This window comes from Salinirussus salinus (genome assembly GCF_009831455.1).
GTDB classification, from domain to species: Archaea; Halobacteriota; Halobacteria; order Halobacteriales; family Haloarculaceae; genus Salinirussus; species Salinirussus salinus.
Window position 1 is genome coordinate 933050 of sequence record NZ_WOWO01000002.1, and the last position, 108058, is coordinate 1041107.

Sequence of the window (108058 nt, forward strand, 5' to 3'; positions counted from 1 at the left end):
GGCTTCGGCGTGGTCGACGACACGCTCGTGTTAATGCTGCCGGGCTACCCCGTCTCCTGTCTGGTCGTCGCGACACAGCTGCTCCGGCCGGCGGTCGCCCGCGCCGGCGGGTTCGAGGCCGACCCGATACCCGAGACCGCCGGCGTCCTCGAGCGGAAGATAGCGAGCGAACCCGGCGTGCGCACCTTCGCCCGCGTCTCCGTCGAGGAGGTCGGGGGGGGCGGCGAGCGGTCGATGGTGACCCCCACCCGGACGTCGGGGGCGGGCGTCCTCTCGAGCGTGACGCTGTCGGACGGGTGGGTCGTCGTCCCCGAGGACTCGGAGGGGTACGAGGCCGGTCGGGAGGTCGCCGTCGAGCGCTGGGACTGGGAGCCCTGACCGGAGCGAAAAGAAGGGCTGAGCGAAAGGTCCCGCCGGTATCGCGTCAGTCCTCCGTACCCGTGTCGGGCGCCTGGGCGTCACCAGCGGGCTCGACCCCGGTGTCGTGCTGGTGGGCCCAGAACTCGTCGGCGACGGTGACCTCCTTCTTGAACAGCGGGACCTCCGCCTTCAGGCGGTTGATCCCGTCCTCCACAGTTTCAAAGGCCTCCTCGCGGTGGCCAGCGAGCACGACCACGAAGACGATGTCCTCGCCGGACTCGACGACACCGGTCCGGTGGTGAAGCAGGACCTCGTAGACCCCCTCGCGGGCCTCCAGGTCCTCGCGGATCGCCGCCAGCTTCTCGGCCGCGACGCCGTCGTACTTCTCGAACTCGAGCAGTTCGGTCGCCTCGTCGTCCGGGCCTTCCTTCGTCCGGACCCGGCCGGTGAAGGTGGCGATGGCCCCCGAGTAGACCGCGTCCGGCGACTGCTTGGCCTGTACCACCAGCGACGAGAGCGTCTCGAAGGGGTCCTGGTCCTCGAGGGCGCCGAGGACGGCGTCGAGGTCCACGGCGCCCGCCTCGGAGGCGGCCGCGACCGTCTCCCCCTGGTGGTCGCGCCCGCCGAGCGCGACCGTGGGGATGTCGGCGCCGCTGTATCCCTCGACCAGCGCGTAGTCGTAGTCGGGGGCGAGGTCGTCGAGAACGTCCTCGAGCGTGCGGTCCTCGCCGGTCGCGAACCACGCGCCGTCGTCGGTGATGGCGTGCGTCTCGGCGGCGCCTGCCGCGCGGTGGCGGGCGGTGTCCTTGCCCTCCCGGTCGATGTCGACGCCGTGGTCGACGTGTTTGACCGTGGCGACGCGGCCGCGCTCGCCGAGGCGGTCGAGGAGGCGCTCGACCAGCGTCGTCTTCCCCGAGCCCGAGGGGCCGGCGATCCCGAGCAGTTTCATACCTGCCCGTGTGGCCGCGGCGGCTATGTGCCTGTCGCCCGGCCTGTGCGGTGGCGACTTCGAACGCGGCCCGGAGGTGAGGCTTTTGCCCGCGGGTCCCGAAGCCGGGGGCATGAGTGAGCGCCGCGAGATGCGTGACCTGGTGACACTCGACCGCGCCCGCGAGGTCGTCGGAGACCTCGACGTCGGCGGCGGGACCGAACGCGTCCCGCTTGGCGAGGCCAGCGGTCGGGTGCTCGCAGAGCGGGTCGACGCCGACCTCGACGTCCCGGGATTCGACCGCGCGAGCGTCGACGGCTACGCGGTCCGTGCGGCGGACACGACCGGCGCCGGCGAGGCCAGCCCCGTCACCCTGGCGGTCGGCGGTCTCGTCGAGGCGGGCGAGCGCCCCGAGGTAACGGTCGAGGAGGGCGTCGCCGTCGAAATAGCGACCGGCGCGGTCGTCCCGCCGGGGGCCAACGCCGTCGTGATGGTCGAGGACACCACCGAGGGCGAGGAGACGGTCGATATTCGGCGGGCGGTCCCACCCGGTGGCAACGTCATGGCCGCGGGTGCGGACATCGCGGCGGGCGACCGGGCGCTCGGCGCGGGCGTCCGGCTGACGCCCCGCACGGTGGGGCTGCTCGCGGCGATGGGTCACGAGACCGTCACAGTCCGCCGTCTCCCCCGGGTAGCCGTCGTCGCCACCGGTGAGGAGCTCGTCCAGCCCGGCGAGGAGCTGGACCACGGCCGCGGCCAGATCTACGACGTCAACACCGAGACCATCGCGACCGGCGTCCGCGAGGCGGGCGGGGAGCCGGTCCGGTACACCCGCGTCCCCGACGACAGGGAGGCGATGGCCGACGCCCTCCGGGAGGCTGCCGGGGAGTGTGACATGATACTGACCGCGGGGTCGACCAGCGCCAGCGGCGCGGACATGCTCTACAGCGTCGTCGAGGAGGTCGGCGACCTGCTGGTCCACGGCGTCGCGCTCAAGCCCGGCAAGCCGACGATAATCGGCCGCGTCGACGGGACCCCCTACGTCGGCCTGCCGGGCTATCCCGTCTCCGCGCTGTCGGTCTTCCGGCTGCTCGTCGCGCCCCGCCTGCGCCGGGCGGCAGGCTACGGGACCGAGCGGTCGGTCACGGCCACGGGGCGGCTGGCCGTCGACGAGCGCTTCGACGAGGGTCGGCGCCGGGCGCTCCCGGTCGGGCTCGTCGAGGACGGCGACGGTGAAACGGTCGTCTACCCCGTCGACAAGGGCAGCGGCGCGACGACCACGCTCGCGGCGGCCGACGGCGTGGTCGACATGCCGGCGGACACCCGCCGTCTCCGGGCCGGCGAAGACGTGACGGTCGAACTGTTCTCGCCGGACGCCCGCGCCCCGCCGGTGCTGGCCGTCGGCGAGAGCGACCCCGCGGCGGTCGAACTGCTGGACGCCGTCGACGGCGCCCGCTACCTCACCGACGGCGACCGCGCCGGCCGGCGCTGGCTCCGCGACGGGGTCGCCGACGTCGCGGTGCTCACCGGCGAGGTGGCCGGCCCGGAGGCAGAGGGCAGCGAGGTACTCGCGGCCTGGACCCGCGAGTGGGGGGTCGTGACGGCCGAGGGCGACCCTGGGGACCACCCGCTGGAGTCGCTCGCCGAGAGTGGCCGGTCGGTCGCGACCGTCAACCGCGACCTCGGGCTCCGGGCCGCGGTCGACGACGCCGCCCGAGAGTCGGGCCTCGACCCGGACGCGCTCGCCGGGGTGGAGACCGCCGGTATCGAGAGTCCCGCCCGCCGGGTCGCCGACGGCCGGGCGGATGCCGGCGTCGCGCTGCGGGCGACCGCCGAGCGACTCGGCCTCCCGTTCGCCGCCGTCGGCGTCCAGTCAGTTTCGCTCGTGGGCAACGAAGGACGGCTCGCGAAGCCCGGCGTCGGCCGGCTCCGGGAGGAGACGGGGTCGCTGCCTGGGCTCCTGTCCGACTTGCCGGGCTACGCCGAGTGAGGGGACGCCCGTTCAGCCCAGGAAGTACCGGAGCCAGGGGTTGTTCTCGACGACCGAGGTCTTCTCGAGGTACTCGTCGACCCCCAGGATCCGGCCGGCGCCGAAGGCGCCGAGACCGAACAGCAACACGGCGTAGACGACGTGGTCGTCGATGAGGAGGCTGTGCGAGAGGGGGTAGCTGGAGAAGTAGTAGAACAGCATCATCACGGCCCCCCAGAAGGCGCTCCAGCGCACGAACGCGCCGACCATCAGCGCCAGGCCCACCAGCGTCAGGCCCCACATATTCAGCGGGTCAACGATGCCGATGTAGTCGGTGGCCATCGTCTCCCAGAAGCCCGCGAAGAGGGTTCCTTCACGGGTCGCCGCCCCCATCAGGTAGCCCCGAGCCGACCAGTCGCTTGCCAGGACTTTGTCGATCCCGCCATAAAACAGCGTCCAGCCCATCACCAGGCGCAGTGCGAGCAGCGAGTATCCGACCCACGTCTCGGAGTATTCGAAGTCAGTTTCCCGCCCGAACAGGGTCGCCTCTATCTGCCTTGTGGACATGTGACATCACCGACGTGAAACTGTACCGGACTACGTATAAAAAGTTTTTATAAAATAATTGTCTTTACTCACAGGGCCATTGTTTTCTGTTCATCTAGTGAAACCCAAGGTATCTGGTACGTTTGACCGGTTCGTCACCCCCCGGCCTCGACCTCCAGCACGCGGGCGCCGGGCCCGTGTTGCCAGGCCCGCGAGAGCACCGACGAAACGGTTCGGCGTTAAGTACCGGCCGCCTGCCGCTCCAGGTAGTCGAACTGCGCCTCCAGTTCCTTCCGGCGCTGGCGTTTGATCACGGTCGCGTCGAGGATCTCCCCGACCAGCGCGACGTCGACGGCGAACTCCGTCGTCGCCCGGACTTCGGTCCCTCCCTCGCGCTCGAGGAGTTCGTAGCGGGTCTCCATCGTCTTGAAGATCCCGTCGCGCTGTTCGTAGGCCAGCGCGCAGTCGCGGTCGACCAGCTCGCAGTCGAGTTCGATCGTCGCCAGCCCGACGCCGTTGCGGATCCGCAGCCGGTCGCCCTCGACCGTCGCGTCGTCGAACTCCGCGGCGCGCATGAACGTCTCGACGTCCCCGACCAGCTCGGCTACCTCCCCGCGCGGTGCCTCGACCAGCCGCGAGAGCGTGATCGACTCCATCACGCCGACCTTCGGCCCGCCCCCTCCTGTATCCGGCGCCGCACATGTGCGCCGGATGCGAACATATTCGGGGTTACGGTTCCAAGTCAGGGGAGTGAACGAACGCCCATGCCACGAGCGGTACTGACGGTCCACATCCCCGACCGGGTCTGGATGGGGGGGCTCACCCGGCGTCACCCCGACGCCGAATTCCGCATCCTCACCGCGTTCCCGGACGGCGACCACGGGACCGCCATGGCGGAGGTCACGGCCGACCGCCTCGAGGAGGTGCTCCGGGACATGGACGACTGCGAGGAAGTGGTCGACCTCGAACTCCTGGGGCGGCCGGGCCCGGAGGCGCTGGTCCAGTTCGAGACCTCCGAGCCGCTGCTTCTGGTGCCGGTGAGGAAGTCCGGCGCCCTGCTCGACCTGCCCTTCGAGGTGCGGGACGGGCGCGCCTCCTGGGAAGTGACCGCGACGCGGGACCGGCTGTCGACGCTCGGCGACCAGCTGCGCGCGCTGGGGATCAGCTTCGAGGTGGAGTCGGTCACCCAGCAGGTCGAGGCCGACCGGCTGCTGACCGACCGCCAGTCGACGCTGGTCGAGACTGCCGTCGAGGAGGGGTACTACGACACGCCGCGGGACTGCACGCTGACGGACCTGGCAGAGGAGGTTGGGGTCGCCAAGTCCACTGCCAGCGAGACGCTCCACCGCGCCGAGGGGAAGATCGTCAAGGAGTTCGTCGACGAGGTCGAACTCACGAGTTAGCGAGGCGCCCTCGTCTCGAGCGAGGAGCCCGCCGGTCGACCCTTAGAACGGCGTCGTCGGACCGGAGCCGCCGTCCCCGCCCGACGCGGCGCCGTCCCGACCGGCCGACCTGTCGCCGGTGCCGGGCCGTTGGCCAGGGGAGCCGTACCCCCGCTCGGACGGGACCTCCTCCGCACACGAGTCGGGAGTCACGTCCGACCGGACTTCGCCCGTGTGCGCGAACGACTCCTCGAGCTGGCGGAGCTTGCCGTTGATGCTCGCGGACTCGTGGTGCATCCCGTCGACGCGCACGCGAACGAGGTCGTACGCGTGGGATTCCAGTTCGCCGTTGAACGCCCGGAACGCGCCCAGAGTGAGGGTGTCGCTCTGCGGACAGAACTCGGTGGTCGGCGTGAACTCAGCACGGAGCACCGGCCCGTCGATGCCGTCCGTGGCCTCCCCGGTCTGCCCCTCCGGGCCGGCGGCTCCCTCCAGGCCGGCGATCTCCTCGGCGTACCGGAACCCCGCAGTCGGGTGCCGCGTATCGAGGTTCAGCCGAGCCAGATTGTAGCCGAAGGTCATGTCGTAGACCCCCCGCTCCTCGAAGAGGTCGCGGGCGGTCCCGTGGAAGGCGACGTGTGCCTCGCCGGTCAGGACCTCGTGGCCCTCGAGAAATTCGCCGGGCTCGGGGAGGTGGCCGGGGACAAAGTCGCCGTGCTCGTCGAAGCTCTCCTCCCCGCTCGAACCGAGAAAGGAACCGAAGCCCATGGTCAGACGTGGACGCGGGTGACGTGGCCGCCACAGCCACACTGGCGGACGTACTCGTAGTCCTCGCCCCACTCCTCCAGGCGCTCGAAGAGGTACGCCTCGGGGTGGCCCTGGTCGCCGTGGGTGACGAGATTGACGTGGTATCCTGCCGCCGTGGCCTCGATGGCCTGTCGGGCCTCCTCGAAGACGGTCCCGCGGTCGTCGGCGTGCCGGGGCTTCTCCAGGTTCACCGACCAGGAGTTCTCGTGAAATTCATCGATGGCGACCGCCTCGTGGCCGTGGTCGTGTTCGGGGTGGTCGTCGGCGGACATACCCGGGGATAGCAGCCTCAGTCGGCAGAGCCTGTCCCCGAACCTGTTCGGCTCCTCTCCCGGGCGTCGGGGAGCGGGCCGTCGTACCCCTCCGGGACGAAGGCACACAGCGGGTCGCTCGCGAGGGGGTCGCCGGTGTGGGCGTAGGCCCGCGACCGGCTCCCGCCACAGACGCCCCGGTAGGGGCAGGCGCCACACTTGCCCCGGAGCGCGTCCGGGTCCCGCAGGCGTTCGAAGAGGTCGGCGTTCCGGTAGCACTCGACCACGCTCGTCTCGCGGACGTTCCCCGCGGACTCGGGGAGAAACCCCGAGGGGTAGAGCTCGCCGGTGTGACTTACGAACGCGAAGCCGTCGCCGGCCGTGACCCCCGTCCTGCGGCCGGTCCGGTCGGCACGGCCGTCCCCGGAGCTGCCGCCCGTCTGTCCGGGAGCCGGCCGGCCGCCCGAGTCGGCGGCCGCCCCGGTCCCGCTGTCGGCCGCCCGCTGGAGCGCGACCCGGCGGTAGTGGGGCGCCTCGGTGGTCTTGACCCCGAAGGAAGCCTCCCGCTGGACGGTGTAGAGCCACTCCATGACGGACTCGGCGCGCTCCGGGGAGATAGGGTCGAGGACCGCCCCGCGCCCGACGGGTACCAGGAAGAACACCGACCACAGCACCGCGCCCAGCTCCTCGACGAGCCCGCGGATAGCGGGCAGTTCTCCGACGGTCTCGGCACAGACGGTCGTGTTGACCTGGAGGGGAAGACCCGCCTCCCGGACCGCGCGGGCGGCCGCGACGGTCTCCGCGAAACTCCCGGCTTCCTGGCGGAACTCGTCGTGAGCGTCCGGGGAGCCGCCGTCGATACTCAGCGCCATCCGCCGGAGGCCGGCGTCGGCGAGCGCCGCTATGCGAGCGGGGGTGAGCGAGCGCGTCCCGCTGGGAGTCATCGTCATCCGCAACCCGAGGTCGGTCCCGTACTCGACGAGTTCGACGGCGTCCTCGCGAGCCAGCGGGTCGCCCCCGGAGAGCACCACGAGCTGGCCGTCACCGAACTCGCGGGCCCCATCGAGCAGGCGCTTGCCCTCCGCGGTCGTCAGTTCGCCGGGGTGGCGTTCCGGGTCGGCCTCGGCTCGACAGTGCTTGCAGGCGAGTTCACAGGCCTGTGTCAGTTCCCAGATGAGCACGAAGGGCCGCTCGTCGGTGTCGATGTCGTCGTACATGGCTGAACCCGGGCCGTGGTCGCGACTCCGGGCCCGGCACCAATCAACGGGGCGCCGAACATCTGCGGCTCGGCTGGCTGTCAAGAACAGTAATTTTATCACAGTTATCAGAAACAACAACGTATGGCACAGTGTCCGAACTGCGGAGCGACTGTCGAGGATGGGGCTCCCGTGTGTGACTCGTGCGGGATGTCACTCGACGAAGATGTTTCGGGCGGAGAGGGTGGACAGGACAGCGGCCGGGGCGACGGCGCAAACGGCGAGGGCGCACAGCAGGGCCACTCCCAGGGTGGCGAGCCCCAGCAAGGTGGCCAGCCACAGCAGGGCGGCCAACCCCAGCAGGGCGGTCAGCCACAGCAGGGCCAGCCGGGACAGGGACAGCCACAGGGCGGGCAGCCCCGTCGCGGACAGCCACAGCAGGGTAGCGGCGGACAGCCCCGTGGCGGCCAGCCCGGACAGGGACAACCCCGCCAGGGCCAACCGCAGGGCGGACAGCCCCGGCAAGGCCAGCCCCAGGGTGGACAGCCCCGGCAGGGACAACCCCGCCAGGGGCAGCCACAGGGGCAGGCACCGCCCCAGGGCGGGCAGGCGCCCCCACAGCAAGGGCAGCCCCAGGGGGGGCAGTACCGTCAGCCACAGCAGGGGCAGTACCGACAGCCCCGCGACGACGAGGTGGTCGCCGGGCTGAGCCGCCGGCAAGTGCTGGGCATCGGCGGCGCCGGCGTCGCCGTCGCAGCCGTCGGCGGCTTCCTCCTCCTTGGCGGTTCCGGTGGTCCGGGCGGGACTGCCGAGAGCTTCATGAACGCGCTGATCGACGGGAACGCACAGGGTGCCGCCGACATGCTCCACCCGAACGCGCCGCTGGGCCAGGCCCAGGTCAGCGCGTGGGCGACCGGCCTCAGCCAGCTCGACGCGAGCGTCGAGGGGTCGGAGGTGACCCAGGAGACCGAGGAGCGGGCGACCGTCGAGGTGACCGTGTCGGCACAGGGCCAGACACAGCCCGTGACTCTCGACATGCGGACGGCAAACGGGGAGTGGCGCGTCTACTCCGTCGCCGGCTTCTGATCACTGCGGGGCGAAGACGAGCACCGCCGTCGCCGGCTCGACGGCCCGCGGCGACACCTCCCGGTCGCCGCTGAACCGGACCAGTTCGCCGGCCGCGACGTCGTGTGTCTCACCGTCCAGCGACAGCTCCAGCCGGCCCGACAGCAGGTGCAACACGACGTCCGTCCCCGGGTGCGTGTGAGGCGGGACCGACTCCCCCTCTGCCAGTTGCAGCCGGACGGTCCGGGGGTCGCGGTGCTCGAACACCTCGGCGTGGGGCGTCTCGGTCAGGTCGGCGAGCGCGGTGAGCTCCATACCCGGCGTTCCGTCCCGGGGCCGGGGGCGTTTGTCCCGAACGTGTTAGTCCCCCGGGCCCCCGCGTCCGGTGTCGGCGCCGCCGCCGCTGCCCCCAGTCCGGCCAGCGAGGATGCCCCCGACGGTGTCCGGGCTGTGCTCCCGGACCACCAGCGCCATGTTCCCGACGAAGAGCGCGGCCCCGACGAGAAAGGCGGTACCGGCAACAGCGACGGCGGCGTCCGGGAGACCGACCAGTCCGTCAGCGGTCAGGAGGAGGAGCGCGGCGACCAGAAGCAGGAAGTCCGCGCGCGCGACCCGGGCGTCGTAGAGGTCGTCGATCATCGGCACGTCCTCGAAGCCCAGCAGGTCGCTGTAGCGGTGGACCCAGACGATAAACGGGACGACGTGGTACAGCGTTCCGAGCACGACGAACCCGACCACGGCGGCCGCAAGCAGGTGGGCAGCCCCGGGGGCACCGAAAGTCGCGTCCGGGGTGGTAGGAGCAGCGAGCCAGGCCGGCAGCGTGAGCGCGGCCCACGCGAGCGCGGCGGCGACGGCGACGGCGTACCGCGAGAGCATCGGCGTCCACGGAACCCGCGCCTCGAGGAGCTTCCGGCCGACGACGACGAAGGCCGCCGCCAGCCCACCGACGACGAGCACGCCACCGGCGCGCGCCAGGACGGGCACGTCCGCGAGCCGGCCGGCCGCGAGCGCGAGCACGCCGACCGGGTAGGCGACGGTCTCCACGCGTTGAAGCAGCCGGTCGACCCGGTCCATGTCGGTCCGGGTGAACATGGTCCCGAGCTGGTAGATGGCCCCGACGACGGTCGTCAGCACCGCGCCGAAGACCGCGAGCGTCGCGTGGGCGGCGACGGCGTCCGGGCGGGCGAGTCCCAGGTCCGCGAGCAGCGGCGTCGTGTAGCCGGCCGCGAGCACCACCCCGAGAACGGTCAGGAGCACGAAGAAGCCGAGCGCCAGCGCGAAGTGGCGCTCCGTGACGTCCATCTCCCTCGGGAGGCTCCGGGCGATATTGTACGCGAACGTCCAGAAGCCGGCGAGCATGAGCGCGCCGAAGGCCGGGAGCGCGTCGGGCGCCGGCCACAAGAGCGCCGCCACAAAGCCAGTCAGCCCGACAGTCACGAGCCACAGCTGGAGGGTGGCGAGCCGCCGGGAGTGGAGGTCGACGCCGGACCAGACCGGGACGAACTGCGTCATCGCGCCCATGACGGTCACGCAGACCCAGCCCACGAGCAACAGGTGGACGTGGGCCAGCCCCGCGAGCCCGGCGACCAGCCCGGCCTGCGCGGCCAGCCCGAGCGCCCCGCCGGCGAGCAGCGCCGCCAGGCCGACCAGGAAATGACGGAGCGGGACCGCCATCGGCGGCTGGGCGTCCGTCTCGATGGACCCGGGGATCGCGCCCATACCGGCCCCTTATGGCGCGGATTCCCTCCCGCTGTCTGCGAACATGTTCGTCCCCCGGTCGGGCGGAGGGGATCCCGGTCGGGATCTCATCGAGTGCAGCACTGTCTGTCGCGACGGAGTACGCACGGGAGACCAGCAAGCGGACGGTCGTCGTCCTGCCCGACACCGGCGAGCGGTCCCTCTCGACGGTTCCCCTAGAGGTCGGGCTGTTCGACGTGAGCCTCCCAGAAGGCCGGCTGACGGTACTTCTCGTAGGCGCCCCGGTACCCCCGCAGGCGGGCGACCGGCTCCAGCGCCCGCGTCAGCGGCCGCGACACGCGCGGGTCGGGCTCGGTGAAGACGGTGTTCCCGGAGAGCCGCCGGGCGACCATCACCTGCTGGAGGACGTCCTCCGGGTCCATCCCCTCGTCGTGAGCGAGTCCGCCGAGCGTCGGGAGGACGTGCCGGAGCCGCCCGGGCGCGTGGATGTCCGTCACCATGTAGCTCAGCTCGTCGCCTTCGACCGAGAAGGTGTGGCGCTGGCCGGTCTCGACGGTGACCGTCTCCCCCGGCCGGGCGCGGTAGGGCTCGCCGTCGAGGTGGAAGGTCGGTTCGCCGGCCCGCACGTCGAAGCGCTCGACGCTCTGCTCGTGGTAGTGCTCGGGCGGCCCCTCGTAACCCGGTCCGAGGATGCTCAGCGAGCGGAGCGTCTCGCCGTCGGGCGACTCCAGGGGCGCGCCCCAGACCGGCTGAGTCGGGTGGGAGTTCAGCGGCCCCGTCCGCTCGGCCAGCAGCCCCGCCAGGTCGCCCTCGGGGTCGACCTCGAAGCCGGTTCCCGGGACCGGCTGGCCGTCGGCCTCCAACGTGCGACCGGTGGTGACTGTCATACCCGCGGGAGGGGCCGGACGTCGAAAAGCGTTGTGCGCCCTGCCCTGCGTTCGGAGTCGGCGCCGTCGGGAGCCCCGCGAGCAACCGCCGGTCGCAGCAACGCTTTTTACTGTACGTCCGAAAGAACCGCACGGAGAGTGGTACGTGTGTACACACCACATGGAAGCGGGGGGAGCCGGTCGCGGGCACCCGCTGAGTCCGGCCCGGGAGAGGCCAGCACCGTCGAGCACGTCGTCTCCTGTGTCCTGGGGCTGGTCGCGATGGGCGCGGTCGCGGTCCCGTTCTACCCGGTACTGGTCGGCGTGACTCGTCCCCTCCGGCTGCTGTCCTCGACCGCAGTCGTGGTCGCGCTCGTCTCGGTCTGGCTGCTCGTCTGGCTGGGGCTCGAGGTCGTCCTGGAGTGGCGCAGGCGCCGCGGTCCGGTCTCCGGGTAGGTCGGCCGCGAGCACGAGCCGCGCGCACCGTGTCCGAAAAGCTATGTCCACGGTGCCCCGATGCCTGAGTATGCGAGCGGAGAACAGCTTCATCCCGGTATCGGGGGTCGGCGAGACCACCGAGCGGAGGCTCTGGCGGTCGGGCGTACGGACCTGGGACGAGTTCGACGGCGAGGTACCCGGCCCGGCCGACGCCGAGGCAGTCTACTCCTTTATCGACCGCGCCCGTGACCGGCTCGCGGCCGGCGACGCCGACTTCTTCGCCTCGGCGTTTCCCTCGGGCGAGCAGTGGCGCTTCTACGAGAACTTCCGGGACGGGGCCTGCTTTCTCGACATCGAGACGACCGGGCTGAGCGAGCAGCGCGACGACGTGACCGTCGTCAGCCTCCACCGTGCGGGCTCGACGACCACGCTCGTGCGCGAGCGGGGGCTGACCGCGGAGGCGCTCGCCGACGAACTCGCCGACGCCGGCCTGCTGGTCACTTACAATGGCAAACGGTTCGACGTCCCCTTCCTCGAGGAGTCGTTCGACCTCGGCCTCGACCTCCCGCATCTGGACCTCATGTACCCCTGCCGGCGGCTGGACCTGACCGGCGGGCTCAAGCAGGTCGAGCAGGAGGTCGGGATCGACCGCGACCGGCCGGACCTGTCGGGGCGCGATGCGGTCCGGCTCTGGCACGAGTACGAGCGCGGCCGCGAGGAGGCCCTGGAGACGCTGGTCTCGTACAACCGCGACGACACCGCCAATCTCGAGCGGCTGGTCGACGTGGTGACCGACCGGCTCCACGAGGACGTCTTCGAGCCGGCGGCGGCCGACCGGTAGCGGGGTAGCCACCGGAACGTCCACCCGGGCCGGAAACCGCCGCGGTCAGTTCGGCTCCGCCGACTCGGGCTCGCCACCGGTTCCGTCCGTGTCGGGTCCGCTACCGGCCGCGTCGTCCTCTTCGGGCTTCCTGATCGCATCGTCGGGACCCGTGAGCTCGAGCGGCCGGACCCACCCCAGGTAGAGGACGACCGCCATCGCGGCGTAGCCGACGGCCCAGACGACCGAGCCCAGCGTGTGGTACCCCGACTGGGAGAGGACGTGGTTGGTCAGGCCTGGAACCAGAACGCCCACGAGCACCACGAGAACGAACCCGCCACGCGTGCCGAGCCCGAAGTCCATCGTCCGACTGTCGGGGCCGCGCGCGCCTCAATCTTTCCATCCACCGGCTGGGGTCGCCGCCGGTCCGCGGTTCCGCCCGCAGTCCGCGACCCCTCTGGCGGCCGTGTGGCCGACCCGTCGCTCAGGACTCGACGGAGCCGTCCCACTCCATCCGGCAGTCGTCGTCACAGAAGTGTGCGGTCCGGACCTCGCCGTCCTCGACCCACGTGACCACGCGGTGTCGGGGAGTGTCGAGAACCGTCGCCCCACACGTCGCACAGTCCGGCGCCTCCTCCTCGGAGATATCTTCGGCGACGTCCGAAGTCGGATCGACCATCTTATCCTCACCCTCGGTACGTCGGTACTTAATCCCATATATCTTCCTCGCGCGGGCACTCCCGGCGCCGGACGGGGCCCGGCTGTCCACGGGAGCGCTACCGGTCCCGCGTCACCGTCGCGTTGGGCCCGACGCGGGCGTCCGTCGAGAGCGTCACGCCGGCGTTCAGCGTCGTCTCGATGCCCGTCTTCGCCCCGTCGCCGACGACGACGCCGAACTTCCGGCGGCCGGTCGAGACCCGCTCGCCCTTCACGGTCAGCCGGACCGGCTCGTCGTCGTGTCTGAGGTTCGCCACCGTCGTCCCCGCCCCGAAGTTGACGTCCCGCCCGAGGACGCTGTCGCCCACGTAGGAGAGATGCGGCACCGCGGTCCCCGACATGATGACGCTGTTTTTCACCTCGACGGCGTTGCCCACCCGGGCGCCCTCGCCCAGCAGTGTGTGCCCGCGGACGTAGGCGTTCGGGCCGACGTGCGCGCCAGCCCGCACGAGCACTGGTCCCTCGACGACGACGCCGGGCTCGACAGTCGCTCCCTCTTCGACGACCACGGCCCCGCGCAGCTCCGCGGTGTCGGCCACCTCACCGCGGAGGTCGCGGTCGAGCTCGCCGAGTTTCCACTCGTTCGCCTCCAGCAGTTCCCAGGGCCGGCCCACCCCCATCCAGCGGTCGACGTCGACCGCCCGGACCGACCGCTCGTCGACAACTCGGGCGAGGACGTCGGTGATCTCCTCCTCGCCACGTTCGCTGGCCTCGACGTCCAGCCACTCGCGGGCCTCCGCGGGGAAGACGTACGCGCCGACGTTGACGCGGTTCGAGGGGGGGTCGTCGGGTTTCTCGACGATCCCCTCGACTTCCCCGTCGGTGATGTCGAAGACACCGTAGGGGAGGGGGTCGTCGACCTCGTAGGTACCGACTGCGGGAGCGGCCTCGAACAGCCGTTCGATGGAGGCGGGGTCGTAGATGTCGTCGCCGTTGAGCACCGCGAAGGCACCCTCCAGGTGCTCGCGGGCCGCCCGGACGGCGTGGGCGGTGCCCCGTTGTTCGTCCTGGACGGCGTAGGCGACGGGGACGCCGCGGTACTCGTCGCCGAAGTACGCGCGGACGTCGTCGGCCTCGTAACCCACGACCAGGAGGAGTTCGGAGGCGCCGGCCGCGACGGCGGCGTCGGCGGTGTGGGCCATCAGCGGCCGGTCCGCCACCGGGAGCATCGGCTTGGGGCGGCGGTCGGTCAGCGGCCGCATCCGGGTCCCCTGGCCCGCGGCGAGGATCACAGTCTGCATGCCCGAGGGCTCCGCCGGGACGGACTAAGGTCTACCGGCGCTTGCGCCCGCGCCGGGCCGAGACGGGCGCGCGGTCCTCGAAGGAGGACCCACAGCTGGGACACAGCCCCTCCTCGAAGAAGACCGTCGGTCCCTCGCGGGTCTCGGGGTCCCACCGGACGCGGTAGCCACACTCCTCACACCGGGTGGTTCGACGGGCCATACCCGAACGTCGGCGCCCGCCGACAAAACCGTTTGCGGGCCCGGACCGCGGCTTTGATTTACCGGCTTCCCGAACCCCCGGTATGGAACTGGAAGCGGAGTGCCCGGAGTGTGGCGAGCAGCGGACCTTCTACATGGCCGCGAGCACGGAACTCCACCTGGGCCGGAAGGTCAAGTGGCGCTGCCCCGAGTGTGGCTACGGGTTCGTGCGGATCGACGGGGAGGTCGACACCGCGGCGCCCGCGACCGCGTAGAGAAGCGCCTCAGGCCGGCAGGTGGAGCCGGACGACAGTCCCGCCCAGCTCGCTCTCGGCGCGCTCGAACCGGCCGCCGTACGCCTCGACGACCCACCGCATCAGCCAGAGCCCGAGCCCGCTGGCGTGGGAGAGCTGCGTCAGCGGCGTCTCCCCGGCGACGACGGCCCACTCCGCGTCGGGTAGCCCCGGGCCGTCGTCGGCGACCGCGACCGTCACCCCCGTCTCCGTCTCGCCGCCGGACACGCGGACCGTCGCCGGGCCGTCGTTGTGCTCGATGGCGTTCTCGACGAGGTGGGTGACCACCAGCGTCAGCCGTTCGTCGGCCCGGACCTCGACTCCCTCGTCGACTTCGGTCGTGACGGTCGCGTCTCCGGGGACCGTGACCCGGCCGACTCCGTCCTCGACCAGCGCCCGAAGCCTCCGGGGGACCCGGTCGTCGGCCCCGGCGACCTTCTCGATCTCGCGGGCCCGGTCGGCCACGTCCGCGACTTCCGTCGCCTTCGCGGCTGCCTTCTCGGCCAGGGTCGCCTCCTCCCCGTCCAGGGTCGCCGCCAGGTGTTCGACGTAGCCGAGGATGACCGCCAGGTCGTTCCGGAGGTTGTGTCTGAGGACGCGGTTGAGCACCTCCAGCCGGCGCTCGCGGCGCTTCTGTTCGGTGATGTCGGTGTAGATGCCAAGCACGTGGGTGGTGCCGTCGGCGTCGGCGAATGGCACCCCGCGAAAGAGGAAGTCGGCGGGCCCGTCGGCGGTCTGCCGGCGGACCTCCGCGGTGAACGACCGGCCCGCCTCGCCGGCCTCGCCCTCGACCCCGGTCGCGAGCGCCTCGGGGAGGTCGACCGGCTCCTCCCCCTCGCGGAGGAGGTAGCTGTCCAGGTCCTCGCCGACGACCGCCGCGGCGTCGTAGCCGAACACCTCCTCGAAGGCGTCGTTGACCGACTCGACGACCTGCCGTCCGTCCTCCAGGACGACGTCGACGACCGCGTCCGAGAGACTATCGAAGAGGTAGCTGAAGCGCTCGCGTTCGGACTGGAGCGCGCGTTCGGTCGCCAGCAGCTCCGAGCGGTCCCGGACCACGCCGACCGTCCCCGCGAACCCCTCGCCGGGGTACAGCGAGAGGTCGATGGTCACCGGGAGCTGCTCGCCGTCCGCCGACCGGAGCGCCGTCTCGGCGCTCGCACTGTCGGCGTCGCCGGCCCGGAGCCGGTCGACCGCCTGGCTGACCGCCCGGTCGGGAGCCGCCAGCACGTCGGCCAGCGGCGTCCCGACCAGGTCGTCGCGGTCGCGGCCCAGCCACGCCGCGAGCGGCTCGGTCACGTAGGTGAGCCGCCCGTCCGACCCGCAGACGTAGACCATATCCTGGACGCTCTCCAGGACCGTCTCGTAGGTGCGAAGCTCGGACTCGCGTTCGACGCGGTCGAGCGCCGCCGCGACGTTCGAGGCCAGCAGCTCCACCAGCGGCTGGGTGTACTCGGTGAAGGCGTCGGCCTCGGGCGCACCGATGCTCATCGTCCCGTGCTCCCCCAGCGGCGCGTAGACCGCTGCCTCGTACTCCTCGACGTCGACGGCCTCGCCCTCGCGGCGGACGGTCTCGCCGTGGTCGAAGGCCAGCCCCGCGCCGCCCTCGCCGGGTACGTAGGTCGGCCGGTCGGCCGCCTCGACCCGGTTGCCCGTCCCCTCGCCGAGCGTCGCCAGCCACAGGCTGTCGGTCTCCTCGTCGTACAGCCGGACGCCGGCGTCGTAGCCAAGCGTCTCCTCGGCGGCGGTGACTGCGACCTCGATCACGTCCTCGACCGTCGAGGCGGCCATCAGCGACCGGGTGGTGTCGTGGAGGTTCGCCAGCGCCTCGCGGTAGCGTTTCCGCTCGGTGATATCACGGAAGTAGACCGACAGCCCGTCGGGGGCGGGGTAGGCGCTGACCTCGAACCACAGGTCGAGCGGCGGGTAGTACGACTCGAAGCTGGTCGGTTCCTGGTCCTCCATGGCCCGCCGGTACTCCCGCTCGAACTGGGTGTCGACAGCCGCCTCGAAGACGTCCCAGACGCGCTCCCCGAGCACCGCCTCGGCGGTGACGTCGAGCACCGCTTCGGCGCGGCCGTTGATGTAGGTGAACTCCCAGTCGGTGTCGAGCGCGAAGAAGGCGTCGTCGATCCGCTCGAACACCCGCTCGGCGCGCTCCCGGGCCGCGGCGAGTTCGGCCTCGCGTCGTTCGCGTTCGAGCTCGTGGCTCACCCACTCCGCGAGCAGCTCGATGAAGGTCCGCTCGCCCTCCGAGAACTCCACGCGCGGGTCGGTGTCGGCGAAACAGAGCGTCCCGCGGAGTTCGTCGTCGACAGTGATACGCGCGCCGAGGTAGCACGCCAGCCCGGTGTCCTCGTAGGCCGGGTCGGTACCCAGCTCGACCGGGACGTCGGCGTGTTCGGTCAGCCCGGGCCCGTCGACGGTCCGGCGGCAGTACGCCCGCGAGAGCGGGGCCTCGACGCCGGCCTGGACCCCGGGGTGGTCGCCGCGGGCGTGGGTGACCCGGAGTTCGTCGGCCTCGGGGTCGATGTCGGTGAGGAAGGCCACGTTCAGCCCGAGCCGCTCGCTGCCGGCCTCCAGGGCGCGGTCAACCCGCTCGTCGAGGGAGAGGGAGGGGTCGGACGCCAGCGCCTGCAGCGAGCGCAGCGCCTCCTGATTGCGCTCCTGCTCCCGGCGGGCGCGCTCGCGGTCGGTGACGTCGTGGACCACGCCGACCACCCGGTCGTGGTCGTCGTCGGCGGGTTCGCCCTGTATCTCCACCCACCGGGTCTCCTCACCGGTGGTCACCCGGCAGGTGACCGCCAGCCGGCCACCCCGGCGGGCCCGCTCGGCGGCCCCCCGGACGGCGTCTCTGTCCTCGGGGTGGATCATCCCGACGAACTCCGCGGGCGTGACCGTCGCCCGCCCCTCGCCAAGCCCCGCGAACTCGACGGCCGGCCCCTCGAGGCGGATCTCGCCGTCGTCGACCGCCCAGTCGAAGACGCCCGACCCCGCCCCTTCGAGGGCCAGCTCCAGCCGGGTTTTCGTCTCCTCGAGGTCGCGCTCGCGCTCGACCCGGTCGGTGATGTCCCGGACCAGCCCTGTGAAGTAGACCTCCCCGTCGCGCTCGAACTCGCCGAAGGAGATCCGCGCGTGGACCTCGTGGCCCTCGGCGTGACGCACCGGGAGTTCGACCCCGCTCCAGTCGATGGTGCGCTCGCCCTCCGCGAGGTACGTCTCGACGCCCCGGTGGTGGGCGTCGTGGAACCGCTCGGGGATCAGCGTCGTCAGCGACTCCCCCAGCAGCTGCTCGGGAGTGTGGCCGGTGACCGTCTCGACGCCGTCGTTCGCGTAGACGATGGTGCTGTCGGCGTCGATCGTCAGGATCGCCTCGGAGGTGCTGTTGGCGATGGCCTCGAAGGCCCCGCTGTCGGCGGGCAGCGAGGAGTCGGTCGCCCGCGCCGCCCCCGCGCCGTCCGCGACCCCTTCGGCCGCGCCGTCCGCGTCGTCGCCGGGAGGGCTGGCGGCGTCGGAGCCGGGCCCGGGCGCCCCTCCGGAGCCATCCCGGATCCGGTCGGCGAGGCTCCCCTCGCCCGTCCGTGGATAGTACTCGGCACCGGTCTCGGCAGCCACCAGGGCGAAAGCCGGGTCGGGGGTTGCGGTGGTGGCGACGACCGGCAACTCCGGCGTGCGGGCGGCGAGCCGTTCGAGAACGTCGGCGGCCCCGTCGAGCGCCCCGTCGACGACGACACACTCCACGTCGGTGTCCGCGAGCACCGTCAGCGCCCCGTCCCAGGTCGCCGCAGTGACGACCAGCGGGAACGAGTCAGAGAGCGAAGGACCGACTGATTGCGGACGGATGTGGAGGACTGCCTGACTCATCAGGTTCGCTTGCACGTGCTGTCGAGCGGTGTTAAGTGCTGTGGCCACGCCGGCGGGCGGTCTGACGGCCCTGCTCCCGGGCGGACCGGCACGCTCACTCCCCGCCCCGGAGTGCCTGCCAGGAGAGCCGGGGCTCGCGGGCGGCTCCGACCTGGTCGACCCGGCGGGCCGCCGGCCGCTCGGGCGCGGCTTCGAGGGTGGCGTCGTCCTCGCCGGCGACGGCGTTGAACGCTTCGGCGAGCTGGTCGAGGGTGCGCTTGCTCTCGGCCTCTGTCGGCTCGGTCATCAGCGCCTCGGGAACGATCTCGGGCCACTTGGTCGTCGGCGGGTGGACGCCGTAATCGAGCATCCGCTTGGCCACGTCGGCGGCGTCCTGGTCGCCGGCGCTGGCGACGAACTCGTGGTGGAAGGGGCCGAAGGGGACATCGTAGTCGACCTGCTCGGCGAGGTAGTTGGCATTCAGGACGGCCTTGGCGCTGGCGTCGCGCAGCCCCCCGTCGCCCAGCCGCGCGATGTAGGCGTAGGCCTTCAGCAGGACCGGCCAGTTCCCCTCGAAGCCGTGGACCTTCCCTATCGTGTGCTCGGGCTCGAACAGCTCGTAGTCGGGGGCGTCCCCGCCCCCGGACCCGTGGTCCGTCTCCCGAACGCGGGGTGTCGGCAGGAAGGGAGCGAGGTCCTCGACGACGCCGATGGGGCCGGCGCCCGGGCCGCCGCCGCCGTGGGGCGTCGCGAAGGTCTTGTGGACGTTGTAGTGCATGATGTCGAAACCCATGTCGCCCGGACGAGCCCGCCCCAGCAGGGCGTTGAGGTTGGCCCCGTCGTAGTAGAGCAGGCCGCCGGCGTCGTGGACGGTCCTGGCGATCTCCTCGATGTCGCGCTCGAAGAGTCCGAGAGTGTTGGGGTTGGTGAGCATCAGCGCCGCCGTCTCCTCGCCGACCGCCGCCTCCAGGGCGTCCAGGTCCACGCGACCGTCCTCCGCACCGGGGAGCTCCACGACGTCGAAGCCGGCCATAGCGGCGCTGGCGAAGTTGGTCCCGTGGGCGCTCTCAGGGACGATGACCTCCGACCGCTCGTCGCCGCGGTGCTCGTGGTAGGCCCGGGCGACCAGGATGCCCGCGAACTCCCCGGCCGCGCCCGCCGGCGGCTGCAGCGAGACGGCGTCCATCCCGCCGATCCGCGCCAGGTAGTCCTGCAGGCCCGCGAGCACCGCCAGCGTCCCCTGGGCGTGTTCGGCCGGGCGGTCCGGGTGGACCGCCGCGTCGGGCAGCGCGGCCACGTCCTCGGTGAACTTGGGGTTGTACTTCATGGTACAGGAGCCCAGCGGGAACGGACCGCTCTCGACCCCGTAGTTCATCTGCGAGAGACGGGTGTAGTGACGCGCGAGTTCCGGCTCCGCGAGGCCGGGTAGCTCCAGCGAATCGCGGGTGAGGTCGTCGGGCAGCGGCGAATCCTCCCCACCCACGTCGACCTCCGTAGTGTCCTTCTCGGAAAGGAGGGGTTCATAGCGGTCGTCCTCGGCCCACCGGGCCTGGTCGTATCTCATCCGGCCACCTCCCGGAGCGCGGCGACCAGCCCGTCCACCTCGTCGGCCGTCGTCTCGGTCACAGCGACCTGGAGGAGGTGGTCGTCGACGGCGTGGACCGCGTATCCCTCCTCGGCCAGGTCCCCGGCGACGGCGGGTGCCGGCTGGTCGGTGTGGGCGAGAAACTCCCGGAAGTGGTGGCGGTCGTGGTAGGGAGCCTGTATCCCGGGCACCCCGTCGACGCGTTCGGCGGTCTCCCCGGACAGCCGGACACACCGTTTCGCGAGGTCGACCAGCCCGTCGGGCCCCAGGTAAGCGGCGTGGATCGCGACCCGCAGCGCCACCCAGGCCTGGTTCGTGCAGATGTTCGAGGTCGCCCGCTCCCGGCGGATGTGCTGCTCGCGGGTCTGCAGCGTCAGCGTGTAGGCCCGGCGGCCGGCGGCGTCCTCGGTCGCGCCGACCAGCCGGCCCGGTACCTGCCGGAGGAAGTCCTCCCGGCACGCGAACAGCCCCGTCCCCATCCCGTAGGCGGTCCCCAGCCCGAGCGTGGCGGCGTCGCCGACCACCACGTCCGCGCCGGCGGCCGCGGGCTCCTCCAGAAGCGAGAGCGCGACCGGGTCCGAGCCCAGACAGAACAGCGCGCCGTGCTCGTCGGCGACCGCGCCGATCTCCGACAGCGACTCCTCGACCGTCCCCCGGACGGTGGGGGTCTCCGCGTATATCATGATGGTGTCCTCGCCGGCCCGGTCGGCCAGCGCGCCGACGTCGGCGACGCCGTCGTCGTGGGGGTAGGAGTCGACGGTCAGCCCCGCACCGGCCGCGTAGTTGCGGAGCACGTCGGCTTTCCCCTCGCGCAGCAACTCGGGCACGAGCACGCGGTCGCCGTCGGTCGCGCGCACCCGGGCGGCGAGCGTCGCGGCCTCGCCCAGCGCGGTCGCGGCGTCGTAGACGGAGCAGTTGGCCACGTCCAGCCCCGTGAGCTCGACGACCATCGACTGGAACTCGAACAGCGCCTGCAGGAAGCCCTGGGCGACCTCGGGCTGGTACTGGGTGTAGGAGGTGAGAAACTCAGAGCGGTCGGCGACGTGGTCGACTAGCGACGGGACGTAGTGGTCGTGGTGGCCGCGCCCGAGAAACTCCGTGAGGTCGGCGTTCGCGGCGAGTGTCCCGGCGACCTCCTCGCGGACCGCGCGTTCGCTGCGGGCCTCGATACCGAGGTCCCCGTCGAACCGGACCGGCTCGGGGACGTCGAACAGCGCCGCCTCGCTGTCGGCGCCGACAGCCGAGAGCATCGCGGCCGTCTCCGCGGCCGTGTGCGGGGCGAAAGGAGAACCCTGTGGCATACCCGCGATTGGGCCGGGTGACAGTGATACCTTTCGGTGCTTCCCCGGTCAAACCGCAGGGAGGAACGTCGCGCTCACTCCTGCCGGGCCCGCCTGAACCGCATCCGGAGACACCCGACGGGCTCCCCGCAGTCCGGGGTCGCCGTGTCGTTCCCGGTACCAGCCGCCGCTTCGTCGTCGACCCCGGTGTCCGTCTCGACGGGAGGAGACTCCTCGACGGACAGCGAACCGTCAGATGTGAGTACCGCCCACCGGACCAGCCACAGCTCCATCCCGCGGGAGTGCTGGAGCGGAGTCTCGCTGCCGCGGCCGATGGCGTCCAGGTCAGCGTGGGGGATCGTCCCGGCGTAGTCGAGCAGTTCCACCGTCACCGATTCCTCCCCGACCGTGACCCGGATGTCGATCTCTGGGGTGGAGTCGGAGCCGGATCCCGGGTCGGTCGGGAGGGTCGTCCCGTCGACGGCGAACTCCAGCACCTGTCCGAACGCGGCCGGCAGCGTCCGGTGGACCTCCGCGACGGCCTCGTCGGGGCAGTCCAGCCGGATGCGCGCAGCCGGGTGCTCGTCGCGCACCCTCGCGATAGCCTCCTCGAGGACGGTCCTGAGGTCGTGCGGCTCGAGGTCGTGGTCCTCGGCCGAGACGAGACTCTGGAACTTCCGGACCTGATCGCTGATCCCGATGAGGTCGTCCGCGGCCTCGATTATCGTCTCGATGGAGTCGTCGCCGTACTCCTCGTGGAGGAGTTCGGCCCGGCTGCGGATGACGTTCATTCGGTTGCGGATGTTGTGGCGGAGTACGCGGTCGAGTACCTCCAGTCGCTCCTCGCGTTCGCGTCGTCCGGTCACGTCGCGCTGGAGGCCGAGGAAGTGGGTCACCTCCCCGTCCTCGTCGCGCACCGGGACGACCTCGAGGCGGTTCCAGAAGGGCGTGCCGTCCTTCCGGTAGTTCAACAGCTCGGTGACGACCGGCCGGCGGTCGTCGATCGCCCGTCGGACCTCCGCGACGGTCTCCTCGTCGGTCTCGGCCCCCTGGAGAAACCGACAGTTCCGGCCGAGTACCTCACCAGTCGAGTAGCCGGTGATCTCCTCGAAGGCCTCGTTGACGTAGATGAGTGGTTCGTCGTCCTGACGGGCGTCGGCGATGGTGACGCCCTGCCGGGCGGTCTCGATGGCCTTGCCGAAGAGGCTGAGCTGCTGTTCGCGCTCGCGTCGCTCGGTGACGTCGCGCATGACCAGCTGGACCGCCGGCTCGCCCTCGAAGGTGACCGTGACGCCGGCCACCTCCGCGAACACCGTCGCGCCGGTCGCAGAGACCAGCCGGAGGTCCCGGAAGGAGTCCAGCTTGCCGTCCCGGCCGACCTCTGCAAGCAGGTCAAACAGCGTGTCGTGCTGGTCGGGGGCGACGAGGTCGGTGACCGGGCCGTGGAGCGCCTCGGGTTCGGCCGCCCGGAACGTCTCCGCAGCCGCGGCGTTGGCGTAGACCACGTCGCCGTCCCGGAGCACGAGCACCGTCTCGGGAGTCAGCTCGACCAGCTGCTGGTACTGTTCTTCCCGTTCCGCGAGCCTGAGCGAGGCCCGCCGGGCGTCGATCAGGTTCTCGATGCGGCGGTGTAACACCTGCTGGTCGACCGGCATCGTCACCACCTCGTCGACCGGCGTCGCGGAGCCGAGTGCCTCCTCGACGGCGTCGTCCGGCGCGACGAGCAGGTGCGGGAGAAAGACCGGGTCGGCCGCCTCGACGGCCGCCGACAGCTCCTCCCTGGCGTGTTCCATCGCCGCCGCGTCGAGGAGACAGAGGTCGTAATCCGTCGGGATGTCAGCCTCGCTCGCGGGGTCAGCGACCGAGAGCCCGTACCCTGCCTGGGCAGCCAGCCAGTCGGCAAGCAGCTCCCGGTCCCGGCCCGGCGACATGCAAAGCAGGACTGCGGGTTTGGTCTCGGCGCGGACGGCGACACTGTGGTCGGCGCTGTTCATCAGTCCTGTTTCCGTTTTCTGAACATTGTACCACCGATATTTCCGTCTTGTGGCCGCAGATTTATACGGATCCCTCGCCTGCCTCGGCCAATGACCGAACGAGTGCGGCTGTCGACGGGGGTTGGACCACTCGACGAGATCGTCGGCGGGGGCTACATCGAGGGGCGGAGCTACATGCTCCACGGCCCCGCAGGCGCGGGGAAGACGATCCTCGGCTTCCACTTTCTGGACGCGGTCGGGGACGGGGAAACGGCGCTGTTCGTCAACCTCGAGGAGGACGTCGAGGAACTCAAAGCCGACGCCGCCTCGCTCGGCTTCGGCACCGATGACATCGAGTTTCTGGACCTCAGCCCCGGCGCGGACGTGTTCACCGAGGACCGCTCCTACGACGTCTTCAGCGCGGCCGACGTCGAGGCCGGTCCGCTGACCGAGGCGATCACGGAGCGTGTCGAAGCCGTCGACCCCGACCGGGTGGTCGTCGACCCGCTGACGCAACTCCGCTACGTCATCGACGACGACTACCAGTTCCGCAAGCAGGTCGTCGGTTTCACCCGTTACCTCAAATCCCGGGGCGCGACCGTGCTCTTTACCGTCCAGGAGACCGGCCGGAACCCGACCGACGACCTCCAGTTCATCAGCGACGGCTACGTCTCGCTGCGGACCGACGGCGACCAGCGCCGGGTGACGGTGCCGAAGTTCCGCGGCTCGGCGACGAGAGGCGGCGACCACGCCTTCCGGATCACCGGCGATGGGGTCGAGGTCTACCCCGCGCTCGCGCCGGACGAACACGGCCGCTCGGCCGACCGGGAGACGCTCTCCTCGGGCGTCGACGAGGTCGACGACCTGCTCAACGGCGGGGTCGAGCGCGGGTCGGTCACCATCGTCAGCGGGCCCACCGGGGTCGGGAAGACGACCCTCTGTACGCAGTTCGCAAACCAGGCCGCGACCCGGGGCGAGCGGTCGGTGGTCTACCTCTTCGAGGAGTCGGCGGGGACGTTCCGCAAGCGCTCGGAGGCCATCGGGGTCCCCGTCGGCGAGATGGTCGAGGCGGGAACCCTCCGGGTCGAGGAGATGGAGGCGCTCGACCTCTCGCCCCAGGAGTTCGCCGCTATGGTCCGCGAAGAAGTCGAGGACTACGGCGCCGGAATGGTGATGCTCGATGGGCTCTCGGGCTACCGGCTGACCCTCGAGAGCGAGGACGGGATGCTCCAGCAGCTCCACGCCCTCGGGCGCTACCTCAAGAACATGGGGGTGACGTCGCTGCTCGTCGACGAGACCAGCGCGGTTGTCGGCGACTTCCGCGCCACCGAGCGGAACGTCAGCTACCTCGCGGACAACATCGTCTTCCTGCGACACCTCGAATTTCAGGGAGAGCTCCGGAAGGCCATCGGCGTCCTCAAAAAACGAACCAGTGACTACGAGCGAACCCTCCGGGAGTTTGCCATCACCGGCGAGGGTATCCGGGTCGGCGACCCCCTGACGGGGCTGCGGGGCGTGCTCACCGGCACCCCCGAGTTCGCCGGCGAGGGACACTCGTCGATGGACCTCGGGGAGTGAACGTCGAACCGCACACACCTATACCGCGCCGGCCCCAGGGCCGGGTATGGAAGTCGACCCGCGGACACACGAGCGGTCGATGTACCGGACGCTGACGGGCACGGTGGTCCCCCGCCCCATCGGCTGGGTGTCGACGACCGGGCCGGATGGAACCGACAACCTCGCCCCCTACTCCTTCTTTACCGTGGCCAGCGTCGACCCGCCGGTCCTCCTGTTCTCGACGGTCGCCCGCCCGGACCGGCCGGAGGGCCTCAGCGACACCGCACGCAACGCCCGCGAGACCGGCGAGTTCGTGCTCAACGTCGTCACCGAGCCCTTCGCCGAGGCGATGAACGAGACCAGCGCCACCCTCCCGCCCGGGGACAGCGAGTTCGACCACGCGGGCCTGGAGCGGGCCGCGTCCACGGCCGTCGAGCCCCCGCGGGTCGCCGGGGTCGAGGCCGCCTACGAGTGCCAGCTCTACGACACCGTCGAGGTCGGCTCGAACACGCTGGTGCTCGGCGAGGTAGTCTACGCCCACCTCAGCGACGGCATCCTCACCGACGAGGGGAAAGTCGACGTCGACGAGGTGGCGGCGGTCGGCCGGCTGGCCGGTAGCGGCTACTGTTACACGCGCGAGCGGTTCCGGATGGAGCGGCCGGACTGACTGGGGTATCGCGCCCGGCGCCCCGCGAGTCGGGGTTCAGTCGTCGGCGTGCGCCTGCTCGAATGGCTTGGGGGGTAACAGGAGGTCCTCGAGTTCGGGCATGTGTTTGACATTGTAGAGGACCTGGAGGTGGTCCGAGAGCGGAACCGCATTACAGGACAGTTGAATGCCCTCCTCGACCATCTCGTCGGGGAGGATGTGGTCGATCGGCGTGGAGAGTTCCCCCTTCCTGACGACGACCGCACAGTTCGCACACGCTCCGCCCCGGCAGGCGTAGGGCCAGGCGTACCCCTCGTGCTCCGCCGCTTCGAGCAGGGTGTCGCCCGGCTCGACCCGAAAGCTACCGTAGTCCACCGTCCCGAGGTCCGCGTCGGCCGCCTTCTCGAAGAGGTCCGGGTCCTCCAGCCCCCAGCCGTAGTCGTCGAGCACCTCGTAGTTCAGGTACTCGACCTCGGGGTGCATCGACCGCGAGTCCCGCCCGCTGGCGTCGTCGCCGGCGTCACCGTCGCCGTGGTGGGCCTCCCCGTCCGACGCCGGCCGCTCCCCCGACATGGCCTGCTCGTAGGCCTCCCTGACGGCCTGAAACGCCCGCGCCGACCCGCCCTGGTCGGGGTGGGTCTCCTTCATCCGTTCGCGGTAGGCCTCCTTGATCTCCTCCTCGTCGGCGTCGGGGTCGACCCGCAGAATCTCGAACGGGGAGCTCACGGGTCGACATAGGCGTCCCGAAAATTAAGGGTTCTTATCAGCGAGGACGGCACCCCCGGACCGCCGGTCCGAATAGCCGCGCCGGACGGGCGCGCCGGGCAGCCGGTCACCGTCGGCCGGGGGCGTGGCCGTTCGGCCGAAGCGCGGCCTCAGAGTCGGAGGTAGACGTCGCCGCCCTCGACGACGCACTCCGCCTGCGGGAGCCGGGCGCCGACGTCGGTGTCGAAGCAGTTCGCGCCGCCGTCGAGGTCGAACTCCCAGCCGTGCCAGGGACAGACGACCCGGCCGTCCTCGGTGTCGACCCGACCCTCTGCGACGGGGCCGCCCTGGTGGGGGCAGACGTTCCGGTAGGCGTAGAGGCCGTCCCCGGCCACGCAGACGAGGTACTTCTCGCCTCGCACGTCCACCACCTGGGGCTGTGCCTCGACCTCCTCGAGGCTCCCCACGCGGTACCGGTCGGTCGCGTCGCCCTCGGTGTCGGCGCTCATACACCGGGAAAGGCCGCGCGGGCGTTCTCGTGGTAGACCTGCTCCCAGCGCTCGCGGGGCATCGTCTTCTTCACGACGGAGGGGGCGTCGAAGTCCCAGTGGGGCCAGTCCGTCGCGAAGAGGAGGTTGTCCCACCCGCCGGCGAGTTCGGCCATCGCGTCGATGCAGCCGTCCGGAATGGTCTCCTCCATGGGCTGGGAGACCACCCAGAAGTCCTCAGCCCAGATCTCCGAGGGCAGGCGGTCCAGGTCCGGCGCCTCGTTGGGCCGGGCGAGAAACTCCTTGTCGAGCCGGTAGATGTAGGGTACCCACCCGAGCCCCGCCTCCATCGAGACGAAGCGCAGGTCGAACCGCTCGGGGATGCCACGGCAGATGATACTGGTGATCTGGGCCATCTGCTGGAAGGGGTGGGAGATCGAGTGGACCTCGAGGAACTTGTGGAAGTAGTTGGTCTGGAGCGGGAACGTCGAGTGGGTCGTTGCGGCCCCGTGGATGCCGATGGTGAGGTCGTGGCGCTCGGCGGCCTCGTAGACCGGCTCGTAACGCTGGTCGCCCAGCGCCTTCTCGGGGCCGACGGGATTGAGGAACACGCCGACGACATCGTCTTTCTGGCCGTACTTGTCGATCTCCTCGGCGCCCACTTCGGGGTCCTGGACGGGTACAAGCACCGTGCCCTTGAACAGGTCGCCGGCGTCGAGCCAGGTGTCCATCAGATAGCGGTTGTACGCCCGGCAGAGCTCGTTGGCCACGTCCCGGTTGCCGATGAGACCGTGGTAGAGGTTTCGGGTGGGGGTGATGACCGCCGTGTCCAGCCCGAACCGCTCCATCACCTCGCGCTCGTCCTCCGGCCCCTCGACGGAGGCGTATCCCGACCGGCCGCCGGCCGAGCGGTCCCAGCCGTCGCTGGGGTAGCCGAAGTACTCGCTCTCGGCGTAGCGTTTCTCCTCGCCCTCCTCCATGTAGGGGATCAGGTCGTCGATCTCCTCGCGGATGTGGGCGTCGCAGTCGATGACCTCCTCCTCGACCGGCTCGGCCTCCGCCCAGCCTTTCTCCATGATCTCTCCCTGCTCGGTCGCGGGGCGTCGCTCCGGTTCTGCCATGGTATGGCGTAGCAAATCGGGCGGGCATAAGGATTTCGAGTGGCAGGCCGCGTCCCGGACATGAAACGCGGCGAGTCACACGGGAGTGCGGGTTTCCGCAGAGAAGTTGGACTACAGTGGGCCTGGCGGTAATGCGCGGGCACGGACTGATTGACCGTCGGGGACTGGTGTGGGTCAGTTCTCAGCCGCCGTTTATCATTCCAACAATGAGACTGGTGGTTTCTGAGCCGGCGGACAACGTTACTCGGGGTCATCCTTGCCCGGCTGGCCCGCTACCCGACTCCGGTTTCCTTCTTCAGCAGGGAAAGCGTGTCCTGGTCTGTCGTGATCGGCGGCTGTTCGTATCTACCGGTCAATTCGGTCTGTACGAGCGGATCGACCGCTCGCCGGAACCAGACGCGCAAACTCGAAGGAGGACTCGTGACCGGTTCTGGCGCCTGTGAACGGGTTCTCAACTGAGGAGAACCACCGACACAGCTAATGTGTTACCTGTCCAACAATAGTCCGGTGAACACCATGCCCAGTCAATTTCGTCTGTGGCACCGCATCTCGACAGTGGCCGTCATCGCTCTCGCTACACTGTCGTCGCTGGTAGGCCTCTTCCGGCCTAACCACTACCGGGCCGCTCCTGACCTCGTCACATCCTATCAAGTACAGGATTTCACGATACTCCTCATCGGTATTCCCGTCCTGGCTGCCGGGCTGTGGATGGAAATGCGGAACTCACCCCGTGGTCGTATCGTCTGGCTCGGAGGGCTGGCGTTTATGACCTACATGTGGGCCTCGATAGCCACCCAAACTCCGTACAACGAGCTGTTTCTCGTGTACGTGTCGCTGTTCGGGCTCTCTCTGTTCACGTTCGTCGGCGGTATGCTCACGACCGACCCGGACACGGTCCGTCGGCGGGTCGAGGAGTATATCAATCCGACGCTGTACGGTGGGACCCTGCTGGTGATCGGGGCTGGGTTGGCCGCACTGTGGCTGTCTGATCTCGTGCCATCGTTACTCAGTGGGACCACGCCGTCGCTGGTCGAGGAGTCGGGGCCACAGGCGCTGGCGAGTCACGTCATCGATCTGGGCGTCGTGGTGCCCTCGGTATTCCTCGCTGCGGTGTGGTTGCTTCGAGGGCGTACCTGGGGGTACGTCCTCACCGGTGTCGTGTTGATCCTCGGTGCGACGCTCGCGGCCCCTATCGGTATCATGACGCTCGTACTTATGACAGGAGAGACGGTGACTGTCAGCCCCGTTGCTGTCTTCTTCACGTTCCTGCCGATCGTCGTCTCAACCGTGCTGGCCCTGATGTACCTCCGGTCGATGGCGGAGCGAGAGCAGCCCCCGAAAGACGATCACCGTCATCAGTACACGTGATCAGTGTGCTCTGTGCCTCTGAGCGATTGGGTGGTCGCTGCGTATTTACCGCGTTCGTCGGCGAAACGTGGGCCGGTGACTGACCTGACACTCCTCGTCTTCCCGCTGGCTACTGTCGTCCTCCTGCTCTACCGGCGGTGGGCGAAGAAAGTACGGCCGACAGACTTTCCGTCACCGACGATGGGTACCACAGGCGACTGAGCCCGGTATCCCCGGTCGCTGGGCGACGAATAGCGCCGAGTGTATCTCACTACGACCCGGATCCGCTGCCGGTGAGTACACCCCCGGGATTCAAGCACAGTCCCCACGCGCTGCTAGACCGGATCGAGGGGGTCAGTGAGAAGAGCGCCACACGCGCCCGACTCGATTTGCGACTCTGTCGGAGACGAATACGACAGCGACGATGATCGTCGTTACGACGACAAGTACTCCGGACTCGCCGACCCACGTCGTCGCTCGCGCGCCGCTCGAAAACGTGTCGAACGGTCCCTGGATGACCGCATTCCACGCGGAGTGGCCCAGTATCGCCGGCCAGATGCTTCCAGTTTCCAGCGTCCACGCCGACCAGAGCACCGTCAGGGACACTGCCACGACGACGAACAACGCGGCCGAGAGTGCCCGGGACTCACCCGCGGCGTACTGTCCGGTCAGAATCGCGGGGACGTGCCAGCACCCCCACAGAACGCCTCCCGTCAGAATCGGTGCCGGTACCCCGGCGGTGACCAGGCGAGAGGTCATGTATCCCCGCCATCCGATCTCTTCCCCGGCTGCCGAGATGACACCGAGGACTGCTCCGAGCGTCGCGGCAAAGAGCAAATTCCCAGCGAATGCCGACATCGGATCCGGCGTGCCTGCCGGAGCAGAAAACGCGACGAGACCGAATCCCCAGGCGGTACCGTACGCGATGGCGCCGACGACGAACGGGAACAGTATCGCCTGGAGCACCCGAACGACCACCTCGCGACGCCTCAGTCGGAACGACAGGTCATCGAACCCCTCGCCGTTGCCGACGCGTGCGACGGCCGAGGCGATTGCGGGCGTCCACATGAGGAGAAGGACGTACTCGAGTTGCTGCTCGATGGGGGTGCCGGCACTGATGATCAGATACAGGAGCGGGATCGACATCAGGAGGACCACACCGAAATAGAGGAAAAGCCCCCGGCGAGCAGTATGCACTTCCTCGGCTGCCGGTGCGTCGCGAGCGTGTATCGAACTCATGACAGGGTGGTGAGACCGCGAAGCATCTCGTCGTGCGATACGCGATGGCCTGCCGGACGAGCGGATTGCGGCTCCCCCCGTGCTCCCGTTCTCAGTGCTCTGTCCCGCCAGTCGGTCATCTACTCACCCCCTGTTGCCGTTGCGGGGAGAACTCGGAGGCGTTCGCCCCGCTCGCTAACCAACGGTAGTACCACGCCCTGCGGGTGAGGGCCGGAATGCCTGCCAGAGACGCGAACTCGAAGACCGGGACCTCCGCCACCACGAGCGGCTGGCAGGTGTACGTCCCGTGCGGTGAGCCCGTCGATCCGGAGGGCGGCCCAGCCGACGCCCGTTATGACGGTGAGCGTCGCCGACAGGACGACGGCGAAGCTGCACCGGCTCCAGGGGTGTGGGGAGAGCGCGAGCGGGACGACCGCGATGAGCAGTCCCGTCACACCGAACAACAGCGCCGGTGGTCCCGGCCGTCGCTCGAACTCGACCGGCGACCCCTCTTCGATGGGTCGGGGGGTGGAACGTTTGGTCATGGTGTTAGTCCGTCGGGTGTTGGCGTCTCGACTCGGCGCCATCCGGGAGACGGCGCATCCCTGCCTGCGCGGCGTCAGTGACATCACCGCGGGCGAGACTCCGCCAGCCGAACGCCAGCAAGAGCGCACCGACGAGGACCGCCCACGCCACGAAGCGAGCGAGTTCCCCGGTCGGCGTGAACATCCCTTCGACGGGATAGAGCCCCTGAGCCGCGTTCACTCCCGCGTGGAACACCATCGTGAGCAGGACGCTGCCGCCCGTGCTGTTGTACAGTAACGTCGCGACGATCGAGATACCGATGACGATGACCGCGTAGATGGGCAAGTCGACCGCCCAGCCGGTGACGCCCCGTTCGATGATACCAGCGGGTGCGTGCCAGACGGCCCAGACGGCGCCGATGACGAGACTCGAGACGAGGGCGCTGTATCGCTCCTGCAGGTAGGGGAGTGCGAACCCCCGCCAGCCCAACTCCTCGTTGCCACCACCCCAGATGAAGATATTCAGATACGCCAGGGGCATGGACGCAAGCGGACTGACCTCGTTCCAGTTCAATCGTCCACCGAGCAGGATGTGGACCCCTGCCATGAGGGCGTACAGAACCAGGGGGAGCCCGAGCGCGGCGAGCCACCAGCGCGGCGCGACGCGCCACCGGAGCGCCTGCGAGAACCAGCCTTTCAGACTCCCGCCCGTCAGGTACGTCACGATCGCGGCCGAGACGGGCGGTCCGAAGCTCCCGGCGACGAGGGCGAGGATAGCGGTCGTGTTGTACGCGATCCACCCCCGGTCGATAGCAGTCAATACCGGGAACCAGATTCCCCAGGTGAGCGCGTATGCACCGGCAAAGAACGCGAGAACCGGGCGTTCCTCGATCCACCTGCGGACGGTGTGCATGCTACTCATGATTGTTGCATCCTCTCGTCGTCGACCTGGAGCAGCTCGTGCGTCTGTACCCGGGGGAGCACATCGAGACGTTGTCGAAGGGTCATAGTGAACCAAGACCCGGTCATTCCCGGAGACTGGCTTGGGCCGGGATTCGAAGACATCACCCATAAATGTAAAATCAAAATATATTAATTCCGAGGTTGATTCCCGGCCTGCTGGAACAGGCGGCGCACTCTATTCGGCTGCCAGTTCAACAGCTAGCATGGTCGAACGAACCGAACTCAAGAATGCAGCCATCGGCGCAGTGGTAACGGTCGTCCTCGCGTTTACAGGCTTCTCCGCACTGCTCGGTGGGGGGATCGCGGGCTATCTACAGAAGGTGTCCCCGGAGCGCGGTGTGAAGACTGGCGCGATCTCTGGGGGTATCGCGGTTATTCCGATACTCCTCGTGCTCGTTCTGGGCTTTGGCCTCTTCCTCTGGCAGCCTGGAGCGCTAGGAGCCGGGGGCGTGGAACTCGCCATTGTCCTGCTGGTCATGTTTCCGCTGCTTTTCGCCTGGATCATCGGATTGAGCGCGGTCGGCGGCTATGCGGGCGCGTATCTCTACTCGGACGCGCGGTCGAGGAGCCGTGAGCCGGAAGCTCCGAGGAAACAGTGAGGGTGTTAGAGGTGGTGGTTTTGGTGAAAAACGTCGGTCTGGATTCACACAACGTCGAACCTCTCGCGCTTCTTCGCCGCCAGTCTGGTCGGCGGCCCTACCGATGAGCACTCTCGGGCGACGGGCGCGAGTGACCGCTGCGATCGTGGCGCTCGGCGTGGCGACCGCAGTTGGCTACCGCGCGTATCGAAACTACCGGGCAGACATGGACGAGGCGTACGCGGCCGTTGACAGAGCCGAGAGCGAGACCGTCGAGACGTCAGTCGGCACCGTGGAGTATCGGACCCTGGGGTGCGGCGTCCCGGTGCTCGTCTCGCACGGCATCGTCGGCGGGTTCGACCAAGCTCTCCAGACGGGCGTGAATCTCTTCGACAGTGACGTCAAGCTCATCGGCGCGTCTCGGTTCGGCTATCTTGGCTCGGAGCTGCCAACCGAGGCGACGCCGGAAGCCCAGGCGGGGGCGTACGCGGAACTGCTCGACGAACTCGGAGTCGACGACGCGGTCGTCGTCGGCACCTCGGCCGGCGGTGCGCCCGCGATCAGGTTCGCACTCGACCGCCCCCATCGGACGCGTGCTCTCGTGCTGATCGGGTCGACGGCACCGAGCGCTGACGAACTTGCGGGACCGACTGGTCCGCCACACGGCGTTCTCCAAGACCCCGTATTCTGGTTGCTCGCGAACCACGCACCGTGGGTCTTTCTCAAGCTGTTCGGGCTCGATCCGGACGACTACGAGTCCGCGTCGTCGGACGAGCGACGCCGAGTGGGGGCGCTGCTCGAAACCCTCGTACCCGTCGAGCCCCGAAAACCAGGAGTCTACAACGACGAACGCGTGACCAACACCGCCATGGCGGAGCACTACGGTGAGTACGACCTGGAGAGTCTGGACACACCGACGCTGATCATTCACGCAGAAGACGACCCGCTGGCGTCATTTGAAGACGCAAAGCGAATGGCCGACCGAATCCCGAACGTGACGTTCCAGCGGTACGAGACCGGCGGTCATCTGGTGTTCGGCCACGGGGACGAGATACGTCAGACAGTTACTGACTTCGTCGCGTCGTCCCGTGACTGTCCGGACACCTGAATCCTGAGCGACCCGCCAGCGAAGAGAATCCCCTGGGCCACCCAGCGGAAGGGCTGACTGCTGGGGCGTACGTATTGTAGCCGGGCCGAGCGGTTCTCCACTGACAGGAGCCATCGTACCAATGCGTCTGCACACTACGAGTGCGCTCCCCGGTGACCCGGATGCCTCGTGAACTGGTACGTGTGGGCTACGCCATCCTAGTCAGTGCGGCAATTCGGCCTCTAGGGATGTTTCATACAACAGGTCAGATACCGGAACTTGCGACTGCCCCCTGCGAGGTCGGGTATCATCTCGCCGCCGAGACACTGGCAGCGCTAGCTCTCCTCACAGCCGGGGCCGGGCTTTTCATCACGGAGTACGGCCACAGGTGGGAGGCCGAGAGCGGTTACAGATCGATAAAGCGGTTCATGGCGGCGACAACGTCGACGGATTTCGGATTCCGGTTCTTTTATTTCGTGTGTCTGCTGTACTCGGTCTGGCGAGCCGTTGATTTGCTCGTCCAGGTTGAGTTGACTGGAGAATACGAGCATTCGCCACTTGTGACGGCCGACAATACGCTGACGCTGCTGAAGAAGGAAACCGGAATCGGATAGCGAGGGTCTCTGCCGGTGGTAGCGCGGTGTCCGAGTGGCGACACTACCCGCGGTTTCGGAGACACTCCAATCGGTTGTTCATCCAATAAGACCACCCTTCAGAGAGCGATCTGAAGCAGTTTCTGCTACTGGATTCAGCCGAAATAACCCATCACAGCCCCGCGGAACCCGGTGTAGTCTCAACTCCCCGTCCACACCCACAGAAGCTGATAGAGTTGGCTTGCGAAAGACAGGGCGTCGATTCAGTCGGTTACACCCAACAGGGCAGTTGCTCTTGTTCACTCTCTACTGTTCGAGGGCGAGAACCCATCAAACGCTGTTCGCGGTTTCCGGAACGACTAGTCGTCTGCGACAGCCCGAGTGCTAGACATGCCCGGATGTGTTTTGGTCTGTTCGGACACCGCCATCCACTCCAAGGACCCCTCGTAGTGGAAGACGCGGTGATCCTGAGTCGGATCGACGACTGTCAGTGAGAGCCAGTTGTTGTCCAGAATTTCGGTCAGTTCCTCGTGGTCGGCCAAGATGTCGGTGACGCGCTCGACCGGCGCGTGGACGACCGTCGAGAGACGGAGCGGCTGGTGGTGCGGTTCGTCGTCTGCGATCAGCAGTGACTGGAGCGGGAGCCCGGCCATCAGGTCGCCGCCGTTGCCCTGATAGACACCGATGTTACCGACTGGGTTCTGGGTCACCTTCGACCCGCTGCCGTAGACGGCGTTGTCGACCGTCGAGAAGTAGTACTGGGTGTTGATCCACTGGGTGACGACCATGGGGCCAGTCAAGATAGCCTCAAGCGCGTCTCCGTCGGGGTCAGTCGACCAGTCGTACGAGTGGAGGAATACACGCCCGTCGAGGTCATAGCCGCTGGTCAACTCCCTGGGTCCGACCACGAAGCCAGCGTTGCCAGCCAGCCCCCACTCGGGACGCGTCTCGGCCCAGTCGGCGGCACGACGTTCCGTCTCGGTGACGCCGGTGGCGCTGTCGGCGCCCATCGCCTCGGCACGCTCGGTAGTCGCGTTCTCGCGCGCCGTCGTGAGGTCCGTATGCAACTGGTCGAGGTCGTCCGAGTGGCTCTCTGGCACGTCATCCACCAACAGCTCCACCTCGTCGGTCGTCGTGTTGTGCTGTCCGGCAACGAAGACCGTGTCCTCAGGAATGTCGAAGCCACGGTCGCGGAGTTCGGCCCTGACAGCCCCCTCGTTGCAGATTTTCGCGAGGACACGAGCATTCGGCCCGCCGGGGTTGCCCGCACAGGCACCGCAGTCGAGACTCGAGTCGTAGGGGTTGTTCGCCGTCTCACTAGCATGACCCGTGAGGACGACGAGCCGACTGAACTCCGTGAAACCCATCAAATCGAAGGCAGTCGCGGCATACTCGACCTTCTGCTCGTGGGTCAGGCCGGGCGGCAGGTCGCCGGAATCGGTGTGCTGGTGGTGGACCAACGGGTCACAGAACTCGTGGTAGTCGGGCACCAGCTCGGCGGCGGCGTCGACCAGACCGTGGACCCGTCCGGGAACGAGCGTCCGGGCTGCGAGTGAGAGCCCGTAGCCGCTCCCAGCAGCCTCAACGTATCCGTAAGCAGTAGCCGCATTGGCCTCCAATATCTCAATGACTTCGTCGGCGGCTGCACGCATGCCGGACCAGCGGTCATGGCGTGCCTGCGTAGCGTCATCAGTCGGAACGTCGGTGATGTGGTGCTGAGGGTCGAGAATCGGGGGACAGGCATCGACCGACACGTCGGCATCGTATCCCTGGTACTCCATCGGGATACCGAAGAAGCCAGCGTACCCGTGGGTCTCGTAGTCACCGGTTGCCTCGATGTGGCGGCGGATGACCTCCGAACGGGTGTCGATACAGAAGACCAACTGCGCGTCTGGGCGGCTTCCCGACGTATCGGTGTTGTCCACTGACTGACTCTGGGCCGCGACGGTCCCGACGAGGGCTTCGCGGTAGGTCGCCTCCCACGCACGCAGGAACGCCTGAGCGATGGTATCGGCCGGGTTTGCGTTGCCCACATCGTTCGCGGGCTCGATGTTAGCGTCGACGGCATCTAGCAGTGCCAGACGCGCCGCAAGGTATCCTTCCAATGAAATCGGGTACATCGACTGCCATGCATCCTCGTCCTCGGCGCGCTGCTTGATGAACCCGGTCCAGCCCGGGAGCGCAGCCAGTTGCTCCTCGAGGATTGGCATCCACTGACTCTCAGGGTACGACTGCAGGGCCCCCTCAATAGCCTCGATCGGCGATTCCGGCAAGTCGGCGATGACCCCCCCGTCGGGGATATCGCTGTCGTATTGAGCCATTCCACGGAAGACAGTGTAGAACCCGGCCTCGCGGTTCGGCATCGACCAGTGGGCGCTCCCTTCGTCGAGGAAGGCTGCCAACCACTTGGTCAACACTTTATCGACGTGGTCCCGGGCAGTGTCAGCGGCCTCGTTCACGGCGTCGGGCGCGTCGGCCGCCTCGGCCAACCGGTCGAGTAACGTCTCGGGGTCGTCCTCATAGCCCGCCTCGGTGAGTTCTTCTTCGAGGATTCCCTTGTCGATCTGACCGCGTTCCAACGCCGTTTTGAACGTCCGGGCACTGGGGTAGCCGCGGCCGCCCAGTAGAGTGGCTGCCTGTTCGACGGCTTCCCCGAACGGCTGATCCTCGAACCCCGCGAGAGGGTTGGCCGTCACGAACGAGTGGATGGGCCAGAGGGAGCCGACAGTGGTCGCTGCTTCATCGATGCTGTCGCGAATGGCGGATTCAGTACTCATTGTAGTCCTCCGTGGAAGTCAGTAGGGTGTTCGATGAGGGTTGGGTGGCGTTCAGCAGTGCCACGTAGAGACGCTGGCTGTGCTCGTGGATGCCAGTCTCTATCGCGACGTAGATGCCGACGAAGGTGACTGCGATGACGCCGTGGAGCAGGGTCAGTTCGGTCGTTGCCGTGCTGACATCCAGGAGGCCCGAGACCCCTTCGTAGACAACGGCGTAGATGACGATGGCCGGGAAGAACACCAGCGGAACGGCCCCGTAGCGGACGAGCGTCGGAAGTGAGGTGTGCTGGACTGCGCTGCGGGCCGCGTGGAGCGTGGTGAAGACGACGAAGAAGGTCAACAGGAGGCCGCTGTCGACGCTTGCTCCCTTGCCCGTTAGCACCGTGAACACCAGGCCACCGGCGAGACCGGTCAGCAACGCCACGACGAAGCCGACGGCACTCGTCATACGGCCGATCGTGTGCTCGGTGGTCTCGCTCGGACTCGTGTGTTCGACCTGTTCGCCCGAACTGAGGAACTGATAGGCCTTGTAGAACCCGTGGAGAATGAGGTGGGTGATCGCAGCCCCGAAGAAACCGAGCCCGGCCTGCATGATCATAAAGCCCATCTGACCGACTGTCGAGCAGCCGAGTTTGCCTTTGATGTCCGTCTGGACCGACTTCAGGAGCTTTCCGCCGCCAGCACTCGCCGCGCCGATGGCCACCACTGCGAGCATGAGCGTGGAGTCGACCGTAATAACCGGGGCAAAGCGAGTCAGCAGGATGCCGCCCGCGTTGACGAACCCGGCGTGCATCAGTGCAGACGCCGGCGTCGGTGCGGTCATTGAGGAGAGCAGCCAGTCGTGGAACGGGATGAGGGCGGACTGGATCATTGCCGCGAGCACGAGCGCGCCGGCGGCGACCAGCCACACCGAACCACCGAGCGTGTCGGCGGCCGCGCCGATTCCGGAGACCGTCGTCGAGCCGGTCGTCCACCACAGCGCTGTCAGCGCAATCCCAAGCAGTACGCTACTGGCGATAAAGTACTTGCGAGCGACCGTCGCAGCGGCCTGTGCCTGTTTCCAGCCCTCGTTGACACCGATGAGCTCGGCCATCACCAGACCCATCGCCACCCACAGGAATCCGAACAGTGCGACGTGGTCGGCTGCGACGAGTGCCATCACGGCTGCGGTGAACCCGAACATAGCGAGGAAGAACCTCGTTTTGTGGGTGCTACCGGCCATGTAGCGGCGTGAGTAGCTGTGAACGATACCGCTGAAGAAGGTAACCACCACCCACATCAGCACAGTCAAGCCGTCGATGGCAACCAATCCAGGGATTTCCCATACGGCACCAAACCGGATGCTGGCGATGAGGACGACGACACTCGCGACGAACAGCGACCACACGAGCCACGTTAGTGCAACGGGCACGAACGGCGAATCCGCCGTCGTGTCCGGGAGCGCTCCCACCGTCGGTTTCGAACTGTGTCCTGACATCGTTCAGCCCATCGTACGACTTATTGCGGCACCCGAGCCGGTCCCGACGGGTCCGCTTCTGGTCGCTTTCACCACCCCCTTGAACAGAGTGGTTGTTAAATCTATCTATATTCACATTCTGTTCGTCTTTCAACCATTATAGAACATTATGGTCTCTCAGCGTGCACGGAGACGCCCGGTAGGGGGAGTCAGGCCAGGAGGCCTGCGACACGTATCGACTTATCGTCGGGGAGACGAGCCCGGATTGTGGTCGGGTCTGTCGCACCGTCGAGGGTGACCAGATACCGCTTGTCCGGGAACGAACTGTACGCACCGTCCTGATCGTGAACGTAGCCAGCGACCGTCACCGACGAGGGGAGTGCCTGCTGGAGAAATCGGACCTGTTGGCGGACGTTGTACTCGGCGAGTCGGTACCGCACCTTCTGAAGCGGCAGCGATTCCGTCAGGACTCCCTCCTCGAACCCCTCGCCGACGAGCGAGCGGAGCGGATTTAACCGTACTTCGACCCCGACAGGTGAGTCTGCATCGGGTGCAACCCACCGCTCATAGGCGTCTTCGAGAACCTCACAACTCGTGTGCCCCACAACGATGACCGCTGTGATGTCGTGCTGGGCTCTGAGATGCTCGATGGTGCTGTCTGGAACCGTTTTCCCCTCGTATCGTTCCTGTGTCTGATTCCCGAGAGTCTCGACGCTAACGACGTTCCAGGTAGCGTCAACCGGCCACAGCGGCCCGCGGAGCTTGCAACTGCTCATCGAGCACGAGACAACGAGTGCCGTCTGCGTATCCGATCCGTGTCCCATGTCGCTTCGAGGGCCGGCCCAGTCTTGAACTGATTCGATGACAGATTCGAGATCGTCCCCGTTCATTCTACGGTATGTCACCTCCGCTCGGACCTATCGCGGTCACCATCAGACCTCTCCGACTACTTTGGTCCTGAATCAGCATTATTTTACCGAAGCGTTCGGTATACTCAAACAAAAAACCATATCGTTATAGACACGGAGGTACTGGTATGGAAGCACTCTCGGGAACTCTCCTGACCGGCCGGTCGTTCGAGCCGATGCGGGGTCGTGTTGTTATCGAAGACGGTCAGATCGCGCGTATCGAGGAGACAGAAACGACATCGGCCGATATCATACTGCCGGCGTTCGTCAACGCTCACACGCATCTAGGTGACTCCGTTGCGAAGGAAGCAGCTGTCGGCCTGTCACTCGACGAAGCAGTGGCGCCGCCGGACAGTCTGAAACACCGACGATTAGCGGCTGCTGACCGTTCCGACTTGGTATCAGCGATGCGCCGGACGCTCCGGTTTATGCAGCGAACGGGGACGGTCTCCTGTTTGGACTTCCGGGAGTCCGGAGCTGCCGGGGCACGCGCGCTCCGTGAGGCGGCAGCGCCCGTTTCCCTCGACCCGTTCATCTTCGGGAGCGGAAAGCAGTCCGTCCTAGGTGTTGCCGACGGGTACGGCGCCTCCGGGGCAAACGACGGGGATTTCACCGAACAGCGTGCTGCCTGCCGGAAACGCGACGTACCCTTTGCGATCCACGCTGGCGAACCCGATACGACCGACATCCACCCCGCGCTCGATCTGGAGCCGGACCTCCTCGTCCATATGGTGCACGCAGAACGGGATCACCTGCAGCGAGTTACAGAGCAATCAGTCCCGGTGGCGGTCTGTCCGCGCGCGAATACCGTTCTCGATGTCGGAATCCCTCCAGTACGGGAATTACTCGACCGCACGACAGTCGCACTCGGGACTGACAACGTCATGCTGAATCCCCCGTCGATGTTTCGGGAGATGGCGTACACGGTGAAACAGTTCGACGTGACTGCCCGAGAGGTGTTACGGATGGCGACGACGGCCGGTGCCGATATCGTTGGACTCGATTGTGGTGTCATCGCTCCCGGCCGGCGCGCAGCACTCCTCGTCCTCGACGGTGACTCGGACAATCTGACGGGTTCTGTCGATCCAGTACAGGCAGTCGTTCGTCGCGCGACCGAGGTGGACGTCAAACGTGTCCTCGTCTAGGAATCGTCTTCTGTCTGAGTCCTGGAATTGAACTTTCCGAAGGGCGTCGTCTCGTGACTCCGAACGAGGACTTCGTCGGCAACGGTGAGCCCCATATCGAGAAGTTCCTGTGCAACGGGTGTAATGTCGCTGTCCGTCTCGCCGACTGCAGTGACGAGGAGGTTCTGTTCACCAGTGACCAACTCCTGAACCGATACCACTCCATCGATGTCCAGAATATCCGGGACGAGGTCACCACGTTCGGGAATCGCAGCGGTACAGTAAAGCAGCATTCGGAGCGGATAGCCTGATTTCTGATAGTCGACGCTAGCGCTGTATCCCTTGATTACGCCGTCGGATTCGAGACGCTGAATGCGCTTGCGGACAGTACTGTCGGAGGTTCCGGTCCGCTCCGCGATGTCTCCGGACGACATGTTTCGAGCGTCTTCTTGGAGTGCATACAGGATCGCTTTGTCGACATCGTCGATCTCCTCGTCAGTCATATCAGTGTGTCCGCGACAAAGCCACTTTACCTTTGTACGTTGTCGGGCATTCAACAGAACTCTCTGCTCTTTCTTCCCCGTACCTCCCGACAGAGTCTATCATACAGTAAGATACTATGCGGTCGTGGGGAAGCCGGTCCAGTGTAGATGCCTACGCATTGAGAAGGTCGGTCTCGACTTCCAGGCCCGCAGGTTCGATATCGTGGCATGTGATTTACGGCAGCCAGTCAGAACCGGAGCGGGGCGGAGCCGAGCGGTCGCTTACTCCGTCTGCTCGCGGTACTCGGCCGGCGAGAGCAGGCCCTCGAGGTCGCCCTCCGGCTCGACGGCGACCATCCAGCCCTCGCCGTAGGGGTCCTCGTTGACCAGCTCGGGCTCGTTGACCAGCGCGTCGTTGACCTCGACGACCGTGCCCGCGACCGGCGCGTAGATGTCGGAGACTGCCTTGATCGACTCGACGACCCCGAAGGCCTCCTCGCGTTCTATCTGGTCGCCCTCGTCGGGTAGCTCGACGAACACCACGTCGCCGAGTTCGTCCTGCGCGAAGTCGCTGATGCCGACCCTGACCGTGCCGTTCTCCGGGCGCGCCCACTCGTGGGACTCCAGGTACCGGCAGTCCTCGGGAACCTCGAAGCTCATGAGAGGAACGGGGTCGCGGTGACATGTGCCTTCTTCGGTTCGTCCCGGACCACCACGCACACCTCCCGTCCGGGCTCGTCGTACGCGCGCGGGAGATAGGCGAGGCCGATGGGCTCGCCCAGTGTCGGGCTCATCGTCCCGCTGGTGACGTGGCCGACTCGCTCGCCGTCGGGGGACTCGACGGGATAGCCGTGGCGGGGAACCCCCCGCTCGTCGAGGGTCAGGCCGACCAGCAGTTCGGCGGGTCCGTCGTCCGCGACCGCCGCGAGCGCATCCCGGCCGACGAACTCCGTCTCGAGGGCCACGGCGAACCCGATGCCAGCCTCGTAGGGGGTGCGCGGCTCCTCTTCGGGGTGAAAGTCCTGCCCCGAGAGCAGAAAGCCCGCCTCGATGCGCAGCGTGTCCCGGGCGCCGAGCCCGCAGGGCCGGCAGCCGGCCGCCGACCAGACGGCCCCGGCGTCCTCGACCTCGCAGACGACCTCGACGCCGTCCTCGCCGGTGTAGCCCGTCCGCGCGACGAGCGCGTCGGCGCCCGCGACCCGGGTGGCGGTCACCTCGAACCGACCCAGTGAACCGAGGTCCGCCTCGGTCTCCCGGTCGGCGAGGTCGCGCGCCTCCGGCCCCTGGACGGCGACCATCGCGTACGCCTCGGTCCGGTTCTCGACGGTCGCCTCCAGCCCCCACCGGTCGCGGTGGCCGACCCACCGGTCGGTCATCTCCCCGTCGTGGCCGGCGTTGGGGACGAACAGGTACTCCCCGTCCCAGCCGTCGGGGAGCCGGTAGACGACGGTGTCGTCGAGCATGACCCCCGACTCGTCGGTGATGGCGGCGTACTGCGCCTCGCCGGGGCCGAGTTCCTGAACGTCGTTGGTGGTGAGCCGCCCGGTGAGCGCCGCGGCATCCGGCCCGCTCACGACCACCTGCCCCATGTGCGAGACGTCGAACTTCCCGGCGGAGTCCCGGACGGCGGCGTGTTCGGTCCGGATCGAGTCGAAGTCGACCGGCATCTCCCAGCCGCCGAAATCCGTGAAGTCTGCGCCCGTCGCCTCGTGAGCGCTACGGAGCGGGGACTGACGGAGTGACATGGGCCGACCGACGGGGGCCGGCGTCCTAACCCTTTGGTCGTTCCCCGAACTTGTAAACGGTATTTCGCGATAGCAAATCGACCGTTCGCGACGAGGGAGGAAAGACGGAGCCAGAGGTCCAGGGCTGGTCGAGTCCCCAAAACTGGCCGGCCGAAAATCCGGACTCGGCGCTACAGCGTCTCGGTGAAGACATCGACCTCGCCGTCCTCGGTCAGCCCGATGGTCACCCCGGTTTCGAGCCTGTTCTGGGTCGTGTACGGCTCGAGTTCGTGGTACAGATGGGAGTACAGCTCCGGCCGGCAGTAGGAGATCTTCACCCCGGCCTCGTCGCCCCGGTCGTAGACGAGCCCGACGAGGTCGTCGAACTTCGTGTCCGCGGGGACGGTGAACTGGACCGGCGACCGGACGGTCCGCACGAGCTCGAGCGTCCGGCGCGCCTTCCGGACGTTCTCCTCGGCGGCCCGCTCGATGGCGCTCACGTTCGAGCCCGTGGTCCCCAGCCGGTCGGCCACCTCCCGCTGTGTCAGCCCCTGCTCCCGGAGTTCGAGCACCTCGACCTGCCGGTCAGTCAGGACGGTCGCCTCCGCGGATGGCATAAGTAGTCAAATGGATGTGTTTGGCATAACCTTATTGGTGAACTGGAACTGGTTTCCGGCATGGCTGATGAGGAGCGGTCGCTGGGTCGTCGGGCGGTGCTGAAGGCGACCCCGGCGGTGGTCGGCGGGGCCGTCGGCCTCGCCGGGTGTGCGACCCCGCTCGCGGCCGGTGGACCCGGGTCCGTCTCGCTGCTTTCGGCGGGGAGTCTCGCCCGGACGTTCGAGGACCACGTCGCCCCCGCCTTCGAGCGCCAGACGGGGACAGTCGTCTACGGCGAGTACTACGGCTCGAACGCCCTGATGCGGATGGTCGAGGACGGCACCGAGTACCCGGACGTGGTCGTGAGCGCCGACGCCACGCTCCTCCGGGAGCGGCTGTACGGCGAGTTCACCGACTGGGACGTCGCGTTCGCGGCCAACAGCCTCGGCGTCGGCTACCGCGCGGAGACAGACCTGGGTCGGGCGCTCGACCGCGGCGAGCCGTGGTACGAGGTCGCCCTCGGGGCCGAGCCGGGCGAGGTCGCCATCGCGGACCCGGACCTGGACCCGCTGGGCTACCGGGCGGTCCAGGCTTTCGAACTCGCCGCGGCCGAGCACGGCCTCGAGGGGTTCCGCGAGGCGATGCTCGAGCGCGTCTACCAGGAGCCCGAGGAGCCACAGTTGCTCGCCGGCGTCGAGACGGGGGCGCGCGCGGCCGGGCTCGTCTACCGGAACATGGCCCTCGACCGCGACCTCCCCTTCCTCGAGTTCCCCGACGCGTACAACTTCGCCCGGGCCGGGCTGGCCGACCACTACGCGACCGTCGAGTACACGACCGACGACGGGTACACCGCGCGCGGCCGGCCGATCCTCTACAGCGCGACGGTACTCGAGAGAGCGGACAACCCGGACGCGGGTCGCCGTCTCGTGCGGTTTCTCCTCGACAACCCCGAGACTCTCGTCGAGGCGGGGCTGACGGTCACGGGCCGGCTGCCACAGTCCGAGGGCGACGTTCCGGAGGCGGTCCGGGCGTGAGCCTCGCCGACGCGGCCCCGAGCTGGCGGCCGTCCCGGCCGGAGCTGCTCGTCCCCGCCGCCCTCGGGGGGGTTCTCCTGCTGTACTTCGCGGTCCCGTTCGTCGCCTTTCTCTCCCGGGCCGGCGTGACCGGCGTCGTCGGCGACCTCTCGACCCCGGGCGCACAGCGGGCGATCCGGAACTCGCTCGTCACCGCGCCGGTGGCGACGGCGGTCGCAACAGTGCTAGGAGTGCCGCTGGCCTACGTGCTCGCCCGGCGGTCGTTCCGGGGCAAGCGGCTCGTCGAGGCGCTGGTGGTGTTGCCGCTTGTCGTCCCGCCCGTGGTGGGCGGCACGATGGTGCTGTCGGCGGTCGGCCGGTTCACCCCCGTCGGCGCCGCCGCGGCCGCCGCCGGCGTCCCGCTGACGGACAGTCTGCTGGGGGTCGTCCTCGCCCAGACCTTCGTCGCCGCTCCCTTCGTGGTGATCACCGCCCGGGCGGGCTTCGGCGCCGTCGACGAGCGCCTGGAGCGGGCCTCCCGGTCGCTCGGCTACGGTCCGGTCGCGACGTTCCGGAACGTCTCGCTGCCGCTGGCCCGCGGCGCTGTGCTCGCAGGGGTCGTCCTCACCTTCGCGCGCGCCGTGGGGGAGTTCGGCGCGACGATGATGGTCGCGTACAACCCCCGGACGGTGCCCACGCGGATCTGGGTCGAGTTCATCGCCGGCGGGGTCGACGCGGTCGTCCCGCTCGCGCTCGTGCTTCTGGGGATCGCGGTCCTCGTACTGACCGCGGTCCAGCGCCTCGGCCGGGTTCAGGCGGTGACCGACCGATGACCCTGGAGGTCGACGGCCTCACGCACCGGTACGGGGACGAGCCAGCAGTCGACGACGTTTCCCTGAGCGCCGCGGAGGGGGAACTCCTCGCGCTGCTGGGCCCGAGTGGCTGCGGGAAGACGACGGTCGTCCAGACCATCGCCGGCCACCTCCAGCCGACCGGGGGACGGGTCCGTCTTCGGGGAACCGACGTGACCGACAACCCCCCCGAGACGCGCCGGGTCGGGCTCGTCTTCCAGGAGCCGACGCTGTACCCCCACATGACCGTCGGCGAGAACGTCGCCTACGGGCTGAAAGCACGCGGGGTCGGGCCCGAGCAGCGCGCGGCGACCGTCGACGAGTACCTCGGACTGGTCGGGCTCGGCGACCGGTGCGACTCCTCCCCCCCGGAGCTGAGCGGCGGCCAGCGCCGCCGCGTCGAACTCGCCCGGGCGCTCGCGCCGGAGCCGGACGTGCTGTTGCTCGACGAACCGCTCTCTGCGCTGGACCGACAGCTCCGGACGGAACTCCGCGAGGAGGTCGCGCGCATCCAGCGCGAGACCGGCGTCACCACCCTCTATGTCACCCACGACCAGGAAACGGCGATGGCGCTGGCCGACCGGCTCGTGGTGATGAACGACGGCCGCGTCTCCGGGACCGGCGACCCGCGCACCCTCTACGAGTCCCCGCCGACGCCGTTCGTGGCGTCGTTTCTCGGCCGGTCGAACGCGCTCCCCGGAACTGTCGTCGGCCGGCAGCCGCTGCGAGTCGAGGTCGGCGGGGCCGAACTCGCGGTCGAGGGGGCGGGAGGTGACCACCCGACCGGGAGTGAGGTGACCTGCCACGTCCGGCCGGAGGCCCTCTCGCTGCGGTCGCCCGGACGCGACGGCCCCGAGCCCACGGGCCGGGGGCCGCCCGGCCGGAGTCCGGACGTCCCCGCCCCATCGCCGGAGGGCGTCGCCACGGCGCGCTCGCTGCAGGGTGAGGTCGAACGCGTCGCGGACCTGGGAAAGCGCTACGACGTGACGGTCCGGCTGGACGCCGGCGAGACCGTCCTCGTCGAGTGCAGGGAACGCCCCCCGACGGTCGGGAACCGGACTGCGGTCGAGATAGCCGGAGGGGCGGTGACCGTGTTCCGGCGCGGAGCCGACGGGGTGATGCGGGCCGCTGAGTAGGCAGACGACGCGGTCCGCCGAGTGAGTGGACGACCTGAGTCGCTGAGTGACCGGACGGCGCGGGTCGGTCCCCACCCACCCGGGCCCGCCGGGGTGGTGGGCGGCCAGTCGCCGTCAGTCGCCGGCCCGGTCTCTCGCGTTCACCGCGAGCACGGGCATCTCGGCGTGTCTGATGAGGCGTTCGGTCGTGCTTCCCATCAGATACCGGGTGAGTCCGGTCCGGCCGGCGGTCCCCATCGCCACCAGGTCGACGTCGTGCTCGTCGGCGTACGCCAGCAGGTCGCGGGCGGCCACACCCGTGCGGACCGCGGTGGTGGCTTCGAGCCCGCGCTCGCGGGCCTGCGTGGCGATCCGCTCGGTCGCGGCCTCGCCCTCGGCCTCGAGGTGGGCGGTGACCTCCTCGGGGACCGAGTAGCCCGGGCTGGCGGCCGCGTCACCGGCGTCGACGACCGTGACCGCGTGGACCCGGGCGCCGGTCCGCTCCGCGACGGCGAGCCCGGGCTCGACGGCGGCACCCGCCGGCTCGCTCCCGTCGGTCGGGATCAGGACCTCCTCGTAGCCGTCGCCGACCCGGCTGCGCTCGGTCGCCCGGGCCGTCAACACCGGCGCCTCGGAGCGGCTGACGACCCGCTCGGTCACGCTCCCGGCGACGTACCGGTCGACCCCCGTCCGGCCGTGGGTCCCCATCGCGACCAGTCCGACGTCGTGGTCGGCCGCATACTCCAGGATCGTCTCCGAGGGCTCGCCCCGGAGCGTGGCCGTCACGACGGCCTCCCCGTCGACGACCGTCCGGACCGTCTCGAGCGCTTCCTCCCCCTGGGCTTCGAGGCGGCCGACGAACTCCTCGCCGAGGCCGCCGGCGTCGAACGGGCCGCCGGCGCGCTGGAGGTCGAGGACGGTGACGACGTGGACGGTCGCGTCGAACGCGTCTGCGAGGTAGCGGGCGTGTTCGGCGGCCCGGACGGCGTGGTCGCTCCCGTCGGTCGGAACGAGGATGGTGTCGTACATGGTCTACCTGTAGCCGGGAAGCTACATAAACGGGGAGCCGCGTTCGCGAGCGGCGGGAAACGGAAGGCGAGAGCGGGGCGCGAGCCGGGACCTCTGCCGGCGAGAGCCGGTTGCGGCGCTACTCCGCCCGGTACTCCTTCTCGAAGCCGCGGAACTCCGTCCGGTGTGCCTCCTCGTCGGCGAGGAGGGTCACCGCGAGGTCCTCGGTGACCGGGTCGCCGGCCGCCTCCGCGGCCGCGACGAGTTCGCGGTAGGTCTCGATGGCGCCCTCCTCGGCGTCGAGCACGCCGCGGATGACCGACAGCACGTCGGTCGAGTCCTCGGGCGGCTGCAGCGAGTCCTGTCGGGCGACGAACTCGGCGGAGCCGGGCGGGCGGGCGTCGAGCTGTTTGAGTCGCTGGCCGAGACGTTCGGCGTGGGTGAGCTCCTCCTGGATGTCCTGCCGGAGGCTCTCTTTGATCTCCTCGGCCCGTACGCCGTCTAAGACGATCGCGTTCGTCTGGTAGTTCATCACCGTCTCGATCTCGTCGCTGTACGCCTCGCGCAGGAGTTCGACGACACGTTCTGAGGACATGACACGTCCGGCTACGCCGCGGCCGCTAATGTGCGTTCCGCCGACACCGACGCGAGCGCCAGCCGGCACCGTTCCGCCGACGCGAACACCGACCGACCCGTTCCGCTGCCAGCCGTGACGCCGGCCGTTCCTGTTCCGCCGACGGACCGTTTTAACACCCTCCGCCGACAACCACCGCGTATGCGAGGCTTCCGGATCGGCTCGGCGTTCGGCATCCCCGTCAGACTCAACTGGAGTTTCCTGGTCGTGCTCCCCTTCTTCGCGGCGTTTATCGCCTGGGACGTCGCCGCGCTGACGGGGATCATAAACGAGGTCTTCGGGTCGGCGATCGACCCCGGCCAGCTGGGAGAAGGAACGCTGGCGCTGGCGCTGGGGCTGGCCTCGGCGCTCGGGCTGTTCGGGGGCGTCCTGCTCCACGAGTTCGGCCACTCGCTGGTCGCCCTGCGTTACGGCTACGAGATCGAGTCGATCACCCTCTGGCTGCTGGGCGGCGTGGCGAGCTTCGAGGAGTTCCCCGAGGACTGGCGCCACGAACTCGTGATCGCGGTCGCGGGGCCGGCCGTGAGCGTGCTCGTCGGTATCGGCTCCTACGCCGTCTTTCTCGGGCTCCCCGCGGGTCTGGACCCGGCCCGGTTCGTCTTCGGCTACCTGGCCGTGCTCAACGTCGTCCTCGCCGTGTTCAATCTGCTCCCCGCGTTCCCGATGGACGGGGGACGCATCCTCCGGGCGCTGCTGGCACGCAACCAGTCACACGCGCAGGCGACACAGCAGGCCGCCGCCGTCGGGAAGGCCTTCGCCTTCGGGATGGCGATTCTGGGGCTGTTCGCTAACTTCTTTCTCATCCTGCTGGCCTTCTTCATCTACATCGCCGCCTCCAGCGAGGCACAGCAGACCTCGCTCAAGGCCGCCTTCGAGGGCGTGACCGTCCGGGACGTGATGACCCCCGAGGACCGGCTGATGACCGTCAGCGAGGACACGCCGGTCAGCGACCTCCTCGACCGGATGTTCGAGGAGCGCCACACGGGCTACCCGGTGGTCCGGAACGGGGGGCTCGTCGGGATGGTCACCCTCGACGACGCGGGCGCGATCAAGGAGGTCGAGCGCGACGCCTACCGCGTCGGGGACGTGATGTCGACCGACGTCCCGACGATCGACCCCGGGGCCGACGCGATGGAGGCGTTCCAGCGGATGCAGGAGAACGGCGTCGGCCGGCTCCCGGTCGTCGACGACGACGGCGGGGTCGTCGGGATCATCTCGCAGACGGACCTGATGCGTGCGTTCAACATCGTCCAGAAGAGCGGCCCGCCACAGGGGATCCGGCGGACCGAGCCCGGGGTCGGCCTCCGGTGAACCGTCGGTCAGCGGGTCTCGCCGGCTCCGGTCGCGCCCGACTCCAGTCGTAACCCGCTCCGGTCGCGCCCGACTCCGACTCCACTCGTGACCGGCACCGGCACACCCCGGACCTGTCCCGACAGCCGTTTCCCTCCCCCGTCCGTGGGTTCGGTATGTCGCTCGGGCTCCGGGTGGCGATGGTCCTCGTCGGCCTGGGCGTGTTCGCCCTCTACGCCCTCGGCGCGGTGGGGCTTTACCTGCTCCTGCAGTGGCTGGTGCGCGGGGCGGCGCTGGGAGCGACTGCCGCCGTCCTCCTGGTGTTCGTGGCTGTCGGAGCGTACCTGAACTACCGGTCCGGCCCGGCGCGGCTGGTCGCCGGGCTGGAGGCTCGCGAACTCCCCCGGGGGCGCGCGCCGGGCGTCTACCGCCGGCTCGACCGCCTCGCCGCGGGGATGGGGGTCGACCCGCCGCCGCTTCTGGTCGCGGACCTCGGAATGCCGAACGCGCTGTCGGTCGGCGGCCCCCGCCGGAGCGTGGTAGTGCTGGACCGCCGGCTGCTGGAGGTGCTGACCGTCGACGAACTCGAAGGTATTCTGGCCCACGAACTCGCGCACATCCGCGGCTACGACACCTTCGTCCAGACGATGGCGGTGAGCCTGGTCCGGTCGCTGTCCGCCCTCGTGGGGGTCCTGTTGCTGCCGCTCCTGCTGCTCGCGTACGGGCTCGACCGCGGGCTGGCGTGGGCATCGGGCCGGCCGACGCGGGGTGGGTCGGTCGGCGAGTGGGTCCGGCTGGGTGCGGTGCTCGCCGTCGGGCTCCTGTTGAGCATGTTCACGCTCGCGGTGCTCGCCTACTCCCGGCGCCGGGAGTTCGTCGCCGACGCCCGCGCCGCCGAGGCGACGGGGAAACCGCAGGCGCTGGCGCGGGCGCTCTGGAAGATCCGCCGCGCGACGGAGTCGATGTACGGGCTGCGCTCGCTTCTGTACACCCACAGTGAGGACGACTACCGGTTGCTCTCGACACACCCACCCGTCGAGGAGCGGATCCGGCGGCTGGCCGGCGAGCCGCCGGAGGGCCGACAGCGACAGTCCCGACTGCTCCGGTAGGCGCCCGCCCCGGCGCCCGTGGCGACCCCCGCCTCACCGCCGCGGCTGGACCGGCAGGTCGACGCCGGTCGGCCGCTCGCGGTCGTGGTAGACCGTGTTGGTGGCGACGCGTCGCTCGCGCCCGCCCGGGGAGTCGCCCGTGTTGTGGTTGACGTCGTACCGCGGGAAGTTCGAGGAGGAGACGTCGAGTCTGATCCGGTGGCCCGCCCGGAAGACGTTCGCGGTCGGGTAGGGATGGACCTCGAACTCGTAGACCTCGCCGGGCGCGACCGGGTCCGGCTCGCGGCGGCCGTTCCGGTAGCGGGCCCGGCAGACCCCGTCGCAGAGATTCAGCGCGAACCCCCCGGGGTAGTCCTCGCTCGGCGGGTACTCGTCGACCAGCTTCGCGGTGAAGTCCGTGTCGACCGCGTCCGTCGACGCGTGGACCCGGACCCGTATCGGCCCCGCTATCTCGACCGACTCCTCCAGGGGTGGCGTCCGGAAGACGAGCACGTCCTCGCGCTGTTCGAGGGGGCCGTATGGCGGCTCCGCGCCGAAGGTCTCGGGCCGAGTGCGCTGGTCGTAGCCGCCCCGGCCGGTGGTGCTCAGCGTCGGCCGGTCCGCCAGCGGCAGCTCCAGCAGGTTCTCCTCGCGGGGTTCGAAGGTGTAGTACGACGAGCAGTTGCCCCCGAGCGTCGGCACCGGGTCGGCGGGGTCGAACTGGTAGGTCGTGCTCGCCTCCTCCGCGGCGGGCCGGTCGGGCGCCAGCCGGCCGTCGGGCTGGGCGTAGTAGGTCCGGAACTCGGTGTCGGGCAGGGGCCAATCCTCGCCGCCCGCCCACCGGCCGCCGTGGCGGAGCCGGCCGTTTCTCGCGGTCGCTTCCGCGGGCGCGTCGACGCCCATCCGGAAGTAGGTCACCGGCTCGCGGTCCCAGGTGTCCGCCCCCTTCAGGTACCGGTCGAAGAAGGCCAGCTTCGTCTCCCGGAAGTCCACCCGGGCGGCGTCGCCGAAGGCGGCCTCCCCCGAGTACGGCTTGCTCCACGAGGAGGTCCCCCCGTGGGTCCAGGGCCCCATCAGGAGGTAGTGGTCGCTGTCTTTCATGTCGGCGAAGGCGGTGAAGTTGTCGCAGGTCGCCTTCGTGTAGGAGTCGTACCACGCGCCGGAGTAGACCGTGGGGACGTCGGCGCTCTCCTCGCGGTAGCGCCGGAAGTTCACCCCCCGCCGGCTCCACAGCTCGTCGGTCCCGTCGCTCTCCATGAAGTCGAAGACCCACTCCTCGTAGTTCGGGATGTGTCGCAGCGGGGACTGTCCCCGGACGGGCGGCTCGCTCGCGAGCACGTCCCGGGTGTCCACGTCCGCGAGCGCGCGCTGGACGTCCGCGTCCTCGAGGGCACGCTTGGCGAAGCCGCCGCCGATGGTCAGCGCCCAGGTCAGCCACCGCAACTCGAAGGCGCCGCCCTGCCGGAGGACGGCGTCCCAGGCGTCCGCGGCCCCCTGGTTGACGAACATCGCCGACAGCGCGGGCGGGTCGAGGGTGGCGAGCCCGCTCTGGACCCAGGCCATGTAGGAGGTGCCCATCGTCCCGACCTGGCCGTCGCAGTAGTCCCGGTCGGCGAGCCACTCGACGGTGTCGTAGCCGTCCTCGGGCTCGTTGACGAGCAAGTAAAAATCGCCCTCGCTCTCGAAGCGCCCGCGGACGTCCTGGATGGCGACGACGTAGCCCCGCTTGGCGAACCACCGGCCCTGCATGTCGACGAACGTGCGGCTGCGCTTGTCGTAGGGCGTCCGGACCAGCAGCGCCGGCAGCGGCTCCCCGACGGGCGCACCCGTCCCGTCGGCTGGGCGGTAGACGTCGGTCGCGAGCGCGGTTCCGTCCCGGGTGTCGACCATCACGTCCTGGTGGACGGTCACGCCGTACTCCGGCCCCGAGGCGACCGCGGGGTCGAGTGTCATGGCTTCCCATCGCACACCGGGGACAAAAGCGTGTGGACAGTCGAGACACCCGTCACCGCTATACCGTCGCGGAAGCAAACCCCGGGTATGGGACTGCTGGACCGTCTGGGCGGACGCGAGGACGTCCCGGGCGTGGGGCTGTTCGTCGACGGCCCGAACGTCCTCCGTTCGGAGTTCGACGTGGACCTCGACGACATCCGAGCGTTCGGAGCCGAGGAGGGGGCGGTTCGCCTCGCGCGGCTCTATCTCGACGAGAACGCGCCGGCGAGCCTGGTCCAGGCCGCCGAGGAGCGGGGGTTCGAGGTGACAGTCACCAGCGGCGACGTCGACGTCCGGCTGGCCGTCGACGCGACCGCCGCGGCCGTCCAGCACGTGGTGGACACGCTCGTCGTCGTCTCCCGGGACAGCGATTTCAAACCGGTCCTGGAGCGGGCGGCGGCCCGCGGCGTCGAGACGGTGGCGCTCGCGCCCGGCGAGTACGGCCGGTCGGACGCGCTGCGCAACGCCGCCCAGCGGTCGCTGACGCTATAGGGAGTCGAGTCGGTCCTGGACGGTCACCGTCTCGGACCCGTCGGCCGCGGGGGCAACGAACGTCAGCGAGCCGCCGCGGTACTCGGCGAGGACCATCCGGGGGAAGGCGATGCCGGTCACCGTCGTCCCGGTGAGCACGGACTCGACCTCGCGGCGCTCGAAGCCGGTCAGGTCGTAGCCGGCCTCCCCCGCCCACTCCTCGAAGCGCTCGTAGCGACCCAGGAGTCGCCGTCCGGGGTCGGTGCGGGCCGTCTCGGCACGCGGGCAGACACAGTCCCCACAGAGCCTGACGTCGAAGCCCTTGATCCGGCCGTCGTCGTCGAGGTCGTGGAGCCGCCGGACGACCCGGTCCTGCTGGTCCCGGCCCGTCGCCGGAGCCAGCGAGCGGAGATACAGCTCCAGCCTGGGGGGCTCGGTCACGGCTCGACCCTCGGTTGCCTCGGCATAGGCCGTCCTACGTCAGAATCCCGTTTCAACGTGATTGACAGCGGCGTAAGTGGGTGAGCGGGAGGTAGCCTCGCGAGGGGTCTGCCGGGCCACGGTCCGCGGGGCCGCGGGTCGGGCGGAGCCGCCGAGCCCCGCCCGAAGAGTCACCGAGGCGGATCGCTTTTGCCCGGCGGCGGCCGACGGGGCGGCATGTTCCAGCCAGTACTCGACGACCACCTCCACCTCGACCCCGTCAACGGCCGCGGGGCCGCCGCCGCGAAGGACTTCGCTGCCGCCGGCGGGACCCATCTGCTCGTGCTCAACAAACCCTCGTGGGACCTCGTCGGCGAGGTCGACGAGGGCGAGGACTTCCGGGAGGCCTTCGAGCTCACCTGCGAGGTGACGCGGGAGGCGAGCGACGAACTGGAAGGGCGGGCCTGGCCGGTGCTCGGCGTCCACCCCGCGCTGGTCTCGCAGCTGGTCGACCGGGGCTACGACCCCGAGGGGGCCCGCGACCTGATGCAGGCCGGGCTGGACGTCGCCGCCGAGTTCGTCGCCGACGGGCCCGCGCTGGCGCTGAAATCCGGCCGACCGCACTACGACGTCGACGACGCCGTCTGGGCGGCCTCGAACGAGGTGATGCGCTATGCCTTCGAACTCGGCGCCGAGGTGGGGTCGGCAGTCCAGCTACACACCGAGGGCGGCGAGGATTTCACCGAGGTCGTCGAGTGGGCCGAGGACGCCGGCCTGCCCCGGGAGCGCGTCGTCAAACACTACTCCTCCGGGCCCGTCGAGGGGCCGGTGCCGAGCGTCATCTCCCGCAAGGACGAACTCCGGGCGGCCGTCGAGTCGGGCGAGCCGTTCATGATGGAGACGGACTTCATCGACGACCCCGACCGGCCGGGGGCGGTGCTGGGGCCGAAGACGGTCCCGCGCCGCACGCGCTGGCTGGCCGAGGAGGGCCACGAGGACGCGCTCCGGACCGCACACGTCGAGACGCCCGCACGGGTGTACGGGATCGACACCGAGGAGACCCTGGAGGAGCCGGAGGATGGCGGTGCCTGACCGTCGCTGCCCGGACTGCGGCGTTACCATGGAGGGGATGACCCTCCGGAGCACCGGCGGGCACAACCTCCAGGTCGTCTCCGGGGAGAACCGCGAGGGCATTCTCGGGAAACTCGGCATGAACCAGACCTACGGGGCCGAGACGCTGGTCTGTCCGGAGTGTGGGCTGGTGCGGCTGTACGCCGAGCTGGAGGAGTAGCGCGGGGCGACACAGAAACCGTGTGGGCCGCGAGCGCGTGCCGAGCGCAATGCGAGGCCGCGCGAGCACGGGGAAAGGCAGGCGTACTGGGAGCAGGCAGACACCAGCATCCGCGCGCCGCAGGCGCGCGGTTCTCGCGAGCGGCGGCGCCGCTCGCGCTTTTTTCGCCCACGTTTTTTCGCCGAGCGGGTTGCGGGCCGCCGGCCCGCAACCACATGCCGTGGCGGCTTTGCCGCCACGCGGTGCGCGGAGCGCACCCGAGGCGAAAAAAGGTGGTTCGTGAGTTTTTTGCGTACCACCGCGGAAGCGGGGGTATGCTAACCGTCCGGGCGCCGGCCACCAGCGCGAACCTCGGCAGCGGGTTCGACGTCTTCGGCGTGGCCCTGGAGCGTCCGGCGGACATCGTCCGCGTCGAGAAGGCCGACCGGACGACCATCGACGTGACGGGAGCGGGCAGCCAGTACATCCCCGAGGACCCCGAGAAGAACACCGTCGGCGCCGTGGCGGAGGCGCTGGACGCGCCGGCACACATCCGGATCGACAAGGGGATCCGACCGGCCTCCGGGCTGGGCTCCTCGGCAGCCAGCGCCGCCGCCGCGGCGGTCGCGCTGAACGAGCTCTACGACCGCGGGAAGTCCCGCGAGGAACTCGTGCCGGTCGCCGCGGAGGGCGAGGCCGTCGTCTCCGGGGACGCCCACGACGACAATGTCGCCCCCGCGATCCTCGGGGGGTTCACCATCGCCACGCCCGGGGGCGTCCGGTGTGTCGACGCCGACGTACCGCTCGTGGCCTGCCTGCCCGACATCGTCGTCTCCACGCGGGACGCCCGCCGGGTCGTCCCCGACGGGATGCGGGTGAGCGAGCTGGTCGAGACGGTGGGCAACGCCGCCACGCTCACGACGGGCATGCACCGCGACGACCCCGAACTCGTGGGGGAGGGGATGTACGACTCCGTCGTGACGCCGGCCCGCGCGGAGCTGATCGACGGCTACGACGCCGTCCGGGAGGCGGCCTTCGAGGCCGGTGCGACCGGCGTCACGATCAGCGGCGCCGGCCCGACGGTCATCGCGGCCTGTCACGAGGGGGACCGCCGCGCCGTCGGCGTGGCGATGCTGGATGCCTTCGAGGACCGCGGGGTCGACGCCTGGGTCTACCAGACCGCGATCGGGGGCGGCGCGACCCTCTACTGAGTCGTGCCGTTGCCGGAGCCGGGAGCGAGTCAGTCCTCGGATTCGGGGGCGTCGACCGCCGGGGACCGGCCGGGGTCCCGGTCGGCCGCGTCGCCGTCCCGGACCCGGAAGCCATCGGTTTCGGCCCGGCCGGAGAGTTCCCGCTGGGGGAAGGGGATCTTGATCCCCTCCTCGTCGTAGGCGCGCTTGACCGCCCGGACGACCGAGGAGGTGGCCCGCCACTTCTGCTGGGGGGTGGGGCGGTCGATCCAGAAGCGGAGCTCGATCACCACCGCGGAGTCCCCGAAGGCCTTCGGGATGGCCTGGGGCGGCGGCGTCGGCGCGACCGCGTCCACGCCGTCGATGGCGTCGAGGGCGACGTCCTGGGCACGCTCGGGGTCGACCTCGTAGTCCACGCCGACGTCGACCCGGACCCGCAGCCGGCCCCGCTCGCTGCGGTTGATGACGGCGCTGTCGCTCACCTTGTCGTTCGGGATGACGATCGACTCGCCGTCGAAGTTCTCCAGCCGGGTGTTGAAGACGGTGATCTTGGTGACGATCCCCTCCTGGTCGCCGACCTCGACCCAGTCGCCGATCGTGAACGGGCGGGCGAACATCAACACGAGACCGGCGATGAGCGAGCCGAGCGTCTGCCGGGCGGCCAGGCCGACGACGATCCCCAGGAAACCGGCCCCGACCAGCAACCCGGAGAGGTTGATCCCCCAGACGGTGAGGGCGGTGGCGACGGTGACCGCGATGATGGCGAGGTTCCCGACCCGGTAGACGACCTCCTCCTGGTGTTCGGTAATCCGGTCGGCGCCGCGGCTGTACCGCGCGACCGACTCCTCGAAGACGTCGACGGCGACGTAGGCGAGCAGAAAGAGTACCGCCGTGGTTCCGAGCTTCGTCAGCAGGGGCAGGGAGAGCCCGAGAAACCGGAGGATGTCGAGTGCGAGCGCCACCAGCCCCCAGATCCCGAGCAAGGTGATCCCGGCGGCGGCGAGCAGCCCGACCTGCAGCACCCGGAGTACGACCGTGCTCACCGTGGTCGGGATGTAGTCGTTGACCAGGCCGGCGGTGTCACTCGCCCGGCCGCGGGGAGTGAGTCGGCTGAGCAACCGCCCGGCGAGCCCGACGAGGTAGGGTGCGACGACGAACGAGAGCCCGAGCGCGACCAACACGACCAGGACGGTCGCAAGGGCCCGGGCCTCGGCCGTACTCACGCTGTCGACGAAGCGCTGGAGTTCGACGGGGACCGACTGTGCGAGCACGGCCGCTGGCTGCATATCCGGCCGGATGTGACGGGCGAACTTGGGGGTTTTCCCTTCGGCCGCCGGGGCTCAGGCGGGTATTTTCGCCGTCTCCCTCACCGCCACCGTTCGGTCGCCCCGGCCCACACCTCGAGCGGCTCGCCGTAGACGAGGTGGGGGTCGCCGGTCGGCGCGTCGAAGCCGTTGGTCCGGAACAGCGTGTTCTCCCGCACGTCCCAGGTCGCCGGCCGGAGCTGCCAGGGGTCGTGCTCGATGGCCGAGTAGCGGATCTCCCCGTCGGACCCCTCCGCGAAGTAGCGGTACCGCTCGACGAGGAAGTGTTCTACACTGCCGGGCTCGGGCTGGAACCGCTCGCCGTCGGGGCCGTAGGTGGCGTCGAAGCGGGCCGCCCGCGCCCCGGGGGTGCGCCGCCGGCTCGCGAAGTCGACCCGCCCATCCGGTCCCCCGGGCTCGTAGTCGATGTCCGCCCAGTAGTACGGCAGGTGGTTGAACAGCCGGGCGCCGACGACGCCGAGCAGGTCGTCGGCGTCGAGGCTGAAGAAGTAGACGCCGGGAGTGTCGTCTCCGCCTCGCGGCTCCGCCGCCTGGCTGTCCGAGGTGCGTCGCCCCGCCGGCGCCTCGCAGCGCACGTACGTCCGGAGGTTCAGCTCCGGCGTCGACAGCCCGACGGCCGCCGGCAGCCCCTCCGGGCGGATGTTCCGGATCGCGAAGGGCACGACCGAAAGGTAGGCGTCGCCCTCGAAGGTGTCGACGGACAGCCGGTCGGGCAGGCGGGGCGCGAGCAGGTCGGGCTCGACCGGCCAGCTCGCGAACAACGCGTCGCGCCACTCCATCTCGAAGTCGGGCATGGCGGGCGTAAGGGCCGCGCCACACAGAGGGTTTCGCCTCAGCTATGCGGGCGTCAATGGCGGACCGGCCGGGGGATGAAAAGCGGGTGCTCGCGACCTACGCCAGCGACCGCTCGAGGAACCGCTCTCTCACTTCCTCGTCGGGGACCGGACACTCCTCCTGCTTGCCGAACACCTCGTAGCGGTACTCGCCGACCAGGTCGTAGGCGCCGTCCCGAAGTCCCTCGGGAAGGTATATCAGCGGGTACAGAAGCGGGACCGGCCCGTCGAGCAGCCGGCTGACCCGGAGGACGGCCTCGGACTTGGTGTAGTACTCGTCGCCGTCGACCAGGACGACCGAGTCGAAGTACTCGGGGTCCATCCCGACCCGCGAGAGGAGTTCCCGGCCCACGTCTGACTGGAGCGGGGCAAAGAGCACCTTTCCTTCCCGGTCCAGCCTGACGATGGTCCGGACGCTCCAGTTACAGAGGTTACAGACCCCGTCGAACAGCAGCACCGGCCGGTCGATGTCGTCGACGACCTCCTCCGGGGGGCGGTCGGTGTCGAGGGCGTCGCCACCCGTACCGGAGGACCCCGGTTCCTCCTCGGAGACCTCCGCCGGGGTGCGTGGCTCCTCGCCCTCGGCGGTGACGGGGATCTCGACCATCTACACGCCGCGGCCCTGGAGTTTCTCCTCCTCGGGGAGGTCGACGTTGGCGTCGCCGGACATCCCCTGGCCGGCGTTGGAGGCGATCTCCACGAGCGTCTCGGGGTCGTCCCAGTTGTTGACGGCCTCGACGATGGCGGTTCCCATCGCCCGGGGGTTCTCGGCGCCGAAGATACCCGACCCGACGAAGATGCCGTCACAGCCGTGGTGCATCATCAGCGCGGCGTCGGCGGGCGTGGCGATCCCGCCGGCGGCGAAGTTCACCACCGGAAGCCGGCCCCTGTCGGCGGTCTCGTGGACGAGGCTCGCGGGTGCCTCGTGCTCGCGGGCCCACTTCTCGCGTTCCTCGTGGCTCATCCCCTCCAGTTTTCGGATCGCTCCCTTGATGTTACGCTGGTGGTGGACGGCCTGGTTCACGTCGCCGGTCCCTGCCTCGCCCTTGGTGCGGATCATCGCCGCGCCCTCGTCGATCCGGCGCAGCGCTTCCTGGAGATTCCGGGCCCCGCAGACGAAGGGGGCGGTGAAGTCGCGCTTGTCGATGTGGTAGCGGTCGTCCGCGGGCGTGAGCACCTCGGACTCGTCGACCATGTCCGCGCCCGCGGCCTCGAGGATCTCCGCTTCCTTGGTGTGGCCGATGCGGGCCTTGCCCATCACCGGGATCGAGACTTCGTCGATGATCTCCTGCAGGGAGGCGGGGTCGGCCATCCGGGCGACGCCGCCGCGCTTGCGGATGTCCGCCGGAACGGCTTCGAGGTTCATCACCGCGACCGCGCCGACGTCCTCCGCGATGCGGGCCTGTTCGGCGTTGACGACGTCCATGATCACGCCGCCTTTCTGCATCTTCGCGAAGCCGCGCTTGACCAGCTCGGTCCCGCGCTGCAACTCCTCCAGGTCCGTGTCGTCGTTCATACCGGAGCCGAGGGTCTGGATTCACTTAACCAATCGGTTGTCCCCCACACGCCCCGGTGGAAACGGGCCTGTCGGCCCGCCGGCCGGCGGACGACCGGTAGGGTTTTGGACGCGCTGGCCCGGGGAGGAGATATGGCAACGGCTGGCGTCGGCGCCCGGGTCGAGAAGCTGGTCGCGCGCTACGTCGGCGGCCGGGTTCCCGACAGCGAGGGGCTGCCCCGCTACGTCGCACCCCTCCCCGAGTGGCTCGAGGACATCGGGCTCCGGCTGGCCTGGCCGGTCGTCCTCGTCAATCTCGCCGGCACCGCCTTCGGCTTCTGGTACTACCGGTTCCAGCTCGCGGACACCTCACTGGTCGCCTGGCCGGTGGTTCCCGACAGCCCGGTGGCGACGCTGTTCATCGCGCTCTCGCTGGCGGCCTGGCGGCTGGACGTCCGTGCCGGACCGCTACACGTCCTCGCCTTCTTCGGCTGTATCAAGCTGGGGGCCTGGACCCCCTACGTCCAGCTCTTTTTGAACGGTCCCGGCGGGATCGCTGCCTGGCTGTACTGGTTTTTGATTCTCAGCCACGCCGCGATGGTCGTCGAGGCCTTCCTGATCCACCGGTACGCCAGCTTCACCGTCGGGTCGGTGGCCGTCGCCGCCCTCTGGTACGGCTTCAACGACGTGGTCGACTACTTCTGGCCCCTTGTCGGTGACTTCCACCACACGGTTCTGCGTGCGGAGGCCACCGGGACGGGCATCAGCCACGCCCTGCCCGCACACGGCTACGCGGCCGCGTGTGCGGTCGTGCTCACCTTCGCCTGCATCTTCTTCGCGCTGTCGACGCGAGTCGAGAAACTGAAGGCCGGCGGGTGAACCGACGCGGCAGGCCCGGCAGGCGGCACGCCCAGCTAGCTCAGTTCGCGCTTGAAGACCTCGTCCGGGCGGATCCGCAGGATCACCCGCTCGGACTGGATGGGGTTGGGGTACTCCTGGTCCATGTACCGCTGTGCGAGTTCGTCGATGTGCTCGCGGGCGCCCTCGGTCGTCGTCTCCTCGACTTCACCGGTCACCGACAGATAGCGGTAGGGGTTGTCGGGGTCGACCATGCTCGCGGCCACCCGCGGGTCCTCGGCGACGTTTTTCGCCTTCCGGCGGTGTCGTTCGGTGTTGACCAGCAGCCGGTCGTCGTCGGCGTCGTAGTCGACCCAGACCGGCGTGTTGTGTGGCCTGCCGTCCGGGAGCATCGTCACCACGTGGGCGATCGTCGGCTTCTCGAACAGGTCGTGGAATGTTTCCGGGATCTCCGGCATCACCGGGAGGTGTCGCGCCTGCCTAATCAGCCTGCGGGTCGGCGCGGCCGGGTCGGGGTCCGCGGCACGCGACCGCCGCCCGCAGAGGGGCGCCGCCCGTGGCTCAGAGGTCGAGGTCGGCGTCCTCGCCGTTGCGGGAGTGAGAGCGGACCCACAGCTGCCCGATCCGCGAGAGTCGGGTCCGGTAGGACTTGCCGTGTGCCTCCTGTTCGATGTACCCCTTGCCGCCCGGACCGAGCCTGTCGACATTGTAAATGACCTTCGACCGGAAGGAGTCGGTGTACTCCTCGCCGAGCTCGCGGGCCAGCCGCTGGGCGAGCTCCGACACCGACTCGAACTCGCCGTGCTCCCCGAGAGTGAAGAGGATCACCTCCTCGAAGGGTTTGACGTTCGAGAAGGAGGCGACGGGGAGCTCGACGATGTGGCTGCCGTCGATCTCCTTGGCGCCGATGGTGGTCCCGCGCTCGTCGAACTCGCTCAGAAGCGACCGGGCGCTCTCGAAGCGTTCCTCGATGCGGTCGGCGGTCGCCCCCTCGAGGTCGTCCTGCAGGTCGGCAAGCAGGTCGCGCTGGGCGCGCAGCTCCTCGGCCAGCTCGGTCTCGAGGTACTTCTCGGGGACGGTGTAGTAGGTGTGGATCCGGTTGCGGTCCCCCTCCCGCTCGACCATGATCGAGTGGGCGGCAGTCGCGAAGGCGAAGGAGACGGTACGGGGCATCGCGGAGACGTTGACCCAGACCTCGTTGCCCCGGTCGAGTTCCTCGTTGATGAGTTCGAACGCCTGTTCGAAGGCGGTGTCGTAGTCGTAGACGTCCTCGATGGCGACCCGTTCGGTGTTCGCGCCCAGCAGGTTCCGGTAGTCCTGCTCCAGTTTCTCCGCGAGATTGCGGGAGTACTCGACGTTTGCCTCGCTGCCCACCGACCCCTCCAGCAGGATGACTCGGTCGACATCCATCTGCTCGCGCACCAGCGGCGCGATGAGCCGGTCGTAATCGAAGCCGACCGGGACGATGTGGGTCTGCATGGACCGCCGTTGGCCGCGGGAGGTCGTTAAGCCTCCGGGTCAGTCCGCCGGGAGCCGTCAGTCAGCCGAGAGGCGCTCGTAGACCGAGGCGTCCTCGTCGGCCGTCGGGGAGGTGGCCGCCGAGACGCCGACGGTCAGGACCAGCCCCAGAATCATCCCGAGGACCGACGCCGACCAGCCGCCCAGCCCCGGCGCGACCGGGAGCTGGTACGAGGAGGGAACGGCCGGGACGAAGACGCTGGCGAGGTAGAACGTCTGGCTCCCCACCACCCCCGCGAGGATGCCGTCGCGGGTCGTCCCCCGCCAGTACAGCGCCACGGCGACGGGAAGTGCCAGCTGTGCGAACCCGCCGAATGCGGTCTCGCCGATCTGCAGGAGCGTGGCAGGCTGGAACAGACTGATGACGAAGGAGACCAGCGCGAGCGCGACGACGCCGACCCGGCCGACCAGCGCCTCGCGGCGCTCGGTGACGCCCTCGGCGACCTGCCGGTAGACGTCCCGCGTGAGATACGACGACCCCGACAGCAGCATCGAGTCGCTGGAGGACATCATCGCGGCGACCGCGCCGGCGATGACCAGCGCCGCGAACCAGCCGGGCGTGTACGCGGTCAAAAGCGGCGGGAGGATCCGACCGTTGACGTTCGGCGTCACGCCGAGGCCGGCGGCCCACGCGCCGAGCATGAACGCCGGGACGAACAGGAGAAGCACCAGCACCGGCCACAGCGTGAACGTCCGCTTGATGACCGCCGAGGACTTCGCGACGAAAAAGCGCTGGTTGACCTGCGGGAACATCGTCACGCCGAAGGCGATGCTGACGGCCGTCGAGATGATGTACGCCGGGGTGTACAGCCCCCCGCCGAGCGAGAGGTGTCCAGGAGTGTTCTCCGCGAGCAGCGCCGTCGCCGCGGCGGGGCCACCGACGGCACCGAGGATCCAGACAGCCGCCAGCCAGACGATCCCCAGCATGAAGATGCCCTGGAGGGTGTCCGTCCAGGCGACGCCGCGCATCCCCGAGAGGGCGACGTAGACGATCATGAAGAGGGTCACCCCGCCGGCGCCGGCCCAGTAGGGCACGGCCCCGTCGGTCAGCGCCGCCAGCGCCGTCCCCGCGCCCTGCTGTTGCAGCGTGATGTAGGGGACGAGCCAGAAGAGGCTGATCCCCGCGACGAGCACGCGCAGGCGCCGCGACCCGAAGCGGTCTCCGAGCATCTCGCCGAGGGTGACGTGGCCGTGTTTGCGCCCGACAAGCCACTGCTTGTAGCCGACGACGTACCAGAGGATCCCGAAGAGGACGCCGTCCATCAGCCCCATCACGAGCAACCACTCGGGGCCGTTGGCGAAGGCGGCGGTCGGGCCAGCGAAGAAGGTAAACGCCGACAGCAGCGTCGCGAAGGTGGTAAACAGCAGGACGACGGTCCCGAACGTCCGGCTCGCGAGGAAGTAGTCCTCGGCGGTGCGGTCGGTCAGCCGGTAGGCTACCAGCCCGACCCCGAGCGTGAGCACGAGGTAGGCGACGATGATGCCGACCTGCAGCCCCGTCTCAGCCATCGACCTCACCCCGCGACTCGACGCCCAGCCCCCAGGCGGTCCGCGTGAAGACGTAGAAGACCCCCGCGGTGAGGACCATCCAGCCGACGTGCCACCAGACCCAGACCGGGAGGCCGGCCACGACCTGACTGGACCCCCACAGGAACCACGGGACGGCGAGCGCCACGAGCACTACCGCGACGATACTCCATGCGTATTTCGCGTCCGAAGCGGGCATCCGTACGCTGAATTAACGACGGAGATGCAAAAAGAATGTTGGTAGCACTCAATGGGCTTTATTGAAGAGGAATTCTATTCATATCCGTCCCGGGCGGCGGCCCCAGTCTTATCCGTCCGGGCGGTGACGAGTGGGGGGTTCCGGGGATGAGACGGTACGTACCACATACACAACAGTTTGTGTCCTGATAGGAGTCTTCCGGGTGCCAGTAACGGGTACTACGACGTTATGCCCCCGACAGACATCTAGTGCTACGACCAACATGGCATCCGAAACCGTCACGGACCCCGAGCCGGCCGGAGACAGCGCACAGCCCGCGGGACAACAGGTCGGAGACGCGGGGCTGAACGAGAACGTCGCGGGGGCGCTGTCGTACCTGTTCGGCTTCCTCACGGGCGTGCTGTTTTTCGTCATCGACGACCGGCCGGAGGTCCGGTTCCACGCCGCACAGAGCGTCCTGCTCTCGGTGGCTGCTATCGGGTCGTTTGTCCTGCTGACCGTCCTGAACACGGTGCTGTTCGCCAGCCTGTTCGGCGGCACGTTCGTCGTGGCCACCGTCCTCTGGCTCCTCTTCTCGCTGGTGTGGCTGGTCGTCGGGGTCGGCGGGTTCGTTCTCTGGCTGTACATGATGTACAGCACCTACACCGGCAGGACGGTCGCGCTCCCTGTGGTCGGCAGCCTGGCGAGAAGCGTCGCGTCGAAGTAGCGGTCCCGGAGTGGGGCTGGCCGGTCCTTCGGTTCCAGCGGTCGCAAGCGTGGGCGAACCCGTCAGGTATTTCGGGTGACAGACCCGTATGTACGCTGTCCATGAGCCGATTCATGGCATCACCATCCACACCATCACCGTCCCGCCAGGGGCAGATTCACCATGCAGGATTCAGCCAAGTATCTCATTCACGCGAACATCCGCGCGAGCGGGGTGGTCGAACGGAGTGACGTCGTCGGCGCGATCTTCGGGCAGACGGAGGGGTTGCTGGGGTCGGACCTCGACCTCCGGGACCTCCAGGAGTCCTCGAAGGTCGGCCGCATCGACGTCGACATCGACTCGGAGGGCGGCCGTTCGTTCGGGACGGTCACCGTCGCGAGCGGGCTCGACAGAGTCGAGACCGCCGTTCTCGCCGCAGCCCTGGAGACGATCGAGCGGGTCGGTCCCTGCCGGGCCGAACTCCGTGTCAGCAACATCGAGGACGCCCGCGCCGCCAAGCGCCGGGAGCTGGTCGACCGCGCCGTCGAGCTGCTCGCGGAGTTCGACGACCGCCAGCTCACCAGCGAGGAGCTACTCGCGGAGGTCCGCCAGCGCGCCGAGGTCGGCGACATCACCGACTACGAGGGGCTCCCCGCCGGCCCACGGGTGGCCGACAGCGACGCGGTCATCGTCGTCGAGGGTCGGGCCGACGTCCGCCAGCTGCTGGGGTACGGGATCAAAAACGCCGTCGCCGTCGAGGGGACGGACGTCCCCGACGCCGTCGCGGAGCTGAGCGCCGACCGGACGGTCACTGCCTTCCTCGACGGCGACCGCGGCGGCGACCTGATCCTCCGGGAACTCGCCCAGGTCGGGGATGTCGACTACGTCGCCATCGCCCCGACCGGCGAGTCCGTCGAAGACCTCTCCCGGGAGGCCGTCCTCGACGCACTCCGGGAGAAGGTACCCTACGAGGAGTTCGAGCGGGAGGCGCCCTCGGGGAGCGACGAGTCCGCGCCGCCGGTCGACGCCGACGGCGGTAGCACGGTCGCGGCTGAGGCCGGGAGCGCGGACGCTACCGGACCCGACTCGCCGGACGGCTCGACCGACGCTCGGGAGCCCGAGCGGAGCGACGACCGGGCCGGGAGCTCGACGAACGGGCAAAGCACGGAGGCGGAGGCCGGCGAGGGAACGACAGCCAGCGAGGACGACGGGGAGACGGACGCCAGCGACGAGCCGGACGGGGAGGGGGCGACCCCGCCGGACGGGGCCGAGTCGGTCGAGCAGCGTGACGCGTCCGCCGAGCCGGAGACGCTCCCGGGTCACGTCAGCGCCGTCATCGGGGGGCAGACGGGCCGGGCGCGGCTGCTCGACGCCGGGTTCGGGACGCTCGCCGAGGTCGACGCCGACGGGGTCTTCGACGCCGTCGCCGACGCGGAGGCGGTGCCCGCAGCGGTCGTCCTCGACGGGCCGCTGAGCCAGCGCGTGCTCGACGTGGCCGCCCAGCGCGGCGTCGGACAGGTCGTCGCGGCGGACACCGACTCCTTCGTCAAACAGCCCACGGGCGTCCGGGTCCGCACGGCCGCGGACTTCGAGGCAGCGACCTGACTGCGGGGCCGGACCGGCAGACAGGGATTCGTCAGCGTCGGCCAGTCGCCACGGACCGGCCGGTCCGTCGACACGGCCTCAGAGGTCCCGGACCATCGCGACCCCATCCCCCGACTCGAAGAAGTCGGGGAGGCGCTCGAGGACGTCGAAGCCCCGTGACTCGTAGAACCGTCTCGCGCGGCTGTCGCCGGCGCGTGCCGTCACGCGCAGTCGGTCGGGGCCGCCCTCGCGCCCGCGCAGGTCCGCGACGACCGCGTCGAGCAGGGCCGTGCCGACGCCCTCGCCCTGGCGGGCGGGCGCGACCGCGAGTTCGGGGAGGTAGGCGACTGCGCCGGCGACGAGGACCGCGTAGCCGACAGGCTCGCCGTCGTCGGCGACGAACAGCGCGGGCGGGCCCTCCGCGGTCGCGGCGCGGAGCAGGTCCGGCGCCGGCTCGGCGAGTGCAGCGGCCTGTATCCGGCGGAGGTGGGGCAGGTCGCCGGGCTCGCCGCGGCGGACGCCGGGCGTGGGACCGGCGTCGGGCCCGGAGTCGGTCATAAGGCGGTCAGCCCGACGGCGACGGCCAGCCCGGCGCCGACCACGGCGGCGGCCAGCGTGGCGAGGAGGTTCACGCCCTGGTTGCCCAGCAGCCACCCCTCCAGGGTCGCCCCGAGCAGGCTGTCGACGGTCATCCCGGCGACGCCGGCGGCGGCGACGACGGCCGCCCCGGGCACGCCGAGTTCGGCGAACCCGACGAAGCCGATGGCGGCGATCAGGAGGGCGCCGGCCAGGCCGGCGAGTTCGCCCTGCCAGGTGACCGCGCCGTCGGTGCCGGGCTCGACCACTTCGAAGGAGGTGACCAGCCGGGGGTTGTCGTACAGGCCGCCGACCTCGCTGGAGAGGGTATCGGCGAGGGCGGCCGCGAGCGAGCCGGCGAAGGCAAAGAGGAACAGACGGGGGGAGGTCGACAGCCAGGGGCTGGCGGCCGCGGCGAGCACCGCCACCAGCGCGACCAGCGAGTTCGCGAGGACGTTGCCCGTCCCGCGGGCGCCCTCGTTCTCCTCGGCGATGCCGCGTTGCTGTTTGACCTCGTAGCCGTACTTCGTCGAGAGGCCGCCGACCCCGAAGAAGGCCACCAGCATGGCGAACCAGCCGTAGTCCCCGAGCACGATAGTCAGGAGGCTCAGGAGGACGCCGGTGAGCATCCCCGGCAGCGAGGCGGTCTGGAGGGCGTACGAGAGGCCCCCGAGCACGGCCGTGACGCCGAGGGCGACGACGATCCGGGTCGGCGTCACCGACAGCGGGAGGGCGGCGAACAGCCACAGCAGCATGGCGACCGAGACCATCACGAGCGGGTCGTCGCGGCGGAACAGCGCCTCGCGGAGCAGCGCGGCCAGCAGGGCGCCGCTGGCTGCCAGAAAGAGCACCATCGGCCAGGAGGCCGGCAGGTCGGCCAGCCGGGCGGCGGCGAGCTGGCTGGCGGCGGCGGCGAGAAAGCCGGCGACGACGAAGCCGCTGGTGGTCAGCAGCGCGCCCTGGCGGTACCGGGCGACCAGGTGGCCCCCGAAGTTGCCGACTGCGAGCAGGAAGACGGTCCCGACGTAGACCGTGACCGGCATCCCGAATTCGACGGCGAGGATGGCCAGCCCGGCCGCCGAGAGCGCGAAGCCGGCCAGCCCGTAGAGCTTGCCGTCCTGGCGGTCGCCGGGGCGTGCGAACAGCTCGAACAGCCGTGTTCCGGAGCCGACGGTGAGCGCGACGGCCGCCACGAGCAGGAAGGGGAGCACGGCAGTGAGGGTGGCGAAGGCGGGCTCCTCGAGCCGTCTGACCCAGGGAACGACCAGCGAGAGCCCGCCGACCAGCGCGAAGGCGGCTGCACGCCGGACTGTCGATGTCACGACCTGCGGTACTGCCGAGTCGCACTTACCCCTTCCGGACCCGTTCCGGGCTCCTGCCCGACTCGTGGGGCCGCTCCCGGTGGATTTACCCCACGGCCGGGCCAAGCGCGGCCGTGGGTATCTACGACGCCTACCTCGCCGCCCGCATCCGGCACAGCGACGCCGCCCTCCCCGAGACAGTCGCCGTGGTCCTCACGGAGCGGGACCTGCTCGACGGCGGGTACGCGACCCTGGAGGAGCTGCTGGGCTGGGCCGTCGAGTTCGGCGCCGACCGCGTGGTCGTCTACGTCAGTGTCCTCGACGAAGAAGCCGTCCCGCGGCTCCGGGAGGGGCTCGAGCGGGTCGAGGCGCCGCGACGGATGGCCGTCCGGAGTCCCGACGACGACGAGCGCGCCGACGCCCCCATCCAGGTGAGCATCGGGCTGGGCGGCAAACACGAGTTCACGACCGCCGTCCGGCAGCTGGCCGAGGCCGTCGACGCCGGCGAGCTCGACCCCGGGGAGATCGAGGAGGCGGACGTCGAGGAACGCCTCGTCTTCCCGGTCGCCCCCGACCTGGTGGTCAAGACCGGCGCCGAGCGGCTCTCGGATTTCATGATCTGGCAGTCGGTCTACTCCGAACTCTACTTCACCGACGTGAACTGGCAGAACGTCCGCCGCCGGGACTACCTGCGCGCGCTGCGGGACTACCAGGACCGCCAGCGGCGATTCGGCCGATAGGCCGGATCACGTGCGAGCAGTGCGAAGCGACGCGCCCTCCGCAGCTCCGGTCGAACGCCGGACGCGGCCGGGCGTTCGCCGGAAGCGTTATTTCGGTTGATGTGACACGTTACCATATGTATCGCGTGTTGATGCCGATCGACAGCAGCGAATCCCGGGGAGCCGCGCAGGCGGAGGCCGTCGCGGCGCTGCCGAACGCCGGCGAGGAGGTGACGGTGACGCTGCTGTACGCGTTCGACGACGGTGACAGAGGCGAGGAGACCGCACCCCGCCAGATCCCGGGCGGGAGCGTCGCCTACGACCGGCTGCAGGAGGCAGGCATCGCCGTCGAGCAGGTCTCGCGGGTCGGCGACCCGGCCGCGGAGATCCTCGCGGTGGCCGAGGAGGTCGACGCCGACCACATCGTGCTGGGCGGGCGCAAGCGCTCGCCGGCGCGGTCGCTGCTCTTTGGCAGCGTCACGCAGGCGGTGTTGCTCGACGCCGACCGCCCGGTGTCGGTCACCGGCGGCGAGAAGTAAGGGGCGGTCCGACACAAGCGGTAAGCCCGGTGACGCCCACGTGCCGACGATGACCGAACCCACGGGCGCCTGGTCGCGAGCGGAACTCGACGCGTTTCTGGACAGCGCGGTGGTCCCGGTCCGGCTGGGCTGTCGCCGGCCCGACGGCGGGCTATGGATGCTGTCGCTGTGGTACCGCCGCGAGGGCGAGCGCCTGCAGTGTGCGACCGGCGCCGGCGCGAACGTGGTCGAGTACCTGCGAGCGGACGGCTCGGTCGCCTTCGAGGTGTCGACCAACACGCCGCCCTACATGGGTGTCCGGGGCAACGGAACCGCGACCGTCGAGCCCGACGCGGACAAGACCGTCATCCGGGCGCTCGTCGAGCGGTATCTCGGCGGGACGGGGTCGGCGATGGCCCGCCGCCTGCTCGCCGAGGACCGCGAGGAGGTCCGGATCACCGTCGAGCCCGACCGGCTGTACACGTGGGACTTCACCGAGCGGATGCGGGAAGTCAGCGCCGGGGCGCCCGCGGCGGCCGGCGACCCCGCCTCGCCCCGACGGGAGTGATCAGTACAGGTCTCCGGGGAAGGCGTCGGCGTTCTCGGCGAGCGTGCGAAGCGCCGGCTCGGCCTCCTCGAAGCCGGGACCCCGGGAGACGGACCTCTCGTCGGGGTCCCACTCGACCAGCCCCCGGTTTTCGAGTTTCGGCAGGTGCTTGTGGACGAGCGCGAGTTCGAGGTCCTCCTCCCGCGCCGTGGCACTCGAAGGTGAGCCGTCCCCCGGCCGTGTCTCCCCTCCGGACGCCGACACTGACCGTCGCCCCCCGGCGTTTCCGTCGTCGGCAGACGCCCCCCGCGTGAGCAGCCCCTCCGGCAGATTGACCGCCTCGCGCTCACAGAGCAAAAAGAGGATGCGCCGGCGGTGGGCCGCCGCCAGGATCCCGAACAGCTCGGAAGCGTCTGACATACCGATCGATCGGCACGACAGCAGTATAAATGTTAGTCAGACAAGACGTATGACGGGCAGTGTGACAGCCGGCGGGAGACGGAGTCCCGCGAACGGCCACGAGGCTTTTCACGGTGTCGGGCCCGCACCCGGTATGGACCGCTCACCGCTCGTGTCGAAGGTCGTCGGCGCGCTCGCCGACGCAGAGGGCGTCGACCCGGCGGAGCTCGACTTCGTCCTCCAGAACCACGTCGACGCCGACGCGGTGGGGGCGATCGCGCGATACTCGGACACCACGTGGACGCTCTCTTTCGAGGTCCCGGGGCACACGGTCACGGTGACCGACGAGCGAGTGGTGCTCGTCGACGGCGCGCGGGCGGAGCCGGCGTGGCCCTGAGGCAATGTCGTCAGTCGGCCGGCTGTTCGACTTCCTCTTCGACGGCCTCGCGCTCGCCGCTGGGGAGCGCATCCCGGAACCGCCGGAGCACCCGCCGGGCACGCGGGGTCTCGGCGTCGCCGCCGAGCGCGCGCACCAGCGCCAGCGCGCGGCGGGCCCGGGTGCGGCGCCAGGACTGTTCGCGGTGCTGGTAGGTCCGGATCCCCCGCAGGAAGTCGATCTTCCGGAACTCCGGCCAGTAGGGCGTACAGAAGTAGACGGCGGCCTCGTTGCCGTTGGCCTGCCAGGGCAGGAAGTTCGAGGTGCGCTCGTCGCCGCCGGTGCGGACGATGAGGTCGACGTCGCGGGTCGGCCCTTCCGGCAGTGCCGCCTCGACGGCCCCGGTGTCGACCTCGCCGGGGTCGCGCTCGCCGGCGGCCACCTCGCGGGCGATGTCGCGGGCGGCCCCCAGAAGCTCCGCCCGGCCGCCGTAGGCCAGCGCGACGTTGAGGTGCAGCCGGTCGTACTCGCGGGTTCGGGCCTCGGCGTAGTCGACGGCCTCCCGGACCCGCTCGGGGAGGCGGTCGCGGTCGCCGATGGCGCGGATCCGGACCTCGGCGTCGTGGACCCGGTCGGCGTCGGCGAACTCCCGGAGTTTCTCCGTGATCAGGTCGAAGAGGTGTTCGCGCTCCTCGGGGGGGCGCTCGAAGTTCTCCGTCGAGAATGCGTAGAGGGTGACCTCCCGGACGCCGAGTTCGTCACACCAGTCGAGCAGCTGTTCGGTGGTCTGGGCACCCGCGCGGTGGCCGTCGGCGGCGTCCCCGCCCTGCCTGTCGGCGTACCGACGGTTGCCGTCCTGGATGACCGCCACGTGCGACGGGGTCTCGGAGAGTTCGGCCCGGAGCAGCCGCTCGTAGGCCGCGTCGGCGAGCCGTCGCAGGTACGTTCGCATCTGTCGGATACCCATGATGGATCGGCTATGAGTCTTGTGTTGTCAGTCGAGCCGTCATTTTTTAATACGCTGCCTACGACCCTTCGGGTGCAATGGCGAAAGGTACGGTGGACTTCTTCAAGGAGTCCGGCGGTTACGGTTTCATCGAGACTGACGACGCGGACGAGGACGTGTTCTTCCACATGGAGGACATCGGCGGCCCCGACCTCGAGGAGGGGCAGGAAGTCGAATTCGACATCGAACAGGCCGAGAAGGGGCCGCGCGCGACCAACCTCAAGCGTCTGTAGACGCGGGTCGAACCGCGGTAGCCGACGGCTACCGACGACGAGCGGTGGTGCCAGCGCCAGCGGCGGCGCCGTCAGGCACGCTCGTCGGTTCGACCACAGCGAACGCCGGCGCGGTCGCGGGCGTACCGGCGCCGACTGGCGGCTGTGAGCGGTAGCCGGTGGTCGTGAGTGGTCTCCGGTGATCGTGAGGCGTAAGCCCCGGGGGACGAACCTACCGGTATGACCGACGAGAGCGCCGGGCGGCGGGACACCGACCTGGTCCAGCGGACCTGGCAACTGCTCCAGCCCGGCGAGATCGAGCTCAACGGGCTCGTCGTCCACACGGGGTTCGACGGGAGTCAGGAGACACAGATGCACCAGGCCACGCTGGAGGTCGGCGAGATAATCGCCGAGGCCGCGGGTCACGACCCGACCGACACGTACGTCGAGTCGGGCAACGACGACCCCGAGTTCTCCTCGAACCAGCACCAGGGGCTGACACTCGACGGCGAGGAGTTCGTCTGGGAGTGCCAGCAACTGCTCCGCGACGGCGCGTTCGACGTCGTCTTCTACTACGAGGCCAGTGCCGACCACGAGGCGGTCCAGGCGGCGGCCCGGGAGGCGGGCTACGAGGTGACCGGCGTCCGCGGCGACGCCGACAGCCCGGCCGACGCCCTGGAGTGACCGGCGGGCGCGCCTCGGCAGCGAGCGCCGCAGACGACGAACGGTTTAACCCCGCCGAGCCCCGAAATCCAGGGGATGATACCGCTGCTCCACGACTTCGCCGGCGAGCGCGTGCTCGTGTTCGGGGGCGGGGCCGTCGGGGCCCGGAAGGCCCGCCGGTTCGCCCGCGAGGCCGAGGTCGTGGTGCTCGCACCCGACTTCCCGGGCGAGTTCGGGGACGGCGGCGGGGCCGGAAGCCTCGAACTCGTGCGGGCAGCGCCCGCTCCCGGGGACGTGGCCGGGTGGCTCGACCGGGTGGAACCGGCGCTGGCCGTCGCCGCCACCGACGACGCGGCGGTGAACGACGCGGTCGAGCGCGCGGCCGGGGAGCGGGGCGTGCTGGTGAACCGGGCCGACCGGTCCCGTGTCGACCGGGGTGAAGAGGCCGGGACGCCGAACGCCGCCCGGGTGGTCGTTCCGGCGACAGTCCGGGACGGCCCCGTCGTCGCGAGCGTCGCGACCGGGGGTCGGGCGCCGGCGCTGTCCCGGCGGCTCAGACGTGACCTCGAGGGGGTCGTTGACGGAGCGGGCGAGCTGGCGGAGGTGACCGCCGAGTTGCGCGCGGAACTGCGGGACAGCGCGCCGGAAGAGCGCCGGGCAGCGGTCCGGGCGGTCGTCGACAGCGACGCCGTTTGGAAGGCTTTAGATACCCCCGACGACAACCTCCGGAAGACAGCAAGAGCCGTGATCTCAGACGTGACGGGTGACCCGGGATGACGTCGACGGGCACCATCGCCGGGGCGAGCATCTCTCACACGCGGGCGACGGTCGACCAGCTCGAGGCGGCCGCGGCCCCCAGCCAGCGCGAGGCCGTGCTCGACCTGCTCGATGCCGGCGCCGAGGAGGCCTTCGTCCTCCAGACGTGCAACCGCGTCGAGGGGTACGTCGTCGCCGATACCGCCGAGGACGGACAGGCCGCCCTCGAGGCGCTGGTCGGTGACACGCCGGAGGAGCTCGTCGCCCGGATGGACCACACAGAGAGCCTGCGCCACCTGCTGCGGGTGGCCGCAGGCCTCGAATCTCTGGTGGTGGGGGAGGACCAGATCCTCGGCCAGGTCCGGGACGCCTACGAGGACGCCCGCGGCGTCGGCGGCATCGACACCATCCTCGAAGACGGCGTGACCAAGGCGATCCGCGTCGGCGAGCGCGCCCGCACCGAGACGGCGATAAACGAGGGCGTGGTCTCGCTGGCCAGCGCGGCAGCCCGGCTCGCCGCGGAGGACGTCGACCTCGGGACCGCGACCGGACTCGTCGTGGGCGCCGGCGAGATGGGAACGCTGGCGGCGAAGACACTCGCCGGCCGGGTCGAGGAGCTGGTCGTCGCCAACCGGACCGTCCCTCACGCCGAGCACGTGGCCGAGCAGGTCGACCACGAGGACGCCGACGCGGTCGGGCTCGACGACCTGCCCGAGGCCGTGAATCGTGCGGACCTCGTCGTGACGGCCACCGGCAGCGAGGACGCCGTGCTGGGCCGGGAGACGCTGGCCGGGGCTGGCGAGACGTTCGTCGTCGACCTGGGCCAGCCCAGGGACGTGCCCCCGGCGGCCGCCGAGGTACCGGACGCGACGGTCAGGGACCTGGACGCGCTGGAGGCGGTCACCGAGCGAACCCGCGAGCAGCGCCAGCGGGCCGCCGCGCGCGTCGAGGAGATCATCGACGAGGAGTTCGACCGGCTGCTCGCCGGCTACAAGCGCAAGCGCGCCGACCGGGTCATCTCCGCGATGTACGAGAGCGCCGAGCGTGTCAAGGCCGCGGAGGTCGAGCGCGCCGTTCAGGAGGGAGACTTCGACGACGAGCAGCGGGCGGCCGTCGAGGCGATGGCCGACTCAATCGTCTCCCAGCTCCTGGCGGCGCCGACGAACAGCCTCCGGGACGCCGCCGAGCAGGACGACTGGTCGACGATCAACACCGCCCTCCAACTGTTCGACCCCGACTTCGGGCCCGACGCCACCGAGCCGCCCTCGTTCGTCGAGGGGATGAGCCCCGAGGAGATCCCCGAGGCCATGCGCGAGGAGATGCCGGCGGCCGTGCTCGACCAGCTCGAGGAGTAGAGCGGCCTCCGGCCAGCCGGGGCAGGGCCCGCCCCGCTCGCTGCCGGGGGTAGACTCTTTGTCCCGGCGGCCGTGTCCCCGAGCATGGCCGACCCACTCTCCGACGCGGAGGTCGAGGCACAGCTTCCCGGCGGCTGGGAGCACGACGGCGACGAAATCGTCCGCACCTTCGAGTTCGACTCCTACCTGGACGGCGTGGGCTTTCTCTCGGGCGCGGCGGGGCTGGCCGAGGAGGCCTGGCACCACCCCGAGATGACCGTCACCTGGGGCGAGGTGGAGGTCCGCCTGACCACCCACGAGGAGGACGCCGTGACCGGGAAGGACATCGACCTCGCCGAGCGGTTCAACGAGATATACGACTGACCGCTCGCGACGGGGCGCCGTGCCGGTCACAGCGACAGCGCCGCCAGTTCGCCGCCCAGCAGCGCGGTGCCGACGGAGGATAGTTCGAGGAGGATGCCCGTGTGGGGGGACCACGGGGCACCTGTGGGGTCGGGTCCACTCGGCGGGCCCCAGAAGGTACTTGACCGCCGGTGACCTACCCTGCACCCTGATGACCGGTCGCGACTACGACTTCTGGCTGCTGGACCTGGACGGCACCGTCGTGGACGTCCGCCAGCCCTACGTCCACGAGGTGGTCGAGGAGGTCGGCGACCGGCTGGGCGTGGGCTTCACCGACCGGGAGGCGAACCTCATCTGGTACGGTCCCGGCCGGGCGCGCGAGGCCATGTTCGCCCGCAAGGACGTCGACGCGGAGGCGTTCTGGGGCGTGTTCCACGAGGTCGACCGGCCGGAGAACCGCGCCGAGGCCTCCTACGTCTACGAGGACGCGGCCGCCACGGTCCCCGACCTCTCGGGGCCGGTCGGAGTCGTGACTCACTGCCAGGAGCATTTGACCGGCCCGGTGCTGGAGGCACTGGACATCGGGGACTGGTTCGACACCGTCGTCTGTTGTACCCACGAAACGGGCTGGAAGCCCGACCCGACGCCGGTGGAGATGGCCATCGCCGACCTCGGGATACGCGGCGCCCGGACGGGTGCAATGGCCGGTGACGGCCCGCGGGACGTGCAGGCGGCCCACAACGCGGGACTGGACGGGATCCACGTGGCCCGTCACGACCACCCGGCGGGCGCCGAGGCAGCAGCCCTCGACGGCGCCACCCGGGTGCGGACGCTGACGGACCTGTGGGACTGAGCGGGCATCGGGCGGAGCCGACAGCACGGCCCGCGTGGACCGTGCGAACCGCGTACCGGGGGCTTTAACGCCGACGACGCCCAACCCCGGTGTATGTCCGCGCTCCGAGACGCGTTGCGGGACCTGCCAGACGCGGTGTTCGCCGACCTGCTGGAGAGTGACGACGCCTACCTCCTGGTGATCGACCTCCCGGGGGCGACGGCGGAGACGGTCGACGTCCGCGTCGAGGGCGCGACGCTGGTCATCGAGGCCCGCCGGGAGAAGGACGTGCCCCCGGAGTTCCGGTTCGTCGAGGAGGACCGGTCGCTGTTCCTGGACGTCCGGCTCCCGCTGCCGCCGGATGCCACCGGCACGGACGCCGAGGGGAGCGTCGCGGGGGGCGTGCTCGAGCTTCGCCTGCCGAAGCGGTCGGCGACGCCGGAGACGGCGGTTCCGGTTCACGAGGGGTGACGGGGGGACCCGCGCGGTGAACCTCCGTTCCTACTGGCGATTTTTGGTCGTCGTCAAGCAGTTTCTCCCGCTTATCGTCGCCTACGCCCGCGACCGCAGGCGGTTCCTGCTGTTCGGCCGCTCCCGGCAGGTCTCGCCGGCGACCCGGCGGCGGCGGGCCCGGAAGCTGCTGCAGTCGCTGCTGACGCTCGGGCCGACGTTCATCAAACTGGGCCAGCTGCTCTCGACCCGGCCCGACATCCTGCCCCCGGAGTACATCGACGAGTTCACCCAGCTCCAGGACAGCGTCCCGCCGGCGGAGTGGGCGGACGCGCGGGGCGTCATCGAGGCCGACCTGGGGCCCGTCGAGCAAGCCTTCGACGAGTTCGACACCGACGCCATCAGCGGCGCGAGCCTCGGGCAGGTCTACCTGGCCGAACACGGGGGCGAGCAGGTGGCCGTGAAGGTCCGCCGGCCGGGCGTGGAGGACCTCGTCGAGGCCGACCTGCGGGTGATCAGGTGGTCGATCCCGATACTCTCCCGCTTCGTCGGCGAGGCGCAGTCCTTCTCGCTGGAGACGCTGGCCGACGAGTTCGCCAAGACGATCCGCGAGGAGATGGATTACGCCCGCGAGGCGCGGATGCTCGAGGAGATCAAGGAAAACTTCGCGGACAACCCCGAGATCCGGATCCCGTCGGTCGTCGACGAGCGCTCGACGGGCCGGGTGCTGACCATGGAGTACGTCCCCGGCACGAAGATCAGCAACGTCGAGGAGCTGGACACCCGCCGGCTCGACCGGACCGAGCTCGCGGAGACCCTCCAGCGGGCCTACCTCGATATGATCATCGAGGACGGCGTCTTCCACGCCGACCCCCACCCCGGCAATCTCGCCGTCCAAGACGACGGGACGCTGGTCTTCTACGACTTCGGCATGTCGGGCTACGTCGACCCGTTCATCCAGGACCGGATCGTCGATTTTTATGCGGCTGTCGCCGCCCAGGACATCGACGCGATCCTCGACACGCTGATCGAGATGGGGACGCTCTCCCCGGAGGCCGACCGCCAGGTGATGGCCGACGTGATGGAGCTGGCGATCGCGGACGCCCGCGGCGAGGAGATCGAGCAGTACCGCGTCCAGCAGATCGTCCAGCAGGTCGAGGACACCATCTACGAGTTCCCCCTCCGTCTGCCCTCGAATCTGGCGCTCGTGCTCCGGGTGGCGACGGTCGTCGAGGGCGTCTGTGTGACGCTGGACCCGGAGTTCGACTTCATCTCGGTGGCGACGGAGTACCTCGGCGAGCAGGGGTTCATCGAGGAGGGCGTCCGGGAGTACGTCGAGGACCGCGTGACCGAGGTGACCGACGCCGCGCAGTCGGCGGTGCGCGTGCCGCCGAAGCTGGAGTCGGCGCTCGACACCATCGAACGTGACGCACTGACGGTCAAGGCGGAGCTCAAGGACCCCGACAGGCGGTTCGAGCGGCTGGCAAAGCGAGTGATCCTCGGGCTCGTCTTCACCGCTGGGGTCCTCGCGACGACGGTCCTGTACGTCTTCGAGACGGCGCAGGCCACCGGTATCGCCGCCGGCCTCACGCTCGTCGTGGGCGTTCTCATCTGGCGGTCGTTCCGCAAGCGCCGCGGTATCCGGGCCGAGCCCCAGTTCACCCGGCAGGCGATGCGCGAGCGCGACGAGGGAACGGAGTCGGAGGGGCCGGCACTGGGACTCGGTGGCGCCGGACCCGGAGTCGGCCCCGGGTCGGGAGCCGGTACCGGGCCCGGAGCCGACGCCGGGGAGGGAGAGAGTGCCAGCCCGAGCAGGCCGGAAAGCGGAGCCGACACCGGGAACCCGGAGGACCGCCCCGGAAGCGGGCCGGGGTAAGCCTGAGCGGTCGAACGGCCGTGAGCCGAACGGAGCCGTTCCAAACCGTTTATACTCGGGGATCGACAACCGGGAGGCATGCCACGAGAGCAGACCGAGGTCCGCGACCTCGACGAGGGGAGCTACGTCATGATCGACGACGCCCCCTGCAAGATCAACTCCTACAGCACGGCGAAGCCGGGCAAACACGGCAGCGCGAAAGCCCGTATCGAGGCCGAGGGCGTCTTCGACGGCAAGAAGCGCTCGCTCTCCCAGCCCGTCGACGCCAAGGTCTGGGTCCCGATCATCAACCGCAAACAGGGCCAGGTCATCAACGTGGACGGCGACGAGATCCAGGTGATGGACCTGGAGACCTACGAGAATTTCGTGATGCGCGCCGACGGGGTCGACGCCGAGGCCGACGACGAGATCGAGTTCCTGGAGTACGAGGAGCAACGGAAGATCGTCTGAATGTTCCCGGGGGCAACGGCCGACCGGACCGACGCCGACTACGCCCTCGTCGGGGCGCCGCTGGATGCCACGACTTCCTTCCGGCCGGGGACCCGCTTCGGACCCCGCGAGGTCCGGCACGCTGCCGGCGGCTTCGAGGATTTCGACCACCGCTCCGGCCGCTCCTTCTCGGATCTTGCCGTCCACGACCACGGCGACGTCCACCCCCGCGCCGACGTCGACGAGTATCTCGAGTACCTCCGCGGAACACTCGCGGACTACGCAGTGGAGGGGACGGTACCGCTCGTGGTCGGCGGCGAGCATACCGTCGCGCTGGCGGCGGTGCGGGCGCTCGAGCCCGACGTGGCGGTCGTTCTCGACGCCCATCTGGACCTCCGGGAGACGTACGCGGACGCCGGGACGAGTCACGCGACGGTCACCCGCCGGCTGCTCTCGGTCGTCGACGAGGTCGTCGTCCTGGGTGCCCGGGCCGGCAGCCAGGAGGGGTGGGAGCGGGCCGAGGCCGACGACGTGACCGTCGTGGGCCCGGACGCGGTGAGCGAGTGGGAGCCGGAACTGGAGGGGGACGTCTATCTGAGCGTCGACGTCGACGCCGCGGACCCGGGGTACGCGCCGGGCACCGGCACGCCGGAGCCGTTCGGGCTGGAGCCGGCGACGATGCGCGGTGTGGTCCGCGGGGTCGCCCCCCGGGCCGTCGGGTTCGACGCCGTCGAGGTCAACGACCGCGACGACGGCCAGGCGGCGACGCTCGCCGCCAAGCTCCTCCGCGAGTTCGTCTTCGCACACGCCGCGGGTTCGGACGCGTAGGCCGGCGGGCGCGACTGCGGGTCCCGCGCCCGCCCGGGTGGCGTCGGTGGCGTGGCCTTTTTGCCCGGAGCCCCACTGCCCCCGGTATGGACCGCCTCTCCTCGTGTTACTTCTGCGGGACGGCCCTCGACGAGCCGCTGCAGGACTACTCCCTGGTCGCGGGGGACACCGGCGAGCACGGGGCTGTGGTGACGCTGTGCCCGGGCTGTCACCACAAGCTCGAGACCGTCCTCGACGTGGTAGTCGGCGAAGACGAGATCCTCCCCGCGCTCGAGGACACAGACCGGGCTGCCCTCGAGGGTGAGTCGCCCGCGGCGCTGACCGAACCCGAGACCGAGAGCGGGCCCGACCCCATCGCGCTGGGCGACGGCGAACAGAGCGACAGCGAGGAGCGCGACGGGGCGAGCGACGCGGGCAGCGTCGGTGGCGCGGGCGAAGGCGGCGAGGGCGACACCGGCGGGGCGGCCCCGACCGACGCCGAGACCGAAGCCGGGGATGGGGCCGAACCGGATGTCGAACCGCCCGCTGTCGACAGCGCGGACGCGGAGAGCGGGAGGGACGCCGATGGGCCGGACGACGAGACGGCCGGGGACTCGCGCGACGCCGGCGCGGACCCCCCAGACGCCGACGGTGACACGTCGGACGCGGACCGTGGGGCGGCCGACGACGGGAGCGACGGGGCCGGCGGAACGGGATCGCCGTCGCCGGCAGACGGCAGGAACACGGGGACGGACAGTACGGCAACCGAGGCGGCGACGGCCGGCGACACGGCGGACGAGAGAGGCGGAACGGACCCCGACAGGGAGGTGACGGCGACGGTCTCGGCGCTGGAGTACAACAAGGTGATGCGGCTGCTCCAGAACCGGGAGTTCCCGGTCGACCGGGCGGAGATCGAGACCGTCGCCGCCAGCGCCTACGAGCTCTCCGAGAGCGAGTGTGCGGCGGTGATCGACCTGGCGGTCGACCGCGGGCTGATCGCCGAACGGGACGGCCAGCTCGTCCGGCCCGACGGATAGAAGGGCGCCGACGCCACAGACGTGGACATGCACTGTGGCGACCTCTGTGACCGGCTGGACGAGTTGCTGGACACGGCGGCCTACGCCGACCTCGACGCCAGCGCGAACGGCCTCCAGATCGGCCGGCGAGAGCGGGAGGTCGACCGGGTCGCGGTCGCGGTCGACGCCGCGGAGGCGACAGTCGAGGCAGCCCGCGAGGCCGGCGCGGACCTTCTGTTGACCCACCACGGCCTCGTCTGGGACGGGCTGGAGCGGGTGACCGGTCGCGACTACGACCGGGTCGCGGGGCTGGTCGAAGGCGACGTCGGGCTGTACGTCTCCCACCTCCCGCTCGATGGTCACCAGAAGCTGGGCAACGCCGCCGGCGTGGGCGACGTGCTCGGTCTGGCAGACCGGGAGCCCTTCGGGACCATGGGCCCGGAGGAGATCGGCCAGCGAGGGCGGCTCCCGGAGCCTGCCGCGGTCGGCGACCTGCGGGAGCGGCTCGCGGCGGAACTCAACACCGGCGGGCAGGGCGTGCAGGTGCTGGACTTCGGCCCCGAGGCCGTCGAGGACGTCGCCGTCGTCACCGGGAGCGGCGTCGACTGGCTGGAGGAGGCCATCGAGGTCGGGGCGGACGCGCTGGTCACCGGCGAGGGCAAGCAGTTCGCCTACCACGAGGCCCGGGAAGCCGGGGTTCACGTCGTGCTCGCGGGCCACTACGCCACCGAGACCTTCGGCGTGCGGGCGCTCGCCGGGCGGCTCGAGGAGTGGGGACTGGAGACGACGTACATCGACCACCCGACGGGGCTGTAGGACCGCAACCGGAGTCGTCACCCCCGGACCGCACGGCTTTAGCCGGCTCGCAGTCGATGCGGGGACATGAGCGAGGACAGCCGCGAGGCGTTCGACCACGACCCCGTGGCGCACGCGGAGGCGCGAGCGGGGATGACCGTCGGCGAACTCGCCGCGGAGTACGGCTCTGCCGGCTTCGGGGCGGGGGCGCTCCACGAGGCCGTCGACATCTACGCCGAGATGCTCGGCGACGGGGTGACGAACTTCGTCGGGCTGGCGGGCGCGATGGTCCCGGCGGGGATGCGCCGGCTCGTCGCCGACCTGGTCCGGGACGGGCACGTCGACGCCCTCGTGACGACGGGCGCGAACCTCACCCACGACACCATCGAGGCCATCGGCGGCCACCACCACCACGGCGAGGAGCCCCCGGAAGCCGAGCGCCGGGCCCACGACGAACAGCTCCGCGAGGAGGGCGTCGACCGCATCTACGACGTCTACCTCCCTCAGGAACACTTCACCGCCTTCGAGTCACACCTCCGCAGCGAGGTCTTCCCGGCCCTCGCGGAGGAGGGGACCGTGAGCATCCAGCGGCTGACCGAGGAGCTCGGGCGGGCGAACGCGGACACGAATGTCACAGAGGATATCGACGCCGGCCCCGGTATCGCGGCCGCGGCGTACGAGGCCGGCGTGCCGGTCTACTGTCCGGCCGTCCAGGACTCGGTGCTGGGGCTGCAGGCCTGGATGTACGGCCAGACCTCCGACTTTTCGCTCGATGCGCTGGCCGATATGGACCGGCTGACCGACCAGGCCTACCACGCCGAGGAGGCCGGGGCGCTGGTGGTCGGCGGCGGCGTGCCCAAGAACTTCGTGCTCCAGACGATGCTCGTCTCGCCCGATGCCTACGACTACGCGGTCCAGCTGACAATGGACCCGCCACAGACCGGCGGGCTCTCCGGGGCGACGCTCGACGAGGCCCGCTCGTGGGGGAAACTCGAGCGAGCGGCCCGGAACGTCTCCGTCTACGCCGACGCGACGATCACGCTCCCGCTTCTGGTCGCGGCGGCGCGGGAACGGGTCGGGGAGTAAGAGTCAGCGCCAGCCGGCCGGGATAGCCTCGGGCTGGCGGCGGTCGACGACGACGTAGACGGCCAGCAGGGCGACCCCGGCGGCGGCGACGACGAGGAAGTTCGTGTTCAGTCCCGAGAAGACCCCGTCGACGAGTGCCTGCGCGGTTTCGACGACGAACTCCTGGTCGGCGTCCGCGAGGGCGTCCCCGAGTTGCCGGTCGGCCTCGCCGCTCCCGACCGTCCCCGCGACGAACCCGAGCACCCCGGCCACGAGCAGGCTCGCGCCCACGGCGCGGGCGGCCTTGCTGACCGAGTGCGAGACGAGGAGGATCGAGAGCGCCAAGATTAGGGCCACGACCGGAAGGACGAGCCCGAGCGTGCTCACCAGCTGGACCGTCCCCCGTGCCTCGTCGACGGCCTGGCGCTGGTCGTCGGAGAGCTGTTCGGTGACGTCGATGGTGTCGTCGACCTGCCCGCCCACCTGCTCCTGGGCGTAGCGGGCGACGCTGCCGTAGAACTCGTCACGGGCGGCCTGCACGCGCTGGCGGAACTCCTCGTGGGAGAGGTCGCTGGTGAACCCGAGGATGAAGGTCGTCTCCAGCCGGAAAATGGAGTCCTGGAGGTACGGCGGGAGGTCGCTGACCTGCGGGCGGGTGTTGTCGACGACCGTCCGGTTGAGGTCCTCGCGGGTGGCGCCGGTCCGGTCGAGGGCCTGGCTGTACTCGTTCTGCAGTTCGCGGTAGGTCTCCGGGTCCTCGTAAGCGCGCGCGAGCCGGTCGGGGTCGACCTCGGCGCCCGGAAGCGAGAAGGCGCCGGCGAAGGCCTCCTGCTGGAGCAGGTCGGTCACCGGGACTTCCTGGAGTTGCTCCTCGACGGTCGGCTCGATGTTGTCGGTGACCGGTGTCGTGTCGACGGCCAGCACGAGGTCGGCCCGTTCGCCCTTGAGGTAGGCGTAGAAGCGTTCGAGGTTGGTCGAGATGACGTCGCTCACGTACTCCTCGGTCACCAGTTCCCGGACGGTCCCCTCGACGAGTCCGTCCGCGTTGGGGATGTAGTCGGCCCCGCCCAGCGAGCCAGCCTCTTCGATGATGACGTCCTCTGCCTGCACCTCGATCTCGGCGGTCGCGTCCGTCCCCTCGAGCGTGTTCGAGACGTAGTCGGCGTTCAGCGCCGTCCCCTGCGCGGCGAAGATGCCGCTCGTGGCGATGACGCTGACCGCCAGCAGGAACCCGAGGACGAAGACCCCGACCCGCCGGGCCGTCGAGGGACCCTCGTCGCCGGGCGGCCGGGTGCCGCCCGGGCCGCCGGGAGGGGCCGGTCCGCCGCCTCCCTCGGAACCACCGCCGCGGCGTTCCGTCCCGCTCTCGCGACCGGACTGTCGGCCCGGCCGGTCGCCAGACCGTGTCTGTGCCTCTGTTCGGCCGTCCCGTGGCTCCCCCTGACGGCCACCCCCATCAGCCACGACTCGGACGGCACCGCCGACTGACTGCTCGTCTGACGTCACGGATGTGCGAACCTGTAGGATACAACTACTTATGTCATCCGGCCGGGCCCGGAACCGTCTTCCGTGGCCGGCCGGTACCCCCGGCCGGCCGATGACGAACCGTGTGTTCCGAGCCGCATTCTCCCGCGGCGATGACGAACCCTATGAGTGCCGAGGTCTGCATCTCTTACCTAAGAGATGCATTCGTTATTGGACGAATGAACAGCAGAGCGTGGAGAACAGAGCTAATAAATTACAATTTCGCGTTCGATACGAGGTTTCAGTTTTTGTCCACACGTCGATCGATACGGTGAATCTCGGACGGATCAACGGAAAGGTGAGTCACAGTTGGCTGTTTTCACCCGGCTACTTCTTCCCTTGGCTTTTGAGGTGGTACTCCAATATCGTATCCATACCTGTGAGAAATTCCGTGACGTCGATGGATTCGATGGAATACTCATCCTCGAGTCGCTCTCTTCGTGTTTCCCACTCTGAGAGGAACCAATCAGCGATATCGGCCTCTTCGATAGCTGCGATAACCTCTTCCGGAGAGACCTCTGATTTCTCATCGACAAGCATTTGTGGGTCGAAAAGCCCCTCTTCTGCTGCTCGGATCACGACCCCTGACGACAGATCGCCTTCCTGAATCTCTCGTCGCCACGTACTTACCCAGTTGCCGATACGGGCCATCTGCTGGCACTCGTAGATCAATCCTCGGAGTCGACCCAAGTCGGTCGGATCGAACGAGGGCGAGTACGTCAAGTCTATATCGGCGTACGGGAACATGACCATGTTGTAACTCCCGAGGGCGTACGCTTCAGAGAGATTCGCCATCGTTGGCGTGTGGTTGACCAGAAATCCGTACCGCATCGACTGCAGAGCCTGACGGAGATCGAAGAGAAAGACGTCTTCGTATTCTCCATAGAGTGGATTTGCCTGGAGCGCTGTCTCGAACTCGTCCCACACGTCCCTTACGACGGAAAGATACTCGCTGTCGACGTTGGAGTGACCCGTCTCACTGCTGTACTGCTCGAACGGGATCTTTGCACCCTCTTCGAAGGTTTCCTTGTCGTGAATCTGGTCTGCCAGGTCATCCAGGAGCGTGATATACATCGTGAGTAGGGTTTTCTGCTCCCGCACCTCTCCCCCCTTATTGACAACAGAAGAAAGTCGGAAATTCGGCCATAGTGAATGCAACCATTTCCAGACATAGTCGTCTCGGATCCCGACATTTTCGTCATACTCGGCTTCTAATTGAATAACCGATTCCGGAAGAGATACCTCTCGAACCCCCAATTCACTATCCATCAGTATCCCATCAGCTCCAAATCATTACCAAGTATTTGTCCAGTGGCTATTAAATCCAGCCTTTTCGACAAAATCGGTCTATTCGATAGCACCAGCACCACTCCTTGACATCGTCGCTGAGAACGATTCCCTATTGAGTCGGAGTGGATTTCTTCCGGCCGATGCAGATCGAACGGGAAACAGCCCGCCGTGAACCGGCACGGGATCCGTTCGATTGGGTGGTATTGCGGCTATCCAACCGCTCTAAAAGTAGAGGTTTTTCAGTCGTCGGCCGGTGCAGCTCCGGTCGGCCCGCTTCCAGCAGTTGAAGAATCCTGGCTCAGAGTTGCGTACAGCATGATCAGCATGGACACTATGAGTGCTATTCCCCAAAGGAAGCCGGTGGGCATGAGGAAACCGAGGTCGAAGCCTTCTCCAAGCCAGACGATACCAGGAATACCCCACTGACCAGCGATGAACAAGGCCGTGACCGCGGTGCGAAGATTACCGGTGACTTCGAGTGCTGGTACAGCGAAGCCCATCACGATTGCGAGGATCGAGATTACTCCAAGGTGTGCGTGACCACCGATCATCCAGCCAGGACTCCCGTTGCCGCCGGCCAACAAGGTGAACTGGTACAGTCCGACAGCCATCATCGTTGCGAGCTCAAGGAACCCACTGGCTTTGAGCGCCTTTGTAATATACAGTGCAGGGAACATATTCGACCATGTTAAAAATTGATGATTAGATGACTATCATCCAGTAACTTCGATTTCTATCGAGCCCTCTTCACGGGCTTCTTTGACCTCTTCAGTCGTCAAAAAGACAGACGCACCAACGAGGTCACCATCCCTATTCTTCCATTCCATCAATTCGTGCATTTGGTAGATCGTTCACCTCCGGTATTTAGAGATTGAGGGGTTTGATACAGTCTAGATACTCCTTGCGAGCATCCTCTCGGTCGACTCGCGTGTAGATATCCATCGTTTCACTTGCCGCGTCACCACGGATGTACCGCAGTATGTGTTGCTTCATTCCTTGATTCCGCATCAGCGTTGTGAATACAGTTCGATAGGTGTGCGGCGTGAACTTCTTGTGAAATCTGTCCTCGCTGCGCTCCATCACACCTGCCTTGACGGTGGCATCCTTCACTGCCCGCTGCACCTGAGTCTTCGATACACGGTTCCCACGGATACTGAGGAACAAGTAGTCCGAATCGTCGTTCGATGGCCGGGTGAATTTGAACCGCTCAATGGTCTGGATCGTCTCCTCGTCTACCGGCACGACCGTCTGCTTGCCACCTTTCCGTTCTCGGAGACGAACGAATCCCTCGTCTAACATCAGGTCATCCATCTTCACTTCCAAGGCCTCGCTGACACGACAGCCGGTCTTGGCGAGGAGGACGGCGACCGTCTTGTTCCGTGGATCGGTCATCTCCCGGATTATCTTGGCACCGTTCTCCCAGGTCGCACAGTCGGGCCGTTTGCGGATCTTCTTCGGGATGTCCTCCAACACGACGGCAGCCGGATTCCCAGTAATGTCCTCGAATCGGGGCCGTTTCATCGTCCAGTCGTAGAACGCCGAGAGCGATTCGAGGTATCGTCGTTTCGTGTTCTGCGACAGGCCACGCTGGTCGAGCGTTACTACGTAGTCCTCGACGTGTCGCACCGTTACCTCGGACGGCGTGAGGTCCGGGAACTGCTCGTGGAAGAACTTCTTCAGTGTCCGGCTGTAGGAGTTGAGCGTCCGGTGGCTACAGCCGGTGCTCTGTTTCTTCCGGATGAACTCGTTGACCACGTCGTGTTTGTTCTCGTAGACCGTCTCGTACCAGTCATCGGCCATCGCCATCACCCCCGTCAGTGAGTCGCCAGCCGTGACCACGCTCGTACTCCACGCGCTCCTGCGAGGCCAGGAAGTAAAGTTCGTCCTCAACCGGCTTCCGGATCAAGTTGTCCAGCGCACCACTCTCCACGATGTCCTGCAGAATCTCGGGTAGCGTCTGGTACTCCGTGGAGAGGAACTGTTCGAGGAAGTCGATGTCGTCGATCTTCGTGGTTCCACTCTCCTTCTTCCGCTCTCGCTCCAGCTGCGTCTCCAGTTCCTCGATCCGTAATTTGAGTTCGGCTATCTCCTCCTCGCTCTGGTGGTGCGCGAGATACCCTTGCTGTCGATAGGCGCGGGCCTCCTGTACCAGTTCGTAGAGGTATTTGCTCGTGCTTCGGTAGCCCTTCTCCTCTGCTTCTTCATCCCACTCTTCCTTGTCGGGTTCTTTGCAGACGATCTGGGCGACCGTCGAGTCGGCTGCGAGGCCTGCGGTCTGTTTCCATTGGTCTTTGTCGTCGGACATACTGACACCTCTTGCGGACAGGAGAAGGCGGGAAAACCCGCTTCGCCTCCGTACACTCTGGAATTTACTATCAACTTTTTAATATCTTATCTATGTTGATATTCACCAGAGTGCCGAGGCCACCGGTTTTTGACGGTAGAACGAGTCTCTGGGGATATCTGGCTGTGGCCACGGTAGACAGAGGCCCCGGTCAGTTCGGCGTCGACCACGTTTTTATTACCGAGAGAGCGCGAAGGCCATCCATGAGCATCGTCCAAGACCCCGAGCACAGCGACGGTGCCCCGACCATCGAGGGCACTGGTATCCGGGTGAAAGACGTCGCGGTCGCGTACGAGCATAGCGGGTACGAGCCCGACGAGATTACCCAGCTGTACCCGGACCTCTCGCTCGGTGATGTCCACCGTGCCCTCGCGTACTATTACGACCATATCGACGACTTCAGATCCGCCGAATCTGCGACGGCATGAGGTCGCTGTACTGTGACGAGAGTATATGGATTCCAGTCGCGGACGGACTCCGCCGTCGTGGCTGGACCGTCTACACTGCTCGGGACGAGGGACGATTGGGCGACCCCGACCGGGAACACCTCTCGTATGCAGTCGAGAACGACTGGATACTGGTGACGTTCGACGACGACTTCCTCTCGCTCGTCGAAGGATCCGGATTCGAGCACGCTGGAATCATCTACGTTCAGCAGGCTGGCCGAGACATCGGGGACGTCGTGAAAACGGTCGACGCGCACCTCGAATCACGTCCTGAAGACGACCGCTGCATTCACTACTGCTGATATTCGACGGTACGACAAACCACGAGACCTAGACGCGGTAGCGGCCGCTAAATGTAGAATGACGGAACGAGGGGCCACTATAGACGCGCTAAACACATTCACTATGGATAGATTGTGAGTCGTGAGTGCAGAGGCCACTGGTTTTTGACGGAAGACGGCGTCTCTGGGGATATCTGGTTGTGGCCACGGTAGACATAGGCCCCGGTCAGATTCTCGTCGGGCAGGCAGACACGGATTTATGAACGTTGCCGAGCAACCACACTGTATGGCCGCCGAAATCTCGGACCGGGTACGAGAAATCGCGGAGGCACGCGGCCTTCCAGAGTCCGAGGTGTTCGAACGGGCACTGGAACGCGGTCTCGAAGACCTGTGGGAAGACCTCGTGCTCGCACAGTACCTCGACGGAGAACTCGACCGCGAGGGAGCGATCGAGCGCGTCGGTCGGACGAAAGTCGAGCGAGCTGAGCGCGAGCGTGAGGTGGTCGAGGATGACGTCGACTGGGGCCTGAACGCGTGACGCTTGCGGCCGTTTCAGATGCCGGACCACTCATTCACCTCGCCGAAACCGATTCACTCGAACTGCTCTCGGCGTTTGACACGCTCCTCGTTCCAGAGACGGTTTACGAGGAAGTCGAGGTCGGTGGTGTTCCGGACGAACTGGCTGACCTCTCGTACGAACTCGTCGAAGCCGATGAAAGCCGAGTCGAAGCCGAAGAACTGGACGCTGGGGAACGCGCCGCGATTGCGGTCGCAAAAGAGCGGGGAGTCGTTCTCTTGACCGATGACCTCGCCGCTCGAGAGGCGGCATCCAGCGCTGACATCGAAGTACGCGGTTCCATCGGCGTCATCGCGCTCGGTTACGGCCGCGGATTACTCGACAGAGACGAAGCGGCATCCCGTATGCGAGCACTCCAGCGTGAGACGAGCCTCTTTGTGACCGACGCAGTCGTGGAGCGAGGCATCCGGATGTTGGACGAGCAGTAATGGAACGAGCGCCCTCTATAGACGCGCTAAACACAGCCGCTATGGATAGATTGCGGGTCGTGAGTGCAGAGGCCACCGATTTTTGACAGCAGACGGCATCTCCCGCGGGGTCTCTCAGTGGTCGTGATAGCGCCCTCCATCTCGCCGAAGTTGATTCGTTCGAACTGCTCGCGACGTTTGATGCACTCCTCGCTCCAGAAAGGGGAGGTCCCGCTGAATTTTTATCGGCTGACAGTACTGGTGTGTGGATACAGCGGGTATCGCACGGTCCACCTGTCGGAGAGACGTCGGACGGTGTGCGCTGCGCGGGGACCCGCTTCTACGTCCCTGGACGGGCCTCTTCTGCAGCCTCCGCGGCGGCCACCACCGCCTCGACGCGGCGCTCCAGTGTCGAGTCGTCAAGCAGCAGGCCTCGCTGTTCGTGTGTCACCGTCGCCTCCGGGGTGTCCCCCTGACCCCCTTCTGCGGCGTCCAGCACTCCCTGTACGAGGCCGGTGCCGAGCCCGTCGGCATCCTCGAGCATCTCGCTCATCGCGTCGATCATCGTTCCCGCGGCATCCCCGACGCTGACGCCACCCTCGATGTCCGTCACTGCGCGCTCCACGCGTGGGGTGAGTAGCGCTTCTGCGCGCTCCGCCGAGAGGCCGCCCCACACCGCCAGCCCGTCCCGGACGGTCACTGTCTGGGTCTCACCCATCTCGGGAACGGCGGCCAGCGACTCCTCCTCCGGACCGATGTCAGGGGTCGCGCCGCCGGAGCGTCCGAGGTCGGTCAACTCCCCGTCCGGAGGGCCGACGATAGCGCTCCACTCGACCGGAGACTCGAGTTCCGTCTCGATGAGCGTGTAGGTCCGGCTCGAGCCGGAGTCCCCGCCGCCCCCGGTGCTTTCGGTGTAGGTGTGGACGCGAACCGGCCGGCCCTCCACCTCTCCGGTCAGGTCGTGCTTTGCGAAGACGTTGATGCCGCCCTCCGGCGTTAATCCCAGACCACGACCCATTCCTCGCCAGATCCGCGCGTTGATCACGCTGTTGAGCAGGACGGCGGCGAACAGGAGTGCGATGGCCCCGCCGAACGCGACCGGCGGCTCCACGGGCACCGCCGAGGAGGAGACGTACGGCTCGGCGACCCCGAAGCTCACAGCGGCGACACCGAACGCGATGATGACGATACTTCCGAGCAACAGACCTGAAGTGCGTGTCATCTGTCAGTATCAGGTCCGGTTTTCGGGAAGGGATAAAAAAAGTTAGGTGTGCGGATAGCGACAAATAGCCGGTCCCCGTGGATGGCTGCGGCATGTGAGCCCCGGGTTCAGCGCGTTCGGGGAATCATGTCAATTAGTGTGTATTTTCTGCACGAACGAGGACGACGGCGCCCCGGGCAGCGGGTACGGGACACGGGCGAGGACGTCGGTCGGGAAGGGCATAGAGTGGCCGTACTCCACAAAAAACTCGACCCGGGCGCGGATCGTATCGTTTAGGCCGGCGGGACCGCTCGCCCCGGCCGGGGAATGAGATTCCGGAACGCGCTGCTGTTTCTCGCGCTCGCGACCGCCTGGGGCAGCGCCTTCACCGCCATCAAAGCCGGCCTTGAATTCTTCCCGCCGGTGCTGTTCGCGGCCTTCCGGTACGACCTCGCGGGCGTGCTCGTCCTGGCGTACGCGGCCTACGCCACCGACCGGTGGCGACCCCGCGAGCGCGAGGAGTGGCTCTCCGTCGCCGTCGGCGGGGCGTTGCTGATCGCCGCCTACCACGCCTTCCTGTTCGTGGGCGAGCAGGGGACCACGAGTGGCGCGGCGGCGGTCGTCGTCAGCCTCTCGCCGGTGCTCACGACCGGATTCGCCCGCGCCTTTCTACCCGACGAGCGACTCACCGCGTTCGGTCTGCTCGGCCTGGGGCTGGGCTTTGCCGGCGTGGCCGTCCTGAGCGCGCCAGCCCCCGGCGACCTGCTGACTGCTCGGACCGTCTCGCTGTTTCTGGTGTTGCTCGCGGCGGCCTCGTTCGCGCTTGGCAGTGTCCTCACCCGGCGGATCGACGCCGGACTGCCCGTCGAGACGATGGAGGCGTGGTCGATGGTGATCGGCGCGGCTCTGATGCACGCCGCCAGCGTCGCAGTCGGGGAGTCGCCCGCCGCCGTCCGGTGGACGGGCGAGGCCGTTCTCGCACTGGGCTACCTGGTCGTCGTCGCCAGTGCGCTCGGCTTTCTGATCTACTTCGACCTGCTCGAGCGGCTCGGCCCCATCGAGATCAACCTCGTCTCCTACGCGGCGCCGGCCGTCGCGGTCCTGACCGGCCTCGTCTTTCTCGGGGAGGAGCCGACCGTCCACACCGCGGCCGGGTTCGCGCTCGTCCTCCTCGGGTTCGCACTGGTCAAGCGCCGGGAACTCCGCGAGGAGCTGGGCCGGCTCGACCCTGCCGGCGAGGTCCGGGAGTGAGTGACGCCGGAGCCGACGATCCGACGGACGGGCCGTTCCACGCGCCGGGACCACACGTCCGCCCACCGTTACCGGCTATTGTACTCCTATCAGAAATTTCCGAGTATTTTTCAACGTTTTTCAGATTAAGGACCGGATGCGATACGGATATCGGAACGGTTATCCGGTGACCACCCATCTGTCCATTCGCAATGGCAAACGGTAAGGTGGATTTCTTCCACGACACTGGCGGTTACGGTTTCATTTCGACTGAGGACGCGGACGATGACGTCTTCTTCCACATGGAGGATGTCGGCGGCCCGGACCTCGAAGAAGGACAGGATGTCGACTTCGACATCGAACAGGCCCCCAAGGGCCCCCGCGCGACGAACCTCGTCCGCAACTAGCGCTGACCCCGGTGCCCCACGGCACCCGGACGGCGGTTTTTTGTGCTGTATCCCCTCCAGTCAGGACTCTCTCACTCCCGCTCGCGCCGGTCGTGTTCGCCGCCGGTGTCGTGCACTTCGACGACCCCCTCGCTCCGGACCGACACCTCGTACCGGTCGTACGTGAACCGGACGAGTCCACGCTCCCCGTAGCGCCGCGCCGCCGCCTCCTCGAAGAGCCTGTCGAGCGCGTCCGTGTCTACTGCGTCGTACAGCGGCGGCAGGTCAGAGATGTCCCCCCCGTCGGCTTCGGTCAGGACGAGCATGACCGCCTCGCTCGGGGAGACGACGCTCCGGTCGTAGGTCGCCCGGTACGTCCCCCCTTCGGAGCCATCTGAACAGAACTCCACGGCGTCGCGGCGGTCAGGCCCCGTCACCCTCGACCACCCCCTGCCCGAAGTGGTCGTAGGGCTGGAGGTGGGCGCTTTTGATCACCTTCGAGTTGACCACGTCGAGGCCGAGGTCGCTGAGCTCGTCGTTGATGCGTGCCATGTCGTCGGTGTCGGTGCCGACGGCCTCGACCTGGATGTTGTCCTCGCCGTTCAACACCTCGTAGACGGCCACGACACCCTCGACCTCGCGTGCGTCCGTGGCCAGCTGTCCGCGGTCGGGGTTCGGGGCGCTACAGATGAAAAAGACGTGCAGCTGCAGCCCGGCCTTGTCGTAGTCCACGATCGGGTGATACCCCCTGATGACGCCGGTCCGCTCCATCTTCTTGATCCGGTTCCGCACCGTGCTCGCAGACATGCCGACCCGCTCCGCCATCTCGCTGGTCGTCGCCCCCCGGGCGTCGCGCTGGAGCATGTAGAGGATCGCCTTGTCGGTCCCGTCGAGGGTCATGCCGCCACAGACCACGGCACGGTACTTGTATTTTCGTTCTAATTCCGTATTAGATACAAATTTTGTAGCTATTTGTGTTATTTCTGTGAAATTAGTAACTCCGTCGCTTGTCGGCTGCGGCGACGCAGAGAGCCTGCGGACCGACCGCCGTCGGTCCAGAAATATCAGCTTATCGACCGACGGAGCGGGGCCAGTGCCAGGAGGTAGCGGTGCCGTGCTCGCCCGTGGCCCCGGAGGAGGGCCGGAAGCCGTGCGACTAAGCTCACGTTAGTGAACGGTTGGGTTCCCCTTCGGAACTGAACTGTCGGCTCGCTTTATGCAGACTCCAGCCGAGCGGTTCTCTGCCGAAAATGACACGACTCAAACTACTCGCGATCGCGCTTGTGCTCGTCGCGCTGGGCGGAGTCGCCACGCAGGCGACCGCCGTCCAGTCGCCGGCACTGGCACAGGCGGGCAATGGCGGAGGCATCGGCGGTGTCGGGAACCAGGGGGTGGCGGTCACCGGACTGACGGCTCCCGAGAGCGCCCCGCCGGGGGAGGAGGTAACGGTCACGGCGACGCTGAGCAACCCGACAGACGGGGTCCTGACCGAACGCGTCGAGTTCCGGTTCGGGGGTGACGTGGTCGACCGGAGTACGGTGACGCTTAACGCCGGCGAGACCACGACAGTGACCGGCTCGGTCAACACCACCGAGGTCGAACCCGGGGACTACGTCTACGCGGTCTTCACCGACAGCGGTGGAGCGGTCGGGCAGCTGACCGTCTCCGACTCGTTCACGCTCGACTCCCTCGAGGCACCCTCCACGGCGACTGTCGGTGACACCGTCACGGTGAACGCGACGGTCGCAAACCCCAACGAGTTCACCACGACCCAGGCGGTCGAGTTCCGGGTCGCAGGGATCCCCCTCGCCAGCCAGGACGTGACACTCGAGGCGGACAGTTCGACGACGGTCTCCTTCGAGCTCTCGACTGAGGGGCTGGACCCCGGCGAGTACATCCACGGCGCGTTCACGCGCGACCGGGGAGCGTTCGCGACACTGACACTCGAGACCCTCGCGGAGACGACAGCCTCCGTCACCTTCGAGGACCAGACCTCGGACGGGACGACCGTCACCGTCGCTGAGGTGACGATTCCCGAGGACGGCTACGTGGCGATCCACGACTCCTCGCTGCTCGACGGCGAGGTCGTGGGCAGCGTCATCGGCGTCTCCGAGTACCGGGAGGCCGGTACCTACGAGGACCTCAACGTCACGCTGTTCGACGTGCCGGGTGCCGAGTTCAACGAGACCGAACTGACCGAGAACGACACTCTGATCGCCATGCCCCACGAGGAGACGAATAACAACACCGTCTACGACTTCGTGGCGACCGACGGCATGGAGGACGGTCCCTTCGTCGCCGACGGCCAGCCGGTGACGGACTCGGCAGCCGTGACGGTCGCGCCGGGGCCGAACGTGACCGAGCCGAACGCGACCACCCAGGCCTCGGTCGTCTTCGAGAACCAGACCTCCGACGGCACGAGCGTCACGGTCGCCAACGCGACCCTCCCTGATGACGGCTACGTGGCGATCCACGACTCCTCGCTGCTCGACGGCGAGGTCGTTGGCAGCGTCGTCGGTGTCTCCGAGTACCTGGGGAACGGTACCTACGAGAACCTCACGGTCACGCTGTTCGACGTGCCGGGTGCGACGTTCAACGAAACGGTGCTCACCGAGAACGACACCCTGATCGCCATGCCCCACGAGGAGACGAATAACAACACCGTCTACGACTTCGTCGCGACGGACGGCATGGAAGACGGACCGTTCCTGGTCGACGGGGAGCCCGTCGTCGACTCCGGGCTGGTGACCGTGGCGGCTATGACTCCGCCGGCCGACAACGGAACCGCAGGGAACGGCACGGCCGGTGACGGAACTGCGGGCAACGGCACGGCAGGAAACGGAACTGCGGGCAACGGAACAGCGGGGAACGGTACAGCCGGCAACGGGTGACCGGAGAGACGTTCCGGGCGCCACCCTTCCGGACATCCCCATCCGAACTCTCGCGTCCCGTTTTTTGCGCTGCCCCGTTCGCCGAGTCACAACACCCGGGAAGGCTGAGACCACGCCCGCCGCGGGAGCGGAGTCGCCCTGGCCCTTGCACCAACTCTTCGACAGTGGCTCCGTGCCGGCGGACGACCTTCTCACGCGGACGACCTTCTCACGCACCATGCACGCCTTCGCGCGATCCCGAAGCGAGAGGTATGAAGCGAGAGGTGTCCTCGGCACCGAACGAACTGAGAACGGGTCGTCTGTCAGGTTTGAGCCCTGCGGGTCGACAGAGAAACCGAGAGGAATCGGTCAGGACACGGAGGCGCCGACGTAGAGGACGACGACGAGGAACACCCAGACGACGTCGACGAAGTGCCAGTACATCGAGACGGTGGAGACGGAGGTGTGCTGGTCGGCGGAGTAGTGGCCCAGCCGTCCCCGGAAGTAGACGATTGCGAGCAACACGCCGCCCAGCGAGACGTGCAGGCCGTGGAGGCCGGTCAGGCCGTAGAAGGCCGAGCCGAAGGCACCGGTGAAGAGGTCGAAGCCCTCGTGGACGATGAACTCGTAGTACTCGAGCACCTGGCCGCCGATGAAGACCACCCCAAGCAGCAGGGTCACGCCGGTGAGCCGGACGAACCGTTGCTGGTTGCCCTTCCGGAGCGCGACGTGGGCGAAGTGCAGCGTGAAGCTGCTGGCGATCAGGATGGCGGTGTTGACCAGGACGAGACTCGAGAGGAGGTTCGGGAGTTCGGGCGACCAGGGGCCCGACCGGATGAAGAAGTAGTAGACGAAGCCGGCGCCGAAGGTGGCGACCTCCGACCCCAGAAACAGGAGCATCGCGAACTTGAGGCTGCTCCCGCTGTGGCCCTCGGTACCGTGTTTCAGGAAGCCGGCGATGAAGCCGTGGTAGAGCCAGCCGTACAGCCCGACCAGGAACAGCCCGGTCGAGCCGACGAGCACGCCCGGCCCGACCAGCGGGCCGATGACGTCGTAGCTGTGTCCCATGACGAACAGTGCGGCCCCGACGTAGATCCCGCCGACCCCGAGCGCGGCGATGAAGGGCCACCAGGAGGCCTCGCCGAAGCCGCGCGGCCAGTCCTCGACAGCCGGCAGGTGGTGGCCGCCGTGATCCTCTGAGTCGTCTGCGACGGTCATGCTCCGACGTTGCGAGTCGACTACCAAAAACCCTCCCAATGTGACCGCGGCGGAGTCCGCCGCCGCTCTCCCGCTCCGCCCGTCCCGACAGGTACTCGTCCCCGCCGACCCAAGCGCGTACATGTCCCGGCTCCGGGTCCGGCTGGCCGGCGCCGCCGCCGGCCTGCTCGCGCTCCTCGCCGTGGCCGACCCCGCCCTCGCCCACGGGGGTGCCATCGCCGCCAACCGCCAACCGGTGACCGTCCCCACCTGGCTCGTGTTGCTGACCGGGGGTGCGGCCGTCGGCGCCTCGTTCCTGCTCGCGACGTTCGTCACCGACCGGGCGATGGTCCGGGCGGTCGACGGCTGGCGCCGGCTGGTGCCCGCGCCCGGCCGGCTCGCCCGCGGGGTCGCGAAGGCCGTCGGCGTCCTCGGGCTGGTCGCCGTCCTGGCGGTCGCGGCTGTCGGCCCGACCGGGAACAACGCCGCCGTCCTCTTCGTCTGGGTTGGCTGGTGGGCCGGCTACACGATGACGACCTACCTGGTGGGCGACTCCTGGCCGGCGGTGAACCCCTGGCGAACCCTCGCCGGCCTGCTCCCCTCTATGGACGAGTCCTACCCCGACCGCCTCGGGTCGTGGCCGGCCACCCTGGCGCTGCTGGCGCTCATCTGGGTCGAGACCGTCAGCCCGATAACCGACGACCCGCGCCCGATGGCGGCCGTCGTCCTCGCGTACACGCTCGTGACGCTGACCGGTGCGGCCGTCTACGGGGCCGACCAGTGGTTCCGCCGCGCGGACCCGATGGCCCGGGTCTTCCGCTACTACGGGGCCGTTGCGCCCGTCCAGCGGACCGGCGACGGGCTCTCCGTCCGGCTCCCCGGCGGCGCCCTCTCCGAGCTGGAGGTCGAGGACGGCAGCGAGGTGGCCTTCGTGGTCGCGTTGCTATGGGCGACGACCTTCGACGGCTTCGTCTCGACTGCGGCGTGGGCCGGTGTTGCGGAAGGGGTCCGCGCCGCCGGGGTCCCGCTCGCGCTCGCGTACCTGGCTGTGCTCGCGGGCGGGTTCGGGCTCTTCCTCGGCGGCTACCGGCTGTCCTCGCGGCTCGCGCGCCGGACCGGCGACACCTACCTCTCGGCGGGCGTCGTCGCCCGCCGCTTTGCCCCCTCGCTTCTGGCCATTGCGGCCGGCTACCACCTCGCCCACTACCTGGGCTTTCTGCTCTCGCTGGCCCCGGCCATCGTGGTGCTGGCGGCGACGCCGCTGTCGGTGCCGGCCCAGGTCCCCGTCCTCCCGCTCCCGGGCTGGTTCGACCTGGTCGGGATGGCTGCCATCCTCCTCGGCCACGTGCTGGCAGTCTGGGTGGCCCACGCAACCGCCTACGACCTCTTCCCCGGCCGCCTGCAGGCGGTCCGGAGCCAGTACCCATTCATCGCGGTGATGGTCTTCTACACGATGACGAGCCTGTGGCTGCTCGCCCAGCCGGAGGTGCCGACGCCGTGAGCGAACGCGACGCGGCCGCCGAAGAGGCCCCCGGCCGGAACGGGCAGGAGGCGGCGGCGAGCCCGGCGGCACCCACCCACGTCGGGACGGGTCCCGGAACCCTCGACGGGGAGTTCGACCTCCCGGCCGACGCCCGCGCGGTCGAGTGTGGCTACTGCGGTCGGCCCTTCGCCGACGAGGAGTTGCTCGCGCTCCACCGGGGCCACGCCCACCACGACCGGCTCACCGCGGAGGAGCAGGCAGCCTTCGAGGCGGCCTACGAGGCCGAGACGACCGAGATGCGGCGCTTCCAGCTCAAGGCCGCCGGGGCGGTCATCCTCCTCTATTTCCTGCTTCTGATGGTCTACGCCCTCGTCTGAGAGTCGAAAGGTTGAGGTGTCCAACTGGCGGTATGAGAGGTATGGAACTTCGGGTCATCGAGAACGAGGCGACGGAACTCTCCATCGAGATCGCCGGCGAGGACCACACCTTTCTGAACGTCCTCAAGGGCGCGCTGCTCGAGACGGAGGGCGTGGCCGCCGCGACCTACGACATGAACCCCGAGCAGTCCGGCGGCCAGACCGACCCGATCCTCACGGTCAAGACCGACGAGGAGACCGACGCGCTGGACGCGCTCGAGGCGGGCGCCCAGCGGGTCATCGACAAGTCCGCCGACTTCCGGGACGCCTACGAGGCGGCGGTCTGATCAGCAGACGACCTGGAGCAGGTAGACCCGTCCGTCGGGGGTAGCGTGGAGGTCGAGACCGGTCCGCGCGCCCTCCATCGTGTCGGTCCCACGGTTCTGTACTGTGGCGGTGACCAGCGCGTCACCGAGCGACGCCGCCGAGGTAACCGAGCCCGTGCCGACGTTCGCGATGGCGACCTCCGGTGACCGCTCGCAGGCACCCTCCAGAACGCCCCGGATCTGGTCGTTTTCCTCGCGCGAGACTCCCTCCTCTTTCACGCGTTTCTGGTTGAGAAACGCTGCGACCGCGTCCAGGTCGCCGTCCCGGGAAAGCGGCGATACACTCGCCGACTCGCGTGCGTCGTTCAGGCGGGTCAGGTACGCCCGTTCGGCGTCGTCGAAGGAGACGTTGCCGGCGGCCGCGGCGTCGCCCGGCACGTCAGAAACTTCGGGAACGCCGCCGCCAAAGCCGGGGATGTCGACGATACCGGTGACGCCGAGGGCGAAGATGCCCGCGACCGCGAGCACCACCACGAGCCCGAGGATGTACCTGGGAGTGAGGAGGTCGAAATACCCCGGCACCTCGAGTTCGTCGTCGCTGACCTCCTGGCGCTGCAGTTCGAGGTCGGCGTTGCCACACCGGCTGCAGGGCGGGTTGTGCTTGGTGTGCTCGCGGCCACACGCCGTGCAGACCCAGACCGTCGCCTCCGAGCCCAGCGTCTCCTCGGAGTTCGCGACCGGAACGACCGCCCGCTCGAAACTCCCGTGACCGCAGTTGTCACACGGCGGGTCGTCTTCCTCGTGAGGTTTGCCACACCACTCACACCGCCACTCCATCGCTTCCACGTAGTGGATTCCGGGCGAAAAGGCTGCCGTTTGGCGGCCACGCTCCCGGCCGTCCGTGCCACGGGCGCCGCCCCGTCTCCGTGCCGCCGGACTCGAGCTTCGCTCCTGCCCCGACGTGTCTACGGGTTTTCCGCCGGGACCGCTATGTACGTCCAGTACGTAGGCGGGCTATGAGCGACAACACGCAGGAGCGAGACCGGGTCGCGGAACTGGAGGCGGAGGTCGACCGGCTGCGCGAGCAGGTCGAGGAACAGCGGGAGGTGCTCAGTATCCTCGCGGCCGGCCAGCAGTCCGAGACCCTCCCCGACCTGGGCTGTCCGTACTGCGGCGAGGGAACGCTCGTCGGGAGCAGCGGCATCTCCTGGACGCAGGTCGAGTGCACCGCCTGTGATTTTAAAGAATACCTCTGACCTACAGCCGCACAGGGATCCCGCGCTCGTCGAGGTACTACGACCACTTTTTACTGCGTCGGGTCGCGGCCTCGCCGCGACCTCTCCTTGCAAAAACGTGGGGAAAAACGTTTCCGCGCGAGGCCGGCGGCCTCGCGCGGAATGAACCGCCTCACTCCGTTCGGCGGACGAATTACAGCCGCACCGGAATCCCGCGCTCGTCGAGATACTCCTTGACCTCGCGGATCGAGTACTCCCCGAAGTGGAAGATCGAGGCCGCGAGCGCCGCGTCGGCGTCGGCCTCGGTGAACACCTCGTAGGCGTCCTCCGGCCCGCCACACCCCGACGAGGCGATGACGGGCGTCGAGACGGCGTCACAGACCGCCCTCATCAGCGGGATGTCGTAGCCGTCCTTGGTGCCGTCGGCGTCGATGGAGTTGATGAAGAGTTCCCCCGCCCCGCGCTGCTCGGCCTCCCGTGCCCACGCGACGGCGTCGATACCGGTCCCCTCGCGGCCGCCCTTGACGGTGCACTCGAACCAGCAGGACTCCCCGTCGACCTGCGCGTAGTGTTCGCCCTCCTCGTCGAAGCGACGGCGGGCGTCGACGGAGATGACGATACACTGGCTGCCGAAGGCCGCGGCGCCCTCCCCGACCAGTTCGGGGCGCTCCAGCGCGCCGGTGTTGATCGAGACCTTGTCGGCGCCCGCACGGAGCGTCTCCTTGACGTCATCGCGGGTGCGGATGCCGCCGCCGACGGTCAGGGGAATGAAGACCTCGTCGGCGACGCCCTCGACGACGTCGAGCATCGTCTCCCGGCCCTCCGCGGAGGCAGTGATGTCGAGGAAGACGAACTCGTCGGCGCCGGCTTCGTTGTAGCGTTTGGCCATCTCGACGGGGTCACCGGTGTACTTCAGCTCCTCGAAGTTCACCCCCGTGTAGACCGCGGCCTCGCCGTTCTCGTCGATGTCCACGTCGATACACGGGATGATGCGTTTTGTCAGCGTCATAGGTCTGGGGTCGCGGCCCCGGCGAGCGGTCGGGGCCAGCGGCGGGTCACACCTCCACGGATGCCCCGCCGCCTCATAAATGAGTCGCGTCGGCCGTGCGGGGCGGAGAGCCGGTCGGGCGGTGGGGCTCGTACGGTCACTCCGGTCTGTGCCGGTCAGTCGGCGCTCTGCTTCGGGACGTACCGGCAGTCCGTACAGGCCCACTCGCGGTCGAAGACGACTGCGCCGTCACACTCGGGACACCGGTACGTTCCAGCGGGAGTCTCCTGGGTCGTTGCCATCACTTCACCCTGAGACACCGAGGAATATGAGTGTTGTTATGATATTGACAATACAATATTAGGTCGTCTAGATCGCCATCAGAGCGGATTTGGGCGGTGATCGGCCGTTCCGCCGGCTCACAGACGTCGCTTCCTGCGCTCTGTTCCGGGATCGCGGTTTTCGTATGAGGGGCATAAAGGATCACACCTGACCGGCGCCGGGGGGGCAGTGCCGGCTCGTCGGTCCGGGGCGGCCGCGGCTGTCGCCCGTCGACAGGAATAAACCGGTCGCTCCGAACGTAGGCGTGTGTCATCGACGCCGTCGGTGCTGGTGGTCGGCGGCGGGTCGACGGGCGCCGGCGTCGCCCGGGACCTCGCCATGCGGGGGCTGGAGGTCACCCTCGTCGAGCAGGGCAACCTCACCCACGGCACCACCGGCCGGATGCACGGCCTGCTGCACAGCGGCGGCCGCTACGCCGTCGCCGACCCCGACAGCGCCGCCGAATGCATCGCCGAGAACCGGGTCCTCCGGGATATCGCCGCCCACTGCGTGGAGATGACCGGCGGCCTGTTCGTCAAGCGCCCCGAGGACAGCGAGGACTACTTCGAGCGCAAGCTCCGGGGGTGTGAGGACTGCGGGATCCCCGCCGAAGTGCTCTCGGGGGCAGACGCCCGGCGGATGGAACCCCGTCTCGCCCCCGACATCGACCGCGCCATCTCGGTGCCCGACGCCGCGATCGACCCCTTCCGGCTAGTCGTCGCGAACGCCGCCGACGCCGAGGCCAACGGCGCGCGGGTCGAGACCCACACCACAGTCACGGACCTGCTCGTCGAGGGCGGCGAGGTGGTCGGCGCCGAACTCGAACACGGCTCCGGCCCGGACAAGCGGGTCCGGGGCCGGGAGGGCGAACGCGAGACCCTGCGGGTCGACCACGTCGTCAACGCGACCGGGGCGTGGGCCGGACAGGTCGGAAAGATGGCCGGCGTCGACGTCGACGTCCGGCCCTCGAAGGGGGTGATGACGGTGATGAACGTCCGCCAGGTCGACACCGTGGTCAACCGCTGCCGTCCGAAGGGTGACGCCGACATTATCGTCCCCCACGAGACCGCTGCCATCCTCGGAACGACCGACGAGGAGGTCGAGAAGCCCGCCGAATTCCCGGAGGAGCAGTGGGAGGTCGACCTCATGATAGAGGAGCTCTCGAAGCTCGTGCCCGCGCTGCGGGAGGCCCGCACCCTCCGGTCGTTCTGGGGGGTCCGCCCGCTGTACGAGCCCCCGGAGGTCGGCAGCGAGGACCCCACCGACATCACGCGCGATTTCTTCCTGCTGGACCACGCCGACCGCGACGGGCTGGGCGGCCTGACAAGCATCGTCGGCGGGAAGCTCACCACCTACCGGATGATGGCCGAGGCCGTCGCGGACCACGTCTGTGCCCGCTTCGGGGTGCGCGCGGACTGCCGGACCGCCGACGAGCCGCTGCCGGGCAGTGAGGACTTCTCGGTGCTCCGGGAGCACATGGACGAGTTCGGCCTCCGCTCGCCCGTGGGCCGCCGGAGCGTCGAGCGCTTGGGCTCGCGGGCCGACGAGGTGCTCGACACGGAGGGCCCGAACCCGACGGTCTGCGAGTGCGAGGCGGTCACCCGCGCCGAGGTGCAGGACGCCATCGCCGGGGCCGGCCCGGACCTCAACGCGGTCAGGCTTCGGACCCGCGCCTCGATGGGCAACTGCCAGGGCGGGTTCTGTGTCCACCGCATGGCTGGCGAGCTCCACGGGTACGGCGACTACGACGAGGCGGTCGTCCGCGAGGCCTGGGACGCGCTCATCGAGGAGCGCTGGAGGGGCCAACGACACGCCCTCTGGGGCGAACAGCTCTCCCAGGCCGCGCTGAACTACGCGCTCCAGGCCGCGACCGGCAACCGCGACCGCGACCCCGCCGACGAAGGCGAGGTCGACTTCGCGGCCTTCGATGGCGGCCCGGACGGGACGGAGCGCCCGGACGCCGCCGCGGACGGGGGTGACCGGGATGGCGATTGACTCGGCGGTGCTGGTGGTCGGCGGCGGGCTGGCGGGCCTGACGAGCGCTCTGGCGGCCGCCCGTGCGGGCGCGGACGTGCGCCTGCTCTCGCATAAGCGCAGCACGCTCCGGAACGCCTCCGGGCTCGTGGACGTGCTCGGCTACGCGCCCGACGGTGAGGGGCCGCTCGTCGACCCCTTCGGAGCCATCCCCGAGTTGCCCGACCGCCACCCCTATCGAACTGTGGGCGTCGAGACAGTTCGCGAGGGGCTCGCACTGTTCGACGATGCCGTCCCCGGTTACCGGGGCGGCCACACCGACCGCAACGCCCTCGTCCCGACTCACGGCGGGACAGTCAAGCCGACCGCCCGCTATCCCGCGAGTGCCGAAGCCGGCCTCGCCAGCGACGCCCGAGAGACGCTGCTTGTCGGGTTCGAGGCGCTGACCGACTTCGACGCCGCCCACGCCGCCGCCCACCTGGAAGCCGCGGGTGTCCCCTTCGACGTCCGGGGCGTCACGGTCCGGTTCCCCGGCGACCTGCGGGCCGACGCGGGCGTCACCCGGTACGCGGCACTCCTCGACGGGGACGGGGTGACCGTCGACGGCCGCTCGGTCGGCGCCCGCCAGGCACTCGCCGAGCAGGTCAAGCCCCATCTCGGAGAGGCCGAACGGGCCGGTTTTCCCGCAGTACTCGGCGACGACGACCCCGCGGGTGTGCGGGAGGGTCTCGCCGACGCGCTCGGGGCCGACGTCTTCGAGGTGCCGATGGGCCCGCCCTCGCTGCCCGGCCTCCGGCTGGCCGAGCGCCTGTTCGACGCGCTCGACGCCGCCGGCGCGAGCATCGAGACGGGCAATCCGGTTGTCGGCTACGAGGCCGAGGACGCCAGCGGGAGAGGCAGCACCCGCGTCGAGCGCGTGTTCGTCGACAAGAACGGCGCCGATATCCCGTACGCCGCCGAACAGTACATCCTCGCCACCGGCGGCCTGGTCGGCAAGGGGCTGGACTCCGACCGCGAGACGGTCCGGGAGCCGGTCTTCGGCTGTCACGTCCCCCATCCGGAGGACCGCTACGAGTGGTTCGCCGACGACGCCTTCGGCGACCATCCCTTCGCTCGCTTCGGGGTCGACACCGACGGCGACCTCCGGCCGGTGGACGCGCGCGGGGAGCCGGAGTTCGGGAACCTCCGGGCCGCCGGGAGCGTCCTCGGGGGCTACGACTTCGCCGCCGAGAAGTCGGGGAGTGGGGTCTCCATCGCGACCGGCTACGCGGCGGGGCGGGCGGCCGCGGAGGTGGTCGCGTGAGCGACAGCCCGGACCCGGCCGAGGGCGGGGCCGACCGCGACCCCGGCGGGAGCGCGCCCGGCGTGCCGGAGACCGAGGGGGTCGACCCCACCGAGACGGACCTCGACCCCACCGCCGTCTTCGAGGAGGGCGAGGACTTCGACCTCCGGCCGGGCGCGGACTCCTGTTACAAGTGCTCGGCGTGTGACGTGAGCTGTCCGGTCGCGGAGGTCGACGACGACTTCCCCGGGCCGAAGTTCCAGGGCCCCGAGCAGTGGCGGCTCAAGCAGAACGACGACCGCGGGGTCGACGAGTCCATCATGGACTGTTCGAACTGCATGCGGTGTGACGACGCCTGCCCCTCGGGGGTCCCGCTCTCCCAGATGCACAACACTGCCCGCGGGCAGTACGTCGAGGAGGAGATGAGCCGCCTCTCCCGGGAGTACCTCCGCAACCGCGTGCTGGCGAACTACCGCTTTTTCGCCTCGCTGGCCAGTCGGTTCCCCCGGCTCAGTACGGCAGTGCTCAACAGCCGGCCGGTCCGGTGGCTCAACGAGAAACTCCTGGGTATCTCGGGCGAGCGTGAGTTCCCCGCCTTCGCGACCGAGACCTTCCGGGAGTGGTGGGCGGCCCGCGGCGGCGCGGCCGCCTCCCGGGAGCGCGCTCGAGAAGCCCGCGAGCGGCGTGGTGAATCCGGGACCGACAAGAAGGTCGCCTACTTCCACGGCTGCTACGCCAACTACAACACCCCGGAAGTCGGGCGGGCGCTGGTCCGGACCTTCGAGCACTTCGGCTACGAGCTCGTGGTCCCCGAGCAGCGGTGTTCGGGGACGCCGATGTTCGCCAACGGGATGCTGGGCGACGCCCGCCGCGCCGCCGATGTCAACGTCTCCTCGATGGCCGACCTCGTCGCGGAGGGGTACGACGCCGTCGCCTCCTGTACCTCCTGTTCGATGTCGCTGCGCCAGGAGTACCCCGAACTCTTCGACTTCGAGGGGGTCGAGGAGGTGGCCAGCCACACCTTCGAGGCCGTCGAGTACCTCCGGATCCACGAGGACATCCGGGGGGAGGTCCGGGAGGCGGACGTCTCGGGAGAACTCGCCGCCGACTTTGCCTACCACGCCCCCTGTCACGCCCGCAACCAGGGACTGGACCGACAGGCCGTCGAGCTGTTCCGCGAGCTCGAAGACGTAGGCATCGAGGACGTCGGCGACTCCTGTTCGGGCATCTCGGGCACCTACGGCTGGAAGGCCGAGAAGTACGAGAAATCGATGGCGATCGGCGCGGAGATGTTCGAGCACATGGAAACTGCGGAGGGGGAGACCGGAATGACGGAGTGTCCGACCTGCGCGATGCAGATGGAACACGGCACCGGCTACGAGGTCAGACACCCGCTGGAGCTGCTGGAGGCGGCGCTGGTCGGTGATAGGGACGGGAACTGAGTATCTTCGGAACCCTGGCCCGGAGTCACTCGCCCTCGCCGGTGGTGAACCCCACCTCGGCGTGGGTCCCGTCACAGAACGGCTTGTCACCCGACCGCCCGCACCGACACAGCGCCGCCCCGTCCTGGGTCGTTTCGGTCCCGCCGACCCGGAGGTCGAACGGGCCGTCGAGCACGAACGGGCCGTTCCGGCTGGGAGTGACCGTCAGCGGTCCGTGGGACTCCCGGCCCGGGTCCGAGCTACGTTCCTGTTCGGCAGAGGGAGAGTCCTCAGCATCTGGTTCGGCGCCGTCGTCGTCGCCGTCCGACTCGAACACCCGGCTGTGGCTGTTGTCACAGAGGGGTTTGTTTCCGGAGCGCCCACACCGGCAGAGGCCGAGGCGCGTATCCGCGAGCAGCGGGTCGCCGTCCGGGGTCCGGACATCGACATCGCCGTGGATGTACAGCGGGCCGTCGGCACTGGCGGTCACGGTGTTCCGGTCCGGGGGGCGCTCGCCGTCGTCGCCGTCGGGGCGCGTGTACTGGAGGGCACCCGTCGGACACTGCTCGACGACCGCTGCGGTCCGGTCGGCGTCTGCCCCGTCGGCGTCGACCCACGGCCGTTCCTCCGGGTCGAACACCTCCGGGAGCCCCTCAACGCAGGCTCTGACGTGGATACAGCGGTTCGAGTCGTAGCTTACCTCGATATCTGTGCCGTGGTACCGATGCACATCTTTCTCCATACCACGGCTTCGGCGGGACCGGGGATAGCCGTTCCGGCGCTACATCTCGATGACGTTCCCGCAGTCGGGGCACTCCAGGGTCACGCCGCTCTCGTCGACGACGGCGACGTGGTAGTCAGCGCCACACTCCTCGCAGGGCAGTGCCGAGCGCGTCTCGCCGGCGTCCTGGGGCGCCCCCAGCGCGAGCGCCTTGATGCGCTCGTCGCTCTCGTTTTTCCCCTCCTGGTACTCGCCGGGGGCAAAGCGGACGACCTCGTCGGCGCCCACCTCGACCTCGCCGTCCATCGTCTCGAAGGTGGCCGTCCCCTCGATGACGTAGAAGACCTCCTCCTGGTTCATGTGTGTGTGCAGCCCGCCGGAGAAGGAATCGCCGGGCTCGAGTTCGTAGTAGTTCATCGCCATATCCGAGAGGTTCAGCGGCGAACTCGCGTGCTTCTGGACGTCGGCGACGCGCGGTTCGTTGTCGAGGCTGTCGATGGATACTTTCTCCATGTGCGTGTGCTCGGATGCGGCCCTGTTATGTTTTGGCAAAGCGGCTACCCCGACGGTCCGTCCGGGGTCGGCCCGTGGCGTGTGACGACCCCCGGAGGGATTACCCTGGCATCGGACAGAGGCTCGCCGTGAAGACCGCGACCTCGTCGGTGTCGTTGCGCGCCCCGTGGGGGACGCCGCGGTCGTGGTGGACGACGCCCGGTGCCTCGATGGCCTCCTCCTCACCGTCCCGGAGGACCGTCACGGTTCCCTCGACGACGTGGAAGACGTTGGTCGAGTCGGGGTGGTCGTGGGCGTCGAGTTCGGCGCCCGGCCCGAGCGCGAACGCCTTCACGAGTACGTCCTCGGAGACGACGAGCTCGGTGTCGAGAACTTCCCCCGCTTCGGGTTCGAGCTTGTGGTACTGGTCCATACGGGGTGACGGTTGGCCAGTAGCCACTTAGCGGTTTGCACACCGGGGTTTATGCCGGCCCGGGCCCCCGTCACGGCATGGCCGAGATCCGATTGCTCCGACACGCCACGCTGCTCGTCGACGTCGGGGAGACGACCCTACTCGTCGACCCGATGCTGAGCGCGCCCGGCGATATCCCGCCGATCCCGAACTCCCCCAACGACCGCGAGAACCCGCTCGTCCCGATGCCCGACGTGGGACTGGAGTACGACGCCGTCCTCGTCACCCACCGCCACCGCGACCACTTCGACGACGCGGCCGCCGACCGCCTCGCTGCCGACGACCCGATCCTCTGTCAGCCCGCGGAGGCCGAAGCCTTCCGCGGGGACGGCTTCGAGGACGTCCGCCCGGTCGAGGAGGCACTCGACTACGCGGGGGTCGATATCACCAGAACGCCAGCCAGACACGGCCACGGGGAGCTGGCCGAACAGATGGGGCCCGTGTCGGGGTTCGTTCTGGAGGGAGAGAAGCGCCTGTATCTCGCCGGCGACACCGTCTGGTACGACGCCGTCCCGGAGACGCTCGACCGCCACGACCCGGACGCCGTCGTGGTCAACGCAGGCGCCGCACAGTTCGTCGAGGGCGAACCGATCACCATGGACGCCGACGACGTCCGCCGGGTGCGCGAGTACGTCGACGACGGCGTGCCGGTGGTCGCCGACCACATGGAGGCGATCAACCACTGCCTGCTCACCCGCGAGGAGCTGCTGGCGGCCGTCGACGGCGTGGAGATCCCGGAGGACGGGGAGACCGTCGCGGTCTGATACGGAGTGCTGTGAGCCGGTCCGGTACTGACTCACAGCAATCCGTACGAGTCGACCCGTTGCCGTGCCGGCCGTGGGCCGGGCACAGTCCACGAAGCATTTACCGGTGCCCGTCAGACGGACTGGCATGCGACGACGCGATTTCCTCGCGCTGTCGGGTGCGGCGGCCGGACTGGCCGGGTGTGCCGGTCCCGCCGGGACGCGCACGCTCCCGACGCCCCTGCGCGACGAGTCCGGCTTTCCCGCGGAGGCGACCTACGGGTTCGGGGAGGAAGCCGGGGCCGAGCTGACTGCCGTCGCCGCCCTCGACGTGGCGGTCCGACGCTCGGACCACTACCGCACCGGGTCGGGGGCGCTCGACGTCTACGCCCCGCCGGACAGCTACCTCGTCTCCGTCCGGGTCACCGCCCAGGGCGAGCAGCGCCCGCCACTGTCCGCCTTCGAGCTCCGGGTCGGCGAGGAGTCCTACCCCGCACTGACCTCGGTCGCGGGGCAGCCGCTCTCGGCGCTGCTCACCCGGTACGGCCCCTACACGCCGGACGCGGAGCCGGACCCCGACGGCCGGTTGCTGCTGTTCGAGGTTCCGGCCGGGAGTGCGGGCGAAACGGCCGCGGTCGTCTGGACGCCGTCCGGGGGAGAACCGGCCTACTGGCCGCTCCGCGACCGACAGCGGGCCGCCCTCGGGCAGTCGCTCCCCCCGCTGACTGTCGAGGCCTTCGAGACCCCGGCAA

The 108058-nt window shown here is 68.9% G+C and carries 121 protein-coding genes and 3 pseudogenes (2 of these 124 cut by a window edge); 62 read left to right on the top strand and 62 right to left on the bottom strand.

What is annotated here, in order from left to right:
- On the top strand, positions 1-378 hold the final stretch of the coding sequence (locus GN153_RS08035) for a molybdopterin molybdotransferase MoeA (RefSeq protein ID WP_159901525.1). 834 nt of this gene lie to the left of the window's left edge; only the last 378 of its 1212 coding nucleotides appear in the window; its start codon lies off the left edge, out of view; the stop codon is at positions 376-378.
- Positions 379-424: 46 nt separating this feature from the next.
- On the opposite strand, the gene GN153_RS08040 is transcribed toward GN153_RS08035, so the two are convergent.
- Positions 425-1309: a molybdopterin synthase gene (locus tag GN153_RS08040; protein ID WP_159901527.1), complete on the bottom strand. Its 885-nt coding sequence runs from the start codon at positions 1307-1309 to the stop codon at positions 425-427.
- A 112-nt stretch (positions 1310-1421) separates the two neighbouring features.
- Between GN153_RS08040 and GN153_RS08045 the strand changes: the two genes are divergently transcribed.
- Positions 1422-3278, top strand: coding sequence for a molybdopterin biosynthesis protein (locus GN153_RS08045; protein WP_159901529.1), 1857 nt, complete (start codon positions 1422-1424; stop codon positions 3276-3278).
- 12 nt (positions 3279-3290) lie between these two features.
- Here GN153_RS08045 and GN153_RS08050 read toward each other — a convergent pair whose 3' ends face one another.
- Both GN153_RS08050 and GN153_RS08055 read right to left on the bottom strand, forming a co-directional pair.
- Complete coding sequence (locus GN153_RS08050) at positions 3291-3824, bottom strand: DoxX family protein (protein ID WP_159901531.1); 534 nt, start codon at positions 3822-3824, stop codon at positions 3291-3293.
- Between the two features lie 218 nt (positions 3825-4042).
- On the bottom strand, positions 4043-4459 hold the full coding sequence (locus tag GN153_RS08055; protein WP_159901533.1) for an SRPBCC family protein: 417 nt from the start codon (positions 4457-4459) through the stop codon (positions 4043-4045).
- Positions 4460-4567: 108 nt separating this feature from the next.
- Between GN153_RS08055 and GN153_RS08060 the strand changes: the two genes are divergently transcribed.
- Positions 4568-5206: a helix-turn-helix domain-containing protein gene (locus tag GN153_RS08060; protein WP_159901535.1), complete on the top strand. Its 639-nt coding sequence runs from the start codon at positions 4568-4570 to the stop codon at positions 5204-5206.
- A gap of 42 nt (positions 5207-5248) precedes the next feature.
- Here the strand turns inward: GN153_RS08060 and GN153_RS08065 are convergent, their stop codons facing one another.
- Genes GN153_RS08065 through GN153_RS08075 form a run of 3 tightly spaced genes read right to left on the bottom strand, consistent with a single transcriptional unit; the run spans position 5249 to position 7460 of the window.
- Positions 5249-5953 (bottom strand): hypothetical protein, encoded by a 705-nt coding sequence (locus tag GN153_RS08065; protein WP_236544771.1) that lies wholly within the window; start codon positions 5951-5953, stop codon positions 5249-5251.
- Positions 5954-5955: 2 nt separating this feature from the next.
- The gene (locus GN153_RS08070; RefSeq protein WP_159901537.1) at positions 5956-6264 is read right to left on the bottom strand and encodes a CGCGG family putative rSAM-modified RiPP protein; all 309 of its coding nucleotides are present in this window, start codon (positions 6262-6264) and stop codon (positions 5956-5958) included.
- 17 nt (positions 6265-6281) lie between these two features.
- On the bottom strand, positions 6282-7460 hold the full coding sequence (locus GN153_RS08075) for a TIGR04053 family radical SAM/SPASM domain-containing protein (RefSeq protein WP_159901539.1): 1179 nt from the start codon (positions 7458-7460) through the stop codon (positions 6282-6284).
- Positions 7461-7583: 123 nt separating this feature from the next.
- Between GN153_RS08075 and GN153_RS17865 the strand changes: the two are divergent.
- A pseudogene (locus GN153_RS17865) lies at positions 7584-7646 on the top strand (zinc ribbon domain-containing protein); the annotation flags it as partial.
- Between the two features lie 6 nt (positions 7647-7652).
- Here the strand turns inward: GN153_RS17865 and GN153_RS17685 are convergent.
- Positions 7653-8309, bottom strand: coding sequence for a hypothetical protein (locus GN153_RS17685; protein ID WP_236544772.1), 657 nt, complete (start codon positions 8307-8309; stop codon positions 7653-7655).
- On the opposite strand from GN153_RS17685, the gene GN153_RS17690 reads away from it, so the two are divergent.
- The gene (locus GN153_RS17690) at positions 8301-8525 is read left to right on the top strand and encodes an ABC transporter substrate-binding protein (RefSeq protein ID WP_236544773.1); all 225 of its coding nucleotides are present in this window, start codon (positions 8301-8303) and stop codon (positions 8523-8525) included. The two genes, GN153_RS17685 and GN153_RS17690, sit on opposite strands and share 9 nt — an antisense overlap.
- Here the strand turns inward: GN153_RS17690 and GN153_RS08085 are convergent, their stop codons facing one another.
- Together GN153_RS08085 and GN153_RS08090 are read right to left on the bottom strand one after the other, a co-directional pair.
- Positions 8526-8819 (bottom strand): cupin domain-containing protein, encoded by a 294-nt coding sequence (locus tag GN153_RS08085; RefSeq protein ID WP_159901543.1) that lies wholly within the window; start codon positions 8817-8819, stop codon positions 8526-8528.
- Positions 8820-8864: 45 nt separating this feature from the next.
- Entirely contained in the window at positions 8865-10223 is a 1359-nt protein-coding gene (locus tag GN153_RS08090) for a hypothetical protein (protein ID WP_159901545.1), read from the bottom strand.
- A 65-nt stretch (positions 10224-10288) separates the two neighbouring features.
- Here GN153_RS08090 and GN153_RS17870 point away from each other — a divergent pair.
- Positions 10289-10411: pseudogene (locus GN153_RS17870) on the top strand (cysteine synthase A); the annotation flags it as partial.
- A gap of 6 nt (positions 10412-10417) precedes the next feature.
- On the opposite strand, the gene GN153_RS08100 reads toward GN153_RS17870, so the two are convergent.
- A complete protein-coding gene (locus GN153_RS08100) occupies positions 10418-11089 on the bottom strand; it encodes a cupin domain-containing protein (RefSeq protein ID WP_159901547.1) in 672 nt (223 codons plus the stop codon).
- A 147-nt stretch (positions 11090-11236) separates the two neighbouring features.
- On the opposite strand from GN153_RS08100, the gene GN153_RS08105 reads away from it, so the two are divergent.
- Together GN153_RS08105 and GN153_RS08110 are read left to right on the top strand one after the other, a co-directional pair.
- Positions 11237-11524, top strand: coding sequence for a hypothetical protein (locus tag GN153_RS08105; protein WP_201287825.1), 288 nt, complete (start codon positions 11237-11239; stop codon positions 11522-11524).
- Between the two features lie 70 nt (positions 11525-11594).
- Complete coding sequence (locus GN153_RS08110; RefSeq protein ID WP_159901549.1) at positions 11595-12347, top strand: ribonuclease H-like domain-containing protein; 753 nt, start codon at positions 11595-11597, stop codon at positions 12345-12347.
- A 45-nt stretch (positions 12348-12392) separates the two neighbouring features.
- On the opposite strand, the gene GN153_RS08115 is transcribed toward GN153_RS08110, so the two are convergent.
- From GN153_RS08115 to GN153_RS08130, 4 genes are all read right to left on the bottom strand, one after another.
- Entirely contained in the window at positions 12393-12689 is a 297-nt protein-coding gene (locus GN153_RS08115; protein ID WP_201287826.1) for a hypothetical protein, read from the bottom strand.
- Positions 12690-12810: 121 nt separating this feature from the next.
- Complete coding sequence (locus GN153_RS08120) at positions 12811-13005, bottom strand: DUF7576 family protein (protein WP_159901551.1); 195 nt, start codon at positions 13003-13005, stop codon at positions 12811-12813.
- 97 nt (positions 13006-13102) lie between these two features.
- Positions 13103-14284, bottom strand: a complete 1182-nt coding sequence (glmU, locus tag GN153_RS08125) for a bifunctional sugar-1-phosphate nucleotidylyltransferase/acetyltransferase (RefSeq protein WP_159901553.1) — start codon at positions 14282-14284, stop codon at positions 13103-13105.
- A gap of 31 nt (positions 14285-14315) precedes the next feature.
- Positions 14316-14486: a hypothetical protein gene (locus GN153_RS08130; protein ID WP_159901555.1), complete on the bottom strand. Its 171-nt coding sequence runs from the start codon at positions 14484-14486 to the stop codon at positions 14316-14318.
- 82 nt (positions 14487-14568) lie between these two features.
- Here GN153_RS08130 and GN153_RS17485 point away from each other — a divergent pair, with 82 nt between their 5' ends.
- Entirely contained in the window at positions 14569-14739 is a 171-nt protein-coding gene (locus GN153_RS17485) for a DUF7838 family putative zinc beta-ribbon protein (RefSeq protein ID WP_201287827.1), read from the top strand.
- A 9-nt stretch (positions 14740-14748) separates the two neighbouring features.
- Here GN153_RS17485 and GN153_RS08135 read toward each other — a convergent pair whose 3' ends face one another.
- From GN153_RS08135 to GN153_RS08150, 4 genes are all read right to left on the bottom strand, one after another.
- Entirely contained in the window at positions 14749-18621 is a 3873-nt protein-coding gene (locus GN153_RS08135) for a PAS domain S-box protein (protein ID WP_159901557.1), read from the bottom strand.
- A 94-nt stretch (positions 18622-18715) separates the two neighbouring features.
- Complete coding sequence (gcvPB, locus tag GN153_RS08140) at positions 18716-20164, bottom strand: aminomethyl-transferring glycine dehydrogenase subunit GcvPB (protein WP_159901559.1); 1449 nt, start codon at positions 20162-20164, stop codon at positions 18716-18718.
- On the bottom strand, positions 20161-21486 hold the full coding sequence (gene gcvPA, locus GN153_RS08145; protein ID WP_159901561.1) for an aminomethyl-transferring glycine dehydrogenase subunit GcvPA: 1326 nt from the start codon (positions 21484-21486) through the stop codon (positions 20161-20163). Before gcvPA ends, gcvPB begins: the two co-directional genes overlap by 4 nt.
- A gap of 74 nt (positions 21487-21560) precedes the next feature.
- Positions 21561-23459, bottom strand: coding sequence for a PAS domain S-box protein (locus tag GN153_RS08150; protein ID WP_159901563.1), 1899 nt, complete (start codon positions 23457-23459; stop codon positions 21561-21563).
- 90 nt (positions 23460-23549) lie between these two features.
- Between GN153_RS08150 and GN153_RS08155 the strand changes: the two genes are divergently transcribed.
- Positions 23550-25016 (top strand): ATPase domain-containing protein, encoded by a 1467-nt coding sequence (locus GN153_RS08155; RefSeq protein ID WP_201287828.1) that lies wholly within the window; start codon positions 23550-23552, stop codon positions 25014-25016.
- Positions 25017-25062: 46 nt separating this feature from the next.
- Entirely contained in the window at positions 25063-25662 is a 600-nt protein-coding gene (locus GN153_RS08160; RefSeq protein WP_159901565.1) for a flavin reductase family protein, read from the top strand.
- Between the two features lie 36 nt (positions 25663-25698).
- On the opposite strand, the gene fer is transcribed toward GN153_RS08160, so the two are convergent.
- The 3 genes from fer to GN153_RS08175 all read right to left on the bottom strand — a co-directional run bounded on the left by fer (position 25699) and on the right by GN153_RS08175 (position 27955).
- Entirely contained in the window at positions 25699-26367 is a 669-nt protein-coding gene (fer, locus tag GN153_RS08165) for a ferredoxin Fer (protein WP_159901567.1), read from the bottom strand.
- A 149-nt stretch (positions 26368-26516) separates the two neighbouring features.
- Positions 26517-26855, bottom strand: coding sequence for a Rieske (2Fe-2S) protein (locus tag GN153_RS08170; RefSeq protein ID WP_159901569.1), 339 nt, complete (start codon positions 26853-26855; stop codon positions 26517-26519).
- Positions 26852-27955: an amidohydrolase family protein gene (locus GN153_RS08175; protein ID WP_159901572.1), complete on the bottom strand. Its 1104-nt coding sequence runs from the start codon at positions 27953-27955 to the stop codon at positions 26852-26854. The genes GN153_RS08170 and GN153_RS08175 overlap by 4 nt, the downstream gene beginning before the upstream one ends.
- A gap of 555 nt (positions 27956-28510) precedes the next feature.
- On the opposite strand from GN153_RS08175, the gene GN153_RS08180 reads away from it, so the two are divergent.
- Together GN153_RS08180 and GN153_RS17795 are read left to right on the top strand one after the other, a co-directional pair.
- A complete protein-coding gene (locus GN153_RS08180) occupies positions 28511-29323 on the top strand; it encodes a hypothetical protein (RefSeq protein WP_201287829.1) in 813 nt (270 codons plus the stop codon).
- A 75-nt stretch (positions 29324-29398) separates the two neighbouring features.
- Positions 29399-29524 (top strand): hypothetical protein, encoded by a 126-nt coding sequence (locus tag GN153_RS17795; RefSeq protein WP_268893121.1) that lies wholly within the window; start codon positions 29399-29401, stop codon positions 29522-29524.
- Between the two features lie 132 nt (positions 29525-29656).
- On the opposite strand, the gene GN153_RS08190 is transcribed toward GN153_RS17795, so the two are convergent.
- Entirely contained in the window at positions 29657-30448 is a 792-nt protein-coding gene (locus tag GN153_RS08190) for a CPBP family intramembrane glutamic endopeptidase (protein WP_159901576.1), read from the bottom strand.
- Between the two features lie 621 nt (positions 30449-31069).
- Positions 31070-31966, bottom strand: a complete 897-nt coding sequence (locus tag GN153_RS08195) for a CPBP family intramembrane glutamic endopeptidase (RefSeq protein ID WP_159901578.1) — start codon at positions 31964-31966, stop codon at positions 31070-31072.
- Between the two features lie 244 nt (positions 31967-32210).
- Between GN153_RS08195 and GN153_RS08200 the strand changes: the two genes are divergently transcribed.
- The 3 genes and pseudogenes from GN153_RS08200 to GN153_RS08210 all read left to right on the top strand — a co-directional run.
- Positions 32211-32606, top strand: a complete 396-nt coding sequence (locus tag GN153_RS08200; RefSeq protein WP_159901580.1) for a DUF5518 domain-containing protein — start codon at positions 32211-32213, stop codon at positions 32604-32606.
- Positions 32607-32736: 130 nt separating this feature from the next.
- On the top strand, positions 32737-33693 hold the full coding sequence (locus GN153_RS08205; RefSeq protein WP_159901582.1) for an alpha/beta fold hydrolase: 957 nt from the start codon (positions 32737-32739) through the stop codon (positions 33691-33693).
- A 344-nt stretch (positions 33694-34037) separates the two neighbouring features.
- A pseudogene (locus GN153_RS08210) lies at positions 34038-34286 on the top strand (transposase); the annotation flags it as partial.
- Between the two features lie 338 nt (positions 34287-34624).
- On the opposite strand, the gene GN153_RS08215 reads toward GN153_RS08210, so the two are convergent.
- The 3 genes from GN153_RS08215 to GN153_RS08225 all read right to left on the bottom strand — a co-directional run bounded on the left by GN153_RS08215 (position 34625) and on the right by GN153_RS08225 (position 39388).
- Positions 34625-37042 carry a DUF2309 domain-containing protein gene (locus GN153_RS08215; RefSeq protein ID WP_159901584.1) on the bottom strand — a complete coding sequence of 806 codons (2418 nt, stop codon included), beginning with the start codon at positions 37040-37042 and terminating at the stop codon, positions 34625-34627.
- Positions 37032-38519, bottom strand: coding sequence for a proton-conducting transporter transmembrane domain-containing protein (locus tag GN153_RS08220; RefSeq protein ID WP_159901586.1), 1488 nt, complete (start codon positions 38517-38519; stop codon positions 37032-37034). The genes GN153_RS08215 and GN153_RS08220 overlap by 11 nt, the downstream gene beginning before the upstream one ends.
- Before the next feature lie 188 nt (positions 38520-38707).
- Positions 38708-39388 (bottom strand): PadR family transcriptional regulator, encoded by a 681-nt coding sequence (locus tag GN153_RS08225; protein ID WP_159901588.1) that lies wholly within the window; start codon positions 39386-39388, stop codon positions 38708-38710.
- Between the two features lie 146 nt (positions 39389-39534).
- On the opposite strand from GN153_RS08225, the gene GN153_RS08230 reads away from it, so the two are divergent.
- The gene (locus tag GN153_RS08230) at positions 39535-40551 is read left to right on the top strand and encodes an amidohydrolase family protein (protein ID WP_159901590.1); all 1017 of its coding nucleotides are present in this window, start codon (positions 39535-39537) and stop codon (positions 40549-40551) included.
- Here the strand turns inward: GN153_RS08230 and GN153_RS08235 are convergent.
- The 4 genes from GN153_RS08235 to GN153_RS08250 form a co-directional block, all read right to left on the bottom strand.
- Complete coding sequence (locus GN153_RS08235) at positions 40548-41033, bottom strand: Lrp/AsnC family transcriptional regulator (RefSeq protein ID WP_159901592.1); 486 nt, start codon at positions 41031-41033, stop codon at positions 40548-40550. The genes GN153_RS08230 and GN153_RS08235 overlap by 4 nt on opposite strands.
- A gap of 261 nt (positions 41034-41294) precedes the next feature.
- The gene (gene gcvH / locus GN153_RS08240; RefSeq protein WP_159901593.1) at positions 41295-41672 is read right to left on the bottom strand and encodes a glycine cleavage system protein GcvH; all 378 of its coding nucleotides are present in this window, start codon (positions 41670-41672) and stop codon (positions 41295-41297) included.
- Positions 41669-42757 carry a glycine cleavage system aminomethyltransferase GcvT gene (gene gcvT, locus GN153_RS08245; RefSeq protein ID WP_159901594.1) on the bottom strand — a complete coding sequence of 363 codons (1089 nt, stop codon included), beginning with the start codon at positions 42755-42757 and terminating at the stop codon, positions 41669-41671. The genes gcvH and gcvT overlap by 4 nt, the downstream gene beginning before the upstream one ends.
- A gap of 170 nt (positions 42758-42927) precedes the next feature.
- The gene (locus tag GN153_RS08250) at positions 42928-43353 is read right to left on the bottom strand and encodes a Tfx family DNA-binding protein (RefSeq protein WP_159901595.1); all 426 of its coding nucleotides are present in this window, start codon (positions 43351-43353) and stop codon (positions 42928-42930) included.
- A gap of 60 nt (positions 43354-43413) precedes the next feature.
- On the opposite strand from GN153_RS08250, the gene GN153_RS08255 reads away from it, so the two are divergent.
- The 3 genes from GN153_RS08255 to GN153_RS08265 are packed head-to-tail and all read left to right on the top strand — an operon-like array spanning position 43414 to position 46333.
- The gene (locus tag GN153_RS08255; RefSeq protein WP_159901596.1) at positions 43414-44367 is read left to right on the top strand and encodes an extracellular solute-binding protein; all 954 of its coding nucleotides are present in this window, start codon (positions 43414-43416) and stop codon (positions 44365-44367) included.
- Entirely contained in the window at positions 44364-45179 is an 816-nt protein-coding gene (locus GN153_RS08260; RefSeq protein WP_159901597.1) for an ABC transporter permease, read from the top strand. Before GN153_RS08255 ends, GN153_RS08260 begins: the two co-directional genes overlap by 4 nt.
- Positions 45176-46333 carry an ABC transporter ATP-binding protein gene (locus GN153_RS08265; RefSeq protein WP_159901598.1) on the top strand — a complete coding sequence of 386 codons (1158 nt, stop codon included), beginning with the start codon at positions 45176-45178 and terminating at the stop codon, positions 46331-46333. Before GN153_RS08260 ends, GN153_RS08265 begins: the two co-directional genes overlap by 4 nt.
- Positions 46334-46447: 114 nt before the next feature.
- Here GN153_RS08265 and GN153_RS08270 read toward each other — a convergent pair whose 3' ends face one another.
- Both GN153_RS08270 and GN153_RS08275 read right to left on the bottom strand, forming a co-directional pair.
- Entirely contained in the window at positions 46448-47341 is an 894-nt protein-coding gene (locus GN153_RS08270) for a universal stress protein (protein ID WP_159901599.1), read from the bottom strand.
- 118 nt (positions 47342-47459) lie between these two features.
- Positions 47460-47915, bottom strand: a complete 456-nt coding sequence (locus tag GN153_RS08275) for a DUF892 family protein (RefSeq protein WP_159901600.1) — start codon at positions 47913-47915, stop codon at positions 47460-47462.
- 180 nt (positions 47916-48095) lie between these two features.
- Between GN153_RS08275 and GN153_RS08280 the strand changes: the two genes are divergently transcribed.
- Together GN153_RS08280 and GN153_RS08285 are read left to right on the top strand one after the other, a co-directional pair.
- Complete coding sequence (locus GN153_RS08280; RefSeq protein ID WP_159901602.1) at positions 48096-49265, top strand: CBS domain-containing protein; 1170 nt, start codon at positions 48096-48098, stop codon at positions 49263-49265.
- Positions 49266-49420: 155 nt separating this feature from the next.
- Positions 49421-50353 carry a M48 family metallopeptidase gene (locus tag GN153_RS08285; RefSeq protein WP_159901604.1) on the top strand — a complete coding sequence of 311 codons (933 nt, stop codon included), beginning with the start codon at positions 49421-49423 and terminating at the stop codon, positions 50351-50353.
- 33 nt (positions 50354-50386) lie between these two features.
- Here the strand turns inward: GN153_RS08285 and GN153_RS08290 are convergent, their stop codons facing one another.
- Entirely contained in the window at positions 50387-52285 is a 1899-nt protein-coding gene (locus tag GN153_RS08290) for a CocE/NonD family hydrolase (protein ID WP_159901606.1), read from the bottom strand.
- An 87-nt stretch (positions 52286-52372) separates the two neighbouring features.
- On the opposite strand from GN153_RS08290, the gene GN153_RS08295 reads away from it, so the two are divergent.
- On the top strand, positions 52373-52816 hold the full coding sequence (locus GN153_RS08295; RefSeq protein ID WP_159901608.1) for an NYN domain-containing protein: 444 nt from the start codon (positions 52373-52375) through the stop codon (positions 52814-52816).
- Here the strand turns inward: GN153_RS08295 and GN153_RS08300 are convergent.
- Positions 52811-53236: an HTH domain-containing protein gene (locus tag GN153_RS08300; protein WP_159901610.1), complete on the bottom strand. Its 426-nt coding sequence runs from the start codon at positions 53234-53236 to the stop codon at positions 52811-52813. The two genes, GN153_RS08295 and GN153_RS08300, sit on opposite strands and share 6 nt — an antisense overlap.
- Before the next feature lie 216 nt (positions 53237-53452).
- Between GN153_RS08300 and GN153_RS08305 the strand changes: the two genes are divergently transcribed.
- The 3 genes from GN153_RS08305 (at position 53453) to GN153_RS08315 (ending at position 55696) form a co-directional block, all read left to right on the top strand.
- On the top strand, positions 53453-54307 hold the full coding sequence (locus GN153_RS08305) for a TatD family hydrolase (protein WP_159901612.1): 855 nt from the start codon (positions 53453-53455) through the stop codon (positions 54305-54307).
- A complete protein-coding gene (locus GN153_RS08310) occupies positions 54294-54506 on the top strand; it encodes a hypothetical protein (protein WP_159901614.1) in 213 nt (70 codons plus the stop codon). The genes GN153_RS08305 and GN153_RS08310 overlap by 14 nt, the downstream gene beginning before the upstream one ends.
- A gap of 314 nt (positions 54507-54820) precedes the next feature.
- Positions 54821-55696: a homoserine kinase gene (locus tag GN153_RS08315; RefSeq protein WP_159901616.1), complete on the top strand. Its 876-nt coding sequence runs from the start codon at positions 54821-54823 to the stop codon at positions 55694-55696.
- A gap of 29 nt (positions 55697-55725) precedes the next feature.
- Here GN153_RS08315 and GN153_RS08320 read toward each other — a convergent pair whose 3' ends face one another.
- From GN153_RS08320 to pdxS, 4 genes are all read right to left on the bottom strand, one after another.
- Positions 55726-56961, bottom strand: coding sequence for a mechanosensitive ion channel family protein (locus tag GN153_RS08320; RefSeq protein WP_159901618.1), 1236 nt, complete (start codon positions 56959-56961; stop codon positions 55726-55728).
- Between the two features lie 80 nt (positions 56962-57041).
- Complete coding sequence (locus tag GN153_RS08325) at positions 57042-57794, bottom strand: YqjF family protein (RefSeq protein ID WP_201287831.1); 753 nt, start codon at positions 57792-57794, stop codon at positions 57042-57044.
- Between the two features lie 97 nt (positions 57795-57891).
- Complete coding sequence (locus tag GN153_RS08330) at positions 57892-58440, bottom strand: thiol-disulfide oxidoreductase DCC family protein (protein ID WP_159901620.1); 549 nt, start codon at positions 58438-58440, stop codon at positions 57892-57894.
- Positions 58441-59349, bottom strand: coding sequence for a pyridoxal 5'-phosphate synthase lyase subunit PdxS (gene pdxS / locus GN153_RS08335; RefSeq protein ID WP_159901621.1), 909 nt, complete (start codon positions 59347-59349; stop codon positions 58441-58443).
- 132 nt (positions 59350-59481) lie between these two features.
- Between pdxS and GN153_RS08340 the strand changes: the two genes are divergently transcribed.
- Positions 59482-60207: a DUF1405 domain-containing protein gene (locus tag GN153_RS08340; protein WP_159901623.1), complete on the top strand. Its 726-nt coding sequence runs from the start codon at positions 59482-59484 to the stop codon at positions 60205-60207.
- Between the two features lie 35 nt (positions 60208-60242).
- Here the strand turns inward: GN153_RS08340 and GN153_RS08345 are convergent, their stop codons facing one another.
- The 4 genes from GN153_RS08345 to GN153_RS08360 form a co-directional block, all read right to left on the bottom strand.
- Entirely contained in the window at positions 60243-60644 is a 402-nt protein-coding gene (locus GN153_RS08345; RefSeq protein ID WP_159901625.1) for a pyridoxamine 5'-phosphate oxidase family protein, read from the bottom strand.
- A 103-nt stretch (positions 60645-60747) separates the two neighbouring features.
- Positions 60748-61665, bottom strand: coding sequence for an HFX_2341 family transcriptional regulator (locus tag GN153_RS08350; RefSeq protein ID WP_159901627.1), 918 nt, complete (start codon positions 61663-61665; stop codon positions 60748-60750).
- Between the two features lie 57 nt (positions 61666-61722).
- On the bottom strand, positions 61723-63213 hold the full coding sequence (locus GN153_RS08355; protein WP_159901629.1) for a sodium:solute symporter family protein: 1491 nt from the start codon (positions 63211-63213) through the stop codon (positions 61723-61725).
- Entirely contained in the window at positions 63206-63430 is a 225-nt protein-coding gene (locus GN153_RS08360) for a DUF3311 domain-containing protein (protein WP_159901631.1), read from the bottom strand. Before GN153_RS08360 ends, GN153_RS08355 begins: the two co-directional genes overlap by 8 nt.
- A 262-nt stretch (positions 63431-63692) precedes the next feature.
- Here GN153_RS08360 and GN153_RS08365 point away from each other — a divergent pair, with 262 nt between their 5' ends.
- A complete protein-coding gene (locus GN153_RS08365; RefSeq protein WP_159901633.1) occupies positions 63693-64136 on the top strand; it encodes a DUF4870 domain-containing protein in 444 nt (147 codons plus the stop codon).
- 162 nt (positions 64137-64298) lie between these two features.
- Positions 64299-65720 (top strand): DNA primase DnaG, encoded by a 1422-nt coding sequence (gene dnaG / locus GN153_RS08370; protein WP_159901635.1) that lies wholly within the window; start codon positions 64299-64301, stop codon positions 65718-65720.
- 78 nt (positions 65721-65798) lie between these two features.
- On the opposite strand, the gene GN153_RS08375 is transcribed toward dnaG, so the two are convergent.
- Entirely contained in the window at positions 65799-66257 is a 459-nt protein-coding gene (locus GN153_RS08375; RefSeq protein ID WP_159901637.1) for a GNAT family N-acetyltransferase, read from the bottom strand.
- Entirely contained in the window at positions 66254-67597 is a 1344-nt protein-coding gene (locus tag GN153_RS08380) for a DUF92 domain-containing protein (RefSeq protein WP_159901639.1), read from the bottom strand. Before GN153_RS08380 ends, GN153_RS08375 begins: the two co-directional genes overlap by 4 nt.
- Before the next feature lie 113 nt (positions 67598-67710).
- Between GN153_RS08380 and GN153_RS08385 the strand changes: the two genes are divergently transcribed.
- From GN153_RS08385 to GN153_RS08395, 3 genes are all read left to right on the top strand, one after another.
- Entirely contained in the window at positions 67711-68316 is a 606-nt protein-coding gene (locus tag GN153_RS08385; RefSeq protein WP_159901641.1) for an undecaprenyl diphosphate synthase family protein, read from the top strand.
- A gap of 116 nt (positions 68317-68432) precedes the next feature.
- Complete coding sequence (locus GN153_RS08390) at positions 68433-68834, top strand: universal stress protein (protein WP_159901643.1); 402 nt, start codon at positions 68433-68435, stop codon at positions 68832-68834.
- 49 nt (positions 68835-68883) lie between these two features.
- Positions 68884-69381: a pyridoxamine 5'-phosphate oxidase family protein gene (locus GN153_RS08395; RefSeq protein ID WP_159901645.1), complete on the top strand. Its 498-nt coding sequence runs from the start codon at positions 68884-68886 to the stop codon at positions 69379-69381.
- Here the strand turns inward: GN153_RS08395 and GN153_RS08400 are convergent, their stop codons facing one another.
- On the bottom strand, positions 69382-69780 hold the full coding sequence (locus GN153_RS08400) for a DUF7344 domain-containing protein (protein WP_159901647.1): 399 nt from the start codon (positions 69778-69780) through the stop codon (positions 69382-69384).
- Between the two features lie 133 nt (positions 69781-69913).
- Between GN153_RS08400 and GN153_RS08405 the strand changes: the two genes are divergently transcribed.
- Positions 69914-70156: a HalOD1 output domain-containing protein gene (locus GN153_RS08405; RefSeq protein ID WP_159901649.1), complete on the top strand. Its 243-nt coding sequence runs from the start codon at positions 69914-69916 to the stop codon at positions 70154-70156.
- A 10-nt stretch (positions 70157-70166) separates the two neighbouring features.
- Here the strand turns inward: GN153_RS08405 and uppS are convergent, their stop codons facing one another.
- Positions 70167-71087, bottom strand: coding sequence for a polyprenyl diphosphate synthase (gene uppS / locus GN153_RS08410; protein ID WP_159902238.1), 921 nt, complete (start codon positions 71085-71087; stop codon positions 70167-70169).
- Positions 71088-71179: 92 nt separating this feature from the next.
- Between uppS and GN153_RS08415 the strand changes: the two genes are divergently transcribed.
- The 13 genes from GN153_RS08415 (at position 71180) to GN153_RS08475 (ending at position 81760) form a co-directional block, all read left to right on the top strand.
- On the top strand, positions 71180-71374 hold the full coding sequence (locus GN153_RS08415; RefSeq protein WP_159901651.1) for a cold-shock protein: 195 nt from the start codon (positions 71180-71182) through the stop codon (positions 71372-71374).
- A 219-nt stretch (positions 71375-71593) separates the two neighbouring features.
- A complete protein-coding gene (locus GN153_RS08420) occupies positions 71594-72037 on the top strand; it encodes a DUF5778 family protein (RefSeq protein ID WP_159901653.1) in 444 nt (147 codons plus the stop codon).
- A gap of 75 nt (positions 72038-72112) precedes the next feature.
- Positions 72113-72793 carry a precorrin-2 dehydrogenase/sirohydrochlorin ferrochelatase family protein gene (locus GN153_RS08425; protein ID WP_159901655.1) on the top strand — a complete coding sequence of 227 codons (681 nt, stop codon included), beginning with the start codon at positions 72113-72115 and terminating at the stop codon, positions 72791-72793.
- A complete protein-coding gene (gene hemA / locus GN153_RS08430) occupies positions 72790-74127 on the top strand; it encodes a glutamyl-tRNA reductase (protein ID WP_159901657.1) in 1338 nt (445 codons plus the stop codon). Before GN153_RS08425 ends, hemA begins: the two co-directional genes overlap by 4 nt.
- A gap of 84 nt (positions 74128-74211) precedes the next feature.
- Entirely contained in the window at positions 74212-74490 is a 279-nt protein-coding gene (locus GN153_RS08435; RefSeq protein WP_159901659.1) for a 4a-hydroxytetrahydrobiopterin dehydratase, read from the top strand.
- Between the two features lie 190 nt (positions 74491-74680).
- Positions 74681-75322: an HAD family hydrolase gene (locus GN153_RS08440; protein ID WP_159901661.1), complete on the top strand. Its 642-nt coding sequence runs from the start codon at positions 74681-74683 to the stop codon at positions 75320-75322.
- Positions 75323-75415: 93 nt separating this feature from the next.
- Positions 75416-75772 carry an Hsp20/alpha crystallin family protein gene (locus tag GN153_RS08445; RefSeq protein ID WP_159901663.1) on the top strand — a complete coding sequence of 119 codons (357 nt, stop codon included), beginning with the start codon at positions 75416-75418 and terminating at the stop codon, positions 75770-75772.
- A gap of 16 nt (positions 75773-75788) precedes the next feature.
- Positions 75789-77627 carry an ABC1 kinase family protein gene (locus GN153_RS08450; RefSeq protein ID WP_159901665.1) on the top strand — a complete coding sequence of 613 codons (1839 nt, stop codon included), beginning with the start codon at positions 75789-75791 and terminating at the stop codon, positions 77625-77627.
- Between the two features lie 78 nt (positions 77628-77705).
- Positions 77706-78077, top strand: a complete 372-nt coding sequence (locus GN153_RS08455) for a translation initiation factor IF-5A (protein WP_159901667.1) — start codon at positions 77706-77708, stop codon at positions 78075-78077.
- Positions 78078-78884, top strand: coding sequence for an agmatinase (gene speB / locus GN153_RS08460; protein WP_159901669.1), 807 nt, complete (start codon positions 78078-78080; stop codon positions 78882-78884). It abuts the gene before it with no gap.
- 86 nt (positions 78885-78970) lie between these two features.
- Complete coding sequence (locus GN153_RS08465) at positions 78971-79900, top strand: hypothetical protein (RefSeq protein WP_159901671.1); 930 nt, start codon at positions 78971-78973, stop codon at positions 79898-79900.
- 27 nt (positions 79901-79927) lie between these two features.
- Positions 79928-80695, top strand: coding sequence for a Nif3-like dinuclear metal center hexameric protein (locus tag GN153_RS08470; RefSeq protein ID WP_159901673.1), 768 nt, complete (start codon positions 79928-79930; stop codon positions 80693-80695).
- A gap of 66 nt (positions 80696-80761) precedes the next feature.
- A complete protein-coding gene (locus GN153_RS08475; protein WP_159901675.1) occupies positions 80762-81760 on the top strand; it encodes a deoxyhypusine synthase in 999 nt (332 codons plus the stop codon).
- Between the two features lie 3 nt (positions 81761-81763).
- Here the strand turns inward: GN153_RS08475 and GN153_RS08480 are convergent, their stop codons facing one another.
- The 6 genes from GN153_RS08480 to GN153_RS08500 form a co-directional block, all read right to left on the bottom strand.
- Positions 81764-83245 (bottom strand): hypothetical protein, encoded by a 1482-nt coding sequence (locus GN153_RS08480; protein WP_159901677.1) that lies wholly within the window; start codon positions 83243-83245, stop codon positions 81764-81766.
- A 345-nt stretch (positions 83246-83590) separates the two neighbouring features.
- The gene (locus GN153_RS08485; RefSeq protein WP_159901679.1) at positions 83591-84532 is read right to left on the bottom strand and encodes a hypothetical protein; all 942 of its coding nucleotides are present in this window, start codon (positions 84530-84532) and stop codon (positions 83591-83593) included.
- 260 nt (positions 84533-84792) lie between these two features.
- Positions 84793-85230 (bottom strand): hypothetical protein, encoded by a 438-nt coding sequence (locus GN153_RS08490; RefSeq protein WP_201287832.1) that lies wholly within the window; start codon positions 85228-85230, stop codon positions 84793-84795.
- Between the two features lie 36 nt (positions 85231-85266).
- Complete coding sequence (locus GN153_RS17800) at positions 85267-85392, bottom strand: hypothetical protein (RefSeq protein ID WP_268893122.1); 126 nt, start codon at positions 85390-85392, stop codon at positions 85267-85269.
- Positions 85393-85417: 25 nt separating this feature from the next.
- Entirely contained in the window at positions 85418-86353 is a 936-nt protein-coding gene (locus GN153_RS08495) for a tyrosine-type recombinase/integrase (protein ID WP_159902242.1), read from the bottom strand.
- Positions 86343-86858 carry a hypothetical protein gene (locus tag GN153_RS08500; protein WP_159901681.1) on the bottom strand — a complete coding sequence of 172 codons (516 nt, stop codon included), beginning with the start codon at positions 86856-86858 and terminating at the stop codon, positions 86343-86345. The genes GN153_RS08495 and GN153_RS08500 overlap by 11 nt, the downstream gene beginning before the upstream one ends.
- Positions 86859-87100: 242 nt before the next feature.
- Between GN153_RS08500 and GN153_RS08505 the strand changes: the two genes are divergently transcribed.
- The 4 genes from GN153_RS08505 to GN153_RS08520 all read left to right on the top strand — a co-directional run bounded on the left by GN153_RS08505 (position 87101) and on the right by GN153_RS08520 (position 88629).
- Positions 87101-87325, top strand: a complete 225-nt coding sequence (locus tag GN153_RS08505; RefSeq protein ID WP_159901683.1) for a DUF433 domain-containing protein — start codon at positions 87101-87103, stop codon at positions 87323-87325.
- Positions 87322-87645: a DUF5615 family PIN-like protein gene (locus GN153_RS08510; protein WP_159901685.1), complete on the top strand. Its 324-nt coding sequence runs from the start codon at positions 87322-87324 to the stop codon at positions 87643-87645. The genes GN153_RS08505 and GN153_RS08510 overlap by 4 nt, the downstream gene beginning before the upstream one ends.
- 265 nt (positions 87646-87910) lie before the next feature.
- Positions 87911-88162 carry a hypothetical protein gene (locus GN153_RS08515; RefSeq protein WP_159901687.1) on the top strand — a complete coding sequence of 84 codons (252 nt, stop codon included), beginning with the start codon at positions 87911-87913 and terminating at the stop codon, positions 88160-88162.
- Entirely contained in the window at positions 88159-88629 is a 471-nt protein-coding gene (locus GN153_RS08520; protein ID WP_159901689.1) for a nucleic acid-binding protein, read from the top strand. Before GN153_RS08515 ends, GN153_RS08520 begins: the two co-directional genes overlap by 4 nt.
- Before the next feature lie 319 nt (positions 88630-88948).
- On the opposite strand, the gene GN153_RS08525 is transcribed toward GN153_RS08520, so the two are convergent.
- A complete protein-coding gene (locus GN153_RS08525; RefSeq protein ID WP_159901691.1) occupies positions 88949-89830 on the bottom strand; it encodes a hypothetical protein in 882 nt (293 codons plus the stop codon).
- A 306-nt stretch (positions 89831-90136) separates the two neighbouring features.
- On the opposite strand from GN153_RS08525, the gene GN153_RS08530 reads away from it, so the two are divergent.
- Both GN153_RS08530 and GN153_RS08535 read left to right on the top strand, forming a co-directional pair.
- Complete coding sequence (locus tag GN153_RS08530; RefSeq protein ID WP_159901693.1) at positions 90137-91060, top strand: DMT family transporter; 924 nt, start codon at positions 90137-90139, stop codon at positions 91058-91060.
- A 191-nt stretch (positions 91061-91251) separates the two neighbouring features.
- The gene (locus GN153_RS08535; protein ID WP_159901695.1) at positions 91252-91446 is read left to right on the top strand and encodes a cold-shock protein; all 195 of its coding nucleotides are present in this window, start codon (positions 91252-91254) and stop codon (positions 91444-91446) included.
- A gap of 71 nt (positions 91447-91517) precedes the next feature.
- Here GN153_RS08535 and GN153_RS08540 read toward each other — a convergent pair whose 3' ends face one another.
- Positions 91518-91862 (bottom strand): HalOD1 output domain-containing protein, encoded by a 345-nt coding sequence (locus tag GN153_RS08540; RefSeq protein WP_159901697.1) that lies wholly within the window; start codon positions 91860-91862, stop codon positions 91518-91520.
- A complete protein-coding gene (locus GN153_RS08545; protein WP_159901699.1) occupies positions 91849-92325 on the bottom strand; it encodes an Lrp/AsnC family transcriptional regulator in 477 nt (158 codons plus the stop codon). The genes GN153_RS08540 and GN153_RS08545 overlap by 14 nt, the downstream gene beginning before the upstream one ends.
- A gap of 350 nt (positions 92326-92675) precedes the next feature.
- Here GN153_RS08545 and GN153_RS08550 point away from each other — a divergent pair, with 350 nt between their 5' ends.
- Positions 92676-94316, top strand: coding sequence for a DUF7282 domain-containing protein (locus GN153_RS08550; protein WP_159901701.1), 1641 nt, complete (start codon positions 92676-92678; stop codon positions 94314-94316).
- A gap of 348 nt (positions 94317-94664) precedes the next feature.
- Here the strand turns inward: GN153_RS08550 and GN153_RS08555 are convergent, their stop codons facing one another.
- Complete coding sequence (locus GN153_RS08555) at positions 94665-95513, bottom strand: cytochrome c oxidase subunit 3 (protein ID WP_159901702.1); 849 nt, start codon at positions 95511-95513, stop codon at positions 94665-94667.
- Between the two features lie 121 nt (positions 95514-95634).
- On the opposite strand from GN153_RS08555, the gene GN153_RS08560 reads away from it, so the two are divergent.
- From GN153_RS08560 to GN153_RS08570, 3 genes are read left to right on the top strand one after another with little or no spacing between them, the layout of a single operon-like run.
- Positions 95635-96993 (top strand): hypothetical protein, encoded by a 1359-nt coding sequence (locus GN153_RS08560; protein WP_236544775.1) that lies wholly within the window; start codon positions 95635-95637, stop codon positions 96991-96993.
- Positions 96990-97352: a DUF7410 domain-containing protein gene (locus GN153_RS08565; RefSeq protein ID WP_236544776.1), complete on the top strand. Its 363-nt coding sequence runs from the start codon at positions 96990-96992 to the stop codon at positions 97350-97352. The genes GN153_RS08560 and GN153_RS08565 overlap by 4 nt, the downstream gene beginning before the upstream one ends.
- A 41-nt stretch (positions 97353-97393) precedes the next feature.
- Positions 97394-97678 carry a DNA-directed RNA polymerase subunit L gene (locus GN153_RS08570; RefSeq protein ID WP_159901703.1) on the top strand — a complete coding sequence of 95 codons (285 nt, stop codon included), beginning with the start codon at positions 97394-97396 and terminating at the stop codon, positions 97676-97678.
- Here GN153_RS08570 and GN153_RS08575 read toward each other — a convergent pair whose 3' ends face one another.
- On the bottom strand, positions 97679-98494 hold the full coding sequence (locus tag GN153_RS08575) for a hypothetical protein (RefSeq protein ID WP_159901704.1): 816 nt from the start codon (positions 98492-98494) through the stop codon (positions 97679-97681).
- Positions 98495-98673: 179 nt separating this feature from the next.
- On the opposite strand from GN153_RS08575, the gene GN153_RS08580 reads away from it, so the two are divergent.
- Complete coding sequence (locus tag GN153_RS08580) at positions 98674-98913, top strand: hypothetical protein (protein WP_159901705.1); 240 nt, start codon at positions 98674-98676, stop codon at positions 98911-98913.
- A 172-nt stretch (positions 98914-99085) separates the two neighbouring features.
- On the opposite strand, the gene hisF is transcribed toward GN153_RS08580, so the two are convergent.
- Both hisF and GN153_RS17805 read right to left on the bottom strand, forming a co-directional pair.
- A complete protein-coding gene (gene hisF, locus GN153_RS08585) occupies positions 99086-99901 on the bottom strand; it encodes an imidazole glycerol phosphate synthase subunit HisF (protein ID WP_159901706.1) in 816 nt (271 codons plus the stop codon).
- A 155-nt stretch (positions 99902-100056) separates the two neighbouring features.
- Positions 100057-100182 (bottom strand): hypothetical protein, encoded by a 126-nt coding sequence (locus tag GN153_RS17805; RefSeq protein WP_268893123.1) that lies wholly within the window; start codon positions 100180-100182, stop codon positions 100057-100059.
- Positions 100183-100468: 286 nt separating this feature from the next.
- On the opposite strand from GN153_RS17805, the gene glpA reads away from it, so the two are divergent.
- The 3 genes from glpA (at position 100469) to GN153_RS08600 (ending at position 104899) form a co-directional block, all read left to right on the top strand.
- Positions 100469-102196: an anaerobic glycerol-3-phosphate dehydrogenase subunit GlpA gene (gene glpA, locus GN153_RS08590; RefSeq protein ID WP_159901707.1), complete on the top strand. Its 1728-nt coding sequence runs from the start codon at positions 100469-100471 to the stop codon at positions 102194-102196.
- Entirely contained in the window at positions 102186-103478 is a 1293-nt protein-coding gene (glpB, locus tag GN153_RS08595) for a glycerol-3-phosphate dehydrogenase subunit GlpB (protein WP_159901708.1), read from the top strand. Before glpA ends, glpB begins: the two co-directional genes overlap by 11 nt.
- A 62-nt stretch (positions 103479-103540) precedes the next feature.
- A complete protein-coding gene (locus tag GN153_RS08600; RefSeq protein ID WP_159902246.1) occupies positions 103541-104899 on the top strand; it encodes an anaerobic glycerol-3-phosphate dehydrogenase subunit C in 1359 nt (452 codons plus the stop codon).
- Between the two features lie 25 nt (positions 104900-104924).
- Here the strand turns inward: GN153_RS08600 and GN153_RS08605 are convergent, their stop codons facing one another.
- From GN153_RS08605 to GN153_RS08615, 3 genes are all read right to left on the bottom strand, one after another.
- Positions 104925-105620 (bottom strand): CDGSH iron-sulfur domain-containing protein, encoded by a 696-nt coding sequence (locus tag GN153_RS08605; RefSeq protein WP_159901709.1) that lies wholly within the window; start codon positions 105618-105620, stop codon positions 104925-104927.
- Positions 105621-105659: 39 nt separating this feature from the next.
- A complete protein-coding gene (locus GN153_RS08610) occupies positions 105660-106112 on the bottom strand; it encodes a cupin domain-containing protein (RefSeq protein ID WP_159901711.1) in 453 nt (150 codons plus the stop codon).
- Between the two features lie 100 nt (positions 106113-106212).
- The gene (locus GN153_RS08615) at positions 106213-106524 is read right to left on the bottom strand and encodes a cupin domain-containing protein (RefSeq protein ID WP_159901713.1); all 312 of its coding nucleotides are present in this window, start codon (positions 106522-106524) and stop codon (positions 106213-106215) included.
- Between the two features lie 77 nt (positions 106525-106601).
- Here GN153_RS08615 and GN153_RS08620 point away from each other — a divergent pair, with 77 nt between their 5' ends.
- Together GN153_RS08620 and GN153_RS08625 are read left to right on the top strand one after the other, a co-directional pair.
- Entirely contained in the window at positions 106602-107327 is a 726-nt protein-coding gene (locus tag GN153_RS08620) for an MBL fold metallo-hydrolase (protein ID WP_159901715.1), read from the top strand.
- Positions 107328-107454: 127 nt separating this feature from the next.
- On the top strand, positions 107455-108058 hold the 5' portion of the coding sequence (locus tag GN153_RS08625; RefSeq protein WP_159901717.1) for a twin-arginine translocation signal domain-containing protein. 251 nt of this gene lie beyond the right edge of the window; the window shows 604 of its 855 coding nt (coding positions 1-604); it begins with the start codon at positions 107455-107457; the stop codon falls past the right edge of the window.

Coding starts and splice junctions, on each gene's coding strand:
- GN153_RS08040 (WP_159901527.1), bottom strand. CDS start 1,309: ATGAAACTGCTCGGGATCGCCGGCCCCTCGGGCTCGGGGAAGACGACG.
- GN153_RS08045 (WP_159901529.1), top strand. CDS start 1,422: ATGAGTGAGCGCCGCGAGATGCGTGACCTGGTGACACTCGACCGCGCC.
- GN153_RS08050 (WP_159901531.1), bottom strand. CDS start 3,824: ATGTCCACAAGGCAGATAGAGGCGACCCTGTTCGGGCGGGAAACTGAC.
- GN153_RS08055 (WP_159901533.1), bottom strand. CDS start 4,459: ATGGAGTCGATCACGCTCTCGCGGCTGGTCGAGGCACCGCGCGGGGAG.
- GN153_RS08060 (WP_159901535.1), top strand. CDS start 4,568: ATGCCACGAGCGGTACTGACGGTCCACATCCCCGACCGGGTCTGGATG.
- GN153_RS08065 (WP_236544771.1), bottom strand. CDS start 5,953: ATGGGCTTCGGTTCCTTTCTCGGTTCGAGCGGGGAGGAGAGCTTCGAC.
- GN153_RS08070 (WP_159901537.1), bottom strand. CDS start 6,264: ATGTCCGCCGACGACCACCCCGAACACGACCACGGCCACGAGGCGGTC.
- GN153_RS08075 (WP_159901539.1), bottom strand. CDS start 7,460: ATGTACGACGACATCGACACCGACGAGCGGCCCTTCGTGCTCATCTGG.
- GN153_RS17690 (WP_236544773.1), top strand. CDS start 8,301: ATGCTCCACCCGAACGCGCCGCTGGGCCAGGCCCAGGTCAGCGCGTGG.
- GN153_RS08085 (WP_159901543.1), bottom strand. CDS start 8,819: ATGGAGCTCACCGCGCTCGCCGACCTGACCGAGACGCCCCACGCCGAG.
- GN153_RS08090 (WP_159901545.1), bottom strand. CDS start 10,223: ATGGGCGCGATCCCCGGGTCCATCGAGACGGACGCCCAGCCGCCGATG.
- GN153_RS08100 (WP_159901547.1), bottom strand. CDS start 11,089: ATGACAGTCACCACCGGTCGCACGTTGGAGGCCGACGGCCAGCCGGTC.
- GN153_RS08110 (WP_159901549.1), top strand. CDS start 11,595: ATGCGAGCGGAGAACAGCTTCATCCCGGTATCGGGGGTCGGCGAGACC.
- GN153_RS08115 (WP_201287826.1), bottom strand. CDS start 12,689: ATGGACTTCGGGCTCGGCACGCGTGGCGGGTTCGTTCTCGTGGTGCTC.
- GN153_RS08120 (WP_159901551.1), bottom strand. CDS start 13,005: ATGGTCGATCCGACTTCGGACGTCGCCGAAGATATCTCCGAGGAGGAG.
- glmU (WP_159901553.1), bottom strand. CDS start 14,284: ATGCAGACTGTGATCCTCGCCGCGGGCCAGGGGACCCGGATGCGGCCG.
- GN153_RS08130 (WP_159901555.1), bottom strand. CDS start 14,486: ATGGCCCGTCGAACCACCCGGTGTGAGGAGTGTGGCTACCGCGTCCGG.
- GN153_RS17485 (WP_201287827.1), top strand. CDS start 14,569: ATGGAACTGGAAGCGGAGTGCCCGGAGTGTGGCGAGCAGCGGACCTTC.
- GN153_RS08135 (WP_159901557.1), bottom strand. CDS start 18,621: ATGAGTCAGGCAGTCCTCCACATCCGTCCGCAATCAGTCGGTCCTTCG.
- gcvPB (WP_159901559.1), bottom strand. CDS start 20,164: ATGAGATACGACCAGGCCCGGTGGGCCGAGGACGACCGCTATGAACCC.
- gcvPA (WP_159901561.1), bottom strand. CDS start 21,486: ATGCCACAGGGTTCTCCTTTCGCCCCGCACACGGCCGCGGAGACGGCC.
- GN153_RS08150 (WP_159901563.1), bottom strand. CDS start 23,459: ATGAACAGCGCCGACCACAGTGTCGCCGTCCGCGCCGAGACCAAACCC.
- GN153_RS08155 (WP_201287828.1), top strand. CDS start 23,550: ATGACCGAACGAGTGCGGCTGTCGACGGGGGTTGGACCACTCGACGAG.
- GN153_RS08160 (WP_159901565.1), top strand. CDS start 25,063: ATGGAAGTCGACCCGCGGACACACGAGCGGTCGATGTACCGGACGCTG.
- GN153_RS08170 (WP_159901569.1), bottom strand. CDS start 26,855: ATGAGCGCCGACACCGAGGGCGACGCGACCGACCGGTACCGCGTGGGG.
- GN153_RS08175 (WP_159901572.1), bottom strand. CDS start 27,955: ATGGCAGAACCGGAGCGACGCCCCGCGACCGAGCAGGGAGAGATCATG.
- GN153_RS08190 (WP_159901576.1), bottom strand. CDS start 30,448: ATGTCGATCCCGCTCCTGTATCTGATCATCAGTGCCGGCACCCCCATC.
- GN153_RS08195 (WP_159901578.1), bottom strand. CDS start 31,966: ATGAGTAGCATGCACACCGTCCGCAGGTGGATCGAGGAACGCCCGGTT.
- GN153_RS08200 (WP_159901580.1), top strand. CDS start 32,211: ATGGTCGAACGAACCGAACTCAAGAATGCAGCCATCGGCGCAGTGGTA.
- GN153_RS08215 (WP_159901584.1), bottom strand. CDS start 37,042: ATGAGTACTGAATCCGCCATTCGCGACAGCATCGATGAAGCAGCGACC.
- GN153_RS08220 (WP_159901586.1), bottom strand. CDS start 38,519: ATGTCAGGACACAGTTCGAAACCGACGGTGGGAGCGCTCCCGGACACG.
- GN153_RS08225 (WP_159901588.1), bottom strand. CDS start 39,388: ATGAACGGGGACGATCTCGAATCTGTCATCGAATCAGTTCAAGACTGG.
- GN153_RS08230 (WP_159901590.1), top strand. CDS start 39,535: ATGGAAGCACTCTCGGGAACTCTCCTGACCGGCCGGTCGTTCGAGCCG.
- GN153_RS08235 (WP_159901592.1), bottom strand. CDS start 41,033: ATGACTGACGAGGAGATCGACGATGTCGACAAAGCGATCCTGTATGCA.
- gcvH (WP_159901593.1), bottom strand. CDS start 41,672: ATGAGCTTCGAGGTTCCCGAGGACTGCCGGTACCTGGAGTCCCACGAG.
- gcvT (WP_159901594.1), bottom strand. CDS start 42,757: ATGTCACTCCGTCAGTCCCCGCTCCGTAGCGCTCACGAGGCGACGGGC.
- GN153_RS08250 (WP_159901595.1), bottom strand. CDS start 43,353: ATGCCATCCGCGGAGGCGACCGTCCTGACTGACCGGCAGGTCGAGGTG.
- GN153_RS08255 (WP_159901596.1), top strand. CDS start 43,414: ATGGCTGATGAGGAGCGGTCGCTGGGTCGTCGGGCGGTGCTGAAGGCG.
- GN153_RS08265 (WP_159901598.1), top strand. CDS start 45,176: ATGACCCTGGAGGTCGACGGCCTCACGCACCGGTACGGGGACGAGCCA.
- GN153_RS08270 (WP_159901599.1), bottom strand. CDS start 47,341: ATGTACGACACCATCCTCGTTCCGACCGACGGGAGCGACCACGCCGTC.
- GN153_RS08275 (WP_159901600.1), bottom strand. CDS start 47,915: ATGTCCTCAGAACGTGTCGTCGAACTCCTGCGCGAGGCGTACAGCGAC.
- GN153_RS08280 (WP_159901602.1), top strand. CDS start 48,096: ATGCGAGGCTTCCGGATCGGCTCGGCGTTCGGCATCCCCGTCAGACTC.
- GN153_RS08285 (WP_159901604.1), top strand. CDS start 49,421: ATGTCGCTCGGGCTCCGGGTGGCGATGGTCCTCGTCGGCCTGGGCGTG.
- GN153_RS08290 (WP_159901606.1), bottom strand. CDS start 52,285: ATGACACTCGACCCCGCGGTCGCCTCGGGGCCGGAGTACGGCGTGACC.
- GN153_RS08295 (WP_159901608.1), top strand. CDS start 52,373: ATGGGACTGCTGGACCGTCTGGGCGGACGCGAGGACGTCCCGGGCGTG.
- GN153_RS08305 (WP_159901612.1), top strand. CDS start 53,453: ATGTTCCAGCCAGTACTCGACGACCACCTCCACCTCGACCCCGTCAAC.
- GN153_RS08310 (WP_159901614.1), top strand. CDS start 54,294: ATGGCGGTGCCTGACCGTCGCTGCCCGGACTGCGGCGTTACCATGGAG.
- GN153_RS08315 (WP_159901616.1), top strand. CDS start 54,821: ATGCTAACCGTCCGGGCGCCGGCCACCAGCGCGAACCTCGGCAGCGGG.
- GN153_RS08320 (WP_159901618.1), bottom strand. CDS start 56,961: ATGCAGCCAGCGGCCGTGCTCGCACAGTCGGTCCCCGTCGAACTCCAG.
- GN153_RS08325 (WP_201287831.1), bottom strand. CDS start 57,794: ATGCCCGACTTCGAGATGGAGTGGCGCGACGCGTTGTTCGCGAGCTGG.
- GN153_RS08330 (WP_159901620.1), bottom strand. CDS start 58,440: ATGGTCGAGATCCCCGTCACCGCCGAGGGCGAGGAGCCACGCACCCCG.
- pdxS (WP_159901621.1), bottom strand. CDS start 59,349: ATGAACGACGACACGGACCTGGAGGAGTTGCAGCGCGGGACCGAGCTG.
- GN153_RS08340 (WP_159901623.1), top strand. CDS start 59,482: ATGGCAACGGCTGGCGTCGGCGCCCGGGTCGAGAAGCTGGTCGCGCGC.
- GN153_RS08345 (WP_159901625.1), bottom strand. CDS start 60,644: ATGCCGGAGATCCCGGAAACATTCCACGACCTGTTCGAGAAGCCGACG.
- GN153_RS08350 (WP_159901627.1), bottom strand. CDS start 61,665: ATGCAGACCCACATCGTCCCGGTCGGCTTCGATTACGACCGGCTCATC.
- GN153_RS08355 (WP_159901629.1), bottom strand. CDS start 63,213: ATGGCTGAGACGGGGCTGCAGGTCGGCATCATCGTCGCCTACCTCGTG.
- GN153_RS08360 (WP_159901631.1), bottom strand. CDS start 63,430: ATGCCCGCTTCGGACGCGAAATACGCATGGAGTATCGTCGCGGTAGTG.
- GN153_RS08365 (WP_159901633.1), top strand. CDS start 63,693: ATGGCATCCGAAACCGTCACGGACCCCGAGCCGGCCGGAGACAGCGCA.
- dnaG (WP_159901635.1), top strand. CDS start 64,299: ATGCAGGATTCAGCCAAGTATCTCATTCACGCGAACATCCGCGCGAGC.
- GN153_RS08375 (WP_159901637.1), bottom strand. CDS start 66,257: ATGACCGACTCCGGGCCCGACGCCGGTCCCACGCCCGGCGTCCGCCGC.
- GN153_RS08390 (WP_159901643.1), top strand. CDS start 68,433: ATGTATCGCGTGTTGATGCCGATCGACAGCAGCGAATCCCGGGGAGCC.
- GN153_RS08395 (WP_159901645.1), top strand. CDS start 68,884: ATGACCGAACCCACGGGCGCCTGGTCGCGAGCGGAACTCGACGCGTTT.
- GN153_RS08400 (WP_159901647.1), bottom strand. CDS start 69,780: ATGTCAGACGCTTCCGAGCTGTTCGGGATCCTGGCGGCGGCCCACCGC.
- GN153_RS08405 (WP_159901649.1), top strand. CDS start 69,914: ATGGACCGCTCACCGCTCGTGTCGAAGGTCGTCGGCGCGCTCGCCGAC.
- uppS (WP_159902238.1), bottom strand. CDS start 71,087: ATGCGAACGTACCTGCGACGGCTCGCCGACGCGGCCTACGAGCGGCTG.
- GN153_RS08415 (WP_159901651.1), top strand. CDS start 71,180: ATGGCGAAAGGTACGGTGGACTTCTTCAAGGAGTCCGGCGGTTACGGT.
- GN153_RS08420 (WP_159901653.1), top strand. CDS start 71,594: ATGACCGACGAGAGCGCCGGGCGGCGGGACACCGACCTGGTCCAGCGG.
- GN153_RS08425 (WP_159901655.1), top strand. CDS start 72,113: ATGATACCGCTGCTCCACGACTTCGCCGGCGAGCGCGTGCTCGTGTTC.
- hemA (WP_159901657.1), top strand. CDS start 72,790: ATGACGTCGACGGGCACCATCGCCGGGGCGAGCATCTCTCACACGCGG.
- GN153_RS08435 (WP_159901659.1), top strand. CDS start 74,212: ATGGCCGACCCACTCTCCGACGCGGAGGTCGAGGCACAGCTTCCCGGC.
- GN153_RS08440 (WP_159901661.1), top strand. CDS start 74,681: ATGACCGGTCGCGACTACGACTTCTGGCTGCTGGACCTGGACGGCACC.
- GN153_RS08445 (WP_159901663.1), top strand. CDS start 75,416: ATGTCCGCGCTCCGAGACGCGTTGCGGGACCTGCCAGACGCGGTGTTC.
- GN153_RS08455 (WP_159901667.1), top strand. CDS start 77,706: ATGCCACGAGAGCAGACCGAGGTCCGCGACCTCGACGAGGGGAGCTAC.
- speB (WP_159901669.1), top strand. CDS start 78,078: ATGTTCCCGGGGGCAACGGCCGACCGGACCGACGCCGACTACGCCCTC.
- GN153_RS08465 (WP_159901671.1), top strand. CDS start 78,971: ATGGACCGCCTCTCCTCGTGTTACTTCTGCGGGACGGCCCTCGACGAG.
- GN153_RS08470 (WP_159901673.1), top strand. CDS start 79,928: ATGCACTGTGGCGACCTCTGTGACCGGCTGGACGAGTTGCTGGACACG.
- GN153_RS08475 (WP_159901675.1), top strand. CDS start 80,762: ATGAGCGAGGACAGCCGCGAGGCGTTCGACCACGACCCCGTGGCGCAC.
- GN153_RS08485 (WP_159901679.1), bottom strand. CDS start 84,532: ATGGATAGTGAATTGGGGGTTCGAGAGGTATCTCTTCCGGAATCGGTT.
- GN153_RS08490 (WP_201287832.1), bottom strand. CDS start 85,230: ATGTTCCCTGCACTGTATATTACAAAGGCGCTCAAAGCCAGTGGGTTC.
- GN153_RS17800 (WP_268893122.1), bottom strand. CDS start 85,392: ATGCACGAATTGATGGAATGGAAGAATAGGGATGGTGACCTCGTTGGT.
- GN153_RS08495 (WP_159902242.1), bottom strand. CDS start 86,353: ATGGCCGATGACTGGTACGAGACGGTCTACGAGAACAAACACGACGTG.
- GN153_RS08500 (WP_159901681.1), bottom strand. CDS start 86,858: ATGTCCGACGACAAAGACCAATGGAAACAGACCGCAGGCCTCGCAGCC.
- GN153_RS08505 (WP_159901683.1), top strand. CDS start 87,101: ATGAGCATCGTCCAAGACCCCGAGCACAGCGACGGTGCCCCGACCATC.
- GN153_RS08510 (WP_159901685.1), top strand. CDS start 87,322: ATGAGGTCGCTGTACTGTGACGAGAGTATATGGATTCCAGTCGCGGAC.
- GN153_RS08515 (WP_159901687.1), top strand. CDS start 87,911: ATGGCCGCCGAAATCTCGGACCGGGTACGAGAAATCGCGGAGGCACGC.
- GN153_RS08525 (WP_159901691.1), bottom strand. CDS start 89,830: ATGACACGCACTTCAGGTCTGTTGCTCGGAAGTATCGTCATCATCGCG.
- GN153_RS08530 (WP_159901693.1), top strand. CDS start 90,137: ATGAGATTCCGGAACGCGCTGCTGTTTCTCGCGCTCGCGACCGCCTGG.
- GN153_RS08535 (WP_159901695.1), top strand. CDS start 91,252: ATGGCAAACGGTAAGGTGGATTTCTTCCACGACACTGGCGGTTACGGT.
- GN153_RS08545 (WP_159901699.1), bottom strand. CDS start 92,325: ATGACCCTCGACGGGACCGACAAGGCGATCCTCTACATGCTCCAGCGC.
- GN153_RS08550 (WP_159901701.1), top strand. CDS start 92,676: ATGACACGACTCAAACTACTCGCGATCGCGCTTGTGCTCGTCGCGCTG.
- GN153_RS08555 (WP_159901702.1), bottom strand. CDS start 95,513: ATGACCGTCGCAGACGACTCAGAGGATCACGGCGGCCACCACCTGCCG.
- GN153_RS08560 (WP_236544775.1), top strand. CDS start 95,635: ATGTCCCGGCTCCGGGTCCGGCTGGCCGGCGCCGCCGCCGGCCTGCTC.
- GN153_RS08570 (WP_159901703.1), top strand. CDS start 97,394: ATGGAACTTCGGGTCATCGAGAACGAGGCGACGGAACTCTCCATCGAG.
- GN153_RS08575 (WP_159901704.1), bottom strand. CDS start 98,494: ATGGAGTGGCGGTGTGAGTGGTGTGGCAAACCTCACGAGGAAGACGAC.
- GN153_RS08580 (WP_159901705.1), top strand. CDS start 98,674: ATGAGCGACAACACGCAGGAGCGAGACCGGGTCGCGGAACTGGAGGCG.
- hisF (WP_159901706.1), bottom strand. CDS start 99,901: ATGACGCTGACAAAACGCATCATCCCGTGTATCGACGTGGACATCGAC.
- GN153_RS17805 (WP_268893123.1), bottom strand. CDS start 100,182: ATGGCAACGACCCAGGAGACTCCCGCTGGAACGTACCGGTGTCCCGAG.
- glpB (WP_159901708.1), top strand. CDS start 102,186: ATGGCGATTGACTCGGCGGTGCTGGTGGTCGGCGGCGGGCTGGCGGGC.
- GN153_RS08605 (WP_159901709.1), bottom strand. CDS start 105,620: ATGGAGAAAGATGTGCATCGGTACCACGGCACAGATATCGAGGTAAGC.
- GN153_RS08610 (WP_159901711.1), bottom strand. CDS start 106,112: ATGGAGAAAGTATCCATCGACAGCCTCGACAACGAACCGCGCGTCGCC.
- GN153_RS08615 (WP_159901713.1), bottom strand. CDS start 106,524: ATGGACCAGTACCACAAGCTCGAACCCGAAGCGGGGGAAGTTCTCGAC.
- GN153_RS08620 (WP_159901715.1), top strand. CDS start 106,602: ATGGCCGAGATCCGATTGCTCCGACACGCCACGCTGCTCGTCGACGTC.